Here is a 113,645-nt window from a genome sequence, read left to right as displayed (position 1 = left end):
GGCGGGGTGTCGGTGGCGACGACGAGACTGGACAGCCGGTGCAGCGGCTCCTGGTGGGCGGGGTCGACGCCGAAGAGTTCGCAGATGACGCGGAGCGGCAGCGGCAGAGCGTAGTGGCGGCGCAGGTCGGCGACGCCGCCGTCCCGGGCGGCGGCCCCGGCGAGCCCGTCGAGGAGCTCCGCCGCCACCGCCTCGACGCGGGGGCGCAGCGCCTCGACGCGGCGGGCGGTGAAGGCGCTGCCGACGAGGGCCCGCAGCCGCCGGTGGTCGGCGCCGTCGGCGGTGATCATGCCGGGCACGGTGGCGAAGGTCCGCAGCGGCCACCCCTCGGGTATCCGGCCCTCCGCGAGCGCGGTGAAGTGCCGGGGGTCCTTGGCGACGTCGGGGTGGGCGAGGAAGTCGCGCAGGGCGTCGTGGCCGAGGACCGCCATGCCCTCGATGCCGCCGGGCAGCTCCACGGGGGCGACGGCGCCCCGGGCGAGGAGCCGGGCGCCGGCCGCGTGCGGGCAGCCGCCGGCCGGGTCGAGCCGGTACGGCTCCGGCACCGGGTCGCGGCCCTCGGCCGGTCCGGGACGCACTGCCATCTCCACCACTCCTGCCCCCGAGAAGACCCGCCACGCCGACCGGCGGAACGGAACCGCCCCCTCCCCCGGCACCCGGCCGGGAGGACGGCCGCCCGCATCCTAGGGCCTGTCCGACCATGCGCGTCGGATCAGGCCGGGTCGTTCGGTGCGTGCGCTCGGCGTGCGGCCGGGGCGTCCCACGCGAGGGCGGCGGACCTGCACGTCGGTGCCGTCGATCCGCAGCTTGACACCCTCGGCGTCAGCGCAGGCGAACAGGTCCCCCAGCGAGAGCGGAACGGTCCGCCGAGCACAGCTCCGCCGGCGCCGCGTGCGGCAGGCCCAGCCGGTCTTCACGTCCTGCTGAACCCGTGCGGCGTTGTCCGCGGTTTCGGTCACCGCTCCGCTTCCTCCCGGAACTGCCCCCGGCCGACGTCCTGCCACGGGAAAGGAGCGAGGTCGGGCTCGATCCAGTCTGTCTTCGCCTGCCAGGAGGTCAGTGTCGACGGGCGGTAGAAGGGGGCTGCCAGGAGTCGCTTGTCGAGTAGGGCGGGACAATCGCGTCGTACATGCGCCGCGAGAATGTCGGCGAGTCCGAGAGTGCGAGGTCGGCGTGTCGGTGTGCGGAGAGGATGACGAGCGGAACGGTTATCGTCCCGGCATGACACAAGGGTTCGATCTTGTTGCGTCGCTCGCCAGGGGCGTCGACGACCGCGGTGGTGCGTGGAACTTCATCCAGGACTTTGCTGCGCACTGGGTCCACGGCCTGGAAGACGGTGACGGGTGGACGGAGGCCGATCTGCGGGCGACGGAGCAGAGGCTGGGTGTCCGACTCCCGGCCGCGCTGCGCGAGGCGTATCTGCTGTTCGGTCGCCGTCACGATCTGACCAGCAACCACGACATGCTGCTGGACCCGGCTGAGCTGTATGTGGATGCCGCCGAGGAAGCCCTGGTCTTCCGTCATGAGAACCAGGGAGCCGCGTCGTGGGGCATTCTCCTGAACAGCCTCCAGGACGACGATCCTGCGGTATTCATGCGGCTTGACCTGGCCGACAAGAGCGCCGAGCGGTGGAAGCCCTGGCTGGAGCATCTGTCCCTCTGCTTCGTCGAGATCGTGTTGTCCGAGGCCGTTCAGGTGCAGGCGGATGAAGGGCCGTGTGACTTCCTCAACCCGGATCACCACAGCATCGAACTCCTGGAGGAGAACGCCGTCCGGCTGCCGTTCCCCGCGTATCCCGCCGGCGAGGAGAACGGCTCCCGGTGGTTCCTGGGCCAGGACGTCCTTCTGCGGGAAGACGCTGGTGTGGCCATCTGGGCCCGCGGCCGGACGACAGCGGATCTCGACCGCGTTCGTGACCTGATCCCGGGCGACTGGCTCAACGACTACCGCTGACCACGTCCCGGGCTCCTGCCCGGCATCGCGGAGGGCATCGTCCGAGGCTGCACCCGCTGCCCCGCGCGGGTGGAACCGCCAGGTCAGCCGGGCTTGAGCGCGAGCCCTTCCCGGGACAACACGATCTGCCCGATCTCCGCGCCGCCAACCGCGGGGAAGTGCCGGCGCTGGACAAACTTCTGGAGGTACACCTCGGCGACCGCGGTGTCGCGGTCGTCCAGAAAAAGGCCGAGCGCCAGGAGCAGGGCGCCTCCCTCGGGCATCGGCCCCGGTCCGCAGGGCGATGTCTCCGTGGCCGGCCCACGGGCCGCCCTGGTCCTGGCGCAGCCGCCGGCCCTGCCCGACAACCCAAGATTCCCGACAGAGCCGTTCAGTGACATCGTGACCGAACCTCACACGCCGCCTCGTGGGCCACGGGCCGGGCCTCTCGTGGGCCGTCGACCGCGCGAGGCGAGCCCGCCTCGGGGAAGAGTCCGAAGCGGGCCCGGCCGGGATACGCGCAAGGGTTACCAGGAGCGGTGGAACGTGACGGCCCCGCCGTTGCGGTCGAACCAGCCCATCATGCCCCAGTTGATCCAGCCGCCGTCGCCGCCGTTGGCGAACGTACCGGACTCGAAGATCCACAGGCCGTAGTAAATGTTGCCCCACTTGACGTTGGCGTAGACGCGGGTGCCCTGGAAGCGGTCGTCGTAATTCTGGGACAGGTTGAACAGCATCACGTTGTGCCGGCCGCCGGCGGCATCGAAGGCGGCCTTGACGGCTTCCTGGACGAACTTGCCGCGGTCGGAGGTCTTCACGCCGCGGACCGCGTCGGCGACCTTGCCGGCCACGCCGAGCTGGTCCATGGAGACGCTGACGACGGGGGTCTTCTCGTCGGCGGTGGCCCCGAGGTCCCCGGCGGTGGTCGAGGCCGGCGTGGTGGCGGTGCGGGCGGGGCGTTCCGCGGCCTGGACGGGGGCGACGGCCCCCACGGTGACGGCGGCGGCGAGGGCGAGGCCCGCGAGCGCGGTGGTGCGGGTCGGCTTGAGGTTCATGACGGTGCTCCCGGTGGTTCGAGGAAAGGGGTGAGGGTGGGGGTGGGGGTGGGGGTGGGTCAGGAGAACTTGCGGAAGGTGACGTGGCCGCCGTCGCGGTCGAAGACCCCGCGGAAGGCCCAGTTGATCCAGCCGCCGTCGCCCTTGTTCCAGAACTGGCCGGAGTCGAAGACCAGGACGCGGTAGCGGCCGTGGATACCGCTGACCTTGGCGTCGTAGACGATGTTGTAGAGCTCGCCGTAGTAATCGAGCTCATCGTTGATGACCATGACGTTGTAGCGCTGGCCGGACTCGTAGAAGGAGCCTTCCATCAGGCTCTTGACGTAGCCCGAGCGGTTCTGGCCGCGCTCGATGGCGTCGTTGACGATGTTGATGATCTTCTTCGTGATGTCGAGGGCCGCGGAGATCACGTCGACCTTGCCGGCCATCGCGCCGACTTCGCCGGCGGGCTGGTGCGTCGGGGCGGAGGAGACGGTGACCGCCGGCAAGGGCATGGCCTGGGCGGCGGACGCGGGCAGGGCGACCGCCGCGAGGGCGGCGGTGGTGGCGATCAGCAGGGCGGCGCGGTTGCGGAAGACACTCATCTTCATTTCTCCTTTTCGGGTGCATGGAAAGTCAGTTCCGGGTTTCTTCGGGCACACGGGTCCCCGGATTCGCCGCTTCGAGGAATTTCACGATGGGATACGCGAGGATGCTCGCGACGATGTCCGCAGGTGTTCACCCGGTGATTTCCGGGGCGTTCCCGGAGATTTACACGGCCCGTACGGGGTGTACGGACGGCGCCTCGGGCCGGTGGTCCACCCTCACCAGGAGGTGACCAGGTGGTCGGCCAGGTCCTCCTCCGCGCGGGGGGCGGCCGGTGCGGCCCCGTGCGGTCGGGCGGCGCGGCGGCGGCCGGTCGTCAGCGCCCGTACGGCGAGGAACAGCAGGATCAGCAGGGTCGGCAGTGCCAGCGCCGCTGTGCGGCGGCGCCTCTCACTCCTCACGTCTCACCTCTCGTGTCGGGTGTCGCGCCCCGCCCGGTGGTTCAGCGGGGCGGTTTGCAGTCGGGGGTCTTGCAGCCCCATTCGGTGTCACGGGACCCGTCGGCGGTGGTCGAGTGGGCCGACGGGGTGGACCGGTCGAGGCCGGGAGCGGCGGAGGCCGTATGGGCCCCCAGGCCGAAGGTCGCGGCGGTGAGGACCACGGTGGCGATGGCCTTGGACAGTTTCATTGAATTCTCCCGCGCTCGTTTTCCCCTGGATTGGCTTCGCTTTCGCGAGGCATTTCCGGGCGGTTCCTCTTCCTCCCCCCGGCTCTCCTCAAGCATCAGGCGGAACCTCGGCCCCGGTCCAGCGCTCTTTCCTGCCAGTAAGGTGCATGTCCCCTTGATGAGGCGGGATATTATGGCCATATACGGACAAGAAGGCACGGTCGGCCCCTTAGCGGACCTCGATATCCGGGCGTACCGTCATGTCCTGGAGCACGGCTCCACCTCACCCGACGCGCTCGCCCTCGCACTCGGCGTCTCGACGCGCGAGGCCGAGACCACCGTCGCCAACCTGCTGCGCGACCGGCTCCTCACCTCGGTCCCGGGCAGCGACGGCCTCCTCACAGCCGTCAGTCCGCGTACCGCCGCCGCCGAACTCGTGGGCGAGGAGGAGGACGCGCTGCGCCGCAGACTGGCGGAACTCGACCGCACACGAGCCCGGTTGACAGCCTTGAACCCCCTGTACGAGGCGGCCGGGCAGCGCCGCGGCGAGGTCGGCGGGATTGATGTCATCGACTCCCGGGATCGGGTGATGACCCTCATCTCCGACGCCGCCGGCCGCTGCGTCCACGAGTGCCTGACCGTACAGCCGGGTGGAGGGCGGCCCGCCGGGCACCTGGAGCGGGCCCTGCCCCGCGACCTCGCCCTGATCTCCCGGGGGGTGCGGATGCGCACCCTCTACCAGCACACCGCCCGCTACAGCCCGCCCACGCAGGAGTACGCGGCGAAGGTGATCGCCGCCGGCGGGGAGATTCGTACGCTGGGTGAGCTGTTCGGCAAGATGATCATCTTCGATCGCGAGACGGCCTTCCTCCCCGTGTGGGACAACCCGCACGCCGGGGTGGTGCTGCGCGAGCCCTCGGCCGTCGCCTTCCTGTGCAGCGTCTTCGGCACCGCGTGGAGCCTGGCCGAACCCTTCGCCACCTCCTACAGCAGCTTCACAGCCAACGCGCTGCGCACGACCATCGCCAAGATGCTGGCGGACGGCAGCAAGGACGAGGTCATCGCCCGCAAGCTCGGCATGTCCCTGCGGACATGCCGCCGCCACATCTCCGAGATGATGGAGGAACTCGGGGCCACCAGCCGCTTCCAGGCCGGCTACCTGCTCTCCGCCTGCTCCCCCGCCGCAGCACCGGTCGAACCCCCATCGACCCGGGCGGCGACGGGACCGTAGGACGGGGGAGGGCGTCAGGCCAGGGTGACCGGGCCGGGGTAGGCACTGCGGGCGGGGACGGCGGCGCTCCGGGCGAAGACCCGCGCGAAGGCGTCCGGACCGAGGGCGGCGCGGGCGCCGGCGGCGATCCGGCCGGCGTCGGCGCGTTCCGCCGGTGGCAGGGGGCTCCTACGGAACGCCGGACAGCGTCGGCGGCGCCGAGCACCCCGCCTACCAGCAGGAGTGGCGCCCCTGGCCCTTCAAGGAGACAGGCCCCCGAACCCCCTGTATCCGCCCCACTGTTCGCGTCCCGTCGGATCCCTCCGTGCCCGCCCCTCCTCCCGACGGGGCATCACCCGTGCGGCGGTGCGCGGCGGGTGCACGACCACCCGACCGCCGCGCGACGCGCCGCCCGGCGTCGTGTTCGCTACGCCGGGTGGCGCACTCCGTCCTGCGGCCCGCGCGGCGCCTTCCTACGGTGGCTGAATGATCGTCACGTCAGCCCTTCGCCATGCCGCCGCGGGCTCCGCCGCGATGCTGCTCGTGCTCTCCACCCCCCTGGCCGCCCGTGCCGCGGCCCCGCCCCGCGTGCCGGTGTCGGCCTCCGCATCCGCCCCGGCCGCGGGCACCGAACCGCCCCCTCCCGCGCGGGGATCCGTGGACCCGGCGCGGCTGCACCGGTCCGGGACGCAGGTGCGGCCGCTGCCCGGCGCGCCCGCCGTGCCGTCCCTCTCGGCCCTGTCCTGGCTGGTGGCCGACGCCGACACCGGCGAGGTGCTGGCCGCCCGCGCGGCGCACCGGAAGCTGCCCCCGGCCAGCACCCTCAAGACCCTCTTCGCGCTGACGGTGCTGCCTCGCCACCGGGCGTCCGAGCGGCACACGGTGGCCGACGAGGAACTGATGGGGATGGGCGAGGGCAGCAGTCTGGTCGGGGTGAAGGAGGGGTACACGTACCGGGTCTCCGACCTGTGGAACGGCGTCTTCCTCAGCTCGGGCAACGACGCCGTGCACGTCCTCGCGGCGATGAGCGGCGGCTGGGACTCGATGGCCCGCCAGATGCAGGAGAAGGCCCGGTCGCTGGGGGCGATGGACACCCACGTGGTGTCGCCGGACGGCTACGACGCGCCGGGCCAGGTGTCGTCCGCGTACGACCTGGCGGTCTTCGGCCGGGCCGGGGTGCGCGACCCGGAGTTCGTGCACTACAGCTCGACCGCGTACGCCGACTTCCCGGCGGGCACCTGGTCGTACGGCATCGCCAACACCAACCGGCTGCTCACCGGCGCCGACGGCGTGGGCCGCTACCCGGGGCTGCTCGGCGTCAAGAACGGCTACACCACCAACGCGGGCAACACGCTGATCGTCGCCGCCCGCCAGGGCGGGCGCACCCTGGTGGCGACGGTGATGAACCCCCAGTCGGGCGGCGGGCTCGCCGTGTACGAGGAGGCCCGCTCCCTCCTGGACTGGGGCTTCGCCGCCTCGGGCAAGGTGCGGCCGGTCGGCTCGCTGCTCCCGCCGAAGGCCCCCGAGCGGGCGCCGTCGGACACCCGCGCGGTCTCGGCGCGCGGCGCCGGCGCCCCGCCCGCCGCACCGCCCGCCGCCGCGACGGCCGCCGGGGACGAGGGCCCGTCGGTGGGCCTCCCCCTCGCCCTGGTCGGCGCGGCCTGCGGCGCGGCCCTCGCCCTCTGGGCCCGGCGGCGCCGCCGCCCCCGCCGCGAACCCTGACGCCCCCTCCCGCGGCCCCCGGCCGGGCCTCAGCCCGCGCCGGGGGCCGCGGCCGTGCGGGCGCGGTGCGCGGCGACCCGTTCGCGGGTGGCGCAGCGGCGGGAGCAGTAGCGGCGTTCGGGTCCGCTGCCGTGGGCGACGAAGACGGTGCCGCAGCGGGTGGCGGCGCAGGTCCGGCCGGGCGGGGCCTGCCGTTCCCAGAGGAGGAGGGTGAGGGCCAGGCTGCCGGAGGCCAGGAACCAGGGCGTCCAGGGCGCGTCGTCGTCGGCGTCCAGGTGGGGGTGCCAGGGGGTGGTGCCGTGGTGGGTGGTGAGGCGGAGGGGGCCGGTGTGGGCCGCGAGGAGGGGGTTGAGCAGGGCGGCGGCCCCGTCGGCGGTGGTGGCAGCGAAGACCTCCCGGAAGCGGGCGGCGGCGGCCCGCAGCGGGGGGAGGTCCTCGGGGGCGACGGTGGCGGGCGGGGGTTCGCCGTGGGCGAGGAGGACCTCGGTGATCGCGCGGGGTCCGGCGGCCGGGTCGGCCAGGGCGTTGACGAGCGCGGCGGTGCGCAGGGCCATGGCGACGGGGGCGTACCGGTCGGGCCGGTCCAGGGAGGCGGGGGCGGCGGGCATCCATCGAATGTAACGCATATTGCGCAGTTTTGAGTTAGCTCTCTAGCCTCGGGGCCCATGCGGAAGAGCACGGAACGCACCCGGCCACCGTCGGCGCGCGGTCACCTGGCCGGGGCGCTGGCGGCCCGGACCGGGGACGAGGCGTCCGGTCCCGCCCTGGCCCTCGCGGGCTTCGCCCTCACCGGTACGGCCTCCGGGGCGTCGGCGCTGCTGGCGTGCGCGACCGCCTCGGCGGCGGTGGGCGGGCCGGTCCTGGGGGTGCTCCTCGACCGGTCCCGGCGGCCGGGCCGGCTGCTGGCCGGGGCGCTGCTCCTCCACGCGGCGGGGCTGGTGGCGGTCCTGGCCGCCCTGGGGCGGCTGCCCTTCGCCGTCACCGCGACGGCGGCGGTGGTGGCGGGGCTGGCGGGGCCCGCGCTGTCGGGCGGCTGGACCGCGCAGCTTCCCCGGACCGCCCCGGCCGGGCGGCCGGACCGGCTGCTCGCGCTCGACGCGCTCACCTTCCCGGCGGCGGCCCTGGCCGGTCCGGCGCTCGCGGGTGGCGCCGCGCTGATCCTCGGCGCGCCGGCGGCGGTGGTCCTCGCGGCGGCCTTTGTGGCCTCGGCGGCTCCCCTCGCCCTGCTGCTGCCGACCGCCGGGCCGGGGAGCGTGGCGGGCCGGGAGGTCGGGCTGCTCGGCGCGGTCGCGGCGGGGCTGCGGGTCGTGGTGCGGCGGCGGCCGCTGCTGGCGGCGACGTCCTCCTCGGTCGGCTGCGCCGCCGCGCAGGGCATGGTGGCGGCCTGTGTGCCGGCGCTCGGCGCCGGGGCGCTGGGCGGTCCGGGCCGGGGCGCGCTGCTGCTGTCGGTGGCGGCGGCCGGGGCGCTGGCGGCGACCGCCCTGCACGCCCGGCTGCCCCGGGCCGTGCCGCCGATGGCGGTGCTGGGGGCCGGGGCGCTGGTGCAGGCGGGGGCGTGGGGGCTGGCCGCGACGGGCGGGCCGGTGGCGCTGGTGGCGGCGTTCGCGGTGGCGGGCGCGGCCGAGGGGCCCTCGTTGTCCGCCCTGTTCGCGGTGCGGCAGGAGTGGACGCCGCCGGGGCTGCGGGGCCGGGTGTTCACCACCGGGGCCAGCCTGAAGATCACCGGTTTCGCGGCGGGGGCCGCGCTGGCGGGGCCGGTGGCGGTCCGCTCGCTTCCGGTGACGCTGCTGCTCGCGGCGGGCGTGTGCCTGGTGTCGGCGCTCCCGTGCGCGCGGGCCTGCCGCCTCCGGAGGCGGGTCAGAGGGGGGTCGTGCTCGGGGTCCTCGGGGTGAGGTAGTGCTCGGCGGCCCGGAGGGCTTCGGGGGTGGAGCGGACGCCCATGAGGACGCACAGGGTGTAGGCGGTGTCCTCGAAGCGGCGGCGGACGGTGAGGTCGCAGGGGCCGGCGAGGAGGGTGAGTTCCTGGGCGCGGTAGTGCCTGAGGAGGCGTTCGACGGTGTTGCGGTCGGGCAGCAGCATGGTTCCTCCGTGACGGCACCCCCTCGTGGGTCGCTCCATCGTCCTCGCGGTCGGGCACGCGCGCGACCCGCGCGGTGACGTTCGGTGACGCCGGGGTGCGGGGGTCGCCCGGATGGCGGAGGGTCGGAGGCATGGACACCGAGACGAGGACGCGGCCGAGGGTGGTCGTCACGGGCGCCACCGGGAACGTGGGGACGAGTCTGGTGCGGGCGCTGGCGGCGGATCCGGCCGTGGGGCCGGTGCTGGGGCTGGCGCGCCGGGAGCCGGTGCTGGAGGTGCCGGGGGTCGAGTGGGCGGCCGTGGACCTGTCGCGGGACGGGGACGTGCCCCGGCTCGACCGCTGCCTGGCGGGCGCCGACGCCGTGGTGCACCTGGCGTGGCGGTTCGGTCCGACGCACGATCCGGCCGCCACCTGGGAGACGAACGTGCTGGGCACGGTGCGGGTGCTGGACGCGGTGGCGGCGGCGCGGGTGCCGGTCCTGGTGTGCGCCTCCTCGGTGGGGGCGTACTCCCCCGGGCCCGGGGGCGGCGCGCCGGTGTCGGAGGAGTGGCCGACGCACGGCTGGCCGGGGGCCGCCTACACCCGGGAGAAGGCGTACGTGGAACGGCTCCTGGACGTCTTCGAGCGGGACCGGCCGCAGACGCGGGTGGTCCGGATGCGGCCGGCGTTCCTGTTCAAGGAGGAGGCGGCGAGCGAGCAGCGGCGGATCTTCGCGGGGCGGTTCGTGCCGGGGCAGCTGTTCCGGCCGGAGCTGCTGCCGCTGCTGCCGGAGCCGGGGCTGCGCTTCCAGGTCCTGCACACCGAGGACGCCGCCGACGCGTACGTGCGGGCGGTGCTGCGGGACGTGCGGGGCGCGTTCAATCTGGCGGCGGAGCCGGTGGTGGACGCGGAGCTGCTGGGCGGGCTGTTCGACGCGCGGCCGGTGCGGGTGCCGGCGGGCGCGGTGCGGGGCGCCCTCGCCGCCGCCTGGCACCTGCGCCTGGCCCCGGCCGATCCCGGTCTCTTCGACGCGCTGCGCAGGCTGCCGCTCATGTCGACGGAGCGGGCGCGCCGGGAGCTGGAGTGGGAGCCTGCGGCGACGTCGGTGGAGGCCCTGGAGGCGTTCCTGCGCGGGGTGCGGTCGGGCGCGGGCGACGGCACGGCGCCCCTGGCGGGGCGCCGCGCCGCCTGAGGCGTCAGCGGCGGGAGGCGTCCCAGTCGACGATCCGGATGGCCGCGCCCGCGGCCTCCCGGCCCCGGCAGTGGGCGCGGTGCCTGCGCAGCAGCGCCTCGGTGTCGAGGTGGCGGGCGAAGGCCGGGTGGGCGGCGAGCCGCTGGGCGTAGGCCCACAGGGCGCGGTGGCCGGCGATGCGGTGCAGGGCTCCGGCGTCCAGGTGCCAGCGGTGGACGGTGTCGAGGCGCACCAGGGCGCCCCAGACGTGCACGTCGGCGAGGGTCGGGCCGGTGCCGAGGAGGTACGGCCGGTCGGCGAGCCGCGCGTCGAGGTCGGCGAGGGCGGCGAGGAGCGTGTCGAGCGCTTCCTCCGCCCCGCCGTCCAGGCCGAGTTCGCCGGCGTGCTGGGCGGCGCGGTGGATGTCGTGGGCGCAGCGGTCGGCGAGGGCGTCAATCTCCTCGCGGTGCTCCTCGGGGAGGAGGTCGGGGCCGTCGCCGCGGAAGCGGAGGGCGAGGTCGCGGAGGATGTCGGGGACGTGGGTGCTGACGATGCGGCCGGTCCAGGTGTCGGCGAGGACGGGGGCGGCGGCGGGCCCGGTGTAGAGGTGGGCGCTGGCCTCGTAGAGGGGGCGGAGGGCGGTGTACGAGCCGTCGGGGGCGTCGGGCCGTTCGGGCAGGACGTGCAGCGGGAGCACGGTGTCGAGGCCGAGGAGCCCGTGGGCGGCGGCGATGCGCAGACAGTCGGGGTCGGCGGGGGCGACGTGGAGGCGGTAGCGGTGGGGGACGGCGTAGTGGCCGCTGGCGGCGTCGCGGCCGATCCGGCCCCGGAAGGCGGGCGATCCGGCGGCGGGCAGCAGGGAGGAGGGGACGACGACGGGCATGGTGCTCCCAGGGTTGCTCGGTGCTGGGTCCGGGCGGGCGCGTCGGGGCGTGCGGGGGCGACCGTGCGGCGGCAGCAGAGTGACGGGAAGGCGGGGGCCGGGAGGTCCGGACGCGGCGGGGCCGGACGCGGCGGGGCCGGGCGAGGGCGGGTCCGGGGGCGCGGTCAGGTCGCGCCGCACACCCGCAGCAGGTCGATGTGGCGGCGCGAGGTGAGGGAGAGGGGGCGCGGCAGGGGGCGGGCCGGGGGCCCGTCGTGCCGGTCGCCGTGTCCCATGCTTTCCCTACCTGTCCGCTCGGGTACCTGCTTCGAGTGTCGGACCGGTGGCGGACCGCGTCAAGAGTGTGGACGGGACCGTCCACATGGTGGCGGCCCGGCCGTCCGGACGCGGCGGGGGCGAGGGGGTGCGGAGGGGCGCGGCCCGGCGGCGCGCTCCGGCGGACGGACTCCCCGGGGGTGGCCGCCGGGTCGCCGCGGCGGCCTGTCGCCTCCCGTCCGACGACCTTCGGAGCCGTACGGAATAATGCGCCGCATGCGCATTTCAGCCAGGGCCGACTACGCGGTGCGGGCCGCCCTCCAGCTCGCGGCGGCCCGGGATTCCGGGCCGTTGAAGGCGGAGGCGATCTCCGAGGGGCAGGGCATCTCGCACAAGTTCCTGGAGGGGATCCTGGGCGACATGCGCAAGGGCGGGCTGGTGGAGAGCCAGCGCGGCGGGCGGGGCGGGTACTGGCTGGCGCGGCCGGCCGAGTCGATCTCGGTGGCGGACGTGATCCGCTGCGTGGACGGGCCGCTGGTGTCGGTGCGCGGGGAGCGGCCGCCGGACCTGGCCTACACGGGCCCGGCGGAGTCGCTGCTGCCGCTGTGGATCGCGCTGCGGGCGAGCGTGCGCGAGGTGCTGGGCGTCTCGCTGGCGGAGGTCGCGGCGGGCGGGCTGCCGGCCGGGATCGCCGCGCGCGCGGACGACCCCGAGGCATGGACCAATCCCTGACCCTCCCTCACCTGCGGTGACGTGCAGGCTTTCCGAGCATCGGAACGGCCTTATCCACATGATGGACGCCCCTTGGGGCGCCCGCCCCGCCTCTGCCACTATCCCTACTGATCCAGTGGGATTATGGGAGGGCAGGCGGGGTGGGATGAGCACGGAGATGACGACGCCCAGGGACGACACGCTCTGGCGGAGGGTCGTCCGCGACCTCGCCGACGATCTCGCCGTCGACGCGCACGCCCGCGACCGGGCGGGCCGGACCCCGCTCGACGAGGTCGAGCGGCTCCGGGAGGCGGGCCTCACCGCCTTCCTCACCGCGTCCGACCCGGCCGCCGGTCCCGGCGGCCACGGCGCCGACCTGCGCACCGCCTGTACGGCGGTGCGCGAACTCTCCGCCGCCGACAGCTCCGTGGGCGAACTCCTCGCCCACCACTACGCCCTGTCGTGGACCGGCCGCTTCCTCACCGCGCCCGGCACCCGGGGCGCGGAGCCCTTCGCCCGCCTCGACGCCCGGACGGCGGCCGAGGGCTGGCTGCTCGCCGGGGCGACCGAACCGGCACCGCGCGGCACCGGGCCGGGGCTCACCCTCACCCGGGCCGACCGGGGCGGCTGGCTCCTCGACGGCCGCCGCTCCTACGACTCCGCCGTCGCCGTCGCCGACCGGCTGGTGGTCGCGGCGCGGCCGGCCGGCACCGGCGACCTGCTGCTCGTCCTGGTCGACCCGGCCCATCCGGGGGTCCGCGCGGAACCGGCCGCGGACCGGGTGGGGCAGCGGCTCACCGGCGCCGGCACGGTGGCCTTCGACCAGGTGCCGGTGCCCCGGTCGCGGGTCCTGGGCACGGTGCCCGCCGACGAGCACGCGGTCGCCCCGTTCACCTCGCTCGCCCCCCTGGTGCTGCGGCTCCTCCTGGTGCACGTGGCGCTCGGCATCGCGGAGGGCGCGCTCGCCGAGGCGCGGGACGTGACCCGGGCGCGCCCGCCGGAGCCCGGCGCCGCGCCCGGCGACGACCGCCCGGCGGCCGGCGGACCGGCGGACCGCGGCGACGACCCGTACCTCCTGCTCTCCTACGGCGAGTTGGCGACCTCCGCGCACACGGCGGCGGCCGTCGCCGAGCGCGCCACCGACGCGCTGGCGCGCGGGCTGCGCGCGGGCTGGGCGCTCGGCGTGGAGGAGCGCGCCGACCTGGCGGTCGTGGTGTCCGCCGCCGAGACGGTGACCGGCCGGGCCGCGGTGCGGCTGACCACCCGGATCCTGGAGCTGGTCGAGGGGGCGCCGCCGGCCGCGCCGGGCGCCGGGGGCGGCGGTCCGGGCTTCGACCGCTTCTGGCGCAACGCCCGCGCGCTCACCGCCCGGACGCGGCCCGCGCACCGGCTCCGCGACATCGGCGACCACTACCTCCACGGCAGCCACGCCCGCCTCGCCCGCAGCGCCTGACGGGGGCGGCGCGATCCCCCGCCCTCGGCGGCCTCCCGGGTCGCCCCGTACACCGCCGCCACCACGACGAGCGTCAGCTCCGGGTTGAACATGTTCGACTCGGGGGCCGGAGGGGCGTACGGACCGGCATGTCGGGACCTGTGGCCCTCCCTCCGGACGGCCGATGGGCCCAAGCTGGGAGGCGACGAGGGACCGGCCGCCGGGCCGGACCCGTCCACCGCGAACAGGGAGGCAGTCGGATGACGCGCGAGGCCCAGGAGCCCCGTAGGACGGACCGGGCGATCGTGGCCGGGGTGGACGGCTCGCCGGAGAGCCTCGCCGCCGCCGAGTGGGCGGCGCGCGAGGCGGAGAACCGGCGGGTGCCGCTGCGGCTCGCCCACGCCTGGCGCTGGGAGCCGCTCGACCTGCCGCTGGTCCAGGACCCCACCGGGCTGGAGAAGGCCGCCCACGACCTGGTGCACGCGGCCGAGGCGGAGATCACCGCCCGCCACCCGGAGGTCGCGGTCAGCGCCTCCGTCCTCCCCGACACCCCGGTGGCCGCGCTGCTCGCCGCCCAGGAGGAGGCGGAGATGCTCGTCATCGGCTCGCGCGGGCACGGGGCCGTCGCCGGCTTCCTGCTCGGCTCGTACGGGCAGCAGGTCATCGCCGCCGCCACCCGCCCGGTGGTCTCGGTCCGCGCCCGCGACGGCGAGGCCGCCGAACCGCCCACGGGCGAGATCCTGGTGGGCCAGCAGGGCACCCCGGAGGACAGCGAGCCCGTGCTGCGCTTCGCCTTCGAGACCGCCGCCGCCCGGGGCGCCGCCATCCGCGCGGTGCGCGCCTGGAGCCTGCCGCCGCTCTACGCGTACAGCCCGGCCTCGATGCGGCTCGCCGACGACGCCGGCGGCCTGGTGCCCTTCGAGGAGAAGGCGCTGCGCGAGGCCCTCGCGCCCTGGCGGGAGCGGTACCCGTACGTGCCGGTGACCGAGCACGTGGAGCTGGGCAGCGCCGGACAGGTCCTGCTCACCACCTCCGGCGCCGCCCAGCTCCTGGTGGTGGGCCGCCGGGCCAGGCGCGGGGCGCTGGGGCAGCGGATCGGCTCGGTGGCGCACGCGGCGCTGCACCTCGCCCCGTGCCCGGTGGCGGTCGTCCCGCAGGGCTGACCCGGAAGGGGGAGCGGAAGCGGCGGCCCGGCGAACCGCCGCCCCGGCGCCTCGGGTTGACGCACGGGCTTGACCCTCCGGGTTGACCCGGGGTGTCGGGGCGGCGGGACGGGGAAAGCCTCGTTCCCGTCGCCCCGGCGGCTCGTCGGAGCCCCGGACCGGACGGCGGCGCGGTCGAGCGAACGGAGCCCCATGCGGTACGACGGTCCCCCCGGCCCCATCGAGCGGTCCCCCGCGCGCCCGGCCCCCGGCCGGCGCCGGGCCTTCTTCCGCACCGCCCCCTTCCGCACCGGAGCGGGCGCGGCCGCCCTCACCGTCCTGCTCGGCCTGTACGCGGCCGCCGCGCCGCCCTCCCCCTCCCCCGCTCCCGCCGCCGATGCCGTCGTCGCCCCGCGCGCGGCGGCCGGGGGCGGCGGGCCGGCGGCGCAGACCGGCGGGGTCCGCGCCGTCCCGGCCGCGGGGCAGGACCGGGCCTCCCGGTACGTGCGGGACGTCATCGCCCTCGTCAACGCCGAGCGGGAGAAGGCGGGTTGCGGTCCACTGCGGACCGAGAAGCGGCTGCGGAGGGCGGCCCAGGCGCACGCCGACGACATGGCGGCGCGCGACTACTACGCGCACGACACCCCGGAGGGGCGGGACGGCGGGGACCGGATCACCGCCACCGGCTACGGCTGGTCGCGGTGGGGCGAGAACATCCACAAGGGGCCGGCGACGCCGGAGCGGGCGATGCGGGACTGGATGGGGAGTCCGTCCCACCGGGCGAACATCCTCGACTGCGCGTTCCGCGACGTCGGGGCGGGTGTGGCCCTCACCGCCGACGGGCCGTGGTGGGTGCAGGACTTCGGCGCCCGGCGCTGAGCGCCCGGCCGGGTGCCCCCGGCGGCCTTCGCGGCGGTTCCCTCAGCCGAGCGGGGCGGCCAGTTCCTGCACCCAGACCGGGCCGCGCGGGCCGGGCACGGTGGCGACGCCCGTGTCCCGGTAGGAGCAGTCCAGCATGTTCCGCTCGTGGCCCGCGCCGTCCCGCCAGCCGTCGACCACGGCCGCCGGGGTCGGCTGGCCCTCCGCGAGGTTCTCCGCCCAGGCGGACCAGCGGTAGCCGGCCGCGGTGATCCGGGCGTCCGCGAGTTCGCCGCCGGGTCCGGCGTGGCCGTAGGAGTCGCGGGCCACCATGTCCCGGGCGTAGGCGCGGGCGGCGGCGGTCAGCCGGGGGTCGGTGCGCAGCGGGGCGCAGCCCGCCTCGGCCCGGAGCCGGTTGACCAGCTCGGTCACCCGCTCCCCCGGGCTCGGCGGCGGTGCGGTGGCGGTACGGGACGGGGCGGCGGCCGTCCGGGCCGGGGGCGTGGTGGCCGGGGCGGGCGGCGGCGTGCCGGCCGGCGCGGGGGTCGCCACCGGGGTGGTGGCGGGCGGCGCGAGGGAGGGCCGCCCGGGCGCGGGCCGGGCCTCCGGCGCGGTCCGCTCGGGGAGCGACAGCACGAGCGCCCCGAGCACGGCGACGGCCGCGACCCCGGCGGCCCCCGTCCGCCGTCCGGGCGTCCAGAACGGCCCGGCGGGCCCGGCCGCCGGGCCGGTGCCGGAGGGCGCGGGGCCGGCCCCGGGCGCCGGCCCCGCGGGCATCGGAGCCGTACCGGACATCGGCTCCGCACCGGGCGCCGGAGCCGTACCGGAGAGGGGTACGGGGGCCGGGTCGGGGCCGGAGAGGGGTATGGGGGCCGGGTCCGGGCCGGAGAGTGCGTGCGGGCCGGTGCCGGGGGCCGGGTCCGGGGCCGTGGTCCAGCCCACCGGTTCGGCCGCGAGGGCCTGGGCGGGGGCGGTGGTGTCGAGGAGGCCGGCGGCGAGGGGCGGGACGAGGCCGATGCCGACGAGGAGTCCCTCGACCGGGGCGAGCCGGCGGCGGCCGGTGCCGCAGCCGGGGCAGTCGCGCAGGTGGCGGGCGATCCGCTTGCGCCACAGCGGCGAGGGGCGGCCGTCCCAGGGGGTGAGGAGCGCGGCCAGTTCGGGGCAGCGCGGCCGGGCGTCGAGGGCGCCGACGACGGCGCGGCCGGTCTCCAGCCGCTCCTTCATCCGCTGGACGCGGACGGCGGCGTGGGCCGGGGAGAGGCCGAGGGCCTCGGCGAGGTCGGCGCGGGAGAGCTCGCCCGCGGCCTCCAGCCACCACAGGGAGAGCAGTTCGCCGTCCTCGCCGTCGAGCCAGCGGGTGGCGCGGGCGACGTCGCGGCGCTGCCCGGTCAGGCCGAGGCGGAGGATCGTGAGGTCGGTGAAGTCGCCGGCCGGGTCGGCGAGGTCGGCGGCCCGGTCGAGGCCGGGCACGGGCGCCTGCCGGCGTTCGTGCCAGCGGCGGCGGACCCCGTTCATGGCGATGGCGACGAGCCAGGAGCGGAAGCGGGCCGGGTCGCGGAGCCCGGGGAGCCCGTCGAGGGCGCGGACCAGCGTCTCCTGGACGACGTCGTCGGTGTCGGCGTGCCCGTCGAGGGCGCGCCCGACCACGTTGTGGACGAGCGGCAGGCAGGCGCGCACCAGTTCCTCCCTGGCGTGCGGGTCGCCCGCGCGCGCCGCCTCCACGAGGGCGGTCGTGCGCTGCTCGTCGCTGTGCATGGATGGTGCTCCCTTGTCCCCGGTCCGAGTCCCCGTGCCGGAGGAGACCCGGGGGACCGGAAGGGATAACACTTTTCGCCGGGGCCCCGCGGGGGCCCGGGACGCTAGACGGTCGGGTGCGGCAGGCGGGGCACGACGGCTCCGCCGCCCTCCCGTACGGCCTCCACGACGGCGTCGTGGAGTTCGCGGCTCTCCTCCTCCGAGGGACAGGGGACGGGACTTCCCGACATGGTGAACCAGTCGGAGGCGCCGCTGTACTGCACGGCCACGCGTGCCTCACCGTCGGCGAAGGTCGTGTGCACGGTCAGGTCGCCCGTGACGATTCCGCCTTCGACGGTCAGCACCCCACCACGCCCGGTGTAGACACCGGCGGTCGTCCAAGATGCCCAGCTCATGCCCTCCAGGGTCACACCCGGACGGCGTATCCGCCACCGCCGGGACGGCTCCGGAGAGAACCGCTCCGGTGGGGGCGCGGCGGCGGGGCGGACCGGCCGGGGTGCTCCGGCGGTGCGGGGTCCGGCCGGGGCCCGCACCGCGACCGCCCCGGCCGGAGGCGTTCCGGCCGGGGCGGTACGGGGTCGTGCGCCGGGTCAGGCGAGGGACGCGACGGCCTCGTTGAAGGTGGCGGACGGGCGCATCACGGCCGCGGCCCTGGCCGGGTCGGGCTGGTAGTAGCCGCCGATCTCGGCCGGGGCGCCCTGGACGGCGATCAGCTCGTCGACGATCTTCCGCTCGTTGGCGGCGAGCGTCTCGGCGAGCGGGGCGAACGCCTTGGCGAGCTCCGCGTCCTCGGTCTGGGCGGCCAGCTCCTGGGCCCAGTACAGGGCCAGGTAGAAGTGGCTGCCGCGGTTGTCGATGCCGCCGAGGCGGCGGGTCGGCGACTTGTCCTCGTTGAGGAAGGTGCCGGTGGCGCGGTCCAGGGTGTCCGCGAGGACCTGGGCGCGGGCGTTGCCCGTGGTGGTGGCCAGGTGCTCGAAGGAGGCGGCCAGCGCGAAGAACTCGCCGAGGGAGTCCCAGCGGAGGTAGTTCTCCTTGACGAGCTGCTGGACGTGCTTCGGGGCGGAGCCGCCGGCGCCGGTCTCGAAGAGGCCGCCGCCCGCCATCAGCGGGACGACCGACAGCATCTTGGCGCTGGTGCCCAGCTCCAGGATGGGGAAGAGGTCGGTCAGGTAGTCGCGCAGCACGTTGCCGGTGACGGAGATGGTGTCCTCGCCGCGGCGGATGCGCTCCAGGGAGAACTTCGTGGCCTCGACCGGGGACAGGATCTTGATGTCCAGGCCCTCGGTGTCGTGCTCCGGCAGGTACTGCTTCACCTTGGCGATGAGCTGCGCGTCGTGGGCGCGCTCCTCGTCCAGCCAGAAGACGGCCGGGGCGCCGGTGGCGCGGGCGCGGGTCACGGCGAGCTTGACCCAGTCCTGGATGGGGAGGTCCTTGGTCTGGCAGGCGCGGAAGATGTCGCCCTCGGCGACCTCCTGCTCCAGGACGGTGGCGCCGGAGGCGTCGACGAGGCGGACGGTGCCGGCCGCGGCGATCTCGAAGGTCTTGTCGTGGGAGCCGTACTCCTCGGCCTTCTGCGCCATGAGGCCGACGTTCGGGACGGAGCCCATGGTGGCCGGGTCGAAGGCGCCGTGGGCGCGGCAGTCCTCGATGACGGCCTGGTAGACGCCGGAGTAGCTGTGGTCCGGGAGGACCGCGAGGGTGTCGGCCTCCTGGCCGTCCGGGCCCCACATGTGGCCGGAGGTGCGGATCATGGCCGGCATCGAGGCGTCGACGATGACGTCGGACGGCACGTGCAGGTTGGTGATGCCCTTGTCGGAGTCGACCATGGCGAGGGCGGGGCCCTCGGCGAGCTCGGCGTCGAAGGACGCCTTGATCGCGTCGCCGTCCGGGAGGGCGGCCAGGCCGTTCAGGACGGTGCCGAGGCCGTCGTTGACGGAGAGGCCGGCGGCGGCCAGGGTCTCGCCGTACCGGGCGAAGGTCTTCGGGAAGAAGGCGCGCACGACGTGGCCGAAGATGATCGGGTCGGAGACCTTCATCATGGTGGCCTTGAGGTGCACGGAGAACAGGACGTCCTCGGCCTTGGCGCGGGCGATCTGCTCCGAGAGGAAGGTGCGCAGGGAGGCGACGCGCAGGACGGAGGCGTCGACGACCTCGCCCGCGATGACCTTCAGGGGGGCGCGCAGCTCGGTCACGGTGCCGTCGGCGGCGACGTGCTCGAAGCGGAGGGTGGTGTCCTCGGCGGCGACGAAGGACTTCTCGGTGCCGGCGAAGTCGTCCTCGGCCATGGTGGCCACGTTGGTCTTGGACTCGGGGGTCCAGGCGCCCATGCGGTGCGGGTGGTTCTTGGCGTAGTTCTTGACCGAGCCCGGGGCGCGACGGTCGGAGTTGCCCTCGCGCAGGACCGGGTTGACGGCCGAGCCCTTGATCTTGTCGTAGCGGGCGCGGACGTCCTGGTCCTGCTCCGTCTTCGGGTCGTCCGGGTAGTCCGGGAGGGCGTAGCCCTGCGCCTGGAGCTCGGCGATCGCGGCCTTCAGCTGCGGGATCGACGCGGAGACGTTGGGCAGCTTGATGATGTTGGCCTCGGGGGTCTTGGCCAGCTCGCCCAGCTCGGCGAGGGCGTCGCCGATGCGCTGGCCCTCCTCCAGGAAGTCGGGGAAGTTCGCGATGATCCGGCCCGCGAGGGAGATGTCCCGCGTCTCGACCGTGACTCCCGCCGTGGAGGCGTACGCCTGGATCACGGGCAGGAACGAGTAGGTCGCCAGGGCCGGCGCCTCGTCGGTGTGGGTGTAGATGATGGTCGAGTCAGTCACCAGGTGCTCCGCTCCACGTCTGCGTATCCAAGATTGCTCGACATCAAGATATCTCGTGATCGCGGTTCTCCGTAAAGGGGCCCACGAGCTCGCCCTGCTCGGGGGCTCCGGAGTCCTCCACGAAGGGGCCGCCGAGCCGGTACGGGGCCGGGCCGCCGTCCAGGTCGACGTGGCGGACCAGGGCCAGCAGGACGAGGCCGGCGGCCGCGCCGACACCGGCCGCGAGGGCCTGCCCGCAGCGGTGGGCGAGCCGGAGCTCCGCCGGGTCGTACGGGGCGGTGGCGGGCAGGCCGAGGGTGTCGCCGAGGAGCAGGAAACCGGCCGCGAGGCCGCCGGCGCCGAGCAGGGCGAGCGGCAGGGTGGCCGGCAGGCTCCGCAGGACGGTGCCGTGGCGGGGGCCGGGGCGGACCTTGCCGCGGCGGGCGAGGAGCGCGATCAGGCCGCACTGGACGGCGAGGGCGAGGAGCGCGGCGGCGATCACGTCGCCGGGGCGGTGGTCGCCCGCCGCGACCGAGTACGCGCCGAGGGCGACGGCCCACAGGGTGGCGGCGCCGACGACGAGGCCGCGGGGGCGGCGGGGCGTGACCAGGGCGAGGCCGAGGGCGACGCCGAAGGCGAGGGTGGCGGTGGCGCTGGGGAAGCCGCTGGGCGGCAGGGCTCCGGCGTCGGCGGCCGGGGGGCGGGGCGCGTACCCCTGGAGGAGTCCGGCGACGGCGAGGGAGACGGCGACGGCTCCGGCGGCCGCGCCGGTGAGCGCGTACCGCTTGCGCAGCAGTCCGAGGCCGGCGAGGAGGACGCAGGCGAGGACCAGGGAGAGGGTGGCGGCCCCGGCCAGGGAGGGATGGTCCCGAAGGAATTCGGCCACCCTGGTGTCGGCGCGGCGGCCGGTGACGGCGGCGTCGCTCCAGCGGCGGCCGGTCGCGGTGAGCACGAGGCCGGCGTAGACGACGGTGAGCAGCAGGACGGCCCCGAGGCAGGCCCGCCGGGTGCGGGTGCGCACCCGGGTGCTGAAGGAGTCTGCGGCCTCGCCGGCCACGGCGGCGTACCACCAGGTGTCACCGGCCCTCGGCGGTCTCGGGGAGCCGCCGGTGCGGAGCCTGTCGTAGGGAGCCATGGTCCGATTCGAACCCAGGGGCGACGCGGCCGCCCGCTGGATTCACCCGAACGACACGGCGGGTCGGCTGGCGGGGCGCGGGGCGGCCGGTCGTGACCGGTCCGTCCGGTGGCGGCCTGTCAGTCGCGGCTCCCCCGCACGCGCGCCGGCCCGCTCATGCCGTCGCCGGGTGAACGGACGGGGCGGAAGGGGCGCCGGGAGGGGGCGTCAGGAGGAGGCGCGGACGACGAGTTCGGTGGGGAGCATGTGGCGGGGCTGGTCGCCGGGTTCGCTCGGGGCGGCGATCTCCGCGAGCAGCAGCCGGGCCATGGTGCGGCCCATCTCCTCGATGGGCTGGCGGACGCTGGTGAGCGGCGGGTCCATGAGGCGGGCGACGGCGGAGTCGTCGACGCCGACGAGGGCGACGTCGTCGGGGACGGTGCGGCCGGCCTCCCGGAGCACGGCGCGGGCACCGGCCGCCATGACGTCGGAGGCGGCGAAGACGGCGTCCAGGCCGGGTCGCCGGTCGAGCAGTTCGCGCATGGCGCGGCGGCCGCCCTCCTCGGTGAAGTCGCCGGTGGCGACGAGGGCTTCGTCCGGGGCGAGGCCCGCCTCGGCGAGGCCCTCGCGGTAGCCGTCGAGGCGGCAGCGGGCGCCGTACATGTCGAGCGGACCGGTGATGGTGGCGACCCGGCGGCGGCCCCGGGCGGCGAGGTGGGCGACGGCGGTGCGGCCGGCGCCGGTGTTGTCGGAGTCGACGAAGGCGACGGGTTCGTCCTCGCGGCGGCGGCCGTTGAGGACGGCGGGCAGGCCGAGGGCGCGGACCTGGTCGGGCAGCGGGTCGTCGGCGTGCACGGAGACGAGGAGGACGCCGTCGACGCGCTGGGCGGCGAGGTACTGCTCGAAACGCTGCCGCTCCTGGTCGCTGCGGATCAGGGTGAGCAGCAACTGCTTGTCGGCGGCGGCGAGTTCGCCGCTGACGCCGCGGATGATGTCGAGGAAGTACGGTTCGGCGAAGAGGCGCGCCTCGGTCTCGGGGATGACGAGGGCGACGGCGTCGGTGCGGCTTCCGGCGAGGGCGCGGGCGGCGCGGTTGGGGACGTAGCCGAGTTCGGCGACGGCCCGCTCGACGGCTTCCCTGGCCTGTTCGCTCACCTTGGGCGAGCCGTTGATGACCCGGGAGACCGTGCCCCGGCCGACGCCCGCGCGGGCCGCGACCTCCTCCAGGGTGGGCCTGCCGGTCCGCCGTCCGCTCGCCGCCATGTGCCGCTTCTCCCCTCGGCCCCGGGGCGTCGCCCGCCCGCGCTGTCCGGCGAACCTATCAGGCGGGCGGGCGGGTTCCGGCGGGTTCAGCCCTCGGTGGGGGCGAGCTCCGCCATCGGGCCCCAGCCCGGCTGCGGCACCTCGACGTTGATGATCTCGGGGGTGGCGGCGACGGCCCCGGCCATGGCGGCGAGCCCGGCGGCGAAGTGGTCGGAGGCGACGTGGACGGCGCCGGCCTCGGCGTCGGCGAAGCCCTCCAGGAGGGTGAAGACGTTCGGGTCGTCGACCCCGCGCGACCAGTCGAAGAAGAGGTTGCCCGGCTCCTCGCGGGTGGCGCGGGTGAAGTCGGCGACCCGGTCGAGCCACTGGTCGGCGAGGTCGGGGCGGACGGTGAAGCGGACGGCGATGAAGATCATGCCGTCAGGCTGCGCCGGGCGGGCGGGCCGGGGCCAGCCGGGGCGGTCAGGATTCCGGCAGGGCCGGAAAGCCGGGGACGGCGCGGGCGAGGGCGGCCCGGACGGCGCCCTGGCGGCGGGCGAACTCCGCGGTGGGCAGGGAGACCGAGAGGGCGTGCACGATGCCGTCGCCCCGGTCGGGCACGGCGACGGCGAGGCAGGCGTGGGCGAGGTCGGCCTCGCCGAGGGAGACCGCGTAGCCCTGGCCCCGGACGGTCGCCATCTCGGCCTCGAAGCGGTCGGCGCCGGTGATGGTCCGCTCGGTGAGGCGGGCCATGCCGTGGTCGGCGAGGTAGCGGCGGCGCCGGGCGCGCGGCAGCGCGGCGAGCAGCGCCTTGCCGTGCGCGGTGGCGTGGGCGCGGGCCTCCGGGCCGGGCGCGAAGGGGTGGGCGGTGTCGGTGACGGGGGCGGTGGTGTCGACGACGGTGATCAGGCCGTCGCGGTAGGCGGTGTGGTACGCCTCCGCGCCGGTCGCCCGGCGCAGCAGCCCGAGGAGTTCGCCGGTGGAGGCGCCGAGTCCGTGGTGGCGGAGGTGGGCGCGGTGCAGGGCGGGGACCCGGGGCCCGGGGGCGTATCCCCCGGCGGTGCGGACGAGGTGGCCGCGCGCGAGGAGCGGGCCGGCCAGGTGGTAGACGGTGGACAGGGCGCAGCCGAGTTCGCGGGCCAGGGCCTTGGCGCCGACCGGCCGTCCGGCGTCGGCCACGGCGTCGAGCAGGTCGAGCGCCCGCTCGACGGAGCGCGGCCCGGCGCCGGAAGCGGCGGAGCCGGGGCCGGAAGGACCGGAGAGGTCGGCGGGGTCGGCGGGGTCGGCGGGGTCGGCGGGGTCGGCGGGGTCGGCGGGGTCGGCGGGGTCGGCGGCGGGCATCCGACCAGGGTAGCCGGGCGCTCCCGAGGGGTAGGGACACCGTGTGACGGGGCGGCTCCGGACCGTATCACCGCAGGTCAAAGCTCACTTATGTGCATTTAACACTTTTTCGGCGTACCGTCTTCGGGATCCCCTGACGCCTATCGACCGGGAGAGCGCGTGCCCCGCCCCAGGACCGACCATGCCCCGACGCCCGCCACCGGAAGCCGCCCACGGCTGCGGACGGTCGCCGTCGCCGCGGGCGTCGTCGCCGTCGCGGCGGGCGGCCTGTACGCGACCGGCCTGGCGACGACCGGCGACGACATATCCGCCGGCACGCACGTCGGCGGCGTCGACATAGGCGGGCTGAGCACCGCCGCGGCCGCCGAGCGGCTGCGGGCGCAGGCCCCGGCCGCCTGGACCGCGCCGATCTCCGTGACGGTCGGCGGGAAGACCGAGCGCGTGGACCCGGCCGACGCCGGGCTGACCGTGGACGCGGAGGCGACCGCCGAGCGGGCCGCCGACCCGTCCCGCGATCCCGTCACCGTCATCGGCCGCCTCTTCTCCTCCGGCGACCGCGCGATCGAGCCGGTCCTCGCGCACGACCCGGCGAAGACGGACGCGGCGGTGGCCGCGCTGGCGAAGCGGAGCGACCGGGCCGTCACCGAGGGCGCGGTCGCCTTCCGGGACGGGAAGGCCGTGGAGACCCGGCCGGTCGCCGGGCAGAAGCTGGACACCGGGAAGGCCGCCGAGGCGCTGCGGGCCGCCTACCCGTCGGCCCCCGGCGCCTCCGCCGTGAGCCTGCCGGTGGCCGTGACGCAGCCGAAGCTGCCCGCCGCCGAGGTGACCCGCTTCCTCGACGCGTACGCGAAGCCCGCCGTCTCCGGCCCGGTCACCCTGGCCGTCGGCGACCAGAAGCTGCGGATATCGGCCGCCACTCTGAGCGACCACCTGACGGTGAAGAACGACAACGGCACCCTGCGCGGCTCCCTCGACCCGGCCGCGCTGCTGCGCGACCCGGACGTCTCCCGTCCGCTCGCCGCCATGACCGGCGCGCCCGTGGAGGGCGCCCTCGGCCTGCGGGACGGCAAGGTCGTCGTCGTGCGGGAGGGCAAGGCGGGCCGCGAGGTGACGGCGAAGGCCCTCGGCGAGGCGGTGGACCCGCTGCTGACCCGTACCGGGGAGGCCGCCCGGACGGCGACCGTGGCCACCAAGGTCACCCAGCCGCGGGTCAGCAAGGTGAACCTGCCCACGCTCGGCGTCACCGAGCGGATGTCCAGCTTCACGGTGAACTTCCCCAAGGCCCCCTACCGGACCGTGAACATCGGCCGGGCCGCCGAGCTGATCAACGGCTCCGTCGTGCAGCCGGGCCAGATCTGGAGCTTCAACCGGACGGTCGGCGAGCGGACCCCGGAGAACGGCTTCGTCGACGGCACGATGATCCTCGACGGCCGCTACCAGGAGGCGCCCGGCGGCGGCGTGTCGGCGGTGGCGACCACCGTCTTCAACGCGGTCTTCTTCGCCGGTCTGGAGCCGGTCGAGTACGGCGCCCACTCCTTCTACATCGAGCGCTACCCGGCGGGCCGGGAGGCGACCGTCGCCTGGGGCAGCCTCGACCAGCGCTTCCGCAACAACACCGACAAGCCGGTCTACATCGCGGCGAGCGCCACCGACACCTCGATCACCATCACCTTCTACGGCACGAAGAAGTACGACTCGGTGGAGGCGGTGGCCGGTCCGCGCACCCACCTCACCCAGCCGAGGAAGATCAAGGGCAGCGGCGAGCAGTGCGTCGCGCAGGCGCCGCTCCAGGGCTTCGACATCTCCGTCGACCGGGTCTTCAAGAACGCCGGCCAGGAGGTCAAGCGGGAGACCTTCAAGACCCACTACACCCCGCGCGACGAGGTCGTCTGCAACTGACCCGGAGCGCCCCGGCGGGTGTCCCGCCCGCCGGGCCGGGGCATGCATGCCTGGGGTGCGGCCCGCCCGGACCGCACCGAGCCGCCGGAGGCGTGCCGTGCCAGAGCGCGATGGGACACCCCCCTATGCCCGGCTGCTGGCCGGGGCCGTCCGGGACGGCGTGTGCCCGGGGGCCGTGTGGGCCGCCGGGGACGCGGCGGGCGTCCGCTCGGCGGGGGCGGTCGGCCTCCTGGACCCGGCCCGGCCGGGCGAGCCGGTGCGCCCGGACACCCGCTACGACGTGGCGAGCCTGACGAAGGTCCTCGCCGTGTGGGGCGTGGTGGGCACCCTGGTGGACGCCGGGAAGCTGGACCCGGCCGCGCCGCTCGGCACGTACTGGCCGGCGGCGGCCGGACGCCCCGCCGGCGCCCTCACCGCGCACCACCTGCTGACCCACACGGCCGGCCTGCCGCTGCGGGCCAACCTCCGCTTCCTGTACGGCTCCGATCCGCAGGACGTGCGGGACGGGGTGCTCGCCGAGCCGCTGCGGCACCGGCCGGGCGCGGCCGTGGCCTACACCGACCGGGCGGCGCTGATCCTGGGCTGGCTGGCCGAGCACCTGGCGGGCCGGCCGCTCGCCCGGCTGGCCCGGGAGCGCGTCTGGGAGCCGCTCGGCATGGCCGCCACCGGGTTCGGGCCGCTGGAGCCGGTGGCGGCGGCCCGGTGCGCGCCGACCGAGTTCGACGAGGAGAGCGGTCGTCACCTGCGCGGGACGGTGCACGACTTCTCGGCCCGGCTGCTGGGCGGGGTGTGCGGGATCGCGGGGGTGTTCACGACGGCCGGGGACACCGGCCGGTTCCTGCGCGGGGTGCTCGCGCCGCCGTCCGGCACCTTCTCCCCCGCCTGGGTGGCGGCCTCGCTGCGGGTCGGCACCGGCGGACTCGTACCGCCGCGCGGGCTGTTGTGGCATCCGGCGCCGGGCACCGGGCCGGCCGACGACGTGTGGGCGCACTTCGGCTTCACCGGGACGGCGATGTGGGTGTCCCCGGCGCGGGACCGCTGGGCGGTCCTGCTGACGAACCGGCTGTACGTGACCCGCGACCCGGCACCGCTGGCCCGGGTCCGCGAGGAGTTCCGGGCGCACGCCTTCGCCTGACCCGGCGCCGGACCATCCCCCGCGAGTGTGAGGTTTCGGACACGCGTTCAGGGGCCCCTGTCGGCGTGAAGAGGCCCCGGGTTACCATATGAGCGCCGTCTAGCTCGAAAGATAAATCTTGTGACTGTCAATGATGACTCGTTCACCAGCTGGAAGAACCGCGAGGAGATCGCGGAGTCGATGATCCCGATCATCGGGAAGCTGCACCGTGAGCAGGACGTCACCGTCCTGGTCCACAGCCGCTCCCTGGTGAACAAGTCGGTGGTCAGCATCCTCAAGACCCACCGCTTCGCCCGCCAGATCGCCGGTGAGGAGCTCTCGGTCACCGAGACGCTGCCTTTCCTGCAGACGCTCACCACGCTCGACCTCGGCCCCTCCCAGATCGACATCGGCATGCTCGCCGCCGAGTACAAGGCCGACTCGCGCGGCCTGACGGTCGGGGAGTTCACCGCGGAGGCCGTCGCCGGCGCCACGGGCGCGAACAAGATCGAGCGCCGTGACGGCCGCGACGTGGTCCTCTACGGCTTCGGCCGCATCGGCCGCCTCGTCGCCCGCCTCCTCATCGAGAAGGCCGGTTCGGGCAACGGCCTGCGCCTGCGCGCCATCGTCGTGCGCGGCGGCGGCGAGGCCGACCTCGTCAAGCGCGCCTCCCTGCTGCGCCGGGACTCGATCCACGGCCAGTTCCAGGGCACGATCACGGTCGACGAGGCGAACAGCACCATCGTCGCCAACGGCAACACCATCAAGGTGATCTACGCCAACGACCCCTCCGAGGTCGACTACACGGCGTACGGCATCGAGAACGCCATCCTGATCGACAACACCGGCAAGTGGCGCGACCGCGAGGGCCTCTCCACGCACCTGCGCCCCGGCATCGACAAGGTCGTCCTGACCGCGCCCGGCAAGGGCGACGTGCCCAACATCGTGCACGGCGTCAACCACGACACGATCAAGCCGGACGAGCAGATCCTGTCCTGCGCCTCCTGCACCACCAACGCGATCGTCCCGCCGCTCAAGGCGATGGACGACGAGTACGGCGTGCTGCGCGGCCACGTGGAGACCGTCCACTCGTTCACGAACGACCAGAACCTCCTGGACAACTACCACAAGGCCGACCGCCGCGGCCGCTCCGCGCCGCTCAACATGGTGATCACCGAGACCGGTGCCGCCTCGGCCGTCGCCAAGGCGCTGCCGGAGCTCAAGGCCCCGATCACCGGCAGCTCCATCCGCGTGCCGGTGCCGGACGTCTCGATCGCCATCCTGAGCCTGCGCCTGGGCCGCGAGACCACCCGCGACGAGGTGCTGGAGTACCTGCGCGACGTCTCGCTGCACTCGCCGCTGAAGCGCCAGATCGACTTCACCACGGCTCCCGACGCCGTCTCGATGGACTTCGTGGGCTCGCGCCACGCCTCCATCGTGGACGCCGGCGCGACCAAGGTCGACGGCGACAACGCGATCCTGTACCTGTGGTACGACAACGAGTTCGGCTACTCCTGCCAGGTCATCCGGGTCGTCCAGCACGTCTCGGGCGTCGAGTACCCGACCTTCCCGGCGCCGGCGGTCTGATCCGGCCCCGCGCCCCGCGCACGCGAACGGCGCGCCGCACTCCCCGGAGGAGCGCGGCGCGCCGTTCGCGCGTGCCGGGTCAGTTCTTCTTGCGCACCGGGCGCAGGGCGCCGGTCGCCGGTTCGACCGGCTCGTCGCGGGCCTCGGCCCAGAGCGAGCGGACGTGGCCGAGGTGGCGCATCATGCACGCCTCCGCGCCCGCCCGGTCGCGGGCGATCATCAGGTCGAGGAGTTCGGTGTGCTCCTCGGCGGAGGTGACCAGCTTGCCCGCCTCGTCCAGGCCCGTCAGGCCGTAGAGCCGGGAGCGCTTACGCAGGTCGCCCACCGTCTCCACCAGCCGGTCGTTGCCGCCCAGGCCGAGGAGGGTGAGGTGGAACTGCCGGTCCGCCTCCAGATAGCCGATCAGGTTGTGGTCGCGGGCGTTGACCACGATCTCCTCGGCCAGCGGGCGCAGCTCCTCCAGCTGCTCGGTCGTCGCCGTCTCGGTGACGCGGCCGACCGTGGGCACCTCGATGAGCATCCGCAGTTCGGTGCACTGGTCGAGTTCGCGCTCGCTGACCTCGGTGATCCTGAAGCCCTTGTTGCGGACCGGCTCGACCAGGCCCTCGCGGGCGAGGTCGAGCATGGCCTCGCGGACCGGGGTGGCCGAGACCCCGAGCTCGGCCGCCAGCCCGGGGGCCGAGTAGACCGTGCCCGGCTTCAGCTCCCCCGCGGTGAGCGCCGCGCGCAGCGCGTGGCCCACCTGGTCGCGAAGCCGCTCCTGGGCCTTGATGAGACTGTGCTGCTTCAGGTCACCCACGCCGTTCCTCCGAGAATCCGCAGGCGCCCAGCGTACAATGTCACGTTGCTCAGGCCGGGGCCGCCCGGTGGACCGCCACGGCCACGGCCAGATCCTCCCAGGCCATGCCCACGCTCTTGAAGAGGCGGGGGGCACCTGTCGGCGCGAGCGGGGCGGGTCCCCGTACGAGGTCGGCGAGGGTGCCGGTGATGTGCCCGGGGCCGATCGCCCCCTCCGCCTCCGGGATCAGCAGGTCACCGGCCTCCCGCAGGGCCGCCGCCCGCGCCTCGACGTAGACCTCGGCCCGGCGGACCAGGGCGGTGTCGGTCTCGCGGGCGTCCGGCTCGTGCGAGCCGACCGCGACGACCACCGCCCCCGGGGCCACCCGGCGGCCGTCGAAGAGCGGGGTCCGCGCGGTGGTGCAGCACACCACCAGGTCGGCCCCGTCCACCTCCTCGGCGGTGCCGGTACGGGCCTCGGGGACGCCGAGCGCGAGGGCGTGCGCGGCGAGCGCGGCGGCCCGGTCCCGGTCGCGCGCCACCACGGTGGCGGAGGCGAGCTTCCGGACCGCGAGGAGCGCCTCCAGGTGTCCGTACGCCTGCGGTCCCGAGCCGAAGACCACCAGCCGCAACGGCCGGTCGTCGGGGGCGAGGTGACGGACCGCCAGGGCGGAGACGGCGGGGGTGCGCAGGGCGGTGAGCGCGGCGCCGTCGAGGAGGGCGGCGGGCTGGAGGGTGGTCCCGTCGAGCAGGAGGTAGCTGCCGGTGATGCGGGGCAGTCCGCGGGCCGCGTTGCCGGGCGCCACCCCGGCGATCTTCACGCCCGCCCAGTCGCCGGCCGCGGCGGGCATGAGGAGCAGTTCGCCGGCGGGGACGGGGACGGCGGAGCGCGGCGGGCACGCCTCCGGGTCGAGGCCGTCGCGCAGGACGGCGGCCAGTGCCTCGACGGCGGCGGCCGGGGTGAGCCGCCGGAGCACCTCGGCGCCGTCGAGGCGGGGCGGGGCGTCCGGGCCGCTCACAGGAGGAACCCCGTGCCGACCGGGTCGTCCGGGTCGAGCGTGAAGAGGGTCTCGCCGGTGCGGTGGGCGGTGCCGGTGACCTCGGTGACGAGGCCGTCGGCGGGGTCGCCGCCGGGCAGGACCCGGCCGGTGAAGACGGTTCCGGCGATCGACTCGTGGGTGAGGACCCGGCCCTCCTCCAAGAGGCCGTCGGCGGCCAGCAGGGCGAGCCGGGCGGAGGTGCCGGAGCCGCACGGGGAGCGGTCGATCTGGCCGTCGGCGAAGACGGTGACGTTCCGCTGGCGCGGCCCTTCGGGGGTGTCGGGCAGGTCCTCGTGGAGGATCACGCCGTAGACGCCGGAGAGGAGGGGGCCGTCGGGGTGCCAGGTGCCGGGGTGGCCGGCCAGCGCGTGCCTGATCTCCCGTCCCGCCCGGGTGAGTTCGGGCAGGGACGCCTTCTTCACGGAGAGGCCGAGGTCGCGGGCGGCGACGGAGGCGTAGCAGGCGCCGGCGTGGGCGAGGTCGGCCTCGACGACGCCGAGTCCGGTGGCGACGGGCACCTTGCGGGCGGTGACCCGGGCGGGCACGTTGCGGAAGGTGACGCCGGTGGTGCGGCCGGCGGAGCGGTGGACGGTGGCGGTGACCCGGCCGGAGGGCACGTCGATGCGGACGGGCACGTCCCGGTCGTCCTCGCCGGCCGGGACGAGGCCGCTGTCGACGGCCCAGGCGGCGAGGGCGATGGTGCCGTGGCCGCAGGCGGTGGAGAAGCCGTCCTTGTGCCAGAAGAGGACGCCGAGGTGGGCGCCGTCGTCGTCGGGCGGGACGACGAAGCCGCCGTACATCCCGGCGTGGCCGCGCGGTTCCTGGACGAGGAGGCGGCGCAGCGTGTCGAGGGGGCCGGGGCGGGGGGCGGTGCCGGAGCCGCCCGCGCCGATGGCGGTGGCGCACCGCTCGGCGACGGTGTCGCCGGGGGCGGGCGGCAGGCCGTCGGCGACGATCCGGAAGGGCTCGCCGGCGGTGTGGTAGTCGATGACGCGGATCCCGTCCGCGAAGGGGCCGGTCACAGCAGGAATCCGGCGGGGAAGGGGTCGGTGGGGTCGAGGAAGTACTGGGCGGTGCCGGTGATCCAGGCCCGTCCGGTGACGGTGGGGACGACGGCGGGCCGGCCGCCGACGGTGGCGGCGGCGACGAGCCGTCCGGTGAACTCGGTGCCGATGAAGGACTCGTTGACGAAGTCGGTGTCCATCGGGAGCAGGCCGCGGGCGTGCAGCTGGGCCATCCGGGCGCTGGTGCCGGTGCCGCACGGGGAGCGGTCGAACCAGCCGGGGTGGATGGCCATGGCGTGCCGGGAGCGGACGGCGTCGGAGCCGGGGGCGGCGAGGTAGACGTGCTTGACGCCCGCGACGGCCGGGTCCTCGGGGTGGACGGGCCGGTCGTCGCCCGCGTTGATCGCGTCCATGATCGCCAGTCCGGCGGTGATCAGGTCCTGCTTGCGGGCGCGGTCGAAGGGCAGGCCGAGGGCGTCGAGTTCGACGAAGGCGTAGAAGTTGCCGCCGTAGGCGAGGTCGTAGGTGACGGTGCCGAGGCCGGGGACCTCGGTCTTGAGGTCGAGTCCGACCGCGAAGGCGGGGACGTTGGTGAGCGTGACGGAGCGGGCGGCGCCGTCCTCCACCCGGACGTCGGCCGAGACCAGGCCGGCGGGGGTGTCGAGGCGGACGGTGGTGACCGGTTCGGTGACCGGGACCATGCCGGTCTCGACGAGGACGGTGGCGACGCCGATGGTGCCGTGGCCGCACATCGGGAGCAGGCCGGAGACCTCGACGAAGAGGACTCCGTAGTCGGCGTCGGGGCGGGTGGCGGGCTGGAGGATCGCGCCGCTCATGGCGGCGTGGCCGCGCGGCTCGTACATGAGCAGGGTGCGCAGGTCGTCGCGGTGCTCGATGAAGTGGAGCCGCTTCTCGGCCATGGTGGCGCCGGGGATCACTCCCACGCCGCCGGTGATCACGCGGGTGGGCATGCCCTCGGTGTGGGAGTCCACCGCGTGGTAGACGTGTCGGGTGCGCATGGGCTGGTCTTCTCCCCCTCTGGGCTAGCGGAGGCCCTCGGCCAGGGCCTTCTCGGTGGCGGCGCGGACACCGGCCTCGACGGCGCCGGTGAGCGGCAGGCGCGGGGCGCGGGTGGGGCCGCCGGGGCGGCCGGCGAGGTCCATGGAGAGCTTGATGGCCTGGACGAACTCGGTCTTGGAGTCCCAGCGGTAGAGGCTGTGCAGGGACTTGTAGAGCGGGAGGGCGGTGGCGAGGTCTCCGGCGACGGCGGCCCGGTAGAGCGCGTTGGCGGACTCGGGCAGGGCGTTGGGGTAGCCGGCGATCCAGCCGACGGCCCCGGCGAGGGCGAGTTCGAGGAGGACGTCGTCGGCGCCGATGAGGAGGTCGAGGCCGGGGGCGAGTTCGGCGATCTCGTAGGCGCGGCGGACGTCGCCGCTGAACTCCTTGACGGCGACGATGTGGCCGTCGGCGTGCAGCCGGGCGAGGCGGGCGGGGGTGAGGTCGACCTTGGTGTCGATGGGGTTGTTGTAGGCGACGATCGGCACGCCCGCCTTGGCGACCTCGGCGTAGTGGGCGCGGACGGCGTCCTCGTCGGCGCGGTAGGCGTTGGGCGGCAGGAGCAGGACGGAGCCCGCGCCGGCCTCGGCGGCCTGCTCGGCCCAGCGGCGGGACTCGGCGCTGCCGTAGGCGGCGACGCCGGGCATGACGCGGGAGCCGTCACCGGCGGCCTCGACGGCGGTGCGGACGACCGCGGCGCGCTCGGCGTCGGTGAGGGTCTGGTACTCGCCCAGCGAGCCGTTGGGGACGACGCCGTCGCAGCCGTTGGCGAGGAGCCAGCGGACGTGCTCGGCGTAGGCGTCGAGGTCGACGGAGAGGTCCTCGCGCAGCGGCAGCGTGGTGGCGACCATGATGCCGTGCCAGGGGCGGATGCGGGTGTCGGTCATCGTACGGACTCCTTTGTAGTGTGTGACATTTTACTAGGGGGCGGGCGGCGCCCACAAGAGTGTGAACGCCGCGGAAAACGGGGGAAGGCAGGGGAAGGGCGGGCTAGGAGGGGGTGTCGGGGGGCAGTTCGGCGAGCTGCCGCAGGGGGACCGGGCAGGCCAGCGGGCGGCGGTCCGGGGCGGGGCCGTCCCCGGCCAGCGCGGCCACCGCCGGGCCGCACATCCGGCCCTGGCACCAGCCCATCCCGGCCCGGGTCAGCAGTTTGACCGTACGGGCGTCGGTCGCGCCCAGCTCGGTCACCGCCTCGCGGACGCACCCGGCGGACACCTCCTCGCAGCGGCAGACGGCGGTCTCCTCGCGGAGCCAGTCCGTCCAGCCGGGGCCCGGCCGGTGGGCGGCGCCCATCACGTCGGCGAAGGCCCGCAGCCGCTCCCGGCCGCGCGCGAGCCCGGCCGGGACCGCCCGGCCCGCCACCGTGTGGGCGGCGATCTCGCCCTCGATCAGGGCGAGTTGCGCCCCGCCGACACCGCCGGTCTCACCGGCCGCCCAGACGCCGGGCACCGAGGTCCGCAGCCCGGGGGTGAGGACGAGGGCGACCGTGCCGTCGGCGGCGGTGCGGGTGGCGCAGCCGAGGGCGGTGGCGAGGGAGAGCTCGGGGACGAGGCCGTGGCCGACGGCCAGCGCGTCGCAGGGAACGCGGCGTCCGGTGCCGGGCACGGGCCGCCAGTCCCGGTCGAGCCGGGCCACGGTCACCGCCTCGACCCGGCCGGTGCCGTGCGCCGCCACGACGGCGTGCCGCAGCAGCGGCCGCACCCGGTGGCGCAGCAGCGCGCCGCCGTGGACGGCGCCCTCGACGAGCTTGCCGGGGTTGCGCAGCAGGGTGCCGGTGTGGCGGGCGTACGGGGCGTACCCGGCGGCCTCGACGACGGCGGGGACCCGGGCACCGGCGGCGGCCAGCGAGGCGGCGACCGCGAGGAGCAGCGGCCCGCTGCCCGCGACGACGACCCGGCGGCCGGGCAGCACGAGCCCGCTCTTGAGCATGGCCTGCGCTCCGCCGGCACCGACGACGCCGGGCAGCGTCCAGCCGGGGAAGGGGAGTTGGCGCTCGTACGCCCCGGTGGCGAGGAGCACCGCGCGGGCCCGCACCGGGCGGGCGGCGGCCTCGTCGGCGCGGGCGTGGACGGTCCAGTCGGCGCCGGAGCCGGTGACGCTCCACACCTGGTGGCCGGGGAGGTAGCGGACGCGCCCGGCGCGGGCGTGCGCGCGCAGCTCGGCGGCGCGGCCCGCGAAGGCGGTCCAGTCGTGGTGCAGGGCCTCGGGCCGGGCGGCGCCGAGGACCGGGTCGGGGTGGCGGTAGTACTGGCCGCCGGGGCGGGTGCCCGCGTCGAGGAGGGCGACGGTGAGGCCGAGGGCGGCGGCGGTGACGGCGGCGGCGAGCCCGGCGGGCCCGGCCCCGACGACCGCGAGGTCGACGACGGCGTCCGGGCCGGACGTGCCGGGCGCGTCGGACGGGTCAGACGTGCCGGACGGGTCAGACGGCGAGGTCGTCATGGCCGGTTCCCTCCTGGCTGGTGACGAGGCCGCCGGGGCGGGCCGGGACGAGGCAGGCGCGGCGGTTGGGCGCGCCGTCCACGGTGACGAGGCAGTCGAAGCACTGGCCGATGCCGCAGAAGGCGCCGCGGGGCTCGCCGCCGTGTCGGGTGGTGCGCCAGGCGAGGACGCCCGCGCCCCACAGGGCGGCGGCGACGGTCTGCCCGGCGGCGGCCGGGATCTCCCGTCCGTCGAAGCGGAAGGTGAAGGTCTCCTGGGGCGCTCCTCCGACGAGGGCGCGCGGGGTGCGGCGGCTCAACTCTGCTGCTCCTGGGTGGGGTCGTCCGCCGGGCCGTACGTCCGCTCGGGCCGGAAGGGGGCCGGGTCGAGCGGGGGCGCGGCGCCGGTGAGGGCGGCGGCGGTGAGCGCCCCGGTGGCGGGGGCCAGGCCGATGCCCGCGCCCTCGTGGCCGCAGGCGTGGTGGAGGCCGGGGACGCGCGGGTCGGGGCCGATCGCCGGGAGGTGGTCGGGGAGGTAGGGGCGGAAGCCGTGGTAGGCGCGGAGCACCTGGACGTCGGCGAGGACCGGGAAGAGGGCGGCGGCCTGGGCGGCGAGCCGGCGCAGCGCCTCGGTGGACAGGGAGCGGTCGAAGCCGACGCGTTCGCGGGTGGCGCCGATGAGGACGGGCCCGCCGGGCGTGCCCTCGACGACGGCGGAGGACTGGAGGGCGGCGGAGCCGCTGGCGACGTCGGCGATGTAGTCGGCGGCGTAGACCTTGTGGCGGACGACGCGCGGCAGGGGTTCGGTGACGAGGACGAAGCCCCGGCGGGGCAGGACGGGCAGGCGGACACCGGCGAGCCGGGCGACCTCGCCGCCCCAGGTGCCGGCGGCGTTGACCACGGCGGGGGCGAGCAGTTCGCGACGGGCGGTGCGGACGCCCCGGACCGCGCCGGCCGGGTCGCGCAGGATCGCGGTGACCTCCTCGCCGAGGTGGAGCACGGCGCCGGAGGCGGCGAGCAGCCGGGCGGCCGCCTGGGCGGGCTGGACCTGGGCGTCCTGGGGGTAGTGGAAGCCTCCGGCGAGGCCGGGGGCGAGGTGGGGTTCCAGATCGGGGAGCCGGTCGGCGGGGACCTCGGTGGCGGTGACGCCGGCCTCCCGCTGGCCCTCCGCGAAGACGCGGAGGGCCTTGAGGGCGGGCTCGCCGGTCGCCACGACGAGCCCGCCCTTGGGCTCGTACTCGGTCTCCGGCGGGAGTACGCCGGAGAGGTCGCGCCAGAGTCTCGTGGACAGCAGCGCGAGGTCGAGCTCGGGGCCCGCCTCCTTGTCGGAGACGAGCAGGTTCCCCTCTCCGGCACCGGTGGTGCCGCCCGCGACGGGACCGCGGTCGACGACGGTGACGGAGAGGCCGGAGCGGGCCGCGTAGTAGGCGCAGGCGGCTCCGACGACGCCGGCACCGATGATCACGACGTCGGAGGAGTGTCTCTTGGGCACGGCAGTAATATGTCACATACTTTTGCGGCTGCCCAGACCCTCTCCCCCGCCGGTCCGTTTCACCCGGCACCTTCCGAAATGCCCCCCAACTCCGGTGCGGGAGCCGCCTTTCGAAGGCGGGCCGACCGGCCTCACCGCGTCGGATCCGGTACGGGGACGAGACCGGGCGCGGCCGGGCGCAGCCCCTTCAGCGCGCCCTCCGCCCGCCCGCGCGCCACCGCCGCGAGGGCCGCGTCGCCGATCGCGTCGGCCAGCCGGGCCCGGCCCAGCCAGTTGTACGGACTGTCCGGCCGCAGCCCGTCCCGCTCGCTCAGCAGCAGCCGGGCCCGGTCGTGGTCCCCGGCCGCGAGCGCCGACTCCAGCAGGGTCCGCTGGACCGCGTCCCGCTGGGCGTGGCTGCCCCCGAAGGCGTGCAGCCGGCGCCGTACCGGCCACAGCAGCCGCACCACGGCCGCGTGGTCGCCGCGGCCCTGCGCGAGGAGCGCCTCGCAGACCGGGAGTCCGATCTCCGCCGTCATGGCCCGGTTGGACGGGGCCGGTCCCGCCGCGTCCCCGGCCAGCCACCGCCGCCGGTCGGCGATCAGCGCCTCCGCCGCCCCGGGCCGTCCCGCTCCCACGTACGCCATCACCGCGTGGGCGTCGTTGAAGGCGTAGAACGGCGGGTCGGCCCGCGCCTCCCACGCGTCGGCCAGCCGCGCCCAGCGCTCCGGCTCCTCCCGCCCGGCGAGCCGCAGCCGCCACAGCAGGGCGGCGGCGTCGAGGAGTTCCATCGCGAGGCCCGCCGACTCCGGCCGGTGCACGGCCGCGTCGTACACCCGCAGCGCGGTCTCCTCGGCGCCCGCCTCCAGCGCGTACAGCGCGTAGTGCCACCAGTTGTGCACGGTCAGGTAGTTGCCGCTCCCCCAGTGTCCGGCGCGGGCGTCGAGGAAGGCGACGCCCTCGGCGATCCTGCCCTGCATCTCGTAGGTGTGGGTGACGGCGTGCACCGCCCACACGTCGGCCGGGTGCCGCTCCAGGGCGGCGAGGCCGGCCTCCTCCGCGCGCCGGTAGTGGCCCGACTCCTCCAGGCCGAAGGCGTACATGCCGAGCAGCGCGCCCCGGTGCCCGTCGGCCCGTCCCCAGGCGGACAGGGCGCCGCCGATCCGGTCCCGCAGCCGGACCGCGTCGCCGGTGAGGAAGTCCAGCTGGTGCCCGGCGAAGAGGGCCAGCGCGTCCCGGGGGTGGGCGAGGCTCAGCTCCTCCAGGAGGCCGGCCGCGCCGTGCAGGTCCCCGTCGAGGCAGGCCGCGGCGGCGGCCAGGTGGAGCCGTTCGCGCGCGGGCAGCGCGGCGGCGTCCAGACCGTCCGCGTAGCGCGCGAAGCGCTCCCGGGCGGTGGCGGCGCCGGTGTGCTCGGTGCCGAGCGTCCCCAGGTAGGCGGCGAACGCCTGGACGTCGGGCGAGCCGGGGCTCGCCGCGAGGGCGTCCTCGACGGCGCCGGTCACCTCGGGCCGGAAGAAGAGGAGGGCCTCCACGGCCCGGTCCAGGTGCGCGGCCCCCTCGGGGGTGCAGGCGTGCAGGGTGTTGCCGTAGCGGTCGGTCGTCGCCAACGCGGTTCCTCGCCTCGGTCGCGGGTACGGGCTGCCGCCGCCGGGCCTGCGGCGGCGGGCCGGGCGGGCCGGGAGCGTCCCGCCGGCACCGGGAGCGTGCCCCGCCCGCTCTCCCGCCACGCCGCCCGTGCTCCCGTGCGCCCCGCCCCGGCCCGCCTCCGGGTGCGGGACCGCCGCGTGATCCACTGGCCCCGCACCGCACGGCGCGGTGCGTGAGGAGCCCGACGCCATGCCCGACAGCCCCACCGTCCAGGTCCGTCCCGCCCGGGAGGCCGACTTCGACCAGTGGCGCGCCCTCTACCGGGGGTACGCCGACTTCTACCGCGTCGAGCAGACCGAGGAGGCCGCGCGGCTCGTCTGGTCCTGGATCCACGACCCCGCCCACGAGGTGGAGGCACTGGTGGCCGAGGACGCGGCCGGGCGGCTCGTCGGCCTGGCGCACTACCGGCCCTTCGCCCGCCCGCTGGCGGCGGCCGTCGGCTGCTGGCTCGACGACCTGTTCGTCGCCCCGGAGAGCCGCGGCTCGGGCGCGGCCGACCTGCTCCTGGGCGCGCTGCGCGGGATCGCCGCCGAGCGCGGCTGGAGCGTCGTCCGCTGGATCACGGCCGACGACAACCACCGCGCCCGCTCCAAGTACGACCGGGTCGCCACCCGCACGATGTGGATCACGTACGACATGGAACCGGACGCCGCGCGCGCCTGAACCGGCCCCCGCCCGGCCCGGCGGCGGACCCCGGCGGCCGGTGGCGGCGGGCCGACGGGTCCCGGCCACGGCGGTCGCGCCCGGCGGCGGGACTCGACGGCGGGTCTCGGCCACCGGCGGTCGCACCCGGCGGCGGGACTCTGCGCCGGGCTTCCGCGGCAGGGCTCAGCGGCGGGGTTCGGCGGTCGCGGCCCGGGCCACGCGGTCGAGGGTGGTGCGCATCCCGGCCCGGTTGAGCGCGACCCGCCGGGCCGGGGCCGTACCCGCGAAGACCGTGCCGAGGAGGTCGGCGGCCCGGCCCCGGCGGCCGTCGGTCCGCAGGTCCTGCCAGAACTCGGTGAGCCGGGTGCCCGTGCCCTCCGGTTCGAACCGGTAGCCCCAGCGGGCGATCGGCAGGCCGAAGGCGCTGATGTCGAAGACGAACTCCCGGTCCTCGCGCACCCGGTGCACCCGCCCGAGGGTCGGCCAGAGGAACGGTCCGCGCCGGTTGATCCCGACGAACCGGGAGCCGGCGCGCGCCGGGGGCCGCGGCAGCCACACGGCCCGGCACTCCGGGCTCCACCGGCCCATGTTCCGCAGGTCCGACACCAGCCGGTAGACGACCGCCGGCGGCGCGTCGACCACCGTGCTCTCCTCCAGGCTCCGCCGCCGCTCCATGCCCGCTCCCCTCGTCCCGCGCGCCCGCTCCCTACCCGCCGGTACGTTAGCGGGCCGGGCCCGCTCCGGGAACGCCGGGGAGAGCGGCGCCCCGGAGGCGGCCGGAAACGGGGAGGAAAGACGTCCGGTCCGGGCCGGTTCCCCGCGGGCCCGCCCGTCGTTGCCCCGAGTGACGGAACGTGCCGCCACACGAGGAGAAGTGATGACCCATCAGGACTTCCTGACCGCGAAGATCGAGCGGGGCTTCGACCAGCTCGACGTGAACGGCGACGGCGTGCTGACCGAGGAGGACCACGTGGAGATGGGCCGCCGGGTGGCGTCCTCCCTCGGCCACGCCGAGGACTCCCCGGAGACCGGGCGGATCGTCGACGCGTACCTGGCGATCTGGCGGGAGGTGCACCTCCCGTTCGTCCCGGCCGGTGCCGAGGGCATCTCGAAGGAGCGGTTCGTCGCCTCGACGCGCGCGCTCGCCCAGGACCCCGGGGCGGCCAGGGCCGCCCTCGGCGGGATCGCCGAGACGTACCTGGGGATCGCCGACCTCGACCGGGACGGCCGGATCAGCCCCGCCGAGTTCCTCGCCTTCCAGCGCGGGCACTTCCCCGAACTCACCGAGGAGAGCGCCGCCGAGGCGTTCGGCCACCTCGACACCGACGACGACGGCACGCTGTCCCCCGCCGAGTTCGCCACGGCGGTCATCGAGTTCTGGACCAGCTCCGACCCCGCCGCCACCGGCAACTGGTGGATGGGCCGCCCCGCCTCCCCCCGGCCCTGACCGGCCCGCACGCGGCCGCGCCCGTGCTCGCCGGTCAGGGGGAACGGGCTCTAGACCGGGCGGAGTTCCTCGGCGGCGATCGTGGCCGCGGCGGCCACCAGTTCGTCCACGGGCTCGGCGTCCGGGGCGGGGCGGGTGGTGAGGACGGCGAGGAGGACCGGGCCGCCGTCGGGCGGCCAGGTCACGGCCACGTCGTTGTTGCCGCCGTACTCGCCGCCGCCGGTCTTGTCGGCCACGGTCCACTCCGACGGCAGGCCCTTGCGGAAGCGCTGGTCGCTCGTGGTGTTGCGGAGCAGCCAGTCGGTGAGGAGGGCGCGGTCGCCGGGGTCGAGGGCCCGGCCCAGGACGAGCCGCCCGTAGGTGCGGGCGACGGCCCGCGGGGTGGTGGTGTCGGTGGTCCGCCAGGGCTCGGCGGAGTTCAGCTCGGGCTCCCAGCGGTCCAGCCGGGTGACGGGGTCGCCGAGGGAGCGGGCGAAGCGGGTGACGGCGGTGGGGCCGCCCAGCTCGCGCAGCAGGAGGTTGGCGGCGGTGTTGTCGCTGAACCGGATGGCGGCGTCGCAGAGTTCGGCGACGGTCATGCCGTGCGCGAGGTTCTTCTCCTCGCCGGTGACCGGGGACCAGCCGGAGCGCGTGACGTGGGCGGCCGTGTAGCGCAGGCGGCGGGCGAGGAACGCGCCGTCCCGGTCGAGGTCGCGCAGGACGGCGGCGACGGCGAGGGTCTTGAAGACCGAGCACATCGGGAAGCGCTCGCCGGCCCGGTGGGCGAGGGTGCGGCCGGTGCGGACGTCGTGCGCGTAGACGCCGAGGCGGGCGTCGTACCGCTCCTCCAGGGCGCGGAGGCGGGCGGCGGCGCGGGGGCCGACGGGCGGCGGCGCGCTCGCGGACGACGCCTGGGCGGTACCGGTGCCGAGAGCGGCGGCGAGGGCCGTGCCGGCCCCGAGGACGAGGGCGGTCCGGCGGGAGGCGCCGGGGTTCTGGGCGTGCACGTGCGTCCTTTCGCAGACGGAGGGTTCCGCAGTGCACCACGCGCGGGCGGACCCACCCGGTTGCGACACCCTGGTCCGGGGCCGGGCTCCGGACCGGGCCATCCCGGAGCCGGCCCGAGCCCGGCCTGGCCGGAGCCCGCCCTCGCCCGGAGCCCGGCCCCGGCCTTCCGGGCCCAGCCCCGGCTCCGACCCCCGCTCCGACCCCCGCCCCGGCTCCCGGCGGAGGGTCCCCGGCGGGGTCCGCCGAGGTCCGCGCCTCCTATGCTGACCGGGTACGGAAGATCTTGGCCCGATATGGCCCGGGGCCGAAGGGGGGCATCCCGCTCGATGAGCCGGAAGCAGCAGCGCGGGGAAGTCACCGTCGAGCGCGTCCTGGACGCGGCACTCGACCTCTACGCGCGCGAGGGCGAGGCGGGGCTCACCGTCTCCGCCCTCACCCGGGCGAGCGGGGTCAGCACCGGCAGCGTCTACCACCACTTCGGAAACCTCCACGGAGTGGTCGGCGCGCTCGCGGCACGCTGGCTCGGCCACCTCCTGGGCGAGCTGTCCGAGGCGCTGACCGCCCATCAGGAGGCCCGGCCGGGCATCGAGGCGGTCGTCCGGACCTACCTGGACTTCGTCCGTACCGAACCGGCCGCCGCCCGGCTGCTCCACTCCCCCTTCGCGGACCGGGAGGGCGAGGCCCGCGCGGCGGAGATCCGCGACAACCAGGAGGCCCGGATCAGCCCGATGGAGCGGTGGCTCAACGCGCACCGCGCGGCGGGCGCGCTCGTCGACCTCCCCACGCCGGTCATCGAGGCACTGGTCCTGGGCCCGGTGGTCGCGCTGGCCCGCCGCCACCTCACCCTCGGCGACGTCGACCTCGAAGCGGCCGCCCACCGCCTCCCCGACCTCGTCTGGCGCTCGGTCGCCCCCTGAGACCCCGAGCCCTCACGCTCCCGCACTCCCGCACTCCCGCACTCCCGCACTCCCGCACTCCCGCACTCCCGCGGCAGGGTGCGTACACCCCCAGACGCCTGGTGGACTGGGGCGATGGAGATCCCGCCGCCCCGCGCGCCCGGCCCGATCCGGGCAAGGCGTCCGAGCGCCCTCGACCGCTTCCACGCGGCCTTCCCCTGGGACCACAACGCCCACTACCACCCCTGGATCCTGCGGCAGTTGCCCGCGCGCGTCCCCCGCGCCCTGGACCTCGGCTCCGGCAGCGGCGACCTGGCGCGGCTGCCGGCCGGTCGGGCCGGGGCCGTACACGCCGTGGACCGCGATCCGGCGATCACGGAGCGGGCCCGGGAGCTGACGCCTCCGGAGCTTCCCGTGGTCTTCACCGTCGCGGACGCGGCGGCCGGATTCCCCACCGGTCCGTACGACGTCGTCACCTGCGTCGCCGCGCTGCACCACCTGCCGTTGACCGCGACGCTGGTCCGCTGCCGCCGCGCGCTGGCGCCGGGCGGGACACTGGTGGTCGTGGGCCTGTACCGCCCCCGGACGGCGGTGGAGCACCTGCTCGGCGCCGCCGCCGTCCCGGCCAACGCGGCCATGGCGCTGATACGGAACGGCGGGCGCCCCGCGCGGCGGCCCGCCGCCATGACGGCGCCCACCCGCCCGGCGGACACGCCCTTCGCCGAGATCGCCCGGGAGGCCGGCCGCGTCCTTCCGGGCGCGCGGCTGCGACGGCGCCTGTTCTGGCGCTACACCCTGGTCTGGCGCCGCCCTCCGCCGGGAGACGGGCCCGCGCCTGAGAGAATGGACGCCCGGCCGACGCGCGGCCGGTGATGTCCGAGGGGGACCCGAGATGGTGCTGATCCTGCTGGTGGGCGTGCTCGTCCTCGCCGTCGGCGGCTGCGTGTGCGTCGTGTGGGCCTCCCGGGGCGGACCGCGCTGGGTGCGCGGCGCGGCCCGGGCGACCCTCCTCGCGGGCGAGGGCGTCCGCCGCCTCCCGCGGAATTCCGGGCGGAACTCCTCCTCGGGAGCGGACGGCCCCGACGGCGACTGACGCCGCGCCTCAGCCCTCCCCGGGGCCCTTCTCCGGCGGGCCGGGGACGCCGTCCAGCGGGGCGCCGCCCGGTGCGCCCGGCGAGCCGGGGCCGATGCGCAGCTCGAAGTCGCCGTCGTACTTCTCGTGCCCGGCGATCACCGCGTGCTCGACGACCTCCTCGCCGACCTCGCCGCGCACGATCAGCGGGTCCTGCCGCAGGTCCCGCATGAGGGCCACGCACATGCCGACCATGACGAGGACGAACGGGGCGGCGACCAGGATCGTCAGGTTCTGCAGGCCCGCCAGCGCGTCGCCCTGGCCGTCGCCGATCAGCAGCATGATCGCGGCGACGGCGCCGGTGACCACGCCCCAGAAGATCACCACCGGCCGGGTCGGCTCCATCGCGCCGCGCTGGGACAGCGTGCCCATGACGATGGAGGCCGCGTCCGCGCCGGAGACGAAGAAGATCCCGACGAGGACCATCACCAGCAGGCTCATGGCGCCGGTCAGCGGGAACTCCTGGAGCAGCCCGAAGAGCTGGCCCTCCGGGGTCGTCTTCCCGGCCAGCAGCCCCTGCTCGTCGAGGCGCATCGCGGTGCCGCCGAAGATCGCGAACCAGATCAGGCTGACCGTGCTCGGCACCAGGATCACCCCGCCGATGAACTGGCGGATCGTCCGGCCCCGGCTGATCCGGGCGATGAACATGCCGACGAAGGGCGTCCAGGAGATCCACCACGCCCAGTAGAAGACGGTCCAGCTGCCCAGCCAGTCGTGGATGTCCTTCCCGCTGGTGGCCTCGGTGCGCCCGGCGAGCTGCGGCAGGTCGCCGATGTAGGCGGCCAGCGAGGTCGGCAGCAGGTCGAGCACGATGATGGTGGGCCCGGCGACGAAGACGAAGACGGCCAGCAGCAGCGCGAGCACCATGTTGATGTTGGAGAGCCACTGGATGCCCTTCTCCACGCCCGAGACGGCGGAGAGCACGAAGCACACGGTGAGCACGGCGATGACCGCGACCAGCAGGCCGGTGCCGGCCTGCGCCATCCAGCCCAGCTCCTCCACGCCGCTGCCGATCTGGAGCGCGCCGAGGCCGAGGGAGGCCGCCGAGCCGAAGAGGGTGGCGAAGATGGCGAGGATGTCGATGACCCGGCCCGGTCCGCCGAGCGCCCGCCGCTCCCCCATCAGCGGGACGAAGACGGCGCTGATGGTCTGCCGGCGGCGGCGCCGGAAGGTGGAGTACGCGATGGCCAGGCCGACCACCGCGTAGATCGCCCACGGGTGGAGCGTCCAGTGGAACAGCGTCGTCGCCATCGCGGTCTGCATCCGCTCCGCCGGGTCGGCCGGATGGGTGCCGGGCGGCGGGGTGTCGTAATGGGCGAGCGGTTCGCTCACCCCGTAGAACATCAGGCCGATGCCCATGCCCGCGCTGAACATCATCGCGATCCAGGAGACCGTGCGGAACTCCGGGCACTCGCCCTCCTGGCCGAGGGTGATCCGGCCGTACCGGCTGACGGCCAGCCAGAGCGCGAAGACCACGAAGCCGGAGGCGGCCAGCATGAAGGCCCAGCCGCCGTCCCGGATCAGCCCGTCGAGGAGGCTGCTGGAGACGGACTCCAGGCTGTCGGTGGCGGTGGCGCCCCAGACGACGAAGGCGAGGGTGAGGACGGCGGTGACCCCGAAGACGACCGGGTCGGTACGGGCCGGATGGCGGCCCGCCCGGTCGGGCAGGGTCGCCGTCACCCGCCGGACGCCCCGGCCCTCCTCCGCCCCGCCCGTCCCGTCCCCGGCCCCGCCCGGGCCGCCGCCCCTCTCGTCGTCCGGGTCCCGTTCGACCTTCACCATGTACGACCCTTTCGCCAGCGAAACGGGATGAACTTCCCATCTCCTGACAAGGCAGTACCACAGACGGAGGCACGGCCGGTGGACCAACAGGCCACCCGCCCGGCCCCGTTCCCGATCCCGGCCCCCCTCTCGAACAAGGCACCGACCGGCGGGGGTTCTGGACACCGCCACCCCATAAGTGATTAGGTAAGCCTTACCTAACAAGATTGAGGAGTGTCCCGTGCGCGCAGCCCCCTCCCCCGCCCTGCCCCAGCAGACCGCCGCCGAGCAGGTCCGCTCCGTCCTGGCCCGCGCCCTCTCCCTCTCCCTCACCCTCGGCGGGCAGACCCCCGGCGGCGCCCCCGGCCCGGAGGAGAGCTACGACCTGCTCGGCGGCCACACCGTCGGCGCGCGCGGCCGCCTCACCCTCCACCCGCCCGCCGACAGCCCGCTCGCCGACCGCTTCGCCGACGCCCCGCGCGGCGGACTCGACGCCCGCGTCGACCTCACCGACATCGCCCCCACCGCCCTGCGCGACCGCGTCCGCGCCCGGGTCTCCCTCACCGGGCGGCTCGCCCCCGCCGCCGGCGACCTCGGCTCGCTCCGCCTCGACCTCACCCGGATCACCCTCCGCACCGGCACCGGGACCGAGGAGGTCGACCCCCGGGCGTACGCCCTCGCCGCCCCCGACCCGCTCGCCCTGGAGGAGGCCGGACTCCTCACCCACCTCGCCGACGTCCACCCCGACCTCGTCGCCGACCTCGTCGTCCTGGCCGGTTCGCGACTCCCGCACGGGGTCGTCCGCGCACTGCCGCTCGCCCTCGACCGGCACGCCGTCTCACTGCGCTGCGAGTACGGCGAGGGCCACTGCGACCTGCGCCTCCTCTTCCCCGGCACGGCCCGGGACGCCTCCGAGGCCGGTGACATGGTCCGCCGACTGCTCACCGCCCCGCGCTGCTCGCACCACCACTGACCTGCCCGGCGGTCCGGAAACCGCACACACGGGCGAGGGCGTCCCCTTCCCCATGGACCTGCTCACCCACGGTTTCCGCTCGCTGCTGCGCTTCGCCCTCATCCAGGCACGCTGCTGCGCCTTCGCCGTCGCCCTCGTCGGCGGCATCGCGGTCTCATCCCTGCTGCCCGAACTCCCCGTCGCCCGCTACGACCTGCTCCTCGGCTACGGCATCGCGCTCACCGTCCTGGCCCGGGTGCTCGGCTGGGAGAGCCGCCGGGACGTCGCGGTCATCGCCGCCTGCCACCTGATCGGCCTCCTCTTCGAACTGGCCAAGGTCCAGCTGGGCTCCTGGTCCTACCCGGAGGACGCCGTCGCCAAGGTCGCCGGGGTCCCGCTCTACAGCGGCTTCCTGTACGCGGCGCTCGGCAGCTACGTCTGCCGCTCCTGGCGCCTCCTCGACCTGCGCCTGACCGGATACCGGCCCCGCGTCATGGCGTTCCTGGCCGGGGCGGTCTACCTCAACTTCCTCAGCCACCACTGGCTGCCCGACGCCCGCTGGGCGCTCGCCGGGCTGCTGCTCCTCGCCACCGCCGGCACCCGGGTCCGCTTCCGGGTCGGCCCGGACGACCTCCGGATGCCGCTCGCGCTCTCCTTCGTCCTCATCGGCTTCTTCCTGTGGGTCGCCGAGAACGCCGCCACCTACGTCGGCGCCTGGAGCTATCCGCACCAGCTCGACGGCTGGCAGCCGGTCTCCCTCACCAAGTTCGCCGCGTGGGCGCTGCTCGTCACGGTCACCTTCACCGTGGCCGCCGCCCGTGCCGGAACCGGGGGCCGTCCGGAGGCGGCGGACCCCGGACCGGTCGGCGCCTGAGCGGGCGGGGCGCCCCTCAGACGCCCGGCTCCTCGCCCCGGCGCAGGCCGAGGGTGGCGAGGAGGTCCTCGTGCAGCTCCATCCAGACGGTGTGGCAGGAGTCGGCGCGCGGGCGGTCCACCCAGGAGAGCTCGCCGCGCCGGACCCGGGCGAGGGCGGCGGTGAAGCGGGCGCCGTAGCCGCCGAGGCGCGGGAGGCGGAGGCCGAGTTCGGCCGAGAGGGTGTCCAGGACGCCGCCGAGGACGGTCAGCTCGTCGAGAACCCGGCCGTCCCAGACGGGGTCGCCGTGGGTGTTGACCGCGAGCCGGCCGGCGCCGTCGGGCCGCAGCTGCCAGTCCGTGCAGGCGGTCAGGCAGCGGTCGTTGTGCGCGAGGAAGGTCGCGTACCGCTCGCGCACGAAGGGTCCGTGACCGGTCGCGGCCAGCTCCTCGGCGAGCAGCCGCTCGCCCTCGGCCCGCCCGGCGTCGGTGAGGGTCCAGCCGGACGTCCCCGCGAAGGAGGCCCGGGAGACCCGCCCGTACGCCTCCAGGTCGAGGAGCAGTTCGCCGACGGCGTCGGCGTCGAGCCCGAAGCGCGCGGCGGCCTCCGCACCGGTGGTCATGCCCCGCAGCCGTACGGCGTGCAGGACCAGGAGCGCGGGGGCGGAGGTGTCGGCCATGGCAAGAGCCTAAAGGGTGTTGCAGAAGGTTTGGCTTGGGCAGGCTGAGGCGGCGTCTGAGCTGCTGGTTCAGCCGGTCATGGCGAGGTTGTGCAGGGTGGCGACGGCCTGGACGGCATGGTGGAGGCCGTCTCCTTTCTGGCGGCAGTCGCGGAGGATCTTCCAGTTCTTCATCCGGGCGAAGGTGTGCTCGACACGAGCCCTGACCCGTCGGTGCTCGGCGTTGTCCTCCTCCTGCCCGCGCAGGAGAGGGCGGCCAGCTCTCTTGCGGTGCGGGACGATCAGGCCGGTGCCGAGGCAGGCGCCGTCCGCGATCACCGTCACCCCGCCGTCCTGGCCGGCAGACCCGACTCCCGCCACACGTGGGCGTCGCCCTTGTCGCCCGGCGCCGGCCGGGCCGCCGCGATGACCAGACGGGTGTCGGCATCGATGATGACCTGCACGTTCGCCGAGAAACGGTAGTTGCGGGACGAGGCCTACCGCCCAAAACTCGTGACGCCGCAACTCTCACCGGGCTCGGCTCCTCTCCCGCGGCTGTCTGTCGGGTTATCCAGCGACTTCGAGCGCATACGGCAGGCGACTACGGGCGGCACTCTGCTGCCGATCAACCGGCTCGCCGCCGACGTCCCACTCGACTCCGGCTAAGAGCTGTCCCGTTGCTCCTGGCCGCGGCGCCCTGCTTCGGCCAGCTTGGCGGCTGCTGGCAGAATGCTGCTCATGACTGCATACCGAAAGGCCTATGCCGCGTAGACGGCCAGGTGCGCTTCGCACCCAACACCTTGGGCGGCCGCGTAGGTGGGACAAGCCGCCACTGGAACGGATCCACGGGCTCTCTGCCCGCACCAGCATTGCAATCCACCGCGTCGAAGAGCTCGGCTCCAGCTTCCTCTACCCGGGTGCCATCGACCTGGCACTGCGACGGTATGAAGCGTTCCTGGGGCCTCCAGGACGTCGCCCCCTCTACCCGCAGGACGAAGAGTGTGGCTGCCGAGGCCACGCCCTCGACGATGTCAGGCATGCCCGAGATCTCCTCGAAGCGGTCCTTGCGCACCTACCACCTCGGGCTCGCGCTGAGCTGAGGCACCGAATAGTGGCCCTGGACCGGGTGTTCCTCAAGCGCACTCTGCCTGACCCCTTTGCCGATCGACGGCCCTGGAACGGTGATGTGTGGTGGTACCAGCGCCTGCATACACCCCGTGGGAGGTAGCGCAACCTCATCCGACGGTTGAGACCTTCGCTCAGTGCAATGATCACGTTGTGGCTGGTGTGATCACGGCGTCGGAGCCGTCCTGGATAGCCCCGTTCACCGGGCTGAGCCCGCGGCAGTTCGGCAAGCTGGTGACCGCGCTGCGACGTGAGGGTGCGGACGAGGTCCGAAAGGGTCGGCCATGGAGCCTTCCCCTGGAGGGCCGAGCACTGCTCGTCGCGGCTTACTGGCGCACGAACCTGACCATGCGACAGCTCGCTCCGCTCTTCGGGGTGTCGAAGTCGGCAGCGGACCGGATCATTGACCATCGCGGGCCCATGCTCGCGCTCCAGCACCGCAAGCGGTTCGCCAAGGACACCGTGCTCATCGTGGACGGCACCTTGGTCCCCACCCGCGACCACACCATCGCCGCGCAGTCGAAGAACTACCGGTACTCCACCAACCATCAGATCGTCATCGACGCCGACACCCGCCTGGTTGTCGTGGTCGGCCGGCCGCTCGCCGGGAACCGCAACGACTGCAAGGCATGGGAGGAATCCGGCGCCAAAGCCGCCGTCGGCAAGACCCTCACGATCGCCGACGGCGGCTACCCGGGCACCGGACTCGTCATGCCCCACCGCCGGCGCAAAGGCGAAGACCTGCCCGACTGGAAGCAGGCGCACAACAAGTCCCACAAGCAGGTCCGGGCACGTGTCGAGCACGTCCTCGCCCGAATGAAGACGTGGAAGATCCTCCGCGACTGCCGTCTCAAAGGCGACGGCGTCCACCACGCCATGCTCGGCATCGCCCGCATGCACAACCTTGCCCTCGCCGGATAGGCGGTCAAGCCACACAGCGAACAGCCACGTTCAAGCCGACCCAGAGATCATTTACGGGACAGCCCTTAGTAGACGGTCACCAAGATCACTCAATCCGTCAGCGGAGGCACTGCGGACGGCCACCGCAAGGCCCGTTCCTCTACGCCTCGTGCGGATATGAAGAACCGGGTCGGCGCGATTCCTCACGCCGACCCGGAGGTCACCTAATTGGCGACCGAGAGGGTCACCATTCTTCCGAATCTGTCTGCATTTCGCTCATCCGACGCCGGCGCCAGCGGTTGGCGCTCACACCTACGGCCAGCAGCACGACCGTACCGCCGATGATCGATATGCAGATGACCGCTGTCACTAGCTGCCCCGCTGATTCCACTTGAGACTCCCATATCGATGCTCGTTCGGCATGCCACGGAGGGCTAGTAGGACGGACTCCTGGACCATTGATCGAAGGATATCACCTTCGTCCAGTAGAATTCCTGGCGCACGCTTGCCCCTGTTCCGCGTGCCGTATTCCCTCCGCTACACATATGGTCATGACAGAAGGATGTCCAGTCGGTACTGTTTGAGGCCTTGAAATTTACCGTAACTGTGCGCGCTGTAGGGTTGATTTTCGCTACCTGATACCTCTCCCCCCATGATCCAACTACGGTCTCGAAGTCTGGACTTCCGAATCTCGAAACCAAGCCGAGCGCATCCTTCCAGCTCCCGGGGCGATTCGCCTTGTGCCACTTCGATTTGGGCCCGACGGCTTCATATTTCCCCTGACGAGCGAGCTCTGCAATATCCTTCTCTAGACTCTTATTATGATCCGCTCCAGCGATGAGTCGCGTCATCTTGGAATTCGGCCCGAAGATGAGAATAGGGAAGTACTGGCCGAGCCCATTCATCCACATTTCCGCTATGTCATAAGGCTCTAGATTGTCTACCATTTCCAGGAATCCTGAGTCCGTCCTGTAACCCTTGGGGTATTTGATGTCTCCATAATAGGAGGGGAGTGCTGAGCACTTTCCCGAAATGATCGGATACAGCCCACAGGACGGCTTCGAATCATTGAGACTCTCCAGTCCGCTGCTGCCAGACCGATCTCTACTGGTGTCATCAGATCCGCTGGTGCCGCTGGTTTCATTGGCGTCAGCGCTCCCGCTGCCCTGACAGAGAGAGACGCATACAGCGGGACTTCCACCGCGTGGCTTACCTGTGCCTTCACCACTCGACTTCTCCGGCCTTTCGGTGTGGCCTGTTCCGTCATCCACTCCGAGTCCAGTCGGGTCGGAGAAAGTGACAGGGTTATTGCCTGCATAGCTATAACCGTTGAGGGTTTGGTGTTTTTTAATCTCGAGGAGGGTGTCGACGCTAATGAACTGGCCGATGGTGGGGTCGTATTCGCGGGCCCCGATGTGGGTGAGGCCGGTTTCGGTGTCGGTGGGCTTGCCGAGGAAGGTCTTGTCGTCGGGCCAGGGGCCTACGGGGGTTCCCCGGGAAGTGCCGAAGGGGGTGGTGTAGCGCTTGGTGAGGGTTTGGGCGGTGTCGCCGGAGATGGTGAGGGTGCCGGTGCCGTGGTGGTCGTTGGCGAGGAAGTGGAGCTTCTCGGTGCCGGTTTCGTTGGTGCGCAGGGCGAGGGTGGTGCCGGCCGCCGTGTAGTAGCGGTTGGCCCACTTCTTGGTGCCCTTGAGGTGGACTTCGGTGGCGCCGAGGTAGAGGACGGTTTCGCCGGTGGTGCCGGTGGCGCGGCGGATGAGGAGCTGGCCGTCGGCGTCGTAGAGGTAGTCCGTGGTGGCGGTTGCCTCGGTGAGCTTGGTGAGCTTGCCTTCGGCGTTCCAGGTCAGGGACTGGGTGGTGGTGCTGCCCGTCTTCTCGACGCGGCCGGTGGTGTTGCCGGTGGCGTCGTAGGTGTAGCGGGCGGTCTCGTCCGCGCAGTTGCCGTCGGTCGTGGTGGCCTTCAGCGCGTGGGGGCGGGCGGTGTCGTAGCAGTAGGTGCGGGTGGTGGGAGTGGCGGTGTTCTGCTTCTCCGTGAGCCGCTGGCCCGATGCCGTGTAGGTGTAGCCGGTCCAGTACGGGGCGGCTCCGCCGAGGTTGGCGACGGTGCGGCCGGTGAGGGCGCAGTCGGCGGTCTTGGGGGTCCAGGCTTCGGTCATGCGGCGCTGGCCGTCGTAGGTGAAGCACTGGAAGTCGGCGCCGTTGCCGGTGTTGGCGTGGTCGAAGATCGAGGTGACGTTGCCGGCGGGGTCGTAGGTGTAGGTGGCGTCGCGGACGCGGCCCTTGGTCTGGTCGATGACGTCGGTGCCGGTGAGGCGGCCGGTGCCTTCCTCGTAGGTGCTGGTGAGGGAGACCGTCTTGACACCGTTGGCGCTCGACGGGCCGAGGATGAGCTGCTGGAGCTGGCCGAGGTCGGTGTAGGAGGCGCCCAGGAGGTAGCCGGATGCACCGGACAGGCCGACGGGGAGGCCATAGCCGTTGTAGTTGGTGCCGACGATCTCGCTTGTGAGGCCGCCGCCCGCGGGTTCGGTGGTGCTGCTGACGGTGCCGTCGAGGCGGTAGTGCACCTTGGCGGTGCTGGTGGCGGTGACGGCTCCGGAGGTGACCAGGGGGTCGTCGGCGGGGAGGGTGAGCGTGGTGGTGGTCGGCCGGCTCAGGGAGTCGTAGGCCGTGACCTGCTTGGTGTACGCCTTGCTGCCGGTCTGGTTCTTGCCTCCGGTGTAGCGGACGGAGGTGTCGGGCAGGCCCTTGAGGAGCGAGTCGTAGGTCCACTCCGCGAGGAGGTTGGCGTCGCCCGGGGTGCTCTGCCACAGGGCCGTCTTGCGGCCGAGGACGTCGTAGCCGTAGGCGAGGACGTTCTGCGCGGCGTCCTTGGTGGTCTTGATCCGGTCGAGCTCGTCGTAGGTGGTGGTGCTGGTGCCCTTGTCGGGGTCGGTGGTGGCGTCCGGCCGGCCGTAGAGGTCGTAGGTGTACGTCCACTTGGTGTTGTCGGGGCCGGTGATCTGCTTCTGCTTGGCGTCGTCGTAGTAGGAGTACGCCACGGAGGTGTAGGAGGTGCCGAGCGTGGCCCCGTAGGCGGTGTCGTCGGGCCGGGGGCCGGCGTAGGTGCGGGTCTCCGTGGTGCGGCCCAGGACGTCGGTGAGGGTGCGGGTCGCGGTTCCGCCCTGCTGGGCGGTGGTGGCGACGGAGTCACCGGTGTAGGTGGTGACGACCGGGTCGAACTTCTGGACGCCCTTGACCAGGAAGGTGGACTTCACCTGGCGGCCGAGGCCGTCGTATTCGAGGTTGTACTGCTGGGGAGCGCCGCCGTACTCGGCCCGGGTCCAGGTGCTGGTCGGGGCGGAGGCGGAGTCGAAGATCCCGGCGTAGGTCTCGTAGGCGAGGCCGCGGTCGTTGTAGCGGGTGTCGGTGAGGATGCGGCCGCCGTTGGGAGCCGGAGTCTGGGTCTGGAGGGGGCGGAGCAGGGAGTCGACCAGGCTGTAGCTGGTGGTGTAGGTCTTGCCGTCGGCCTTGAGGGTGGAGACCGAGGTCCAGGAGGGCCGGTCGGTCTGGTGAATGCCGTAGCCGAAGGTGGCGGTGGCGATGTCACCGCCGGACTTGATGCGGTTGGGTGCCCAGGTGGCGGTGATGCGGCCGAGGGCGTCGTAGGTGTTCTCGGTGCGCTTGAGGTTGGCGTCCAGGGTCTGGGTGACCGAGCCGCGGGCGGGGTCGTAGTAGGTGTAGGTCTTGTGGGCCTGGCCGTTGGCGAGGGCGGGCAGTGTGATGACCGTGCTGGTGACCGGTCCGCCGGCGGCCGGGTAGTAGGCCGTGGTCGTGGTGTTGCCCGTGCCGTCGGTGACGGCCAGGGGGCGGCCGAGTTTCGCGGTCGCGGTGTCGTAGGTGGTCCTGCCCAGGGTCTGCCAGCCGGTGGGGGTGCGGTCGGCGGTGCTGCCGGCGGCGGGCGCCGGGTAGCCGGTGGCGCGGCCGGACCAGGTGGGCAGGCCCAGGGTCGGGGTCTGCGCGGCGGTCCAGGCCGTCGCGGCGGTGTCGTCGTAGACGATGGCGGCGTCGGACAGGACGTCGCCGCGCTGGTCGGGCGCTTCGGCGCTGGTGTACTTGTGGTTCGGGCCTGTGGGCATCTTGAGCTGGTCGTCGGTGGTGGCGCAGGCCTGTCCGACCGTGCGGACGCGGGAGACCAGGCCGGTCAGGCCCTTGGCGTCGTTGCGGGCGTACCAGGTACGGGTGCAGGTCTCGTCACCGGTGACCGCCCGGTCCCCGTAGTTCTCCGTCTGGGTGGCCATGCCGTAGTCGTCGAAGGTGTGGCCGACGAGGGTGGTGCGCCATTTGCGGGAGGCCGTCAGGTAGGTGTGGGTGTACTCCCGCGAGGTGCGGGTCATGTACGCGGTGGTGTTGGCGTAGGACTTCTGCTGGCTGGCGGTCCGCTTGTACCAGATGCTGTAGAACTTGTTGCTGACGGCGAGGTTGCCGTCGTAGGTGGTCTGCTGGCGCAGGCGTCCCGCGTACGGTTCCTGGTCGAGGCTGTCGGACATCTCCAGTTCGTCGCCCGTGCTTCCGGGGACGTTGTCGAGGTCGATGCCGGCGACGGTGACGCTGCGGGTGAGGGGCTTGCCGTTGGCGTCCTTGGCCTTCAGGCGGTCCCCGTGCATGCCCTGCATGTAGAGGCTGACGGTCTTGGAGCGGGTGTTGCCCGGGGCTCCGGTGAGGACCGTGACCTTCTGGTAGCCGCGCCAGGAGGACCAGGTGCGCTGGCTCTCCTTGACGAACGGGTCGTCGTTGTAGTGCCAGGCGGGCTGCTCGTAGCTGTAGGTGTTCTGGACGGTGAGGTTGCGACCGGCCGGGTCGGCGGTGTTGACGGCGATCACGCGGTACTTGTGGAACCAGTCGAGCTGCGGGTCGCCGCCGTTGACCGGCCAGTAGACCGGGTAGCAGGCCAGGTTGTTGTCGTCCTCGGCCGTCGGCATCTTCGTGCCGCGGACGCACTCGGGCTCGGAGAGGGCGACGCTGGTGACGGCTCCGGTCTCGGAGGTGATGGTCGATATCCGGGGGCGGGTCAGCGGCACGATGTCGTCGCCGGGCACGTCGACGCGGTTGGCGCGCTGCTGGTAGGTGAAGCCGACGGTGGGCAGGGTGATCGCGGTGCCGTTCCTGCCGGTCCGCTTCAGTCCCGTCAGCGTCCAGACCTGGTCGGAGCTGTTGCCGATGTCCTGCCCGTCGAAGACGTCCTGGGTCAGGGTGTAGCTGTCGACCGGGGTGTAGGCGTCGGGCTCGGCGGCGGTGGACCAGACGTGGGTGTCGACGGACGACAGGATCTTCTGGGTGAAGAACGCCGGCCCGGTGGCCTTGCAGTCGGTCTTCCCGGCGGCGCAGAGGGCGTCGAAGGGGACGTCGGGCCAGTTCTTGGCGGTGTCCTGGGTGATCGTGCCGCAGCCGCCGCCGAGGTCCTTGCAGCGGTCCTTGTAGGTGAAGGTGACCTTGCCGGAGGCGTCGGCGGTGAACAGCTTGTCGGAGCGCTGGCCGTAGCGGATCTCGTCCAGGCGGCCGCCGCGCGTGTAGGCGGCGAGGGCGGTCTTGTCGCCGTTCTTCGCGTAGTGGTTGGTGTCGGCCGTGTACCAGTAGGTGGAGGCGTTGCCGTGGACGTCCTCGACGAGGTCGAGGTTCCAGCGCCACGCCTGCTTTTTGGCCCGGCCGGAGAAGGAGGTGCCGGAGGAGTACCCGGGCTCGCCGGAGTCGTCGCCGAAGACCGGGACGGTCCAGACCGATTCGGTGCGCTCGGTGCCCGCGCCGGGGAGCTTGTTCAGGCCGAAGGTGTAGGTGGTGCCGTCGCCGGTGACGACCTTCCAGTACTCGCCCGCGCCGTCGGTGCCGGCGTCGCCCTCGTCGCCGTTGGCGGCGCCGGTGGCGTGGAAGACCTGGGAGGCGTCGTCGTCCTTCAGACGCCACTTCTTGGTGGTGTCGTCCTTGACGAGTTCGGTGGCCTTGCCGTTCAGGACCAGGGAGGCGTTGTCGTACTTCCAGCACTGGTCGTACTTGCCGGCCTGGCCGTCGTCGTCGCACGGGCCGTACTTGCGCTCGATGTACGAGGAGGTCAGGTCGAAGCCCTCGCCGACCAGGGAGCTCTGGTTGTTGGTGTTGGCCGTGCGGCCGTCGACGCTGCCGGAGTCGTACGACAGGGAGAGGGAGGGCACCGGGCCTGCGGCGGCCGGCGGGACGGTGACCGGGTAGGACCAGGTGAACGATCCGGACGAGCCGCCCGCCTCCCAGGAGGAGGACGAGGACAGCGGAGTGGCGCTGTAGTCGCCCGCTCCGGCGCTTGAACCCGTGGTGGAGGTGGCGGTGAGGGCCAGCACGCGGGGCGCGGTGCCGACACGGCTGAGGTCTGCGGTGACCTTCTGGTCCTGGACGTCGTTCGTGGCGGGGATCGGGTCGCCCTCGCGGCACTCCGGCTCGTCCGGGGTGGTCAGCGCGCAGGCGGGGAGGGAGACCAGTCCCAGGCGGGTGGCCCAGGCTCCGCCGACCGAGGAGCCGAAGCCGCTGTAGTCGACCTCGACCCGGGCCGCGCCGGGCCGCTGCGCGGCCACGGTGAACAGCACGCCGGTGATGCCTGCGGCACGCGCGGCCTTCTGGTCGAGCACCTTCACCGTGGACGTGCCCGAAGCGGGCTGCTGCACGAGGCGGGCCGCTCCCGCGCCCGCCGCTCCCCGTACGTCCACCAGCGCGGAGGCGTCGGCCGTGTCCGCGATCCGGCCGGTGAGGGTGTGCGCCTTCGGCCAGGCGCTGCGGGAGATCTCGCGTGCTGCCTGGGCGGCCAGGGCGCGGTTGAAGGTCGCGTCGGAGCTGACCTTGGCGCGTTCCTTGAGCGCGCCGGGGCCCTTGACCGCGTGCACCTTCGCCGGGGTGGACTTCGGCACCTCGGGGTGCCCGGGGAGGTCGGCGGCCTGGGCCAGGGGGATCAGGGGGCTGGGCAGGGAGAGGACGAGTGCCAGGGCGCCGACGACGGCGCCCCTGCCTCTTCCTCTTTCCCTGCTCGGGCGGGGACGTCTGGACATGGGGAAGCGACTCCTTGACGGATGTTCGGAGGGAAGTCGGGTCCGCCCCGGTCGGAGCCGGGGCGGGATGTTCGGGATGGAGGGCCGGGGGCGGCGAGCCGTTCACTCGCCGCCCCGGGTGCTGCCGGTTCCGAATGCCGGCCTAGGAGCCGACGACGGTCTCCAGCTGCCGTTCGCTAGTGATCGCGCCCGCCCAGAGGCGGATGTCGCTGACGGTGCCGGGCAGGTAGCCGCCGTAGGTGTTTCCAGTGCGATCCGCGCCGACGGTGAAGTGGGAGGCGACCGTGGCGGTGTAGGCCGTCGGCACGTCCTGCAGGGCGGTTCCGGAGTAGAGGGTGATGGTCCGTGTCCGGGCGTCGAACACCCCGGTCAAGCGGACCTCTCCGGCCAGGGTGAGCAGTTCGTCGCTCTGAACGGTGGTGCGGGAGCCGTCCGCTGCGATCCTGCCGAAGTGCCACCGGCCCACGGGCACCTGCTCGTACTCGGGCGGGAGGCTCGTCTCTTCCCCGGACTCAGAGCCGTCCGAGGGGGTCTCGGGCTCGACCGGGACCTCGGCCGTGCCGGTCTTCTCGAACCAGATGCCCCAGGAGGAACCGGTGGCCGTCTGCTGGCCGAGGACCTGCAGGCGGGTGCCGTTCGGAGCGGTCTTCAGCTTCTTGCCGTCCACGTTGACGGCGGTGGAGACGGTGAAGCCTCCGGTGTCGTCGAGCGGGGCGAGAGCGGTGGAGGCACGGTCGTCGACCCCGTCCAGGACGATCGACTCGCCGTCGAGGGAAGCGGCCGAGGTCATGGTCAGCGTGTTGCCGTAACCGCTGCTGTCCGCCAGGGACGTCCCGGAAGCACCGCTCGGGTCGTACTGGGCGACCAGCTCGACGTACGCCGAGTCGCCCTCCTCGTTCCTCGGCGCGGCTTCCTTCGCCATCTCCTCGGAGGACAGGGCGCGCTGCCAGACGGCCGCTTCGTCGATCTCGCCGTAGAAGTGGTCGACGTACAGGCCGTTGTACTTGGCCCGGCCCACCTGGATACCTCCGGTGGAGGCCCATACGCCGGTGGTGAAGTCGTCCGTGCCCTGCAGGACACCGTTGACGTAGAAGGAGAGCTTCCGGGCAGGGGTGTCCACCACGAGGCCGAGGTGGGTCCATGCCTTGGGCTGGGCCGGGTTGACCGCGTTGACCCGCTGGCCGGACAGGTAGGCGCCGTCGGCGTCCCGTTCCGGCAGCCTCGCGCACCAGGTGCGCACGTCCTGGCAGTAGCTCAGGTAGAAGGCTCCGAGCCGTGCGCCGTCCTGACTGACGACCGAGGCGTTGAGCGAGCCGACGGTGTCGATGCGGGCCCATGCCGCCACGCTGTAGGAGGCCTGGGTCTCGACGACCTGCTTGGCTGCCGACGCCCCTCCCTGTGCGGTGTTCGTCAGGGCCAGGGCCTTGTCCTGCGACGTCGTCCCGTCCGCGGCCGTCAGTTCGCCGCGGCGTCCGTGGTCGGTGCGGGTCGCGCCCGTGGGGGTGAGGGTCAGGTCGTTCCGCAGCGCGGGATCACTGGTGGAGCGGTCCAGCGCCACGCCGGACGCCTCGTTGAAGTCCCACCGGCCGACCGCTCCCTCGCCCTCCTTCACCAGGAACTTCACCGCGGTCTCGCCCACTCGTCCGAGGACGTCCTTGGCCTGGACGTTGAGCACGAAGGAGCCGGACACCGTCGGGGTGACGGCCGCCGTGTACGAGCCGGCGGTGGCGGCCTTCCAGCCGCTCCAGACGGTGTCCGTGGAGAGCCGGTACTGGTAGTGGGTGTTCGTGTCACCGGGGAAGGGGTTGAAGGTGAACGAACCGGTCTGACCGGGCCTTCCGCCGGGGACGCAGGAGCCGCCCGCGACGCACTCCGTGTACACGGTGTTGAACTTCACCACGGGGGGCTTCGGCGCGGTGGCGTCCACCTTGAAGTAGCACCAGGAGGCTCCACCGCTGCTCAGCGGCTGCGTGTACGACGTGTTCGGGTAGGACTGCGTGTTGACCGTGAAGCGGTAGAGCGTGCCCTCCTTGAGCGGGACGTTCCACTCGATGGGCTGGCTGACAAAGTCCTTCTGGGCCGACGAGTAGGCGACGTGCCCCGTGGACGGTGCCAGCGAGCCGGTCGTCGGCTCGGGCGCGTCGAACCAGGTGCCATCCGCGTTCTTGCCGTCGACGTCGAAGTACAGGCGCAGCATCGCGCCCGCCTCTCCGCCGGGCACCAGGCGGGGCCGGGCCGCGAGAACCGGTTTGGGGGTGGAGACGGTGGTCGGCGCGGATTCGTTCCTGCTGCAGATCGGGGCGGAACTGGAGACGATGCCGTGCTCGGCCGGGACCGCGGGCTTGCCGACGTACGTCACCCGGATGACCGCATCGTCGTCGAAACGCTTCCAGGCATCCGTGTCGGTCTCGTTCTGCGCCGAGAGGCGCAGCGTCAGGAGGCTCATTTTGCCGTCCGCGAAGGCACGGACGGTCGGCGTCAGATTCTCGTCCGCCTCGGCCGGGTTGTCGTGGAACTCAATGGGGGCGCGCGGCTGTGCCGGAGAGCACGCCGTTCCCCGTCCTGCCGAAACGTAGCGGTCGCCCATGTGGTCCAGGACGGCCGGGCCCGGCCACTTTGTGGCTGCGGAGATCGGGTTGGTGCGCTTCAGGTCGACCCACCGGGCGTTGCAGGAGAACGACCAGGTCTCGGTCACCGCGAAGGTCGCGTCCAGGACGTGCTTGCCTCGGAGCTTGTCCGGCGTGAACTCGAAGTACATGCGGTTCACGTAGCCGTTGCCGCAGTAGTACGAAATGCCGCCGATCACCGCGCTGCCGCACTTGCCGACGCTCATGCCGTTGGTGCCGCCGGAGAAGTTGTAGAAGACGTCTCCGTCGGAGGACAGGACGGTCCGCTCCGACTCATTCATCTCGACCGACGGATCGATGTAGAGGGGGTACTGGTCGGCTCGGGTGGACGTGACGAGTTCGGCATCGGGCCGTACGGTCAGCGCGTCCGGCGTCAGGTCCACCTTCATGACGGCGGAGACATCCCCGGCTCCGGGACCCGCCAGTGGATCGCCTTCCTGCGAAGGCGCGACCAGCTCGACGGCAGGATCCTGGCTGGTGGGAGCCTGAGCAACCGATGGCTGTATACCCGCACTGCGGGTCTGCCTTCCATCTGCGGACGCCACTCCAGTGTCGCCGGCCGAGTTCCACATCCGGGCGGTAGGCGAGCGGAAGACCACCTGTCCGTTGCCGTCCAGGGCCTCGACACTGCCAACGGCGCCTTCCCGCAGCCGGAGCCCATCGGAAGCGAGGCCGTACTTGATGGCCTTCAGCTCGGGCAGTGCTGCGGCCTGGGCACTCTCCACCTCTAGGACCTGGCGGAAGCCCTCGACGGTCGCGGTCAGGATCAGGTTCACCCCTGGGAGAACATCGTCGTAGATGGCTCGCTCGCCGTCGAGACGCGGTTGCGGCAGTCGGCCGGGCCAGCCCATCGACACCGAACGGCCCTCCTGGCCGATCGTCACCAGGTCTGCTCCGGTCCCTCCAGCGGAGAAGGACATACCAACTGCGGCGGCTTTGGGTCCGATGGAACCGTCGGCCCGCCGGACGAGCGTCGCGTCCGGCGCCGCCCATCCGTCCGAGGTGTGCACCCGGACAGGGATGATCGACTTCTCCAGTGTGAAGGACGCTCCGTCGGGGTTCGCGAAGACGGTCTCACGCTCCGTCCGTTCCCCCACGACCTCCACCCGGGCACCGCTGTCGGCGGCCTGTCGCAGGGCCCGCTCCGCCTCGGTGGCCGGGAACGACTCCTGCGCGGAAGCCGGACCGGCCAACAGGCCGGGGAGGACTCCCGCCAGGAGCGTCACCGCTGCCACCAGGGCAAGCGGACGTCTTCTTCTTCCAAGGGCGTGTTGGGTACGCCCGGGCCTCTTGCTCAATTCCCCACCCTGATCACTCCACACGGCACATCTTCCGGCCATGCTTGGCATATGACATGTGCACAAGAAGTGAAGAGTCAAGGTGGACTTGACATACTTATTCCACCGGAGTGGAGGAAGGACAGACTCCCGTCCGGTCGAGAAGTCCCAGGCCGCTCACCAGTAGGCGGCCCGACCCCCGGGACTGCCGAACCGGCGAGACTCCGACAGCGATACGCACCGAGATCCAACCGCAGGCCAACACCCATCACGAGCCCCGCAAAGCGTTCCTCGCCCTTTCACCCGGCAAAAACGGCCAACCCCTAAGCGTGTTGCGAAAGGTCACGTTCGGGTAGAGCAGGGTCGGCTCCGAAGGTCGTCCGGACACGTCGCCTTGACGGGGTTGCGCATGCGGGTGACGGCCCGGGCCGCACGGTGGAGGTTGTTGCCGTGCTGTCGGCGATCCTGCAGTCCTTGATGCGGGGGAGAGCGTGGAGCCCCACGGGCAACCCGCGCGGCGGGACCGGCGTCCCTCCTCACAGGACGCCGCAGGAGACCGCACGGCGCTGCGGACCTCGCGGTGCCCCGCCCGTCGGCCCACCGGACAGGACACGAGATGAGTGAGAAGGCCCGCGTCCTCTTCGACGCGCTCGACCTCGACCAGGACGGTTCGCTGACCCGTGCGGAGGTGATCCGGGCGCTCCGGGAGAAGGGGCCGACGCTGGCGGCGCGCGGCGTGCTGCCGTTCTGGGGCGTCGGCGGCGACGAGGCGTCGGCCGCGCTGTTCGACGCGGCGGACCAGAACGGCGACCGGGTGCTCAGCTTCGAGGAGTTCGCCGCCGTCGTGGACCGGCGCTTCGGCTGGGGGTCCCCCGCGTCCCGGACCTGAACCGGGACGCGGGGGCTTTTTCGTACTCCCGTCGGACACGGATGCATAACGGACGGGTTCGGCGGGAGCCGATGCCTTGTCAGTGCAATTTCACATTACTATGTTACGGGTCACCTTCCGGCCGTTCCGGCTGGCCGAACGCTCTCCCGCCCTCTCGGAGTGACCCCATGAACAAGCGCACCCGCACCCTGGCGATCGCCCTGGTGTCGACCCTCGGCCTCGGTCTCGGCCTGGCCGGCTGCTCCGGCGGGTCCCCCGCCAAGGGCGGCCCGGAGCGGAAGAACCCGGCCGCCGCCAACACCGGCGCGGTCCTCGGCGGGACCCCGCAGAAGGGCGGCACCCTCACCGTCCTGTCCAACCAGGACTTCACCCACCTCGACCCGGCGCGCAACTGGGTGATGCCCGACATGGACTTCGGCACCCGGCTGCTCTACCGCACCCTCGTCACCTACAAGGCCGCCCCCGGCGCCGGCGGCAGCGAGCTGGTGCCCGACCTCGCCGAGGACCTCGGCACCCCGTCGAACGGGGCGAAGACCTGGACCTTCCGCCTCAAGGAGGGCCTCAAGTACGAGGACGGCACCCCCGTCACCTCCCAGGACGTCAAGCACAACGTCGAGCGGTCCTTCTCCCCCGACCTGCCCGGCGGCCCCGACTACGCCGCCCGCTACCTCGCGGGCGCCGACGGCTACCAGGGCCCCGCCCAGGGCAAGCACCTGGCCTCGGTGAAGACGCCCGACGCCCGCACGATCGTCTTCGAACTCCGCAAGCCCTTCGCCGAGTTCCCCTTCGCCGCCACCCTGCCGACCTTCGCCCCGGTGCCCGCCGCCCAGGACAAGGGCCCGCAGTACGACAACCGGCCGTTCTCCTCGGGGCCGTACAAGATCGAGTCGTACGCCCGGGACAAGCGGATGGTCCTGGTCCGCAACCCCCACTGGAACCCGGCCACCGACACCGTCCGCAAGGCCTACCCGGACCGGATCGTCGTCACCATGGGCCTCAAGGGCAACCAGATCGACGACCGGCTCATCTCCTCCGCCGGCACCGACGCCTCCTCCGTCGCCTGGGCCGCCCTGCGCCCCGAGTCCACCCCGAAGGTGCTGACCAAGCCCGAGGTGAGGGCCCGGCTGCTCGCCGAGTCCAGCAGCTGCACCGAGATGGTCCAGATGCACACCGGCCGCGCCCCCTTCGACGACCCGAAGGTCCGCAAGGCCGTGCAGTACGCCCTCGACCGCGAGGCCGTCATCACCGCCAACGGCGGCCCCGCCCTCAACGACCCCGCCACCGCCGCCATGCCCGGCTCCCTCTTCGAGGGCGGCAAGCAGCCCGACACCCTCGGCATCCCGCTCTCCGGCGACGTCGAGAAGGCCAAGCAGCTGCTCAAGGAGGCCGGGAAGCCCGACGGCTTCGCCACCAGCATCACCGTCTCCACCAACGACAAGGGCATCGCCGAGGCCGTCCAGCAGTCCCTGGGCCGGGTGGGCATCAAGGTGACGATCGAGACCGTCGACCCGTCCGCCTTCTACGACACCATCGGCGACACCAGGAACCGCACCGACCTCGTCTACACCGGCTGGTGCCCCGACTACCCCTCGGGCTCCACCTTCCTGCCCTTCGTCTTCGACGGCCGCTACATCAAGGAGAAGGGCAACTCCGGCAACCACTCGCTCTTCCGCGACGACGCCACCATGAAGCGCATGGACGAGATCGCCGCCATGTCCGACGGCGCCGCCGCCAACAAGGCGTGGCAGGAGCTCGACGGGCAGATCCTCGCCAAGGCCCCGGTCGCCCCCGCCTCCGTCGAGCGCAAGCCGCTCCTCATCGGCACCAACATCGCCGGAGCCTTCGGCCACACCTCCTACGGCGGCCAGATCGACTACGCGACCGTCGGCCTCAAGGACCCGTCCAAGGGCGCGAACTGACAGCGGCGGACGGACCGAAGGACACCCCGACCATGACCGCACCTCCCGCCACCGCCGCCACCGCCCCCGCCCACGGGGGCGGGGCCTGGCGGCTCGTCCGCGCCGAACTCCGCCGCCGCGTCTCGCTCCAGGTCGCCGCCGCCGTCATCGTCCTCTTCGCGCTGATGGCCGCGGCCGCCCCGCTGATCTCCTCGCTGGGCGGCTGGGGCCCCGAGGAGTTCGACAAGTCGGCCGTCGACCCCTACCTCGGCGGCCTGCCGCTCGGGCCGCTCGGCGGGGTCTCCGCCGAGCACTGGCTCGGCGTCGAACCCGTCACCGGCCGCGACCTGTTCGCCCGGGTCGTGCACGGCGCCCAGGTCTCCCTGCTCATCGCCTTCGCCGCCACCGCGATCGTCGTCCTCGCCGGGACGACCGCCGGGATCGCCGCGGGCTACTTCGGCGGGCGCACCGACACCGTGCTCTCCCGGCTGATGGACCTCACGATGTCCTTCCCCTCCCTCATCTTCATGATCGCGATGATGTCGGTGGCCAGGGACGTCAACCGGATCCTCCTGATGGTCCTGGTCATCGGCCTCTTCGGCTGGCCCGGCGTGGCCCGGGTGGTGCGCGGCCAGACCCTCTCGCTCAAGCACCGCGAGTACGTCGACGCGGCCCGGGTCGGCGGCGCGGGCCCCTGGCGGATCCTCGCCCGCGACATCCTGCCGGGCGTCGCGGGACCCGTCATCGCCTACACCACGCTCCTGGTCCCCGGCATGATCGCCACCGAGGCCGCGCTCAGCTACCTCGGCGTCGGCGTCCGCCCGCCGACCCCGTCCTGGGGCCAGATGATCGCCGAGAGCGTCGCCTACTACGACACGGACCCCATGTACTTCCTCGTCCCGAGCTTCTGCCTCTTCCTCACCGTGCTGGCCTTCACCCTCCTCGGCGACGCGCTGCGCGACGTCCTCGACCCCCGGGGGAGCCGCTCGTGATCCTCTACCTCGGCCGCCGGCTCCTCGGGGTCCTCGGCGTCCTCCTCGCCATCGCCGCCGTCACCTTCACCATCTTCTACGTGCTGCCCTCCGACCCGGCCGCCGCCGCCTGCGGCAAGGCGTGCAGCGACGAACGGCTGGAGGCGATCCGCGCCCACATGGGCCTGGACGCCCCGCTGTGGCGGCAGTTCGCCGACTTCGTCACCGGCATCTTCACCGGCCGGACCATGGGCACCGGCCAGTACGCGCTGCGCTGCGACTTCCCGTGCCTGGGCTACTCGTACGAGAACAGCGAGAACGTCTGGGACCTGCTCGTCGACCGGCTGCCGGTCTCCGCCTCGCTCGCGGTCGGCGCCGCCGTCCTCTGGCTGGCCCTCGGCCTCACCGCCGGCGTGACGGCCGCGCTCCGCAAGGACACCCTCACCGACCGGGTCCTGATGGTCGGCGCGGTCGCCGCCGCCTCCCTGCCGGTCTACTTCACCGCCGTGCTCCTCATCTACGGCCTGATCCGGCTCACCGGGCTGCTGCCCTACCCGCAGTACGTGTCCCTCACCTCGGACCCGCTCGGCTGGGCCTCCAACCTGATCCTGCCGTGGGTGGCGCTGGCGGTCCTGTACGCCGCCATGTACGCCCGGCAGAGCCGGAGTTCGATGATCGAGTCGATGGCGGAGCCGTACATCCGCACCGCCCGCGCCAAGGGGCTGCCGCGCCGCACGGTCGTCGTCAAGCACGGGCTGCGGGCCGGGATGACGCCGGTCCTCACCCTCTTCGGCATGGACCTGGGCGGGCTGCTGGCGGGCGCCGTCATCACCGAGTCCCTCTTCGGACTGCCCGGCGTCGGCCGCCTCTTCTACGGCGCGCTCACCTCCGGGGACCAGCCCGTCATCCTCGGCGTGACGCTGCTGGCGGCGACCTTCATCGTCGTCGCCAACCTCGCCGTGGACCTGCTGTACGCCGTCGTCGACCCGCGAGTGAGGTACTGATGGCCGCCCCCGAACCGCTGCTGACCGTGCGGGACCTCGGCGTCACCTTCCGCACCCCGCGCGGCCCCGTCCGGGCCGTGGACGGGCTCTCCTTCGACGTGCCGCACGGCCGCACCCTCGGCATCGTCGGCGAGTCCGGCTCCGGCAAGTCGGTGACCTCGCTCGCCGTGATGGGCCTGCACACCGGGGCCGAGGTCACCGGCTCCGTCGCCCTCGACGGGCGCGAACTCGTCGGCATGCCCGACCGCGAGCTGAGCCGGCTGCGCGGCCGCCGGATGGCGATGATCTTCCAGGACCCGCTCTCCAGCCTCCATCCGTACTACACGGTCGGCGAGCAGATCGCCGAGCACCACCGGGTCCACTTCGGCACCCGGCGGGCCGCCGCCCGCGCCCGCGCCGTCGAGGCGCTCGCCGAGGTCGGCATCCCCGAGCCGAAGCGCCGCGTGGGCGAGTACCCGCACCAGTTCTCCGGCGGCATGCGGCAGCGGGTGATGATCGCGATGGCGCTGGTCTGCGAGCCGGACCTGCTCATCGCCGACGAGCCGACCACCGCCCTCGACGTGACCGTGCAGGCCCAGATCCTCGACCTGCTCGCCCGGCTCCAGCAGGAGCGGCGGCTCTCCGTCGTCATGATCACCCACGATCTGGGGGTGGTCGCCCGGGTCGCCCACGAGGTGCTCGTCATGTACGGCGGTCGGGCGGCCGAACAGGCCCCGGTGGACGCCCTGTTCGCCCACCCGGCGCATCCGTACACCCAGGGGCTGCTGGACTCGCTGCCCCGGCTCGACGACCCCGACGACGTACCGCTGCGGGCGATCCCCGGGTCCCCGCCGTCGCTGCTCGACCCCGCCCCCGGCTGCGCCTTCGCGCCGCGCTGCGCCCGCGCCGCCGCCGGGAGCCCGGCGGAGCGCGAGCGGTGCGCCGGGGAGCGCCCTCCGCTCGGCGGCCCCGAGGGGCACACCGCCGCCTGCCACTTCGCCGCCTTCCCGGCCTTTCCCGCGTACGAAGGGGTCGCCCCGTGACCGCCATCCGCCCGCCCGCCAAGGATCCGGCGCCCCCGCTGCTGCGGGTGCGGGACCTCGCCATGACCTTCCCGGGCCGCCGCCGCTCGGCGCCCGTGCGGGCCGTGGACGGGGTGAGCTTCGACCTGGCGGCGGGCGAGACCCTGGGGCTGGTCGGGGAGTCCGGCTGCGGCAAGTCGACCACCGGCCGGATGATCGTCCGGCTGCTCGAACCGACCGCCGGCACCGTGGAGTACGACGGGCGGGAGATCGGCCGGCTGTCGCAGCGGGCGCTGAAGCCGCTGCGCCGCGAGATCCAGATGGTCTTCCAGGACCCGCACTCCTCGCTCAACCCGCGCCAGTCGGTGGCCCGGATCATCGCCGATCCGCTGCTGGTGCAGGGGAGTTCGGCCGCCGGGGCGCGCGAGCGGGCGCTGGAGCTGATGGAGCTGGTCGGGCTGATCCCGGAGCACGCGGACCGGCGTCCGCACGAGTTCTCCGGCGGGCAGGCCCAGCGCATCGGCATCGCCCGCGCGCTGGCGACCGGGCCGCGCCTGGTCGTCGCCGACGAGCCGGTCTCCGCGCTCGACGTGTCGGTGCAGGCGCAGATCGTCAATCTGATGGAGCGGCTCCAGCGCGAGCTGGGCCTGGCCTACCTCTTCGTCGCGCACGACCTGTCGGTGGTGAAGCGGGTCTGCGACCGGGTGGCGGTCATGTACCTCGGCCGGATCGTGGAGGTCGGCGCCAAGGACCGGGTGTACGGGGCCCCGGCGCACCCCTACACGCGGGCGCTGCTCTCCGCCGTGCCGCTGCCGGATCCGGCGGCGGAGCGGACCCGGGAGCGGATCACGCTGCTGGGCGATCCGCCGAGTCCGGCGGCGCCGCCGCCGGGCTGCTCCTTCCACCCGCGCTGCCCGAAGGCGCGGAGCGTCTGCCGCACCGAGGCGCCGGTGCTGCGGTTGCTCGCGCCGGGCGAACCCCGGGAAGTGGCCTGCCACTTCCCGGAGGAGGGCTGAGCCGGGAGGCGGTCGGGGGCGGGCCCCGCGCAGGACGTCACGTGTCCTGCGCGGGGCCCGCCCCTTCGTCGCGTCCCGGCCCGGAACCGGCATCCTGATGTGAGGTGCATCACAGGTTAAGGACCGTTTAAGGAGACAAGTTCCGCAGCTCCCTGATTCACCCGTATCGCGCACAGTTGACGCTTACTTTGACCGGGACTCAAACTCTCCCTGGATTCGCCGCCCCTCCACGGCTTCTCCGCATCCCTCACGGTTTCCCCTCAACTGGAGCCCTTTGATGCGCCACAGGACTGCCCTGACCACAGCAGTCACTCCGGTCGCCCCCGAACCCACTCCCCCGCGACACGTCTTCGGCGTGGTCGCGGGCCCGGACCGCGCCGGAGCCGGAGTGCGCGAGCAGGACGTCGAACTCTTCGACGCCGCCCCGCCGTCCGACGCCGCACCCCGGGCTCCCCGGCACGCCGCCCGGCCCTCGGCCCGGCGCGGCGGCCTGTCGCTCCCGCCCCTGATCGTGACCGTGCTGGCGGCCGGGGCCGGCGCCGCGCTCCCGGTCTACCTGGCCGCCCAGCCGGCCTCGCCCGCCCTCTCCGGCACCACCCTCGCGATGCCCGACCTGCCCCCGCCGCCGTCCGGCCCGACTCCCGCGGGCACGGGCGCCGCGCCCACCGCGACCGGCGCCCCCACCCGTACCCCCGCCGCGACGCCCACCGCGACCGCGGCGGTCCGCGCCGCCCCGGCGCGGACCACCACCGCCGCGCCGCCCGCGCGGACCCCCTCCGCACCGGCCACGAGCGCGCCGCCCGCGGCCCCGCCCACCGCGCCGGTCACCACCGCGCCCCCGGCACGGGTCCCCCCGACCCGCCCGGCACCGCCCCCGTCCACTCCGCCCGCGCCCCCGGCCCACGACCGGGACAAGGGCCACGACCGGGACAAGGGCCACGGCTGGGACCGGCCGTCGGACGGCCTCCGGGTCGGCAGCAGCGGGCCGGACGTCGCCGACGTGCAGCGCGCGCTCCGGACGCTCGGGCTGTACCGGGGGCCCGTCGACGGCTGGTTCTCCGACTCCCTCGCCCAGTCCGTGCGCCGCTTCCAGTGGGCCCTGGGCCTGCGGGAGCGGTCGGGCGTGTGCGGCCCGCTGACCCTCGCGGCCCTGCGCGACCTGGTCCGCTGACCCCTCGCGGCCCCGCCGCCCCGTCCTTCTTCCGCCCCCACCCGTCTTCCGCCCCCACGAGAAAAGCGAAACGGAACACCCATGCACCGCACCCCCGCCGCCACCGCGGCCCTGGGCCTCGCCCTCGGCATCGCCGCCGTCCCCGCGACCGCCCACGCCGCCCCCGTGACGGCCCTCACCGCCGACCGCGCCACGTCCTGCCCCGTACCGGGCCAGGAGCCCGGCATCGGCCAGGTCCCCCGCTTCACCGACGCCAACGTGGCCCTGTACGCGGGCGGCGACTACACCGCCGACGGCGGGACGGCGGAGGCCGAGGGCCTGCTCGTCGTCGGCGGCGACGCCACCTTCGCCAAGGCGTCCGGCGGCGTCTTCAACGTCGGCCGGGTCGGCGCGGGTTCGGGCATCCTGCCCGAGTCCGGCGCGCTGATGCTGGCCGTCGGCGGCGACCTCGGCATCGCGTCCGGCACCACCGTCGACGTCGGCCACGGCCTGACCGCGGGTCCGCGCTACGGCGGCTCGGTCCAGGTCGGCGGCAAGATCGACGAGAAGGGCCGGCTGGAGACCAACGGCGGCTCCCGCTCCTCCGGCACCGGCGCCCGCGCGGCGCTGGCCCCGTACGACTCCTTCGGCACCCTGGTCCGCGACGAGTCGGCCCGGCTCGGCGCCCTGCCCGCCACCGGCACCGCGGTCCGCTCGGGCGGCACCGTCACCTTCACCGGCGGCTCCGGCACCGGCACCAGCACCGGCACCCAGGTCTTCGACCTCCCGGCGGCCGACCTCGACGGCGCCTCGACCTTCCTCTTCAAGAAGATCCCCGCCGGGGTGTCGGTGCTGGTCAACGTGGCGGGCGGGGGCACCGTCTCGGTCGACCCGATGGCGGTCGGCTTCAACGACGACCGGGTGGACGTCTACTCCTCCCCGAAGTTCGGCGAGGCCGCCTCCCGCATCCTCTACAACTTCAAGGGCACCAAGTCGCTCCGCCTCGGCGGCGGCGGCAACTTCATGGGCTCGATCCTGGCCCCCGAGGCGTCGGCGGACCTGACCGCGAGCACCAACGGCCGCGTCTACGTCGGCGGCGACCTGCGCACCCACGGCTCGGGCAACGAGACGCACAACTACCCGTGGAACGGCTCCCCTTCGTTCACCTGCGTGCCGAAGCCGCCGAAGCCGGGCACCCCGACCGGCACGCCCGCCCCGCCGGAGCCGACCACGCCGGCGGGCACGACCCCGCCGCCCGGCGAGGCGACCACCCCGCCCGCGCCCGCCCCGACGACCCCGGAGGGCGGCGGCGCCACCCCGCCCGCGCCTGGCGCCACGGAGCCCGCCCCGTCCTCCTCGCAGAGCACCACGCCGGGCGCCCCGGCCCCGGCGCCGGGCGACGAGGACGGCTCGCTGGCCACCACGGGCGCGCAGTTCGGCCCGTACCTCGGCGGCGCCGCCGCGCTGGCCGCCCTGGGCGGCGGCTTCCTCGTGCTGAGCCGCCGCCGCAGGCAGCGCCACTGATCCGCGCCGCCCCTTCCCCGCGCCCCCTCCGCCGCCTTCCGGTCATACGTCCTGGATGCGGCGGAGGGGGCGTTCCGCCTCCAGGGCGAACGCGGCCTCCAGCAGGGTGCGTTCACTGCCCGGCCGCCCCGAGAGGAGCACGCCGACCGGCAGTCCGGCGGCGGTGGCGTGCGGGCTGGGCAGCGAGAGCGACGGGGTGCCGACGACGTTGTCGATCGGCGTGTAGGCGACGTACGCGAGGATCCGCTCGACCAGGGTGGCGTACGGGACGGTCGGGGCGAGGTGCCCGAGCGCGGGCGCGGGGTGCGCCAGGACCGGGGTGAGGACGAGGTCGAGGCCCCGGAAGGCCGCCGCGTACCCCTCCCTGGCGCGCTTGAGGCGCCGCACCACGCCGGGGGTGTCCCGCCACCGCTTCACGTACTCCTCGCGCAGACCGCGGCTGAGGCCGTCCATGCGGTGGCGGTCGAAGCCCTCGCCGAGGGTGCGGCCGGTGGCGCCGAGGAGGAAGGAGAGCATCCCCCAGTAGGTGAGGAAGTCCTCCGTGAAGCGCGGGTCGAGGTCCATCCCGACGGGTTCGACGCGGTGGCCGAGGCCCCGCAGGGCGTCGGCCGTGGCGGTGACGGCGGCGCGGGTGTCGTCGTCGCAGGGGACACCGGCCGGCGAGTCGTGCAGGAAGCCGACCCGCAGGCGGCGCCCCGAGGGGCCCTCGACCAGGCCGACCGGCGGCAGCTTCGGGGAGCGCAGGTGGCGTTCGGCGGCGGCGAGGAAGGCGGCGGAGTCCCGGACGGTGCGGGTGACGACGCCGTCGGTGACCAGGTCGATGGGCAGGTGCCGGCTCTGGTCGTTCCCGGCGACCCGGCCCCGGGTGGGCTTGAGGCCGACGAGTCCGCAGCAGGCGGCGGGGATCCGGATGGAGCCGCCGCCGTCGTTGGCGTGGGCCAGCGGGACGGCCCCGGCGGCGACGAGCGCGGCGGCACCGCCGGAGGAGCCGCCCGCCGAGTGGCCGGTGTGCCACGGATTGCGGACCGGGGCGGCGTCCTCGTACTCGGTGCTCGGGCTGAAGCCGAACTCCGGCAGCCGGGTCTTGCCGAGCACCGTGACACCGGTGGAGAGGAGCTGGCGGACGAAGGGGGCGTGCCGCCGGGCGGGCCGGGGCGTGAAGGCGGCGCTGCCGTGGCCGGTGGGCAGGCCCGCGTAGTCGGTGTTGTCCTTGACCAGGGTGGGGACCCCGGCGAAGACGCCGCCGCGGGCGCCGCCGAGGGCGGGCGGGTCGAGCGGGACCTCCACCGCGTTCAGCTCGGCGACGGCGCGGAGGCGGGCGGTCGCGTCCCGGGCGGCCTCGGCGGCGCTCACCTCGCCCCGCCGGATCGCCCCGGCGAGGCCGACGGCGTCGTGCTCCCCGAGGGAGTCGTCGCAAAAGGCGTGCACCCTGACCGGTTTCTCGAACGTCGTCACGCGGCCTCAGCCCCCGGTGTCGTGGATGGATGCCGCCATCATGGCGTACCCGCCGGTAACACGCGAGGGCCGTCACGCGCCGAAGCGGGCCCGGCGCGAGAGGCGGAGGAGGGGTGCCACGGCGTGGCACCACATGGCACCACATGGCACCATCCCTCATTTCCACAGGCCAGAGCCATTCAGCGCACACTTGACCTCGAATGGCGCCACAAAAGCTTGCACGTGGCGCCATAGTGGTGCCATGATGACGTCATGGACCTCACCCCGTACGTCGAAAGCCTCCGCCGCGAACTCGCGGTGGCCGCCGAAGCCGGTGGCGACGAAGCCCGCGAGCTGGCCGAGCGACTGACCGCCCCCCTGGAGTCGGCCGCCCGCCTGACCATGCTGAACGTGCTCTCCGCCGCCACGGACGAGATCACCCGCGAACTCGCCCCCGGCTCGGTCGACGTACGGCTCCGCGGCCTCGACCCCGACTTCGTCGTGACCCGGCCGCCCGTCGACAGCGGCGCCCCCGCCGCACCGGCGCCCGCCCCCGAGCCGCTCGCGGCGCCCGCCCTCCCCGAGGGCGACGAGGGCGGCGTCGCCCGGGTGAACCTGCGCCTGCCGGCCCACCTCAAGGCCCGCGCCGAAGAGGCCGCGAACCGCGAGGGACTGTCGGTCAACGCCTGGCTCGTCCGGGCCGTGACGGCGGCGGTCGACGGCGGCGGCGCCCGGCCGCGCCCGGCGGAGAAGCCCCGGACCCTCGGCCAGAGCATCACCGGCTGGGTCCGCTGACCCGGACCCCCGGGAACCACGAAGACCCCAGAGAACCCGCGCCACCCCACCACGTCCCACCTGCGGGGACGCTTCCACGAGTCAAGAGGACGGGACAGCCATGCCTTCTTTCGACACCCCTGCTCCGATCGCGGTCACGGCACGCGTCGAGGCCGGCTCCATCCAGTTCATCGCCGGCGACCGCGCGGACACCGTCGTCGAGGTCCGCCCGCGCAACCCCGAGAAGGACCTCGACGTGCGGGCCGCCGGCCAGACCGAGATCGGCTGCGCGAAGGGCGAACTCACCCTCAGGACCCCCAAGTCCGGCCTCTTCGGCCGCACCGGCGTGGTCGACGTGACGGTGGAGCTGCCCGAGGGCTCCCGGATCGACCTGACCGGCGCCTGGACGCAGGTCCTCGGCGAGGGCCGCTTCGGCGAGGTCGCCGTCAAGACCTCGGCCGGCGACGTCCGGCTCGACACCACCGGCCCGCTCCGCCTGACCGCCTCGCACGGCTCGATCACCGTGGACCGCGTGGCGGGCCCGGCCGAGATCACCACCAGCTCCGGCAGCATCCGCGTCGGCCTGATCGACGGGACCGGCGTCCTCAAGAACTCGCACGGCACCACCACCCTCGGCGCCGCCACCGGCGAGATCCGTGTGAACGGCTCGCACGGCGACATCAGCGTCGACCGCGCCGAGGACTCGGTGACCGCGACGACCGCGCACGGCTCGGTGCGGATCGGCGAGGCCGTCCGGGGCACCCTCCGGCTGGAGACCAGCTCCGGCTCCATCGACATCGGCGTCCGCGAGGGCACCGCCGCCTGGCTCGACGCCGCCTCGGACTCCGGGCAGGTACGGAACGGGCTCACCGCCTCCGGGGCGCCGGAGGGCCCGGAGGAGACCGTCCGGGTCCGCGCCCGCACCCAGTACGGCAACATCGACATCCGCCGCGCCCGGGGCTGACCCCGCACCCCTCCCCCGCTCCCCCCTCTTTCCTCCCCACCCTTCGATCGGAGGGCCCCATGCCTTCTTCTGTCATGCCCACACCAAAGGTGGAGACGGCGACCGCCGCCATCGCCGCGACCGGACTGCGCAAGGCGTACGGCGACAAGACCGTCCTCGACGGCGTCGACCTCACCGTCGCCCCGGGCACCGTCTTCGCCCTCCTCGGCCCCAACGGCGCCGGGAAGACCACCGCCGTCAAGATCCTCTCCACCCTCGTCTCCCCCGACGCCGGCACCGTCCGCGTCGCGGGCCACGACCTCGCCGCCCGGCCCCAGGCCATCCGCGCCGCCATCGGCGTCACCGGCCAGTTCTCCGCCGTCGACGGCCTCATCACCGGCGAGGAGAACATGCTCCTCATGGCCGACCTGCACCACCTGCCCCGGCCGGAGGGCCGGCGGGTCGCCGCCGGACTCCTCGCCCGCTTCGACCTGACCGACGCCGCGCGGAAGCCCGCCGCCACCTACTCCGGCGGCATGAAGCGCCGCCTCGACATCGCCATGACCCTCGTCGGCGGCCCCCGGGTCATCTTCCTCGACGAGCCCACCACCGGCCTCGACCCCCGCTCCCGCCACACCATGTGGCAGGTCGTCCGGGACCTCGTCACCGACGGCGTCACCGTCTTCCTCACCACCCAGTACCTGGAGGAGGCCGACGAACTCGCCGACCGCGTCGCCGTCCTCAACGGCGGACGCATCGTCGCCGAAGGCACCCCCGACCAGCTCAAGCGCCAGATCCCCGGCGGCCACGTCCGCCTCCGCTTCACCCGCCCCGACGCCTACCGGGCCGCCGCCGGCGCGCTGCCCGGGTCCGCCCGGGACGACGAGGCCCTCACCCTCCGGATCGCGGGCGACGGCGGCCAGCGCGACCTGCGCGCGCTCCTCGACCGGCTCGACGCGGCCGGCGTCGAGGCCGACGAACTCACCGTGCACACGCCCGACCTGGACGACGTCTTCTTCGCCCTCACCCAGGAGACCCCCCGATGAGCTCCTTCTCCCTCGCGGTCCGCGACTCCCGCACGATGCTCCGCCGCAACCTCCTGCACGCCCGCCGCTACCCCTCCCTCACCCTCAACCTGCTCCTCACGCCGGTGATGATGCTGCTGCTGTTCGTCTACGTCTTCGGCGACGTGATGAGCGCCGGCATCGGCGGGGGCGCCGACCGCTCCGCGTACATCGCCTACCTCGTCCCCGGCATCCTGATGATGACGGTGGGCGGCACGGCGGTGGGCACCGCGGTCTCCGTCTCGAACGACATGACCGAGGGCATCGTCGCCCGCTTCCGCACCATGGCCATCCACCGCCCGTCGATCCTGCTCGGGCACGTCGCGGGCAGCGTCCTCCAGTGCGTGATGAGCGTGCTGCTCGTCGGCGCCGTGGCCGTCGCCATCGGCTTCCGCTCCACCGGCGCCACCGCCGTCGAATGGCTGGCCGCCCTCGGCCTGATGGTGCTGGTCTCCCTCGCCCTGACCTGGCTCGCCGTCGGCATGGGCCTGGTCAGCCCCAACGCGGAGACCGCCAGCAACAACGCCCTCCCGCTGGTCGTCCTCCCGCTCATCTCCAGCGCCTTCGTGCCGGTCGAATCGATGCCCGGCTGGTTCCGGCCGATCGCCGCCCACCAGCCCTTCACCCCCGCCATCGAGACCCTCCGCGGCCTCCTCCTCGGCACGGAGATCGGCTCCAACGGGTGGCTCTCGCTCGCCTGGTGCCTCGGCCTCAGCGCCCTCGGCTACCTCTGGGCGGCCCGGACCTTCCGCAAGGACCCCCGCTGACCCCCGCCACCCCGGTACGGCACGGGCGGTACGGCTCCGATCACTCCGGGGCCGTACCGTCCGTGCCGTCGTCCCCGATCCCCGCCAGCAGCTCCTCGTAGACCGGGCGGCGGTCCGGGCGGGCCCGGGAGGCGGCGCGGCGCAGGGCCGGGACCGCCGCCGGGCCGAGGCGCAGCAGCGCCTCCCCGGCGGACCGGCGCACCGGCTCCCGGCCGTGGCCGAGGAGGGCGACGAGCGCGGGGGCGGCGGAGGCGCGGCGGGCGCCGGCCAGGGTCCGGACCGCGCCGCGCACGACGTCCGGGTTCGGGTCGCCGAGCAGCCGCTCCGTCAGCCGCAGGTGGGCGTCCCGGTCGAGGAGCGCGCGCGAGGCGCGGTGCGCGTGGAGCCGTACCCCCGTGTCGCGGTGGGACAGCAGCCCTTCGAGGAGTCCGGCCAGGCCGTCCGTGCCCGGGGCGGTGTCCTCGACGAGGCGGGCCAGGCCCCGGCGGACCCGGCGCGGGTCCGGCGAGCGCAGCAGGACGGCCGGGTCCTCGGCGGCGGGGGCGGCGGACGGTCCGGCGGCCGGGGCGCGTTCACGCAGCGCGCGGAGGGCCGCCGCGTCCCGCCCGGCCGTCCCCGGATCGCGCAGCGGGCCGTCGACGAGCAGCAGTCCGGCCTCCGGATGCCGCCGCGCCAGCCGGTCCAGGAGCGGGGTGCGCAGCAGGGGTCGGCCGGCCAGCGGGGCGAGGAGGCCCGTCGCCCCGGCGGCGAGCCGGGGCTCCAGGAGGGCCGCCAGGGCGTCGGCGGGCGTACGGCACAGCGCGGTGAACGCCTGGGGCCGGGCCTCGCGGGGGCCGTGCTCCCACAGGGCCAGGAGGAGCGGGGCCAGCGGCACGAGCGGGCCGGGGTCGAAGCGGGCGGCCAGACCGGCGGCGCGTACGGCCCCGGCGGCGTCGGCGAGCAGCGCGGCGGGATCGGCCGCCGCGAGGAGGCGGGCCGCGTCCTCCTGGAGCCCGGCGGTGTCCGGGAGCTCCACCCGGCCGCGCAGGTACGCGTCGAGGAGGGCGGCACGGGTGTCCGGCTCGGGCCAGCCGAGCAGCGTCCGCGCGGCGGCGTTCCGCCGCCCGGCGTCGTCCGAGGCCAGCAGCGCGAGCGTCGCGGCGCGGAGGGCGGCGGAGCGCGGTGCTCCGGCCCGGTGGCCGGGGCGGGGCGCGGGGGGTTCGCCGAGGGTCCACTCCGGGGCGCCGAGCGGCTGGAGCTCCGTCATCCAGTCGACGAGCGCGGCCCGTACGGCGGGCGGGGCGTCGGCCTGGACGGCGGCGAGCGCGGTGAGCAGGGCGCGCGAACCGGCGGCGACGCCCCGCGCGCGCAGCGCCGCCAGGTCCGCCGGTTCCCGTACGGCGGCGGCGAGTTCGCCGTACCAGGGCGGGTGCTCCGCCGCCGGCCGGCCGAGGCCGAAGGTCTCGCGCAGGAGGCGGGCGCGGGCGGTCGGCGGGTCGTCGGCGAGGTCGGTGGCCGCCAGTTCGCGGTCGAGGTCGGCGCGGACCACGACGGCCCCGGCGAGCCGGAGCAGCGGCAGCGCGGAACGGCGGCCGGGGCGGCGCGGGGGCAGGGCGCGGACGGCGGCGACGGCCTTGGCGGCGGCCTCGGGCGCGAGGTGCGGGGCGGCGGCCTCCAGGAGGGCGAGCAGCCCGTCGCGTTCCTCCGGTCCGGCCTCCGCGAGGCCGTCGAGGAGCACCCCGGCGTGCCGGGCGAGGGTGCCGCGCTCGTGCGGCTGCCACGGGCCGGGGCAGACGGCGGTCGGCAGGGCGGCGAGGACGGTCCGCCGCGCGGGGGCCGGACCGGCGGCGAGCAGGAGCCAGTCGGAGAGGTACGGGCGCAGCACCGGCGCCCACCCGACGGTGGCGGTGCCGGGGGCGGCGGCGCGGGCGGCGAGCCGGAGGGCCCGCTCCGGGTCCCAGCCCCGTTCCGCCAGGTGGCGGAGGTCGGCCCCGTCCGCGTCGGGGGCGGGGTCCGGTGCGGTGGCGGCCGACAGCCGGGCGCGGACGCGGGCGTCGGCGGCGCGCTCGGCGGCGGCGGTGACGGCGGCCGTGCGGGTGTCGCCGAGGATCGCGCCGAGGGCGTCGAGGAGGAGGCCGCGCAGGCCGGGGTTGTCGGTGCGGCCGAGGTGGTGGAGGAGGGGCGGCACGGCGGCGGCCGTCCCGGCGGTGGCGAGGGCGCGGGCGGCGGTCTTGCGGACGTTCATGACGGGGTGGTCGAGGCAGCTCGCGACGGCCTCCGCCGCCCACCGGGCGCGGGCCCCGCCGAGGGCGTCGAGGGTCTGGCGCACGGTCTGCGGGTCCCGGTCGGGTCCGGTCAGCGCGAGGAGCGACGCGGAGACGGCCCCGACGCCCTCGTCGCCCTCGGGCCCGCGCGCGAGGAGGGCGACGGCCTGTTTGCGCACGTGCCGGTCGGGGTGGCGCAGGAGGCGGTGGACGCGGGCCGCGATCCGCCGGTGCGGCGCGTCCGGCAGGTCGAGCAGCAGCCGCAGCAGGACCCGCCGCTCGCCCGTGGCGAGGTCCGGCCGGTCGAGCAGGTCGAGGACCATGCCGGTGAGGAGCGCCGCCCCGGCTCCGGTGACGGGCGCGTCGAGGAGGTGGACCGGCCGGATCCGGCCGCGCCCGCGCAGCCGCTCGCCGAGGGAGCGCACCGCGTCCACGACCGCCGCCGGAACGGCCGGTTCCCCGTCGGGTACGGGCTCCGCGCCCGCGCCGTCCCAGGCCGCGGCCAGCTCTCCGGCGATCCGGAGCAGCAGGTCGGAGAGGACCGGGAGGACGCCCGGCCCGCCGTGCGCGGCGAGCCGGCACAGCGCGTCCACGGGGTCCGCCGGGTCCAGGTGGGCGGCGAGGAGGACGGCTTCGCGCTCGTCCGGGCCGCCGAGGTCGGCGAGGATCCGGTGGGGCAGCCGCCCGGTGTCGATCCGGTCGAGGATCCGGTGGCGCGTCCCGGCGTCCCCGGCGAGCAGCCAGAGCAGTTCCAGCGCCCGTCCCTGGAACCCCCGGAGCGCCCGCGCGACGCCCTCCTCCGCTTCCTCCGCCTCCGGGTCCGGGCCGAGGGCCGGGGCCAGTCCGAGGGCGGCGGCCAGGACGCGGACGGTCCGCTCGCCGCCCACCGCCTCCAGCGCGTCGAGGGCGGCGGCCGGTGCGGTGGGGAGGGCGGCGAGGACGGCGTCCTCGGTGGCGGGGTCGGCGAGGGTCCGGAGCGCGCGGAGGGACGGCGCGGGGTCGGTGGCGGCCGGCAGGGCGCGGGCGATCCGGGCGGCGACCGGGAGGCCGCCGGTGCCCTGCCCGTCCAGGGCGACGAGCAGGTCGAGCCGGCGCCGCCGGTGCGGATCGTCCGGCGGGGCGTCGGCGAGCAGGTCGAGGAGGGCGTGGCGGGAGGTGAAGAGGACGGTGGCGACGGTGCGGGCGGGGACCGTGTGGTCGGCGAGCGCGAGGGCGAGGACGGCCGGGACGTCCGCGTCGGTGGCGAAGTGGCCGCGCCGGTGCATCGCGCGCAGGCAGTCCAGCGCGGGCCCGGCGAGCAGCAGCGGGTCCCGTCCGGCGAGCGCGAGGAGCGCGGGGACGTCGTCGCGGTGGGCGAGGCCGCCGAGGAGGGCGAGCGCGCGCCGCCGGGTGCCGGGCTCCGCCTCCGGGTCCCCGGCGGCCCGGCGCAGCGGACCGGCGTGGCCGTGGGCGGCGAGCACGGTGAGCGCGGGCCCGGCGGTGCCGGGCCGGACGAGCCGCGCCGGCCGGTCGGCGGGCAGCGGGTCGACGCGGGCCCAGGGCTCGGCGAGTTCGGTGAGGGCGTCGCGTACGACGGTGTCGGCGGGCGACTCCAGCAGTCCGGCCAGGACCTCCCGGGCGGGGGCGGGGCGCAGGGCCGCCGTCCGCACGCCCTCGCGGACCAGCCGCAGCGCCTCGGCCTCCAGGACCGGGTCGGCGCCTCCCGCGAGGAGGCGGACGAGCGCGGGGAGACCGGCGGGGGCGTCCGTGGCGCGGATCGCGCGGACCGCCTGGTACAGCGTCTGCGTCCGCTCCTCGTCCGCGAGCGCCTCCGGCCGGTGGGCGATCTCCGCCCGCAGCAGGGCCACCCGCACGCTCGGCACCAGGACCCCGGCGGGCCACCCCCGCCACCCCTCGGGCGGCTCCGCCGCGAGAGCGAGAGCGGCCTCGGAACTCGCGGGAACCCCGGAGGGCCTGGGGATGCGGGGCGGCGGCGATGTCGGACTCACCGCCGGATCGTACGGTCCGGCGGCGGCCGGAGTCCCGCGGAATACCCGTCGGCGCGGCCACCGGCACGGCGGGCGGGTCTCACTCCGCGGCGTCCACCAGGGCCGTCAGCCCGTGCTCGGTGGTCCCGGCCGGCACCCGGACGTCGAAGCTGTAGCCCTCGTCGCAGAACACCAGGTCGAGGCGGGCGGGGGTGAGACCGCGGAAGGCGATCGCCAGGCGGATCGCGTCCTCCTCTCCCGTGTCCATGTAGAGACAGGTGCCTTTCGCGTGCAGGTACGCCTCGCCCGGCCCGTTCTCCGTCTCGAAGCGCCAGATGATGCCGCGCACCTCGCCGCCCTCCGACGTGTCGGTCTCGGCTTCGGGCCACCGGGCGCGCACCGCCTCGGTCAGGGCGTCCCGGTCGGCGCTCCATCCGTCCGCGTCGTCCGCCACCATCGTCATGAAGGTCATGTGCGGGGTTCTACCAGGTGCCTCCGGCGCGGGGCCCGTGTCCGGGCCCGGGCCCCGCGCCGGACCGGTGGCGTGGGTCAGGTGTCCTTCTTGGTGCGGACTCCTTCGGCGATGCGGTCCCCGACGGTCGCGTCGATGTTCCGCCAGTAGGTGAAGGCCCGTTCCAGGACCGGGTCGCTCACCCCGTCGAGGAGGTGGCCGACGACGTTGTCCACGAGCCGGTCGCGGGCCGCGTCGTCGAGGACCTCGCGGACGAGGGTGCCGGGCTGGCCCCAGTCGTCGTCCTCCGGGTGCGAGACGTAGGCCGCCCGGGTGATCTCGCCGTCGGCGGCCCAGCCGGGCGGGGTGCCGTACCGCTCGGTGTCGGCGGCCGGGCCGCCCTTGGAGTTGGGGGCGTACACCGGGTCGCTGGTCTTGCGGTAGGCCATCGCGCCGTCCTTGGAGTATGTGTGGACGTCGGCGACCGGCGCGTTGACCGGGAGCTGCTGGTAGTTGGTGCCGATGCGGGCCCGGTGGGCGTCCGCGTAGGCGAAGAGGCGGCCCAGGAGCATCCGGTCCGGGCTGGGTCCGATGCCGGGGACGAAGTTGTTCGGCTGGAAGGCGGCCTGCTCGATCTCGGCGTGGTGGTCGGTGGGGTTGCGGTCCAGCGTCATGCGGCCGACCGGGGTCAGCGGATAGTCGCCGTGCGGCCACACCTTCGTGAGGTCGAAGGGGTTGAAGCGGTACGCGGCCGCGTCGGCGTACGGCATGACCTGCACGTGCAGCGTCCACGACGGGTGGTCGCCGTCCCGGATGTGGTCGAAGAGGTCGCGGGTGTGGAAGTCGGTGTCCTCGCCCGCCAGCCGGTCGGCCTCGTCCTGGGTGAGGAACTCGACGCCCTGGTCGGTCTTGAAGTGGTACTTCACCCAGAACCGCTCGCCCGCCGCGTTGATCCACATGTACGTGTGGGAGGTGTAGCCGTTCATGTGCCGCCAGGAGCGCGGGATGCCCCGGTCGCCCATCAGCCAGGTCACCTGGTGCGCGGACTCGGGCGACAGGGTCCAGAAGTCCCACTGCATGTCGTGGTCGCGCAGGTTGTTGTCGGCGCGGCGCTTCTGGGAGCGGATGAAGTGCTGGAACTTCATCGGGTCCTTGACGAAGAAGACCGGCGTGTTGTTGCCGACCATGTCGTAGTTGCCCTCGGAGGTGTAGAACTTCACGGCGAAGCCGCGCGGGTCGCGCCAGGTGTCCGGGCTGCCGCGCTCGCCCGCGACGGTCGAGAAGCGGGCGACCAGGTCGGTGCGGGTGCCGGGCTGGAAGACCGCCGCCCGGGTGTAGGCGCTGACGTCGTGGGTGACCTCGAAGCGGCCGAAGGCGCCGCTGCCCTTGGCGTGCGGCTGGCGCTCCGGGATGCGTTCCCGGTTGAACTGCGCCATCTGCTCGATGAGGTAGGCGTCCTGGAGGAGGATCGGCCCTCCCGGGCCCACGGTGAGCGAGTGCTCGTCGCTCTCCACGGGGGCGCCGGAATCGGTCGTCGTCGCGGGTCGGCTCTCGGTCATCGGTCGGTCGTTCCCTTCTCGTGCCGAGCGGTACGGGTACCCGGGCGGCGCGCGGGTACCGGGTCGGTACGCACGCGCCCGGCGGTACGTACGCACCTGGGCGGTGTGTGCCCGGTCGTACGCCTGTCCGGGCGGTACCGTCCCAAACACACACGCATCCCCCAGCCTGGCCCCACCCGGCGCGGCGCACCACCGGAGGCGGTCCGGGGTCCGTCCGGCATCCTGGGGGCATGAACGCCGAGGAGCCCCGCCCCCGTCCCCTGCTCGTGGTGGACGGGGCCAATGTCGTCGGATCGGTGCCGGACGGCTGGTGGCGGGACCGGCGCGGGGCCGCCGAGCGCCTGCGCGACCGGCTCGCCGCAGCGGGCGGACCGGTCGACGGCCCGGTCCCGGGGCCGTACGAGATCGTGCTGGTGGTGGAGGGCCGGGCCCGGGGCGTGGCCTCCGTGCCCGGCGTGCGGGTCGAGGAGGCGCCCGGCAGCGGCGACGACCTGATCGCCGCGCTGGCCCGGGACGCCGGGGACCGCCCCTGCCTGGTGGTGACCGCCGACCGCGAGCTCCGGCGGCGCGTGGCGGAGACCGGCGCCCGGTACGTCGGACCCCGCGCCCTGCCCCAGGCTCCGACTCCGGCTCCGACTCCGACTCCGGCTCCGGCTCCGACAGAAAACCCCTGACCCGCCGGCCCGCCCCCGCCCCGTCACGCCGCGCCGGGTGCCGCGGCCTCCAGCTCGGCGACGCTTCCCGACATGATCGTCCGGACGTGGGCGGTGATGTGCTCGGCGGGCCAGTCCCACCAGGCCACCGCCAGCAGCCGGGCCACGTCGTCCGCGCCGTAACGGGTGCGGACGAGGCGGGCCGGGTTGCCGCCGACGATCCCGTAGTCGGGCACGTCGGCGGTGACGACGGCACCTGCGCCGACGATCGCCCCGTGCCCGATCCGCACCCCGGGCAGGACCGTCGCCCCGTACCCGAACCACACGTCGTTGCCGACGACCGTGTCGCCGCGCCCCGGCAGCCCGGTGAGCAGGTCGAAGTGGTCCGCCCAGGAGCCGCCCATGGTCGGGAAGGGGAAGGTCGAGGGCCCGTCCATCCGGTGGTTGGCGCCGTTCATGAGGAACCGGACGCCGGTGCCCAGCGCGCAGAACTTCCCGATGACCAGCTTCTCCGGCCCGTAGTGGTACAACACGTTCCGCGTCTCGAACGCCGTCGGGTCGTCCGGGTCGTCGTAGTACGAGTACTCCCCCACCTCGATCAGCGGGGACGTCACCAGCGGCTTGAGCAGGACGACCCTCGGCTGTCCGGGCATCGGATGGAGAACGGTCGGATCGGCGGGCACGGTCACGGCACACGACTCCTCGTCGACAGAAGACCAACAGGCCCCGCACGCTACCCGCCCACCAGGAACCCACCCGGCCATGGAGGCCGGGCGCACACGGCGGACGTGAACTATGGTGTGCCACCACATACGCCACTGACCTGCGGCTTCCTACGGTGTGGCGACACCGAAACGTCCCCGTACCCGCCTGGAAGTGGTGCACATGGCCGCCGCAAGAACCGCTCCGACGCCGCCCGGATCCCTCAAGCGCATCGTCGCCGCCAGCCTCATCGGCACGACCATCGAGTGGTACGACTTCTTCTTGTACGGGTCCGCCGCCGCGCTGGTGTTCAACAAGCTGTTCTTCCCGGACTCGGATCCGCTGGTCGGGACGCTGCTGTCCTTCCTGACCTACGCCGTCGGGTTCGCCGCCCGGCCGCTCGGCGCGCTGGTGTTCGGGCACTACGGGGACCGGCTCGGGCGGAAGAAGCTGCTGGTCCTGAGCCTGCTGCTGATGGGCGGGGCGACGTTCGCGATCGGTCTGCTGCCGACGCACGCCACCGTCGGGTCGGCCGCCCCGCTGCTGCTGACCGCGCTGCGGCTGGTGCAGGGCTTCGCGCTCGGCGGCGAGTGGGGCGGGGCCGTCCTGCTGGTGTCGGAGCACGGGGACGCGAAGCGGCGCGGGTTCTGGGCGTCGTGGCCGCAGACCGGCGCCCCGGCGGGGCAGTTGCTGGCGACCGGCGTGCTGTCGGCGCTGACCGCGCTGCTGTCGGAGTCGGCGTTCACCGCGTGGGGCTGGCGGATCCCGTTCCTGCTCTCCGGCGTGCTGGTGATCGTCGGCCTGTGGATCCGGCTGTCGGTGGACGAGTCGCCCGTCTTCAAGGCGGCGCTCGCCGCCGCCGAGGAGCGCAAGGCCGCCGCAGGCACGGTGGAGAAGATGCCGCTCGTCGCCGTCCTGCGGCACCACTGGCGGGACGTGCTCATCGCGATGGGCGCCCGCATGGCGGAGAACATCTCCTACTACGTCATCACCGCCTTCATCCTCGTCTACGCGACGACCTCGGTGGGCCTGTCCAAGCAGACCGCGCTCAACGCCGTCCTCATCGGCTCGGCCGTCCACTTCGCCGTCATCCCGCTGTGGGGCGCGCTGTCCGACCGGGTCGGCCGCCGTCCGGTGTACCTGGTCGGCGCGGTCGGCGTGGGCCTGTGGATGTTCCCCTTCTTCGCCCTCATCGACCGGGGCTCGTTCGGCAGCCTGCTGCTCGCCGTGACCGTCGGCCTGGTCCTGCACGGTGCGATGTACGCCCCGCAGGCGGCGTTCTTCTCCGAGATGTTCGCGACCCGGATGCGGTACTCGGGTGCCTCCATCGGCGCCCAGTTCTCCTCGGTCGCGGCCGGCGCGCCCGCCCCGCTCATCGCGACCGCGCTCCTCGCCGACTACGACAGCTCGACCCCGATCGCCCTGTACGTGATCGCCGCCGCGCTGCTGACCGTCGTCGCCCTCGCCTGTGCCCGGGAGACCCGCAACAGCGACCTCACCGAGGCGGACGAGACGGTCGGCGGACCGGCCAGGGTCGGTGCCGACGCCTGACCCGCCGGTCCCCGCACCGGGCCCCGCACCCCTCGCCCGGGGGTGCGGGGCCCTTCCGCGTACGGGCCGGGCGGGGTCAGCGGGGGGTGACGGCGGCGGACAGGGCGTGCAGGCGCAGGGCGAGCTGGATCTCCAGGGCGCGGGCCGGGGACTGCCAGTCCGGGCCCAGGAGGCGGCCGACGCGCTCCAGCCGCTGGGCCACCGTGTTGACGTGGACGTGCAGCGTGTCCTTGGTGCGGGCCGGGCTCATGCCGCTGGCGAAGTAGGCGTCCAGGGTGCGGACCAGGTCCGTGCCCCGGCGTCCGTCGTACGTCACGACCTGGCCTATCGTGCGCTCGACGAAGCCGCCGATGTCGCGGCTGCCGGCGAGCAGCAGGCCCAGGAAGCCGAGGTCCTCGGCGGCGGCGCCCTCGCCCGCGCGGTGCAGGAGGCGGAGCGCTTCGAGGCAGCGGCGGGCCTCCTGGTAGGCGCCGGCCACCTGGCCGGGGCGGCCGAGGGGGTCCCGCAGCGCGGCGGAGGCGCCGACCGTGACCGGTTCGCGCAGGGCGCCGCCGAGGTGGCGGGCGGTCTGCCGGGCCAGTTCCGCGGCGTCCTCGCCGGGGCCCAGCGGCAGCAGGAGGACCGTACCGCCGTCGCGGGCCGAGGCGAGGCCGCGGCGGGTGGCGGCGAGGTGGGAGGCGGCGGACCACAGCCGCTGCCGGTCGGCGCTCTCCCGGCCGGGCGGTTCGCCGCCGTCCGCCGGGCCGGCCCGGTCGATGCGGGCGGCGAGGACGACGTGCGGCGCCTCGCTGTCGGTACGGAGCCGGGCGGCGCGCTCGCGCAGGAGGTCGTGGTCGCGGTCGGGGGCGTCGAGGAGGTCGTCGAGGAGTTCGCCGCGGACGCGCTGCTCGGCCTCGCCCGCGGAGCGGCGGGCGAGCAGCAGCAGGGAGGTGACGAGCGCGGCCCGTTCCAGGGTGCGCTGGTCGACGGGGTCGAGGTCGGGCTGGCCGTGCAGGACGAGGGCGCCGAGGTGCTCCCCGCCGGCGGAGACGGCGGCCACCCAGTCGTCGCCCTCGCGGACGGCGTGGCCGCCGGTGCGGCGGGCGGCGACGGTGGTGGTCTCGGTGAACTCGACGGTGCCGCCGAGGACTTCGGAGACGGCTTCGGCGACATCGTGGACGCCGCCGCCGCGCAGCACCAGTTCGGAAAGCCGGTCGTGCACCTCGGAGGCGCGCTCGATGACGGCGCTGTGCTCGCGGATGATGTCGTTGGCCCGTTCCAGTTCGGCGAGGGCGGAGCGGGTCTCGGCGAGCAGGTTGGCGGTGTCGATGGCGACGGCGGCGTGGGCGGCGAAGGAGCCGAGGAGGGCGACCTGTTCGCGTTCGAAGACCCTGGCCCGGCGGTCGGCGGCGAAGAGGACGCCGATGACCTGGCTGCCGAGGCTGAGGGGGACGCCGAGGATGGCGACGAGTCCTTCGTCGCGGACGGCGGTGTCGATGGTGCGGGTGTGCTGGAAGCGCGCGTCGTCGAAGTAGTCGTCGGTGACGTAGGGGCGGGCGGTCTGGGCGACGAGGCCGCCGAGCCCTTCGCCCATGCCGAGCCGGAGCTGCTGGAAGCGGGCGGAGACGGAGCCCTCGGTGACCCGCATGTAGGTGTCCCCGGCCGCCGGGTCGTTGAGGCTGAGGTAGGCGACCTCGGTGCCGAGGAGGGAGCGGGCGCGCTGGACGATGGCGCGCAGCACGGCGTCGAGGTCGCGGAGTCCCGCGAGGTCGTGGGCGGTGGCGAAGAGGGCGGACAGTTCGGCCTCGCGGCGGCGCCGGCCCTCCAGCTCGGCGCGGACGCGCAGGGCGAGCTGCTTGGCCTCTTCGAGTCCGGCGAGCGCCTCGGGGCCCGCGCCGCTCGCGCGGGCGAGGAGCACGGGCCGGTCGTATGCCTCCGTGGCGGCTCCCCGGGCGAGGAGTTCCAGGTAGGAGACGTGTTCGTGGGACATGGACACAGGGATACCTGCCGGACGTGTGGTCGCACCACCCCTGTGGACCGTTCCTGTGGACGACTCCCCCGGGGGCCGCGCGGCGAGCGGGGGGGGGAAGCGGCTCAGTGGGCGGTCCAGCCGCCGTCGAGGGCGAGCGAGGTGCCGGTGACGAAGGACGCCTGCGGGGAGCACAGGTAGAGGACGGCCTCGGCGACCTCCTCGGGTTCGACGAGCCGCTTGAGCGCGGAGTCCTTGAGGAGGACCTCGGTGAGGACGCGGTCCTCGGGGATGCCGTGGGCGGCGGCCTGGTCGGCGATCTGGCGCTCGACGAGCGGGGTGCGGACGTAGCCGGGGTTGACGCAGTTGGAGGTGACGCCGTGCGGGGCGCCCTCCAGGGCGGCGGTCTTGGAGAGTCCTTCCAGGCCGTGCTTGGCGGCGACGTACGCGGACTTGTAGGGCGAGGCGCGCAGGCCGTGGACGGAGGAGAGGTTGACGACGCGGCCCCAGCCCCGGGCGTACATGTGCGGCAGGGCGCCCCTCAGCAGCCGGAAGGGGGCTTCCAGCATGACGGTGAGGACGGTGTGGAAGACGTCGGGCGGGAAGCTCTCGATGGGGCGGACGAGCTGGAGGCCCGCGTTGTTGACGAGGATGTCGGCGCCCGCGGCGGCCCGCTCGGCGGCGTCGAGGTCGGTGAGGTCGAGCAGATGGGGCTCGACGGCGCCCGGGAGGCCGTCGGCCGCGGCGGCGAGTTCCGCCAGGCCCTCGGCGGCGCGGTCGACGGCCCGGACCCGGGCCCCGGCGGCGGCGAGCCGCAGCGCGCAGGCCCGTCCGATGCCGCCGGCGGCGCCGGTGACGAGCGCGGTGCGGCCGCTCAGGTCGAGGTCGAGGACGGCGGGGCGCGGCAGCGCGGCCGGGCCGGGGGCGGGGCCGGCGGGAGCGGACGCGGCCGGGCCGGGTGCGGCGGTGATGGGGGCGCTCATGCTCCGCACCCTATGAACGGCCCGCGCCCCCACCCATGTGCGTCCGGCCCATACTTCAGTCCGTGGGTGTGGTGCAGAACCATGTGGGTTCGTCGACGAGCGCCTTCTCGATCCGCCGGTGGGAGAAACGCTTCATCTCGGGGAGCGCGCCGAGCTCGAACCAGCCGACCTCCAGCGACTCGTCGTCGTTGACCCGGGCCTCGCCGCCGACCGCGCGGCAGACGAAGGCGACGTCGAGGTACTGGCAGACGTCGCCGTTGGGGTAGGTGACGGGCTTGCTGAGGGTCTCCACGAGGAGGATCCGCTCGGGCACGCAGAGGACCCCGGTCTCCTCCTCGACCTCGCGGACCGCGCAGTCCGCGGGCTGCTCGCCCGGTTCGACGATGCCGCCGATCACCGCCCACCGGCCGTTGTCGGCGCGGCGGCCGAGCAGGACCCGGCCCCGGTCGTCGAGGACCACGGCGCTGACCCCGGGCAGGAAGAGGAGCTGGTGGCCGGCGGTCCTGCGCAGTTCGCGGATGAAGTCGGGGGTTCCCATGGGCCCGACCCTAGATCATTTCCGGTCCGGTCCCGGCCCGCCGGGGGACGGACCGGCACCGGGGGCGGGTCAGGGACGGGCGCGGCGGGCGCGGACCGAGCGGGCGGCGGCCCAGCCGAGTCCGGCGGCGGCCACGGCGGCGAGCAGCGCCTCGGGGAGGGTGCCGAGCCGGGTCGCGAGGGTCTTCGAGGAGCGCAGCGGCACCTCCTCGACCAGGTAGTCGGGGGTGAACATCGCGGTCTGCGAGACGATCTCGCCGTCCGGGCGGATGACCGCGCTGACGCCGCTGGTGACGGGGACGACGACGGACCGGCTGTGCTCCACGGCCCGCACCCGGGACATGGCGAGCTGCTGGTAGGTCATCTCGCTGCGGCCGAAGGTGGCGTTGTTGCTGGGGACGGTGATGAGCTGCGCCCCGTGGGTGACGGTGTCGCGGACGGCCCAGTCGAAGGCGGCCTCGTAGCAGGTGGCGAGGCCGACCCTGGTGCCGGCGAGGTCGAAGACGCCGACCTCGGAGCCGGGGCCGAAGTCGCGGGCGACCCGGTCCACGTTGCTGTTGAAGAGGCGGACGAGGGGGCGCAGGGGGATGTACTCGCCGAAGGGCTGCACGTGCCGCTTGTCGTAGGTGGCGACGGGGCCGCGGCCGGGCTCCCACTGGATGAGGGTGTTGCGGAGCTTGCCGGTGGGCGGGGCGATGACCGCGCCGACGACCGTGGGGGCCTTGACGGCGTCGACGGCGCCCTCGATGACGGCGGCGGCGTCGGGGTTGGCGTAGGGGTCGATGTCGGAGGAGTTCTCCGGCCACAGGACGAAGTCCGGCTGGGGCTTCGTGCCCGCCTTCACCTCCTCGGCGAGCTCGCGGGTGCGGGCGACGTGGTTGTCGAGGACCGCGCGGCGCTGGGAGTTGAAGTCGAGGCCGAGCCGGGGGACGTTGCCCTGGATGGCGGCGACGGTCGCGGTGCCGTCCTCGGCCGCGTCGCTGACGAGCGGCAGGGCGGCGAGGGCGCCGGTGACCGGGAGGAGGACGGAGAGCCCGGCGGCGAGCGGGCCGCGCGGGAGGGTGCCGGTGGCGCGGTGGCGGCGGACCAGGCGGACCGCCTCGTACAGGCCGAAGCCGCAGAGGGCGACGGCGAAGCCGAGCACGGGGGTGCCGCCGACGGCGGCGAGCGGGAGGAAGACGCCGTCGGCCTGACCGAAGGCGATCTTGCCCCAGGGGAAGCCACCGAAGGGCACGCGCGCGCGTGCCCCCTCGGCGAGGATCCACACGGCGGCGGCGAGGACCGGCCACCAGGGCAGCCGGGAGACGGCGGCGATGCCGAGTCCGGCGGCCGCGACGAAGAGGGCCTCGACGGCGGCGAGGGCGAGCCACGGCACGGGGCCGACCTCTTCGCCGGTCCAGACGAGGAGCGGCAGGAGGAAGCCGAGCCCGGCGAGGTGGCCGAGGCCGAAGCCGGCCCGGAGGCGGCGGCCGTGCAGGGCCGCGCCGAGGAGGGCGAAGGCGGGGAGCGCGAGCCACCAGAGGGGGCGCGGCGGGAAGCTCAGGTAGAGCAGGACGCCGGAGAGCAGGGCCGTCGCGGGGCGGACGAGGCGGGCGGCCCGGCGGGGGCGTCGCGTCCGGTCGCCCGTCGCGGGGCTGTCGTCGGCGGCTCCGGCCGCGTCGGGGGTGATGGTGGCACTCACCCTGCGGAGTGTACGGGGCGCGCCTGTAGACCTGAGATGTACGGCTCCGAGGGGCGTCGTCCCGCGCCCGCGCGGGTGTCGCGCGGTCAGGTGCCGGCGGGGGTCTGGGGCGGGGCGGGGTGGCGGAGGAGGGCGCGGATGGAGCGGACCGCGCCTTCGGCGCCGTCGACGGTGACGGTGAAGGTGCGGCCGTCGGCGAGGCTCAGGACGAGGCCCTCGCCGCGCCGGACGACGACGGCGGTGCCGGTCTCGGGGCGCCAGCGGTAGCCCCAGCCGCCCCAGTGGCGCGGGGTGACGCGGGGCGCGTACTCGGCGCCGACGACCTGGGTGAGGGGGATGGTACGGCGGGGGACGCCGATGTGGCCGCAGCGGACCTCCATGGCGCGGTCGTCGACCCGGACCTCGACGTGGACGAAGGCGAGGGTGCCGAAGAGGACGAGGAGTCCGGCGGCGACGCAGCCGACGACGGCCATAGCGAGGGGGGCCGCGCCGGAGGTCCAGGGGGACTCGACGGCGAGGGTGACGCCGAGGGCCATGCAGGCGGCCCCGGCGACGGCGGCGACCCATTGGAAGCGGTTGGTGGCCCGGCCGGTCCACACGGCGGGGCGGTGCCCGTCGGTGTGCCGTCGCGGCCCGGTTTCCTGCCTCATATCGGGAAGAGTACCCGCATATGCCCGAAGGGGCGCGACGGTCCGGATTCGCCCTGTGACCCTGGGTGACGGGTCAGCGGGAGGCCGTCTGGGCGGCGGCCAGGAGGCGGCCCGCGGGGTAGTCGAGGGCGGCGACGGGGAGGGGGCCGGGGCGGCCGCTGAGGAGGACGGAGAGGGTGCCGGTCGGCGCGGCGCCGGGGGCGGGTCCGGCGCCGACGCGGCGCAGCGCCTGGGCGGCGACGGCCTCGGCGGAGCCGTAAAAGTCGACCGGCGGGAGCCCGGGGCGGCGGCGGGGGGCGAGGGCTTCGAGGATGCGCTCCTCGACCAGTTCGTAGTGGGTGCAGCCGAGGACGAGGGCGCGGACGTCGGGCGGGGTGAGCGCGGCGGCGGCGGCGACGGCCCGGTCGATGGCGCGGGGGTCGGCGTGCTCGACGGCGTCGGCGAGGCCGGGGCAGGGCACCTCGGTGACCTGGGCGCCCTTCGCGAAGTCGCGGATCAGGTCGCGCTGGTAGGGGCTGCCGGTGGTGGCGGGGGTCGCCCAGATGGCGACCTTGCCGCCGTCCGCGGCGGCCGGCTTGATCGCGGGGACGGTGCCGATGACCGGGAGGGCCGGTTCGAGGGCGGCGCGCAGGGCGGGGAGGGCGTGGACGGTGGCGGTGTTGCAGGCCACGATGAGCGCGTCGGGCCGGTGGGCGGCGGCGGCGCGGGCGACGGCGAGGGCGCGCCCGGTGAGGTCCTCGGGGGTGCGCGGGCCCCACGGCATGCCGTCGGGGTCGTTGGAGAGCAGGAGGTCGGCGTCGGGGCGGAGCCGGCGCACCGCGGCGGCTGCCGCGAGGAGGCCGATTCCGGAGTCCATGAGCGCGATCTTCACCCGGTCACCCTAGCCGATGGCCCTCCTCGCCCCCGCGATCTGGGGCAGACTGCGGCGAATGAGCACCCTTGCCTGGTTCGCGTCCTTCTCCCTGGTCGTGTGGGTCTGGCTCCTGCTGGGCCGGGGGTTCTTCTGGCGCACGGACCAGCGGCTGCCGCGCCGGGCGGCACGCGCGCGCGGGGAGCGGGCCCGGTGGCCGGGCGTGGTGGTGGTCGTGCCGGCCCGGGACGAGGCGGAGGTGCTGCCGCTGAGCCTGCCGTCGCTGCTGGCCCAGGACTATCCGGGGCCGGCCTCGGTGGTCCTGGTCGATGACGGGAGCACGGACGGGACGGGGCGGCTCGCGGCCGGGCTGGCCCGGCGGTACGGCGGGCTGCCGCTGTCGGTGGTGTCGCCGGGCGAGCCGGAGCCCGGCTGGACGGGGAAGCTGTGGGCGCTGCGGCACGGCATGGCGCTGGCCCGCGCGCGGGGGCCGGAGTTCCTGCTCCTGACGGACGCGGACATCGCCCACGCGCCGGACAGTCTGCGGCGGCTGGTGGAGGCGGCGCTGGACGACGGCCGGGACCTCGTCTCGCAGATGGCGCGGCTGCGGGTGGCGAGCTTCTGGGAGCGGCTGGTGGTGCCGGCGTTCGTGTACTTCTTCGCGCAGCTCTATCCCTTCCGCTGGATCAACGCGGCGCGGCCCCGGGCGACGGCGGCGGCGGGCGGGTGCGTGCTGCTGCGGACGGAGGCGGCGGTGGCGGCCGGGGTGCCGGACTCGATCCGGGCGGCGCTGATCGACGACGTGACGCTGGCGCGCGCGGTGCGGGCGGCGGGGGGCCGGGTGTGGCTGGGGCTGGCCGACGGGGTGGACTCGGTGCGGCCGTATCCGGGGCTCGGGGAGCTGTGGCGGATGGTGGCGCGGAGCGCGTACGCGCAGCTGCGGTACAGCCCGGTGGTGCTGGTGGGGACGGTGCCGGGGCTGGCGCTGGTGTACCTGGTGCCGCCGGGCGCGTGCGTCGCGGGGCTCGCGGCCGGGGACGCGGCGGCGGCGTGGGCGGGCGGGGCGGCGTGGGCGGTGATGGCGGGGACGTACCTGCCGATGCTCCGCTACTACCGCCGACCGTGGTGGACGGCGCCGCTGCTGCCGTTCACCGCTTTTCTGTACCTGCTCATGACGGTGGATTCGGCGGTGCGGCACCACCGGGGGCGGGGCGGGGCGTGGAAGGGGCGGACGCACGCGGGGAACGGGGCGGCGGCGACGGGCGGGGAATTCGCTTCCCGCCACGGGGAGTGACGCCGTCAATTCGGCGCGTACACGATCTCGCCCCGGGATCCGGATTGACGATTCGGCATACCCATGATCACTTCCCTCACCCCTTCCGGTCGCTTTTTCTTTATGCGTTCTTCATACCGGGCGGAGTTTTCGGAGCTTCTTCGGCCGACCCATCGGTAACCCCCTCCCATCTCGGCATTTACGCGATCTTGGGACGCCGACATGCCCGTTTTTGGCATGTTCGCTCTGGTTGGAGGCTCACCACCCCCGCACACCCGACAAAGAAGCTGTTGAGCGGACTCCCCAATCGGCAGATCGTGGGCTTAACTTATGGCCATGACCTCCCCCCGCTCCAGCTATGGAGGCGGTTACCACACCGCGCCGTCCTTCACGGACACCCCTATCTACGACTCCCTGGTCGCGGAGCGGGGCACGCCTCAGATCGCCCCGATCCGAGTGCCCGCCGCGTACGAGGCCCCCGTCGGCTACCCCGCCCCGGCGATGCCCTCCCCCGGCTCCTACCTGCCGGCGCTGCCCGCGGCCCTGCCGGCCCTCCCGGCCGCGCCGTCCCCGCAGCCGGCGCCCGCCTACCAGGGCGGCGGATACGGCTACCCCCAGCCGTCCCCGCAGGCGGCGCCCGCACCGCTCCAGCCGGCGCCCACCCCGTACATCCCGCAGCAGACCGCGCCGCCGCGCGGCTACCCGGGAGGACCGGTGCCGCAGCCGGCCCGCCCGATGGCCACCGGCTACGAGGCGATGCGCCCGGCCGCCCCGCGCCCCGCACCGGCGCCGGCGCCGGCCCCCGCCCCTTACCAGGACCCGTACAACCGTCCCTACCAGGGCGGCGGTTACTGACGGCCCCGACCGCTCCGCCGTCCTCGGGCGCCGGAGCGGCTGGCAGGATGGGGCCATGGCCGATCCCGTACTCCGCTCCGTCCACGTCCACCCGGTGAAGGCGCTGCGCGCCCTCGCCCAGACGGAGGCCGAGGTGCGGCCCTGGGGCCTCACGCACGACCGCCGCTGGGCGGTCGTCGACGCCCGGGGCACGGTCATGACCCAGCGCCGCCACCCCCGGCTGGCCCTCGCCACGGCCGAACCGCTGCCCGGCGGCGGCCTGCGGCTGTCCGCGCCCGGCCGCGCGCCGCTCGTCGTCGAGGTGCCCGCGCCCGCCGCCACGCTCACCGTCGACATCTTCGACCAGGCCGTGGAGACGGTGCCCGCCGGGGAGGCGGCCGCCGCCTGGTTCTCCGCCTTCCTGGAGGACGACGCGCGCCTCGTCCACCTGGACGCGCCCGAGCACCGGCGGCCCGTCGACCCCGCGTACGCGCTGCCGGGCGAGACCGTCAGCCTCGCCGACGGCTACCCGCTGCTCGTCACCTCCACAGCCTCCCTGGACGCCCTCAACGCCCTGATCGCGGACGGCGACCACGCCCACGAGGGCCCGCTCCCCATGAACCGCTTCCGGCCCAACTTCGTCGTCGACGGCACCGCGCCCTGGGCGGAGGACGGCTGGACCCGGCTCGCGGTGGGCGAGGTGACCTTCCGGGTCGCCAAGCCGTGCGGGCGGTGCGTGGTGACCACCACCGACCAGGCCACCGCCGCGCGCGGCAAGGAGCCGCTGCGCACCCTCGGCCGGCACCGCCGGATCGGCGGGAAGCTCGTCTTCGGCCAGAACCTCGTGCCCGAGGGGACCGGCACCGTCCGCGTCGGCGACCCGGTGAAGATCCTCGACTGAACCCCCGCCCCTCCCCCGCCGTCCCTCCTCCCGGCCCCGTTCCCCCGACCGTCCCGTTCGACGGGCGGACCCGGCGGCCCCCGGGCAGACTCGTCCGGGAGACGACGAACCGAGGGGGTCCACCCATGCGCGCGGTCACCGGACTCTGGCGGTGGCGCCACAATCCCCTGCGCCGGACGACGGACCTGGTCGAGGCGTGGGTGGCCCTGGCGGCCGTCGTCGCGCTCTGCCTCGCGGTGCCCGCGGTGGGCTGGACGGCCCGCACCGCGGCCCAGCAGTCGCTCCAGCGCGCGGCCCGCGCCCAGCAGGCGGGCCGCGTGGAGACGACCGCCCGGGTGCTCCGGCCGGCCCCGGCGCCGCCGAACGCCGCCGCGGCCGGCGAACAGGCCGCCGAGCAGCGCTTCCGGCGCGCGATCGTGGCCCGTTGGACCGCGCCCGACGGCTCCGTCCGCACCGGCACGGTGACCACCTCCCGGGGCAGCGCCTCCCCCGGCGACTCCTTCGCCCTCTGGACCGACCGGGAGGGCCGCCCCGTCGCCGCCCCCCTGGCCCTCGGCACCGCCCGGGCGCACTCCCTCGTCGTCGGCCTGACCGCCGCGCTCCTCGCCGGGCTCGGCGTGGAGCTCGTCCGGCGGCTCGTCATGCGCCGCCTGCGCGTCCGCCGGTACGTCCGCCTGGACCGCGCCTGGGCCTCGGTCGGACCCGACTGGGGACGGACCGGCACCGGCAGCTGACCCCGCTCCCGGAATCTCTTGTTCCGTGCCCCGTACGGGTACGGCTCGACGACCCGTCAACCCCGTGCCCCGGTGCGCGCTACGGTGGGACATCGGATCCATCGTCCAGGAGATTGGATCCAAGATCCGCGATCCTGGATCCAAGGTTCTGGATCCACAATTCTGGATCCACGATCTTGGATCCAGAATCTTGGATCTTGGATCGCGGATCTTGGATCCACAATCCACGGTCCCGGATCCGGATCCGGTTCAGCGTCGGCGCACGAGGCGGGGGCAGAGCACACCCATGGCACAGGGCACGGTCCAGGTGACGCACACCGGCACGTCGCGGTGGCGGCGCCGCACGGGCGAGTACGCCTCCCTCGCCGCCGCGCTGGAGGCCGCCGGTGACGGCGACGTCCTCACCGTCGCGCCCGGCACCTACCGCGAGAACCTCGTCCTCACCCGGGCGGTGACGCTGCGCGGGCCGGAGGACGGTTCGGGGCCGGTGCGGATCGCGCCGCCGGACGGGGTGCCGCTGACGCTGCGGGCCTCGGCGGTGGTGCGGGACCTGCACGTCGAGGGCCAGGACGTGGCGGCGCCCGCGCTGCTGATCGAGGACGGCACGCCCGAGCTGCTGGACCTGCGGATCAGGACCCGGTCGGCGGCCGGGATCGAGGTCCGGGGGCACGCCCGGCCGACCGTGCGCCGCTGCACCGTGGACAATCCGGCCGGGGTCGGCATCGCGGCCGTCGACGGCGCGGGCGGGGTCTTCGAGGAGTGCGAGGTGGTCTCGGCCGGGCAGGCCGGGGTGTCGGTGCGCGGCGGGGCGCACCCGCGCCTGGAGCGCTGCCGGGTGCACCACGCCAACGGGGCGGGGATCGCGGTGACCGGCGAGGGCAGCGGCCTGGAGGGCACCGGCTGCGAGGTGTACGAGATCAAGGGCGCGGGCCTCCAGATCGCCGCCCGCGCCGCCGCGCACCTGGTGGACTCCTCCGTCCACCGCACCTCGGCCGACGGCGTCACCCTGGACACCGACGCCGTCCTCACCCTCTCCGACTGCGACATCCACGACGTGCCGGAGAACGCCGTGGACCTGCGGTCCCGTTCGGTGCTGACGCTGACCCGGTCGACGGTCCGCCGCTTCGGCCGCAACGGCCTGTCGGTGTGGGACCCGGGCACGCGCGTGGACGCCCACCAGTGCGAGATCCACGACAGCACCGGCGACTACCCGGCGGTGTGGGTGAGCGACGGGGCGAGCGCGGTCCTGGAGTCGTGCCGGGTGCACGACGTGCCGGACGCGCTGTTCGTGCTCGACCGGGGGTCCCGGGTGGACGTGGTGGACAGCGATCTGACGCAGGTGCGGAACACCGCCGTGTCGGTGAGCGACGGGGCGACGGCGCAGCTCGACGACTGCCGGATCAAGGAGGCATCGACCGGGGCGTGGTTCCGCGACCACGGCAGCGGCGGCGTCCTCGCCAACTGCTCGGTGGACAGCGTGCAGACGGGCGTGATCGTCACCAAGGGGGCCGATCCCACGATCGAACGCTGTGTGGTGACCTCTCCCGCCGAGGCCGGTTTCTACGTGTCGGCGGAGGGCCGGGGCACCTTCCAGGGCTGCCGGGTGAGCGGCAGCGGCGGCTACGGCTTCCACGTGATGGACGGCTGCCGGACGGTGCTGCGCCGGTGCCGGACGGAGCGGTGCGCGCGCGGCGGGTACGAGTTCCCCGAGGACGGGCCGGTCGCGGAGGAGTGCGTGAGCGACGAGAGCGCCGTGCGGTCCCCGGCGGCGCCCGGACCGGTGCCCGCCGCGCCGGGCCCGGCCGCCGCCCCGCAGTCGCCCGGTCTGCTCAGTCCCTTCCCCCCGCCCCGTACCGCCACGGCTCCCACCACCGCCGCCGCACCCGCTCCGGCCGTCGCGGCGCCGGTGCCCGGGCCCCGGGCGTCGGACGAGGTGCTCGGGGCGCTGGACGCGCTGGTGGGCCTGGAGAGCGTGAAGCACGAGGTGCGGACGCTGACCCACATGATCGAGGTGGGCCGCAAGCGGCGGGAGGCCGGGCTCAAGGCGGCCTCGGTCCGCCGCCACCTGGTCTTCACGGGCAATCCCGGGACCGGCAAGACGACGGTGGCCCGGCTGTACGGCGAGATCCTCGCCTCGCTGGGCGTCCTGGAGCGCGGCCACCTGGTGGAGGTGTCCCGGGTGGACCTGGTGGGCGAGCACATCGGCTCGACCGCGATCCGCACCCAGGAGGCGTTCGAGCGGGCGCGCGGCGGCGTGCTGTTCGTGGACGAGGCGTACGCGCTGTCGCCGGAGGACTCGGGCCGGGACTTCGGCCGGGAGGCGATCGACACGCTGGTGAAGCTGATGGAGGACCACCGGGACGCGGTGGTGGTGATCGTGGCCGGGTACACCGCCGAGATGGAGCGGTTCCTGACCGTCAACCCGGGGGTGGCGTCGCGCTTCTCCCGGACCATCAGCTTCGGCGACTACACGCCGGCGGAGCTGCTGCGGATCGTGCGACAGCAGACGGACGAGCACGAGTACCGGCTCGCGGAGGGGACGGACGACGCGCTGCTCGTGTACTTCGAGAAGCTGCCGAAGGGTCCGGCGTTCGGCAACGGGCGGACCGCGCGCCAGACCTTCGAGTCGATGGTCGAGCGGCACGCGGTCCGGGTGGCCGGGATCGCCGAGGTGAGCACGGACGACCTGACCCTGCTCTACGCGGAGGACCTGCCGGAACCGCTCTGATCGGCGGCCTCCCCGGCGGGTCCGCCGTCGGCCCGCTGGCGGGGCAGGGCGGGCGGCAGCCGGTCGAGGAGGGCGGCTCGGCGTTCGGCGAAGGCCGGGTCGGCCTGGTAGTCGGAGTGGCCGAGGACGGGTTCGGGCAGCGGGTGGGCGCGGGTGCGTCCGTAGACGACGGGGTCGCGCAGGGCGGGGGCGTCGACGGCCGGCCGGCCGTCCTCGGCGGGGACCCGGACCGGGCCGCCGATGGGGTCGGTGGCGCGGTGGAGGTTGGCCCAGCAGTGCACGGTGCGGGAGAGGTCGCGCAGTGCCTCGGGGCCGAAGTAGGCGGGGAACCAGCGGCCGTAGAGCCGTTCCAGCGGGGAGCCGTAGGTGAGCAGGGCGACCCGGGCGCGGGTGGCGGCGGGGAGCTGCCATATCGCGGCGGCGGCGAGGACGCTGCCCTGGGAGTGGCCGGAGAGGACGAGGCGGCCGCCGGTGTGCCCGGTCCAGGACCGCATCCGCCAGGTGAGGTCGGGGACGGCCCGTTCGGCGTAGCAGGGCGGGGCGAAGGGGTGGGCGGCGCGCGGCCAGAAGGTGCCGACGTCCCAGAGGATGCCGATGGTGCGGCGGGCGGAGGCGTCGCGGTAGGCGCGGCGGCCCCAGGTGACGAAGAGGAGGAAGCCGAAGCCGATCATCCAGGAGCCCAGCGCCTGGGTGGTGGTGGCGAGGGCGGCGAGGGCGGGGGTGGCGCCGGCGAAGGCGCGGCCGGGGACGTTTCCGCTGGTCCAGGCACCTGCTACGGCTCCGGCGCCGAGGAGGAGGGCGGCGGCGGAGATGACGCCGATGAGGACGGGGGCGGAGTCGGTGAGGGCGGCGCGGGCGCGGCTCGCGGCGATCTGGCCGGTGCGGACCGGGTCGGGCCGTTCGCCGGTGTAGTCGGCCTCGACGGTGGCCCGCAGGCGGCGGGCGGCGAGGGCGGTCCGGATGCCGAGGAGGGCGGCGGGGACGATCAGGAGCAGCAGCAGGAGGGGGATGACGGACGCCTGCCAGCTGAGGAGGACGGGCGGGCCGACGAGGGGGCTGGCGTCGGTGCCGGGGGTGGCGGGCCCGTCGAGCCAGTCGGCGACCCGCTGGGCGACGCCGCCGGACATGACGCCGCCGAGGGCGCAGGCGAGCATGGCGGTGGCGGGGCCGCCGAGTCCGGCGAGGGCGGTGCGCGGGTCGCGGCGGCGCCGCTGGAGGAGCAGGGCGACGGCGCCGAGGGCGACGACGAGGCCGCCCTGGACGAGGGTGAGGGCGCCGAAGACGGTGTTGCCGGGGAGGGTACCGGTGGAGGTCCAGCCGGGGCGGGCCCAGCCGGTGTGGACGGCGGTGAGGACGAGCAGGGTGAGGGCGGCGGTGGGCAGCCAGGTGATGAGGGCGGTCTCCAGGCGGGGGTCGAGGCGGCGTTCGCTGCGGCCCCGGCCGCAGACCACCCACAGGACGAGGAGGGCGCAGCAGACGAGGGCGGTGCGCAGGGCGAGGCCGAGGGCGGCGGTGGTGCCGGTGTCCTGGCGGGCGGGGGCGGCGGCGAGGGCGGCGGCGACGGTGAGGAGGCCGGCGGCGGTGTGCGCGGCGCGCAGCCGGGCGACGAGCCGGCGGCCGTACCAGAATCCGGGCCGGCCGAGGGCGGAGCGGACGCCGGGCGCGGGCGGTGTGGTGTCGGCGGGTTCGGGGGCGGTGTCGTCGGTGGGCGGGCGCTGGGCCTCGTAGGCGGTCCAGGTGCGGTTGGAGAGGTACCAGAGGAGTCCGACGAGGAGGGCGGGCAGGAGGGCGGCGAGGGCGAGCCGGCGGCCGGGGACCGACCACCAGCCGCCCCGGTCGGCGGCGAGGAAGCCGAGCCAGGCGCGGCCGTCGGCGCAGGCGGGGGTGCCGGCGCACTGCCAGGCCGTCAGGTCGAGGGCGACCTCGCAGACGGCGGCGGTGAGGAGGACGGTGAGGGTGAGGGCGAGGAGGCGGACGAGGACGCCGTAGAGGCGGGCGAGGCGGGGGCGGCCCTGGGCGGGCGGGCGCATCCAGTGGGCGAGGTTGACGACCATGAAGGGCAGCAGGAGGAGCCAGAGGGCGCGGGTCCCGTCGCCGGAGGTCAGGTTGGACCAGACGTACGCCTCGGGCACCGGGCGCGCGGCGTACCGCTCGGGGTGGTCCTCGGCGTCGGCGTCCTCGGCGCGCCGGTACACGGCGGCCGTCTCGTCGCCGGTGATCCGGACGGTCCTGGGGTCGTCCAGCATGGACTGCGGGGTGGCTCCGCCGACTCCGTGGACGAGGAGTTCGAGCGCCGCGCCGCCGTGCTCCGGCGGGGGTGTGGCAAGGGACACTTAGGGGTCTTCCTCTCGTCGGTGGGAGGATGCGGCGTCGGCTCCAGGATCGCGGACGGCATCGTGCCCGCGCACGGTCCCTCACCGAATCCGACAGCCATCCCCATGTCTCCTGCGGAAGGACCGGCCCCGGCGGTGAGTGACAATCAGAACCTCCTCGCGGAGCAGCGTCGCGCCCTGATCCTCGACGAGGTGCGGCGGCGCGGCGGCGTGCGGGTCAACGAGCTGACCCGGCGGCTGGGCGTCTCGGACATGACGGTCCGGCGGGACCTGGACGCGCTGGCCCGGCAGGGCCTGGTGGCGAAGGTGCACGGCGGGGCGGTGCCGGTGTCGGAGCCGAGCACGCACGAGCCGGGGTTCGAGGCGAAGTCGGTGCTGGAGCCGGGCGCGAAGGACGGGATCGCGCGGGCGGCGGCGGAGCTGGTGCGGCCGGGGGCGGCGGTGGCGCTGTCGGGCGGGACGACGACGTACGCGCTGGCGCGGCGGCTGCTCGACGTGCCGGACCTGACGGTGGTGACGAACTCGGTGCGGGTGGCGGACGTCTTCCACGAGGCGCGGCCGGCGGCGGGGGACGCGCGGCGGGCGCCGGTGGTGGTGCTGACGGGCGGGGTGCGCACGCCGTCGGACGCGCTGGTGGGGCCGGTGGCGGACCGGGCGATCCGCTCGCTCCACTTCGACCTGCTGTTCCTGGGGGTGCACGGTCTGTCGGTGGAGGCGGGGCTGTCGACGCCGAACCTCGCGGAGGCGGAGACGAACCAGTGCCTGATCCGGTCGGCGCGCCGGGTGGTGGTGGTCGCGGACCACACCAAGTGGGGGACGGTGGGGCTGAGTTCGTTCGGGACGCTGGCCGAGGTGGACACCTGGGTGACGGACGGGGGGATGTCCGGGGAGGTGCGGGCCGAGGCGGCGGAGCACGTGCCGGGGCTGGTCGTGGCGAACGGGCCGGGGGCGTGAGCCGGTTCCGGGTGGTGCGGGTGGCGGCGGCGCCGCCGGAGGAGGTGTGGCGGCGGCTCACCGACTGGCCGGCGCACGGCCGCCGGGTGCCGCTGACCCGTACGACGGTGCTCACGCCGGGGCCGAACGGGGTCGGGACGCGGTTCGCGGCGCGGACCGGGGTGGGGCCGGTGGGTTTCGAGGACTCAATGGAGGTGGTGCGCTGGGAGCCGCCGCGGGAGGGCCGGGCGGGGGTCTGCCGGCTGGAGAAGCGGGGGCGGGCGGTGCGCGGCTGGGCGGAGATCGAGGTGGCGGCGGGGGCCGCGGGCGGGTCGCGGGTGGTGTGGACGGAGGAGCTGTCGGTACGGGGCGTGCCGGGGGTGTGCGGTCCGCTGCTGGCGCGGGCGGGCCGGGTGGTCTTCGGCCGGGCGCTGGACGGCCTGCTGCGCGGGGGCGGTTCCGGCAACGGGCCGCCCTCGAACGGGCTTTCGTACTGACGCGGTGTCAGTTAAGGTGCTCACCCACGCGGTCTGCCCCCGGGAGGTCCGGTCCATGCCACGCCGACTGCGGCCGGTGGAGCTCGGCTTCACCGCCACCGCACCCGTCCGCCTCGTCTTCGGGGCGAGGCTCGAAGCGCCGCCCCCGGCGGTCTACCGGTCGATCGCGGTGGAGGTGGGCAGCCTGCCCGCCTGGTTCACCCCGGTCGCCTCGGCCGTGCCCGTCGACGACGGGGCGCGGCGCACGATACGGCTGCGCGGCGGCGTCCGCTTCGAGGAGACGATCCTGGCGGCCGAGCCGGACCTGCGCTACGCCTACCGGGTGGACGCCACCAACGCGCCGGCCGTGACGGCACTGGCGGAGGAGTGGACGCTGCGCCCGGAGGGCTCCGGCACCCGGCTGCGCTGGACCATGGCGGCCGACGGCCCGGCGGCCTTCCGGGCCGGGCTGCGGCTCGCCTCGCCGGGCCTGGGCCTGTCCTTCCGGCGGGCCGCGGCCCTGCTGGACCGGCGGCTCACGCCGGCCAGGCGCCCGTCGCCAGGAAGCGCTCGATAGCGGCGGCGTACGGCGTGATGTCGAGGCCCTGTTCGGCCAGCCAGGCGTCGGAGTAGTACTTGTCGAGGTAGCGCTCGCCGGGGTCGCAGAGGAGGGTGACGACGCTGCCGGTGCGCTCCTGCTCGACCATCTCGGCGACGATCTTGAGGGCGCTCCACAGGCCGGTGCCGGTGGAGCCGCCCGCCTTGCGGCCGATCGCGGTCTCCAGGGCGCGGACGGCGGCGACGCTGGCCGCGTCGGGGACCTTCATCATGCGGTCGATGGCGCCGGGCACGAAGCTGGGCTCCATCCGGGGGCGGCCGATGCCCTCGATGCGGGAGCCGCAGTCGGAGGTGGCGCCGGGGTCGTGGTGCACCCAGCCGTCGAAGAAGCAGGAGTTCTCCGGGTCGGCGACGCAGACCCGGGTGTCCTGCTGGGTGTAGTGGACGTAGCGGGCGATGGTGGCCGAGGTGCCGCCGGTGCCGGCGGTGGCGACGATCCAGGCCGGTTCGGGGTACCGCTCCATCCGCAGCTGCTGGTAGATCGATTCGGCGATGTTGTTGTTGCCGCGCCAGTCGGTGGCCCGCTCGGCGTAGGTGAACTGGTCCATGTAGTGGCCGCCGGTGCGCTCGGCGAGCGCGGCGGACTCCTCGTACATGCGGCGCGGGTCGTCGACGAAGTGACACTGCCCGCCGTGGAATTCGATGAGCCGGCACTTCTCGGGGCTGGTGGTGCGGGGCATCACGGCGATGAAGGGGAGGCCGACGAGCTTGGCGAAGTACGCCTCGGAGACGGCCGTCGAGCCGCTGGACGCCTCGATGACGGGCTTGCCGGGGCGGAGCCGGCCGTTGCAGAGCGCGTAGAGGAAGAGGGAGCGGGCCAGGCGGTGTTTGAGGCTGCCGGTGGGGTGGGTGGACTCGTCCTTGAGGTACAGGTCGATGCCCCACTTCTCGGGGAGCGGGAAGCGCAGGAGGTGGGTGTCGGCGGAGCGGTTGGCGTCGGCCTGGACCTTGCGGACCGCTTCCTTCAGCCAGGCGCGGTAGGCCGGGTCGCTGCGGTCGACGTCGACGGTGGTCTGGGCGTGCGCGGTGCCGGGGGTGGTGCTCACGGGTTGTCTCCTCGCTGTGCCGCCCGGGCGGGTCCACCGGGCTTCCCACCCCCGACGATACCGCTCTCACCTGGGCAAACGTTCCCTTTGACGGTCCATAGGAACGCCTTGGGGAACGGATGCGCGACGGCTGCTGGTGCCCGCGCCGACGGCTTGGCACACTGAGGGGAGGACTGCGGACGGAAGGGGCGGATCGGCATGTCGGAACCGGAGTTCAGCGCCAGGGGCGTACGGATCGCGCGGTGGCCGCGCTCGCTGACCCGCGCCGGGGAGGTGCGCATCGAGGACGGCAGGCTCGCCCTGCTGACGAGTTACGGCTCCGAGATCGACAGCGCGCCGGTCCGGGCGGTGCGGGCGGGCCGGCCGTGGTTCGCGAAGGGGGACGAGACGGTGGCGAAGGTGAACGGCACCCGCTACCGGCTCACCATGGACGCCGCCGGGGAGGACGACGACCGGGACGCCGAGGAGGCGGGCCGCTTCCTCGCCGCCCTCCGCCGGGCGGCGGGCGGCCGCTGACCCGACGGCGCGCGGGCTCCGGACCGCCCGCCGGCGGCTCCCGCCGCACGGCGCCCGCGCCCCCGGAGCCTCCCCCGGACGGCGGCTTCCCCCGGTCGGCGACTCCCCTCCCCCGAAGCCGTACGACCTCCGGGTCGCCCCGCCCCACCACCGCTGACCTGCGAGGGCTCGCCGCGGGTTGCGGGGTGGTGACGGCTGGTCCACGCTGGAGGAACCTCACCGAGGGTTCACCGGCGGTGACACTGCGCTCAGTGCGCCGCCTGCTGTACCGCATGACAGATCCGAATCTCCGTCTTCTTCAGGACTACTTCGGGGAGTCGCAGCCGTGATCAGCGAGCCGAGCAGGTATTACGCGGTGGAGCTCCACGCCCTTCCGCAACGGATCGGACAGATCCGCAGAATCGTTTCCGCCCATCTGCGCCACTGGCATCTCGACGACTTGGTCGACCCCGTCCAACTGGGCGTGACCGAGCTTCTGAGCAACGTGCACCGCCACGCGCGCCCCGACAAGGAGTGCACGGTCGAACTGGAGCTGTTCCTCGACCGGCTGACCGTGTCGGTCCGGGACCACGACCCCCGGATACCCGTGGCGTCGGAGACCGGCGCCGAGGACCTGTGGGACGAGGCGGCCGGGCCGGACGCGCTCGCCACCTCCGGCCGGGGCCTCGCCATCGTCGGGGCGCTCAGCGACAGTTGGGGCGTGCGCCCGCGCGGCGCCGACGGCAAGGTCGTCTGGTTCACCCTGACCGCGCCGCCGCGCGCCCTCGATCCGGCGGCCACCGGCGTCGAGGCCGGGTTCGACGCCCTCGTGCCGCTGGAGCCGATCGTCTCGTACAGCCCCCTCGCGGACGCGCCCTTCGCGCTCCCCGCCGCCGCCCCGGCGCTCGCCGCGAGCGGCCCGCGCGCCCTCTGAGGCGGGAGCGCGGGAGCCGGGGCCGCCCGGTGGTTCACTCCGCCGTGGCGACCAGGGTCAGGTAGGCGATGCCGAGGACGTTGCGGTAGCCGTTCAGCCAGCTCGACCGCTGCCGGTCGACGCGCTCCCGGGTCTCGGCCGCCAGCGGATGGTCCGGACGGGCCGCGAGCCACAGCTCCGCGTCGTACCGGTAGCCGGACTCGAACTCCTCCCACTCCTCCCGCCCCGCCGTCTCGATCCAGACCGGCCGGAACCCCGCCCCGATCGCGAGGTCGACGAGCCCGCCCAGCGGGAAGTGGTCGCCGACGCGCGCGCCCGGCCACATCCCGGCCAGCTCCTCCTCGGTCGGGGTCCGCTCCCAGAAGCCCTCCCCGAGCACCACCACGCCCCCGGGCCGGACCAGCCGGCGCAGCTCGCGCAGCGCCCGCGCCGGGTCGTGCGGCAGCTCCGGGTCGCAGAGGGCCTGACTGGCGCCGAGGCAGAGGATCGCGTCCACCGGCCCCCGCGCCGTGCCGCGCGCCGACTCCTCGGCGAAGACGGCGCGGTCCCCGAGCCCCCGCTCCTCGGCGAGCGCCCGGCCCCGGGCCAGGTCCCCGGCCTCGATGTCGAGGCCGGTGCCGGTGGCCCCGGGCACCGCGTCGAGGACGCGGAGCAGGAGCTCGCCCCAGCCGCAGCCGATGTCGAGGACGTCGGCGGGGCCGGTGGCGGCGATCCGCCGGACGAGGCGCGCGGCCCGCTCCTCGGAGAGCGGGCCGTGGAAGGTGAGGGCGCCCAGACGGGGCGGAAGGTCTGCGTCGGAAGCGATCATGTGCGGCGACGCTACCGGCCGGAACGGACCGCGCCCACCGCTTTTTTCCCGCCCTCCGCCCCGGGTTGTGGAGGCGGGCCGAGCTCCCGGCGGCGGGCCGCGGACGGCCCCGTACCATCGGCTGTCGTGCACACGACCCTGACCGAGCACGCGCGCTGCGTCTACGGCGACGAGTACCGGCCGACGCCGCCCTGCGACCGGGGCCACGACGAGGCGTCGTTCCTGGAGGAGCTGACCTTCGCGGACCCCGACGCCCTCCTCGCGATGCTGCGCGAGCTGACCCCGCACCTGGTCGACGGCCACCTCCCGGTCCGCGTCCGCAACCTCGCCTACCGGCTCCTGCTGCTCCAGCGCCCCGACGAGCCGGAGCTGCTGCGGGAGGCCGCGGACAGCCTCTGGCTGCACGGGCCCGACTGGGACGGGCGCGCCACCGCGCTCCGGGCGCGGGCGGCGGAGCTGGAGGCCCGGCGGCCCTGAGCGGGGCGCGCCGGGTCAGACGGGGGCGCCGCCGACGGCGGTCAGGGGGTCGTCGAGGACCGGCTGCCAGGCGAGTTCGGCCGCGCCGACCAGGCTGTTGTGGTCCAGGGTGCACGGCAGGATCGGCACCCCGCCGCTGCGGCCCCACAGGCTGCGGTCGGCGACGACCGCGCGCAGCCGCTCCGGATCGGCCCCCAGCAGTTCGCGGTGGAGGCCGCCGAGGATGATGCGGTCCGGGTTGAGGATGTTCACCAGGCCCGCGAGCCCGAGGCCGAGCCGGTCGATCAGCTCCTCCACCGCCCCGCGCACCCCGGGGTCGTCCGGCGCGGTCCGCAGCAGGTCGCGGGCCTGCTGGAGCAGCGACACCTCCGGGCCCGGCTCCCGGCCGGCGACCGTGAGGAAGGCCAGCGGGTCGGTCTCGACGTCGAGGCAGCCCCGGCCGCCGCAGTGGCAGGGCCGCCCCTCCGGGTTGACCGTGAGGTGGCCGACCTCCAGGGCGAGGCCCGAACTCCCGGTGTGCAGCCGCCCGTCGAGGACGAGCGCGCCGCCGACGCCCCGGTGCCCGGTGGCCACGCAGAGCAGGTCGCGGGCGCCGCGCCCGGCACCGTGCCGGTGCTCGGCCAGCGCGGCGAGGTTCACGTCGTTGCCGGTGAAGGCGGGGCCCTCGATGCCGGCCGCCCGGACCCGTTCGGCGAAGATCTCGCGGACCGGCGAACCGGCGGGCCAGGCCAGGTGGAGCGGGTTGAGCGCGGTCCCCTCCGGCTCGGCGACGGCGGAGGGCACGGCGAGGCCCGCGCCCACGCAGCGGCGCCCGGTCTCCCGCAGCAGCGCGGCCCCGGCCTCCACGACCGCGCCCAGGACCTGCGCCGGGTCGGCCGAGACCGTCACCGAACCGGGCACGGTCGCGACGAGGGTGCCGCCGAGGCCGATCAGCGCGGCCCGGAACCCGTCGGGGTGGACCTGGCCGGCGAGCACCACCGGCCCCCGCTCGTCGACGGCGAGCCGGTGCGAGGGACGGCCCTGGGAGCCGGCGGCGGCCCCGGGGTTGGAGTCGACCCGGATGAGCCCGAGGGCCTCCAGTTCGGCGGCGACGGCTCCGGCGGTGGCGCGGGTGACGCCCAGTTCGGCGGTGAGGACGGCCCGCGTCGGCGCCCGCCCGGTGTGCACCAGCTCCAGCGCGGGGCCGAGCGCCCCGCGTCCCCTGTCCAGCCGAGTACGCGTCGTCGTCGCCTTGCCGTTCATGCGCCCGAGTCTCCCACGATCGGGCCCGCGGACCGGACCCCCGGTGCCAGAATCCGGGCATGGAAACGGACACGGGGAACACCGGGAACGGGGCGGTCATGAAGGTCTCGGAGTACGTCGGCGCGCTGGAGGAGGCCGGCCTGGGGCTGGCGGAGGCGGCCGCCCGGGCGGGCGTGGACGCGGAGGTGCCGACCTGCCCGGGGTGGCGGGTGCGGGACCTGCTGCGGCACACCGCGATGATCCACCGCTGGGCGGCGAAGCACGTGGTCGAGCGGCACGCCTCGTACCAGGAGGGGGACGGCGAGACCGGTCTGGACGGCGAAGCGCTGATCGCCCACTACCGGGAGGGCCACGCCGCGCTGGTCGAGGCCCTGCGCGCGGCGCCGGAGGACCTCGACGTGTGGACCTTCCTGCCCGCGACGTCGCCGCTCGTGTTCTGGGCGCGGCGGCAGGCGCACGAGACGGCCGTGCACCGGGTGGACGCCGAGGCGACGCTCGGGGCCGGGCCGGCGCCGGTCGCGCCCGGCTTCGCGGCCGACGGCGTCAGCGAGCTGCTGGCCGGTTTCCACGCCCGCGACCGCAGCCGGGTCCGCGCCCCCGAGCCGCGCACGCTCCGCTTCCGGGCGACCGACACCGGGGACGCCTGGACCGTACGGCTCTCGGAGCTGCCGCCCGCCACGGAGCACCACCCGGCGGGCGGCGCGACGGACGGCGCGGCGGGCACGGGCGGTACGGGCCTCCTGGCCCCGGTCGACGCCGAGGCGGCCGCGCCCGCCGGGACGCTGTACCTGGCGCTGTGGAACCGGCTGCCCGCCTCCGCCCTCACCACGACGGGCGACCCGGAACCGCTGCGGCTGTGGCATGAGCTGTCGGCGGTCTGACCCGGGGGACGAGGCGGACGAGGGGGAGGAAGGGCAGGTACGGGACGGCCGGACGCCAGGAGAAAAGGCGCGGGGAGGTCAGGCGCGGGGCCGGGGTGTGATGCCGGCCTCGCGGCCGAGGCGTTCGGCGGCGGTGGCGAAGAAGGCGTCCCGGTCCTCGACGACCCGGTTGAACTGGCCGAAGACCTCGAAGGAGACCAGGCCGAAGAGCTGCGCCCAGGCGAAGACCAGGGCGACGGCCAGGGCCGGCGGCAGGTCGGGCGCCAGGTCGGCGGCGAGCCGCTCGGCCTCCGGCGCCAGGTCGTCCGGGAGCGGCGGCAGCGCGACGCCCTCGTCCCGGTACGCCTCCCGGGCGGTCGCCACGAGGAGCAGGGCGACCCGGGCGGCCGGGACGACGGTGTCCTGCGGCGCGGTGTAGCCGGGCACCGGGGAGCCGTAGATGAGGGCGTACTCGTGCGGGTGGGCGATGGCCCAGGCGCGGACGGCCCGGCAGACGGCGACCCAGTGCGCGAGGTGGTCGCGGGGGTCGGCGCGGACGGCGGCGGCGTGGGCCCGTTCGGCGGCGGCGCCGACGGTGTCGTACGCGTCGATGATGAGCGCGGTCAGCAGGTCGTCCCGGCTGGGGAAGTAGCGGTAGAGCGCGGAGGAGACCATGCCGAGCTCGCGGGCGACGGCGCGCAGCGAGAGCTTGGCGGCGCCCTCGGCGGCGAGCTGCCGGCGGGCCTCGTCCTTGATGGCGGCGGTGATCTCGATCCGGGCGCGGGCGCGGGCTCCTTGAACGGTGGTCATGGAGAGCAGTCTGCCACGGAAGGAAGCGCCGCACTCATTTCGGATCGGCGAACCAAAAAGAGAGCATCGCTCTTGCTTGTGTGCACCGATCCGTGCAGACTGTTCTCAAGCGAGAGCAGTGCTCACGCAAACCGCTCGCACCGGACCGCTCGCACCGGACCCCCACGCCGGACCGCCCCCACCCGTTCACCCGCACCGGATCACCGAGGAGACCGTCATGTCCGCCGCCGCCACCCACGTCGTCAAGCCCGGCTGGTTCACCGTCAACGTCCTCAACCGCTCCGTCGCCTGGCTGACCCGCCGGGGCCTCAGCGTCTGGGGCTCGCGGATCCTCGCCGTCCGGGGCCGCAAGAGCGGCGCCTGGCGCACCACCCCGGTCAACGTGCTCACCCTCGACGGCGAGCGCTACCTCGTCGCCCCGCGCGGCCACGTCCAGTGGACCCGCAACATGCGGGCGGTCGGCGGCGGCGAGCTGCACCTCGGCAAGCGGGTCGAACCGTTCGCCGCCACCGAGGTCGCGGACGACGACAAGGTGGACGTGCTGCGCGCCTACCTCAAGCGCTGGAAGGCCGAGGTCGGCGTCTTCTTCGCCGGGGTCGGCCCGGACTCCGCCGACGAGGAGCTGCGCGCCATCGCCCCCAAGCACCCGGTCTTCCGCATCACGGCCGCCCCGGACGCGTGAGGGCGGGTACGGCTCCGGGTCCCCCCGGTCCCGCACCCGCCCCGTCACCGCCGGGCGGCACCGCGCCGGCACCGCCCCCGGGACCCGTCCTCCCGCGTCAGGACGCCTCCGGCTCCTTCGGCACGGCACCGGAACCGGCACCGCCCCCGGCCGCGTCGCCACCGGCTCCGTCACCGGCGCCGGTCTCCGCGCCCGCGCTCACGGCCGCGCCCGTACCCGCGTCCTCGCCCGTACCGGACTCGTCCTCGTCCCCGCGGCTCACGCCCCGGCCGGCCGGGCCGACGCCCGACTCCGTGTCCATGCGCTTGTCGAGCAGTTCCAGCGCCCGCCGGGCCAGCCCGTTGGAGCGGACCATGCCGCCCAGGGTGGCCGCGCCCCGGGTGATGTCCGCGAACGCCTTCCAGGCCGGCCGCACCCCGGTGATCACCGCGTGCAGCAGCCCCGGCCGCCGCTCGAAGACGGACAGCATCCGCCGGCCGACCGCCATCTCCACGCCGAGCCCGGCCTTGATGGCGAACGCGTAGTTCAGCGCCTGGCGGCGGGCGTCCACCGCGTCGGCGGCCTCCGCGACCCGCACCGCCCACTCGCCGGCGAGCCGGCCGGAGCGGAGCGCGTACGAGATGCCCTCTCGGGTCCACGGCTCCAGCAGGCCCGCCGCGTCGCCGCAGACCAGGACCCGGCCGCGGGAGAGCGGCGAGTCGTCGGTGCGGCAGCGGGTGAGGTGGCCCGAGGAGATCGAGGGCTCGAAGCCGGCGAGGCCGAGGCGGGCGACGAAGTCCTCCAGGTACCGCTTGGTCGCCGCGCCCTCGCCGCGCGCCGAGATGACGCCGACCGTCAGCGTGTCGCCCTTGGGGAAGACCCAGCCGTAACTGCCGGGCATCGGGCCCCAGTCGATGAGGACGCGGCCCTTCCAGTCCTCCGCCACCGACGGCGGCACCGGGATCTCGGCCTCCAGGCCCAGGTCGACCTGGCCCATCCGCACCCCGACGTGCGCCCCTATCCGGCCGGCGCTGCCGTCCGCGCCGACCACGGCCCGCGCGAGGACCGTCTCGCCGTCGGCGAGGACCACGGCGACCGTCCGGCGGTCCGGCACGGCCGGGCCGTGCTGCTCCACCCGGGAGACCGCCGCGCCGGTGCGCAGCTGGGCGCCCGCCTTCTGGGCGTGCTCGACGAGCCGGGCGTCGAACTCGGGCCGGTTGACGAGCCCGAAGAGCATGCGGCGCGAGCGGCGGGTGCGGGCGAAGCGGCCTTCGAGGGAGAAGGTGACGGCGTGCACCCGGTCCTGGAGGGGAAGCTCGAAGCCGGGCGGCAGGGAGTCCCGGGAGGGGCCGATGATGCCGCCGCCGCAGGTCTTGTAGCGGGGCAGCTCGGCCTTCTCCAGGAGCAGCACCCGGCGGCCCGCGACGGCCGCCGCGTACGCCGCCGACGCGCCCGCCGGGCCGGCGCCGACGACCACCACGTCCCACACCTCGGGCCGCTCCCCCGCGGCCTCCTCCGGCGTGGCGGAGGCGCTCTCCGGGGCGGTGTCCGCGGGTCCGTCCGGGTCCGCCCCGCCGCCCGCGTCCGCGCCCGACGGCGCGTCCGCCGCGGGGGACGCACCGGGCACGAGCGGCTCGGTGGACTCCGGACCGGCGTTCTCTGCGTGCTCGCTGCTCACGATGTGCTTCTGCTCCTGATCCGACCGGCGTCTGCTTCCCGCATCCTACGGCTCGGTAGGCCACGGCCCGGTCGTAGGATCGGCGGTGCGAACGACGTACCACCCGATACGCCGTTCGCTCCCCTCTCATCTGAACGTCGCACCCACGAGGAGCGTGCCCATGACGCCGAATCCGATCGCCGACACCGTCCGGTCCCTGATGCCGCGGGCCAAGGCCGAGCTGGCCGAGCTGGTGGCCTTCGAGTCGGTCGCGGACGAGGCCGTCGCCCCCCGCAGCGAGTGCGAGGGCGCCGCGAACTGGGTCGCCGACGCGCTGCGCGCCGAGGACTTCCAGGACGTGGCGCTGCTCGACACCCCCGACGGTACGCAGTCGGTCTACGGCGTGCTGCCCGGCCCGGCGGGCGCTCCGACGGTTCTGCTCTACGCCCACTACGACGTCCAGCCCAAGCTGGACGAGTCGGCCTGGCTGACCCCGCCCTTCACCCTGACCGAGCGCGAGGACGGCCGCTGGTACGGGCGCGGCGCCGCCGACTGCAAGGGCGGTTTCATCCTGCACCTGCTGGCGCTGCGCGCGCTCAAGGCCGACGGCGGCGTGCCGGTGACGGTCAAGATGATCGTCGAGGGCTCGGAGGAGCAGGGCACCGGCGGCCTGGAGCGGTACGCCGAGGAGCACCCGGAGGTGCTGGCCGCCGACACCATCGTGATCGGCGACGCGGGCAACTTCCGGGTCGGCCTGCCGACCGTGACCGCCACCCTGCGCGGCATGACGATGATCCGGGTGACGGTCGACACCCTGGAGGGCAACCTCCACTCGGGCCAGTTCGGCGGCGCCGCCCCCGACGCGCTCGCCGCGCTCGTCCGGGTGCTCGACTCGCTGCGAGCCGAGGACGGCTCCACGGTGATCGACGGCCTGCCGCACGACGCCGTGTGGGAGGGCCTTCAGTACCCGGAGGAGGACTTCCGCGCCGACGCCAAGGTGCTGCCGGGCGTGGACCTGCCGGGCTCGGGCACGGTCGCCGACCGGATCTGGGCCCGTCCGGCCGTCACCGTCGTCGGCATCGACTGCCACCCGGTGGCCGGCGCCACCCCGTCGATCCCGCGCAGCGCCCGCGCGCAGATCAGCCTGCGGGTGCCGCCCGGCCAGGACGCGGCCGAGGCGACGAAGCTGCTGTTCGCCCACATCGAGAAGCACACGCCGTGGAACGCGCGCGTGACGCTGGAGCAGGTCGGCCAGGGCCAGCCGTTCCAGGCGGACACCGCCAGCCCGGCGTACGCCTCGATGGCGAAGGCGATGCGGGTGGCGTACCCCGGCCAGGAGATGCAGGCGGCCGGCATGGGCGGCTCGATCCCGCTGTGCAACACGCTCGCCACCCTCTACCCGGAGGCGGAGATCCTGCTCATCGGCCTGAGCGAGCCGGACGCGCGGATCCACGCCGTCAACGAGTCGGTCTCCCCCGAGGAGCTGGAGCGGCTGTCGGTCGCCGAGGCGCTGTTCCTCTCCTACTACGCGGCCGGCGCGGAGAACTGACACCCGGCGGGCCCCGCCCGGGGCGTTCCGCTCCGGGCGAAGCTCGCCGAGAGCGTAGAAGCGGGCGGCGGGGCCGGTCCGGTCCGTAGGTTCGCTGCATGGAACCCACGACCTCCCTGGAAGCCGTCCCGGTGACGCCCCGGCTGCACCTCCTCGACCACTTCGTCGGCCAGTCCTACCTGTGGCGGGACGGCGCCGGCCCCACCGCCGAACTGACCCTGGTGGACGCCGGCTGGGCCGGGTCCGCGGACCGGACCGAGGCGGCGATACGGGCCGCGGGCGAGGACCCGTCCCGGCTGGCCCGGATCGTCCTCACCCACTGCCACCGCGACCACGTGGGCGCGGCGGGCGAGCTGGCCGCCCGGCACGGCGCCGAGATCGTCGCCCACCGGCTCGACGCGCCGTACGTGCGCGGCGAACTGCCCGTCCCCGCACCGGACCTCCTCGACTGGGAGCTGCCGCTGTGGGAGCACGGGCTGACCGTGCCGGAGGCGCCGCCGACCCGGGTGGACCGGGAGGTCGCGGACGGCGAGGAGCTGGGCTTCGGGGACGGGGCCGTCGCGGTCCACGCCCCCGGGCACACCCCGGGATCCATGGGGATCCATCTGCCCCGGCACGGCGTGCTGTTCGCCGGGGACACCGTGGCCGCGGTCCAGGGGGTGACCCTCGGGGTCTTCCACGTGGACCGTGCGCTCGCGCTCGCCTCGATGCGCCGGTTCGCCGCCCTGCGCCCCTCGGTGCTGTGCTGCGGGCACGGCGCGCCGGTGACGCAGAACGCGGCGGAGCTGCTGGAGCGGGCGGCGGCCGGGGGCACCGGGCTCGGCTAGGGCCTGTCCGGCGGAGGCCCCGGCGCCACCGGGGGTCAGCCGACCGGGACGCCCGCCTCCAGGTTGAGCACCGTGCCCCGTTCGCGGGCGCGCAGGGCCCAGCGGAGGCGGTCGTAGCGGACCGGCGGGAGGAGGTCGGCGGCCTCCTCCTCGGTGACGAACCGCCAGGCGCGCAGTTCGGCGCCGGGCAGCCGGAGCCGGGCCGCGTCCCCGGGGGTGAGCCGGCCGCCGTCGAAGAGGAGCCGCAGCCCGCCGAAGCCGGGGGGCCGGGGCTTCTCCCAGTCGACGAGGAGCAGCCGGGGCACGGTGGCGAGTTCGAGCCCCACCTCCTCGGCGACCTCGCGCATCCCGGCGCGGGCGGGCGGTTCGCCGGGTTCGACGACGCCGCCGGGGAACTCCCAGCCGGGCTTGTAGGTGGGGTCGACGAGCAGGAAGCGGTCCTCCTCGTCGAAGAGGAGGACTCCGGCGGCGAGGGTCTCGCCGGTCGGCTCGGGGGTCTGGACGATCCCGCAGGGCGTGGCGAGCCCGCCCAGGACCGCGTCGGCGACGGTCCGGGCGGTCTCGGCGACGGTGAGGTCCGAGGTGTCCACGGTGTGGGCGTCGGCGCCGAGCCAGCCCGCGGCGGCGGTGCGGTACGGCTCGACGTGGGCGTGGCACCAGCGGCGGACGTCGGCGTCGACGGCGGGGTCCCCGTAGTCGGCGCGGCCGTCGATCCGCGACCGCAGGATCGTTTCCCCCGGTGCCAGGAGGACGTGCCGGACATCGATCCTGCGGGCGGCGAGGCCGCCGAAGATCTCGTCCCGGTACTCCTGCCGGAGCAGGGTCATCGGGACCACGAGCACGCCGCCGACCTCGGTGTGCAGGGCGGCCGCGGTGTCCACCACGAGCCGCCGCCAGATCGGCAGGTCCTGGTAGTCGTCGACCTCGGCGAGCCGCTCGGCGGGCAGCAGCCGGCGCAGGTGCCCGCCGGTGGTCTCGGGGTCGTACAGCGTGCTGTGCGGGATCAGTCCGACCAGTTCGCGCGCGGTGCTGGACTTTCCCGCGCCGAACGCCCCGTTGATCCA

At 74.7% G+C, this 113,645-nt stretch carries 98 protein-coding genes and 1 pseudogene (2 of these 99 running past the window's edge); 49 read left to right on the top strand and 50 right to left on the bottom strand.

Going from position 1 to position 113,645, the window contains the following annotated elements:
• Positions 1–584, bottom strand: partial view of a cytochrome P450 family protein gene (locus IE219_RS16415; RefSeq protein ID WP_189977916.1) — the 5' end (the start) only. Its footprint begins 682 nt before the window's first position; only the first 584 of its 1,266 coding nucleotides appear in the window; the start codon lies at positions 582–584; its stop codon lies beyond the left edge, outside the window.
• A 637-nt stretch (positions 585–1,221) separates the two neighbouring features.
• Here IE219_RS16415 and IE219_RS16410 point away from each other — a divergent pair.
• Positions 1,222–1,953 carry an SMI1/KNR4 family protein gene (locus tag IE219_RS16410; protein ID WP_189977914.1) on the top strand — a complete coding sequence of 244 codons (732 nt, stop codon included), beginning with the start codon at positions 1,222–1,224 and terminating at the stop codon, positions 1,951–1,953.
• Between the two features lie 83 nt (positions 1,954–2,036).
• On the opposite strand, the gene IE219_RS16405 is transcribed toward IE219_RS16410, so the two are convergent.
• The 5 genes from IE219_RS16405 to IE219_RS16385 all read right to left on the bottom strand — a co-directional run bounded on the left by IE219_RS16405 (position 2,037) and on the right by IE219_RS16385 (position 4,200).
• On the bottom strand, positions 2,037–2,216 hold the full coding sequence (locus IE219_RS16405) for a hypothetical protein (protein WP_189977912.1): 180 nt from the start codon (positions 2,214–2,216) through the stop codon (positions 2,037–2,039).
• A gap of 243 nt (positions 2,217–2,459) precedes the next feature.
• The gene (locus IE219_RS16400) at positions 2,460–2,987 is read right to left on the bottom strand and encodes a stress protein (RefSeq protein WP_189977910.1); all 528 of its coding nucleotides are present in this window, start codon (positions 2,985–2,987) and stop codon (positions 2,460–2,462) included.
• Positions 2,988–3,046: 59 nt separating this feature from the next.
• Positions 3,047–3,571 carry a stress protein gene (locus IE219_RS16395; RefSeq protein WP_189977908.1) on the bottom strand — a complete coding sequence of 175 codons (525 nt, stop codon included), beginning with the start codon at positions 3,569–3,571 and terminating at the stop codon, positions 3,047–3,049.
• Between the two features lie 219 nt (positions 3,572–3,790).
• Positions 3,791–3,973: a hypothetical protein gene (locus IE219_RS16390; RefSeq protein ID WP_189977906.1), complete on the bottom strand. Its 183-nt coding sequence runs from the start codon at positions 3,971–3,973 to the stop codon at positions 3,791–3,793.
• Positions 3,974–4,014: 41 nt separating this feature from the next.
• The gene (locus IE219_RS16385; RefSeq protein WP_189977904.1) at positions 4,015–4,200 is read right to left on the bottom strand and encodes a hypothetical protein; all 186 of its coding nucleotides are present in this window, start codon (positions 4,198–4,200) and stop codon (positions 4,015–4,017) included.
• A 172-nt stretch (positions 4,201–4,372) separates the two neighbouring features.
• Here IE219_RS16385 and IE219_RS16380 point away from each other — a divergent pair, with 172 nt between their 5' ends.
• Together IE219_RS16380 and IE219_RS16375 are read left to right on the top strand one after the other, a co-directional pair.
• The gene (locus IE219_RS16380; RefSeq protein WP_189977902.1) at positions 4,373–5,410 is read left to right on the top strand and encodes a LuxR C-terminal-related transcriptional regulator; all 1,038 of its coding nucleotides are present in this window, start codon (positions 4,373–4,375) and stop codon (positions 5,408–5,410) included.
• A 465-nt stretch (positions 5,411–5,875) separates the two neighbouring features.
• The gene (locus IE219_RS16375; RefSeq protein ID WP_189977900.1) at positions 5,876–7,111 is read left to right on the top strand and encodes a D-alanyl-D-alanine carboxypeptidase family protein; all 1,236 of its coding nucleotides are present in this window, start codon (positions 5,876–5,878) and stop codon (positions 7,109–7,111) included.
• A 29-nt stretch (positions 7,112–7,140) separates the two neighbouring features.
• Here IE219_RS16375 and IE219_RS16370 read toward each other — a convergent pair whose 3' ends face one another.
• Complete coding sequence (locus IE219_RS16370; RefSeq protein WP_229849790.1) at positions 7,141–7,719, bottom strand: CGNR zinc finger domain-containing protein; 579 nt, start codon at positions 7,717–7,719, stop codon at positions 7,141–7,143.
• Between the two features lie 57 nt (positions 7,720–7,776).
• Between IE219_RS16370 and IE219_RS16365 the strand changes: the two genes are divergently transcribed.
• Positions 7,777–9,003 carry an MFS transporter gene (locus tag IE219_RS16365; protein WP_229849789.1) on the top strand — a complete coding sequence of 409 codons (1,227 nt, stop codon included), beginning with the start codon at positions 7,777–7,779 and terminating at the stop codon, positions 9,001–9,003.
• Here IE219_RS16365 and IE219_RS16360 read toward each other — a convergent pair.
• Positions 8,969–9,190 (bottom strand): DUF5133 domain-containing protein, encoded by a 222-nt coding sequence (locus IE219_RS16360; protein WP_189977897.1) that lies wholly within the window; start codon positions 9,188–9,190, stop codon positions 8,969–8,971. The genes IE219_RS16365 and IE219_RS16360 overlap by 35 nt on opposite strands.
• Positions 9,191–9,321: 131 nt before the next feature.
• Between IE219_RS16360 and IE219_RS16355 the strand changes: the two genes are divergently transcribed.
• The gene (locus tag IE219_RS16355) at positions 9,322–10,362 is read left to right on the top strand and encodes an NAD-dependent epimerase/dehydratase family protein (protein ID WP_189977895.1); all 1,041 of its coding nucleotides are present in this window, start codon (positions 9,322–9,324) and stop codon (positions 10,360–10,362) included.
• A 4-nt stretch (positions 10,363–10,366) separates the two neighbouring features.
• Here IE219_RS16355 and IE219_RS16350 read toward each other — a convergent pair whose 3' ends face one another.
• On the bottom strand, positions 10,367–11,224 hold the full coding sequence (locus IE219_RS16350) for a glutathione S-transferase C-terminal domain-containing protein (RefSeq protein ID WP_189977893.1): 858 nt from the start codon (positions 11,222–11,224) through the stop codon (positions 10,367–10,369).
• A gap of 531 nt (positions 11,225–11,755) precedes the next feature.
• On the opposite strand from IE219_RS16350, the gene IE219_RS16345 reads away from it, so the two are divergent.
• From IE219_RS16345 to IE219_RS16330, 4 genes are all read left to right on the top strand, one after another.
• Positions 11,756–12,211 carry an RrF2 family transcriptional regulator gene (locus IE219_RS16345; protein ID WP_189977891.1) on the top strand — a complete coding sequence of 152 codons (456 nt, stop codon included), beginning with the start codon at positions 11,756–11,758 and terminating at the stop codon, positions 12,209–12,211.
• 157 nt (positions 12,212–12,368) lie between these two features.
• Positions 12,369–13,643, top strand: a complete 1,275-nt coding sequence (locus IE219_RS16340; RefSeq protein WP_229849788.1) for an acyl-CoA dehydrogenase family protein — start codon at positions 12,369–12,371, stop codon at positions 13,641–13,643.
• 239 nt (positions 13,644–13,882) lie between these two features.
• Positions 13,883–14,785: a universal stress protein gene (locus IE219_RS16335; protein ID WP_189977887.1), complete on the top strand. Its 903-nt coding sequence runs from the start codon at positions 13,883–13,885 to the stop codon at positions 14,783–14,785.
• A gap of 192 nt (positions 14,786–14,977) precedes the next feature.
• On the top strand, positions 14,978–15,643 hold the full coding sequence (locus IE219_RS16330) for a CAP domain-containing protein (protein ID WP_189977885.1): 666 nt from the start codon (positions 14,978–14,980) through the stop codon (positions 15,641–15,643).
• A gap of 42 nt (positions 15,644–15,685) precedes the next feature.
• Here the strand turns inward: IE219_RS16330 and IE219_RS16325 are convergent, their stop codons facing one another.
• From IE219_RS16325 to IE219_RS16295, 7 genes are all read right to left on the bottom strand, one after another.
• Entirely contained in the window at positions 15,686–17,377 is a 1,692-nt protein-coding gene (locus IE219_RS16325) for a sigma-70 family RNA polymerase sigma factor (protein WP_189977883.1), read from the bottom strand.
• 104 nt (positions 17,378–17,481) lie between these two features.
• Positions 17,482–17,772 (bottom strand): hypothetical protein, encoded by a 291-nt coding sequence (locus IE219_RS16320; protein ID WP_189977881.1) that lies wholly within the window; start codon positions 17,770–17,772, stop codon positions 17,482–17,484.
• A 195-nt stretch (positions 17,773–17,967) separates the two neighbouring features.
• Positions 17,968–20,187 carry an NADP-dependent isocitrate dehydrogenase gene (locus IE219_RS16315; protein ID WP_189977879.1) on the bottom strand — a complete coding sequence of 740 codons (2,220 nt, stop codon included), beginning with the start codon at positions 20,185–20,187 and terminating at the stop codon, positions 17,968–17,970.
• A 43-nt stretch (positions 20,188–20,230) separates the two neighbouring features.
• On the bottom strand, positions 20,231–21,301 hold the full coding sequence (locus IE219_RS16310) for a phosphatase PAP2 family protein (protein ID WP_189977877.1): 1,071 nt from the start codon (positions 21,299–21,301) through the stop codon (positions 20,231–20,233).
• Positions 21,302–21,508: 207 nt separating this feature from the next.
• Positions 21,509–22,543, bottom strand: coding sequence for a LacI family DNA-binding transcriptional regulator (locus tag IE219_RS16305; protein WP_189977875.1), 1,035 nt, complete (start codon positions 22,541–22,543; stop codon positions 21,509–21,511).
• Positions 22,544–22,629: 86 nt separating this feature from the next.
• Positions 22,630–22,959 (bottom strand): putative quinol monooxygenase, encoded by a 330-nt coding sequence (locus IE219_RS16300; protein WP_189977873.1) that lies wholly within the window; start codon positions 22,957–22,959, stop codon positions 22,630–22,632.
• A gap of 46 nt (positions 22,960–23,005) precedes the next feature.
• A complete protein-coding gene (locus tag IE219_RS16295) occupies positions 23,006–23,863 on the bottom strand; it encodes an IclR family transcriptional regulator (protein WP_189977871.1) in 858 nt (285 codons plus the stop codon).
• A gap of 159 nt (positions 23,864–24,022) precedes the next feature.
• On the opposite strand from IE219_RS16295, the gene IE219_RS16290 reads away from it, so the two are divergent.
• The 3 genes from IE219_RS16290 (at position 24,023) to IE219_RS16280 (ending at position 28,463) form a co-directional block, all read left to right on the top strand.
• Complete coding sequence (locus tag IE219_RS16290) at positions 24,023–25,762, top strand: VanW family protein (RefSeq protein WP_189977869.1); 1,740 nt, start codon at positions 24,023–24,025, stop codon at positions 25,760–25,762.
• A gap of 97 nt (positions 25,763–25,859) precedes the next feature.
• Positions 25,860–26,897 (top strand): serine hydrolase domain-containing protein, encoded by a 1,038-nt coding sequence (locus IE219_RS16285; RefSeq protein ID WP_229849787.1) that lies wholly within the window; start codon positions 25,860–25,862, stop codon positions 26,895–26,897.
• Between the two features lie 120 nt (positions 26,898–27,017).
• The gene (locus IE219_RS16280) at positions 27,018–28,463 is read left to right on the top strand and encodes a glyceraldehyde-3-phosphate dehydrogenase (protein WP_189977865.1); all 1,446 of its coding nucleotides are present in this window, start codon (positions 27,018–27,020) and stop codon (positions 28,461–28,463) included.
• Positions 28,464–28,542: 79 nt separating this feature from the next.
• Here the strand turns inward: IE219_RS16280 and IE219_RS16275 are convergent, their stop codons facing one another.
• The 9 genes from IE219_RS16275 to IE219_RS16235 all read right to left on the bottom strand — a co-directional run bounded on the left by IE219_RS16275 (position 28,543) and on the right by IE219_RS16235 (position 37,835).
• Positions 28,543–29,262, bottom strand: a complete 720-nt coding sequence (locus tag IE219_RS16275; protein WP_189977863.1) for a GntR family transcriptional regulator — start codon at positions 29,260–29,262, stop codon at positions 28,543–28,545.
• Between the two features lie 49 nt (positions 29,263–29,311).
• On the bottom strand, positions 29,312–30,259 hold the full coding sequence (locus IE219_RS16270; RefSeq protein ID WP_189977861.1) for an ornithine cyclodeaminase family protein: 948 nt from the start codon (positions 30,257–30,259) through the stop codon (positions 29,312–29,314).
• The gene (locus IE219_RS16265; protein ID WP_229849804.1) at positions 30,256–31,311 is read right to left on the bottom strand and encodes a proline racemase family protein; all 1,056 of its coding nucleotides are present in this window, start codon (positions 31,309–31,311) and stop codon (positions 30,256–30,258) included. Before IE219_RS16265 ends, IE219_RS16270 begins: the two co-directional genes overlap by 4 nt.
• The gene (locus tag IE219_RS16260) at positions 31,299–32,303 is read right to left on the bottom strand and encodes a proline racemase family protein (protein ID WP_189977859.1); all 1,005 of its coding nucleotides are present in this window, start codon (positions 32,301–32,303) and stop codon (positions 31,299–31,301) included. The genes IE219_RS16265 and IE219_RS16260 overlap by 13 nt, the downstream gene beginning before the upstream one ends.
• Before the next feature lie 24 nt (positions 32,304–32,327).
• Positions 32,328–33,227 (bottom strand): dihydrodipicolinate synthase family protein, encoded by a 900-nt coding sequence (locus IE219_RS16255; RefSeq protein ID WP_189977857.1) that lies wholly within the window; start codon positions 33,225–33,227, stop codon positions 32,328–32,330.
• A gap of 103 nt (positions 33,228–33,330) precedes the next feature.
• Entirely contained in the window at positions 33,331–34,779 is a 1,449-nt protein-coding gene (locus tag IE219_RS16250) for an FAD/NAD(P)-dependent oxidoreductase (RefSeq protein WP_189977855.1), read from the bottom strand.
• On the bottom strand, positions 34,760–35,077 hold the full coding sequence (locus IE219_RS16245; RefSeq protein WP_189977853.1) for a (2Fe-2S)-binding protein: 318 nt from the start codon (positions 35,075–35,077) through the stop codon (positions 34,760–34,762). Before IE219_RS16245 ends, IE219_RS16250 begins: the two co-directional genes overlap by 20 nt.
• The gene (locus IE219_RS16240; protein WP_189977851.1) at positions 35,074–36,249 is read right to left on the bottom strand and encodes an NAD(P)/FAD-dependent oxidoreductase; all 1,176 of its coding nucleotides are present in this window, start codon (positions 36,247–36,249) and stop codon (positions 35,074–35,076) included. Before IE219_RS16240 ends, IE219_RS16245 begins: the two co-directional genes overlap by 4 nt.
• A gap of 131 nt (positions 36,250–36,380) precedes the next feature.
• Positions 36,381–37,835, bottom strand: a complete 1,455-nt coding sequence (locus tag IE219_RS16235) for a tetratricopeptide repeat protein (protein ID WP_189977849.1) — start codon at positions 37,833–37,835, stop codon at positions 36,381–36,383.
• A gap of 229 nt (positions 37,836–38,064) precedes the next feature.
• Between IE219_RS16235 and IE219_RS16230 the strand changes: the two genes are divergently transcribed.
• Positions 38,065–38,538, top strand: a complete 474-nt coding sequence (locus IE219_RS16230; protein ID WP_189977847.1) for a GNAT family N-acetyltransferase — start codon at positions 38,065–38,067, stop codon at positions 38,536–38,538.
• A 165-nt stretch (positions 38,539–38,703) separates the two neighbouring features.
• On the opposite strand, the gene IE219_RS16225 is transcribed toward IE219_RS16230, so the two are convergent.
• Positions 38,704–39,195: an SRPBCC family protein gene (locus tag IE219_RS16225; RefSeq protein WP_189977846.1), complete on the bottom strand. Its 492-nt coding sequence runs from the start codon at positions 39,193–39,195 to the stop codon at positions 38,704–38,706.
• A 202-nt stretch (positions 39,196–39,397) separates the two neighbouring features.
• On the opposite strand from IE219_RS16225, the gene IE219_RS16220 reads away from it, so the two are divergent.
• Complete coding sequence (locus tag IE219_RS16220) at positions 39,398–39,967, top strand: EF-hand domain-containing protein (RefSeq protein WP_189977845.1); 570 nt, start codon at positions 39,398–39,400, stop codon at positions 39,965–39,967.
• A gap of 50 nt (positions 39,968–40,017) precedes the next feature.
• Here the strand turns inward: IE219_RS16220 and bla are convergent, their stop codons facing one another.
• Entirely contained in the window at positions 40,018–40,953 is a 936-nt protein-coding gene (gene bla / locus IE219_RS16215; protein ID WP_229849786.1) for a class A beta-lactamase, read from the bottom strand.
• A 327-nt stretch (positions 40,954–41,280) separates the two neighbouring features.
• Between bla and IE219_RS16210 the strand changes: the two genes are divergently transcribed.
• The 3 genes from IE219_RS16210 (at position 41,281) to IE219_RS16200 (ending at position 42,943) form a co-directional block, all read left to right on the top strand.
• A complete protein-coding gene (locus IE219_RS16210; protein ID WP_189977843.1) occupies positions 41,281–41,871 on the top strand; it encodes a TetR/AcrR family transcriptional regulator in 591 nt (196 codons plus the stop codon).
• Positions 41,872–41,985: 114 nt separating this feature from the next.
• On the top strand, positions 41,986–42,723 hold the full coding sequence (locus IE219_RS16205; RefSeq protein ID WP_189977842.1) for a class I SAM-dependent methyltransferase: 738 nt from the start codon (positions 41,986–41,988) through the stop codon (positions 42,721–42,723).
• 19 nt (positions 42,724–42,742) lie between these two features.
• The gene (locus IE219_RS16200; protein WP_189977841.1) at positions 42,743–42,943 is read left to right on the top strand and encodes a hypothetical protein; all 201 of its coding nucleotides are present in this window, start codon (positions 42,743–42,745) and stop codon (positions 42,941–42,943) included.
• Between the two features lie 9 nt (positions 42,944–42,952).
• On the opposite strand, the gene IE219_RS16195 is transcribed toward IE219_RS16200, so the two are convergent.
• The gene (locus tag IE219_RS16195; protein ID WP_189977840.1) at positions 42,953–44,764 is read right to left on the bottom strand and encodes a BCCT family transporter; all 1,812 of its coding nucleotides are present in this window, start codon (positions 44,762–44,764) and stop codon (positions 42,953–42,955) included.
• 220 nt (positions 44,765–44,984) lie between these two features.
• Between IE219_RS16195 and IE219_RS16190 the strand changes: the two genes are divergently transcribed.
• Both IE219_RS16190 and IE219_RS16185 read left to right on the top strand, forming a co-directional pair.
• Positions 44,985–45,716, top strand: coding sequence for a DUF2470 domain-containing protein (locus IE219_RS16190; RefSeq protein ID WP_189977839.1), 732 nt, complete (start codon positions 44,985–44,987; stop codon positions 45,714–45,716).
• A 52-nt stretch (positions 45,717–45,768) separates the two neighbouring features.
• The gene (locus IE219_RS16185; protein ID WP_189977836.1) at positions 45,769–46,569 is read left to right on the top strand and encodes a DUF817 domain-containing protein; all 801 of its coding nucleotides are present in this window, start codon (positions 45,769–45,771) and stop codon (positions 46,567–46,569) included.
• Between the two features lie 16 nt (positions 46,570–46,585).
• On the opposite strand, the gene IE219_RS16180 is transcribed toward IE219_RS16185, so the two are convergent.
• The gene (locus tag IE219_RS16180) at positions 46,586–47,227 is read right to left on the bottom strand and encodes a transcriptional regulator (protein ID WP_189977834.1); all 642 of its coding nucleotides are present in this window, start codon (positions 47,225–47,227) and stop codon (positions 46,586–46,588) included.
• 69 nt (positions 47,228–47,296) lie between these two features.
• A pseudogene (locus tag IE219_RS16175) lies at positions 47,297–47,703 on the bottom strand (transposase family protein); the annotation flags it as partial.
• Positions 47,704–48,484: 781 nt separating this feature from the next.
• Here IE219_RS16175 and IE219_RS16170 point away from each other — a divergent pair.
• On the top strand, positions 48,485–49,252 hold the full coding sequence (locus tag IE219_RS16170) for a transposase (protein WP_189977832.1): 768 nt from the start codon (positions 48,485–48,487) through the stop codon (positions 49,250–49,252).
• A 413-nt stretch (positions 49,253–49,665) separates the two neighbouring features.
• Here the strand turns inward: IE219_RS16170 and IE219_RS32285 are convergent, their stop codons facing one another.
• Positions 49,666–56,271, bottom strand: a complete 6,606-nt coding sequence (locus IE219_RS32285) for an RHS repeat domain-containing protein (protein ID WP_189977830.1) — start codon at positions 56,269–56,271, stop codon at positions 49,666–49,668.
• A gap of 142 nt (positions 56,272–56,413) precedes the next feature.
• Positions 56,414–60,133, bottom strand: a complete 3,720-nt coding sequence (locus IE219_RS16160; protein ID WP_229849785.1) for a LamG domain-containing protein — start codon at positions 60,131–60,133, stop codon at positions 56,414–56,416.
• 658 nt (positions 60,134–60,791) lie between these two features.
• On the opposite strand from IE219_RS16160, the gene IE219_RS16155 reads away from it, so the two are divergent.
• The 8 genes from IE219_RS16155 (at position 60,792) to IE219_RS16120 (ending at position 69,628) form a co-directional block, all read left to right on the top strand.
• Positions 60,792–61,064 carry an EF-hand domain-containing protein gene (locus IE219_RS16155; RefSeq protein WP_189977827.1) on the top strand — a complete coding sequence of 91 codons (273 nt, stop codon included), beginning with the start codon at positions 60,792–60,794 and terminating at the stop codon, positions 61,062–61,064.
• A gap of 167 nt (positions 61,065–61,231) precedes the next feature.
• Positions 61,232–62,983, top strand: a complete 1,752-nt coding sequence (locus IE219_RS16150) for an ABC transporter substrate-binding protein (protein WP_189977825.1) — start codon at positions 61,232–61,234, stop codon at positions 62,981–62,983.
• Positions 62,984–63,015: 32 nt separating this feature from the next.
• Positions 63,016–63,954, top strand: a complete 939-nt coding sequence (locus tag IE219_RS16145; protein WP_189977823.1) for an ABC transporter permease — start codon at positions 63,016–63,018, stop codon at positions 63,952–63,954.
• Entirely contained in the window at positions 63,951–64,937 is a 987-nt protein-coding gene (locus IE219_RS16140) for an ABC transporter permease (protein WP_189977821.1), read from the top strand. The genes IE219_RS16145 and IE219_RS16140 overlap by 4 nt, the downstream gene beginning before the upstream one ends.
• Positions 64,937–65,959, top strand: a complete 1,023-nt coding sequence (locus tag IE219_RS16135; protein WP_189977819.1) for an ABC transporter ATP-binding protein — start codon at positions 64,937–64,939, stop codon at positions 65,957–65,959. Before IE219_RS16140 ends, IE219_RS16135 begins: the two co-directional genes overlap by 1 nt.
• 62 nt (positions 65,960–66,021) lie before the next feature.
• The gene (locus IE219_RS16130) at positions 66,022–66,954 is read left to right on the top strand and encodes an ABC transporter ATP-binding protein (RefSeq protein WP_189978028.1); all 933 of its coding nucleotides are present in this window, start codon (positions 66,022–66,024) and stop codon (positions 66,952–66,954) included.
• Positions 66,955–67,231: 277 nt separating this feature from the next.
• A complete protein-coding gene (locus IE219_RS16125) occupies positions 67,232–68,125 on the top strand; it encodes a peptidoglycan-binding domain-containing protein (RefSeq protein ID WP_189977817.1) in 894 nt (297 codons plus the stop codon).
• Between the two features lie 81 nt (positions 68,126–68,206).
• Positions 68,207–69,628 carry a choice-of-anchor A family protein gene (locus tag IE219_RS16120; protein ID WP_189977815.1) on the top strand — a complete coding sequence of 474 codons (1,422 nt, stop codon included), beginning with the start codon at positions 68,207–68,209 and terminating at the stop codon, positions 69,626–69,628.
• A gap of 42 nt (positions 69,629–69,670) precedes the next feature.
• On the opposite strand, the gene IE219_RS16115 is transcribed toward IE219_RS16120, so the two are convergent.
• A complete protein-coding gene (locus IE219_RS16115) occupies positions 69,671–71,083 on the bottom strand; it encodes an amidase (protein ID WP_189977813.1) in 1,413 nt (470 codons plus the stop codon).
• Positions 71,084–71,335: 252 nt separating this feature from the next.
• On the opposite strand from IE219_RS16115, the gene IE219_RS16110 reads away from it, so the two are divergent.
• The 4 genes from IE219_RS16110 to IE219_RS16095 all read left to right on the top strand — a co-directional run bounded on the left by IE219_RS16110 (position 71,336) and on the right by IE219_RS16095 (position 74,610).
• Complete coding sequence (locus IE219_RS16110; protein WP_189977811.1) at positions 71,336–71,857, top strand: toxin-antitoxin system HicB family antitoxin; 522 nt, start codon at positions 71,336–71,338, stop codon at positions 71,855–71,857.
• A 100-nt stretch (positions 71,858–71,957) separates the two neighbouring features.
• Positions 71,958–72,800, top strand: a complete 843-nt coding sequence (locus tag IE219_RS16105) for a DUF4097 family beta strand repeat-containing protein (protein ID WP_189977809.1) — start codon at positions 71,958–71,960, stop codon at positions 72,798–72,800.
• A gap of 74 nt (positions 72,801–72,874) precedes the next feature.
• Positions 72,875–73,825 carry an ATP-binding cassette domain-containing protein gene (locus tag IE219_RS16100; RefSeq protein WP_229849784.1) on the top strand — a complete coding sequence of 317 codons (951 nt, stop codon included), beginning with the start codon at positions 72,875–72,877 and terminating at the stop codon, positions 73,823–73,825.
• Positions 73,822–74,610, top strand: a complete 789-nt coding sequence (locus tag IE219_RS16095) for an ABC transporter permease (RefSeq protein ID WP_189977805.1) — start codon at positions 73,822–73,824, stop codon at positions 74,608–74,610. Before IE219_RS16100 ends, IE219_RS16095 begins: the two co-directional genes overlap by 4 nt.
• 40 nt (positions 74,611–74,650) lie before the next feature.
• Here the strand turns inward: IE219_RS16095 and IE219_RS32280 are convergent, their stop codons facing one another.
• The 3 genes from IE219_RS32280 to IE219_RS16080 form a co-directional block, all read right to left on the bottom strand.
• Positions 74,651–78,841, bottom strand: coding sequence for a HEAT repeat domain-containing protein (locus IE219_RS32280; RefSeq protein ID WP_189977804.1), 4,191 nt, complete (start codon positions 78,839–78,841; stop codon positions 74,651–74,653).
• Between the two features lie 79 nt (positions 78,842–78,920).
• Complete coding sequence (locus IE219_RS16085) at positions 78,921–79,292, bottom strand: hypothetical protein (RefSeq protein ID WP_189977802.1); 372 nt, start codon at positions 79,290–79,292, stop codon at positions 78,921–78,923.
• 77 nt (positions 79,293–79,369) lie between these two features.
• Positions 79,370–80,830 (bottom strand): catalase, encoded by a 1,461-nt coding sequence (locus IE219_RS16080; RefSeq protein WP_189977801.1) that lies wholly within the window; start codon positions 80,828–80,830, stop codon positions 79,370–79,372.
• Between the two features lie 230 nt (positions 80,831–81,060).
• Here IE219_RS16080 and IE219_RS16075 point away from each other — a divergent pair, with 230 nt between their 5' ends.
• A complete protein-coding gene (locus tag IE219_RS16075; RefSeq protein WP_189977799.1) occupies positions 81,061–81,504 on the top strand; it encodes a PIN domain-containing protein in 444 nt (147 codons plus the stop codon).
• Positions 81,505–81,527: 23 nt separating this feature from the next.
• Here IE219_RS16075 and IE219_RS16070 read toward each other — a convergent pair whose 3' ends face one another.
• Positions 81,528–82,172 (bottom strand): CatB-related O-acetyltransferase, encoded by a 645-nt coding sequence (locus IE219_RS16070; protein ID WP_189977797.1) that lies wholly within the window; start codon positions 82,170–82,172, stop codon positions 81,528–81,530.
• Positions 82,173–82,368: 196 nt separating this feature from the next.
• Here IE219_RS16070 and IE219_RS16065 point away from each other — a divergent pair, with 196 nt between their 5' ends.
• Complete coding sequence (locus tag IE219_RS16065) at positions 82,369–83,736, top strand: MFS transporter (protein ID WP_189977795.1); 1,368 nt, start codon at positions 82,369–82,371, stop codon at positions 83,734–83,736.
• A 76-nt stretch (positions 83,737–83,812) separates the two neighbouring features.
• Here IE219_RS16065 and IE219_RS16060 read toward each other — a convergent pair whose 3' ends face one another.
• From IE219_RS16060 to IE219_RS16035, 6 genes are all read right to left on the bottom strand, one after another.
• A complete protein-coding gene (locus IE219_RS16060; protein WP_189977793.1) occupies positions 83,813–85,705 on the bottom strand; it encodes a helix-turn-helix domain-containing protein in 1,893 nt (630 codons plus the stop codon).
• 104 nt (positions 85,706–85,809) lie between these two features.
• Positions 85,810–86,667 carry a 3-hydroxybutyrate dehydrogenase gene (locus tag IE219_RS16055; protein ID WP_189977790.1) on the bottom strand — a complete coding sequence of 286 codons (858 nt, stop codon included), beginning with the start codon at positions 86,665–86,667 and terminating at the stop codon, positions 85,810–85,812.
• A gap of 55 nt (positions 86,668–86,722) precedes the next feature.
• Positions 86,723–87,205, bottom strand: a complete 483-nt coding sequence (locus IE219_RS16050; RefSeq protein WP_189977788.1) for an NUDIX hydrolase — start codon at positions 87,203–87,205, stop codon at positions 86,723–86,725.
• A gap of 69 nt (positions 87,206–87,274) precedes the next feature.
• Positions 87,275–88,885, bottom strand: coding sequence for an apolipoprotein N-acyltransferase (gene lnt / locus IE219_RS16045; protein WP_189977786.1), 1,611 nt, complete (start codon positions 88,883–88,885; stop codon positions 87,275–87,277).
• Between the two features lie 86 nt (positions 88,886–88,971).
• Positions 88,972–89,535 (bottom strand): hypothetical protein, encoded by a 564-nt coding sequence (locus IE219_RS16040; RefSeq protein WP_189977784.1) that lies wholly within the window; start codon positions 89,533–89,535, stop codon positions 88,972–88,974.
• Positions 89,536–89,608: 73 nt separating this feature from the next.
• Positions 89,609–90,406 (bottom strand): glutamate racemase, encoded by a 798-nt coding sequence (locus IE219_RS16035; protein ID WP_189977782.1) that lies wholly within the window; start codon positions 90,404–90,406, stop codon positions 89,609–89,611.
• A 58-nt stretch (positions 90,407–90,464) separates the two neighbouring features.
• Here IE219_RS16035 and IE219_RS16030 point away from each other — a divergent pair, with 58 nt between their 5' ends.
• The 5 genes from IE219_RS16030 (at position 90,465) to IE219_RS16010 (ending at position 96,855) form a co-directional block, all read left to right on the top strand.
• The gene (locus IE219_RS16030) at positions 90,465–91,679 is read left to right on the top strand and encodes a glycosyltransferase (protein ID WP_189977780.1); all 1,215 of its coding nucleotides are present in this window, start codon (positions 90,465–90,467) and stop codon (positions 91,677–91,679) included.
• 315 nt (positions 91,680–91,994) lie between these two features.
• Positions 91,995–92,513 (top strand): DUF6643 family protein, encoded by a 519-nt coding sequence (locus IE219_RS16025; protein WP_189977778.1) that lies wholly within the window; start codon positions 91,995–91,997, stop codon positions 92,511–92,513.
• Between the two features lie 55 nt (positions 92,514–92,568).
• Positions 92,569–93,393: an MOSC domain-containing protein gene (locus IE219_RS16020; protein WP_189977776.1), complete on the top strand. Its 825-nt coding sequence runs from the start codon at positions 92,569–92,571 to the stop codon at positions 93,391–93,393.
• Positions 93,394–93,518: 125 nt separating this feature from the next.
• Complete coding sequence (locus IE219_RS16015; protein ID WP_189977774.1) at positions 93,519–94,127, top strand: Rv1733c family protein; 609 nt, start codon at positions 93,519–93,521, stop codon at positions 94,125–94,127.
• Between the two features lie 286 nt (positions 94,128–94,413).
• A complete protein-coding gene (locus tag IE219_RS16010) occupies positions 94,414–96,855 on the top strand; it encodes a right-handed parallel beta-helix repeat-containing protein (RefSeq protein WP_189977772.1) in 2,442 nt (813 codons plus the stop codon).
• On the opposite strand, the gene IE219_RS16005 is transcribed toward IE219_RS16010, so the two are convergent.
• Entirely contained in the window at positions 96,825–99,188 is a 2,364-nt protein-coding gene (locus tag IE219_RS16005; protein WP_189977770.1) for a hypothetical protein, read from the bottom strand. The genes IE219_RS16010 and IE219_RS16005 overlap by 31 nt on opposite strands.
• 135 nt (positions 99,189–99,323) lie before the next feature.
• On the opposite strand from IE219_RS16005, the gene IE219_RS16000 reads away from it, so the two are divergent.
• The 3 genes from IE219_RS16000 to IE219_RS15990 are packed head-to-tail and all read left to right on the top strand — an operon-like array spanning position 99,324 to position 101,174.
• Positions 99,324–100,142 carry a DeoR/GlpR family DNA-binding transcription regulator gene (locus tag IE219_RS16000; RefSeq protein WP_189977768.1) on the top strand — a complete coding sequence of 273 codons (819 nt, stop codon included), beginning with the start codon at positions 99,324–99,326 and terminating at the stop codon, positions 100,140–100,142.
• On the top strand, positions 100,139–100,618 hold the full coding sequence (locus IE219_RS15995) for an SRPBCC family protein (protein ID WP_189977766.1): 480 nt from the start codon (positions 100,139–100,141) through the stop codon (positions 100,616–100,618). The genes IE219_RS16000 and IE219_RS15995 overlap by 4 nt, the downstream gene beginning before the upstream one ends.
• A 55-nt stretch (positions 100,619–100,673) precedes the next feature.
• Positions 100,674–101,174 (top strand): SRPBCC family protein, encoded by a 501-nt coding sequence (locus tag IE219_RS15990; protein WP_189977764.1) that lies wholly within the window; start codon positions 100,674–100,676, stop codon positions 101,172–101,174.
• Here IE219_RS15990 and IE219_RS15985 read toward each other — a convergent pair.
• On the bottom strand, positions 101,134–102,261 hold the full coding sequence (locus IE219_RS15985; RefSeq protein ID WP_189977762.1) for a PLP-dependent cysteine synthase family protein: 1,128 nt from the start codon (positions 102,259–102,261) through the stop codon (positions 101,134–101,136). The genes IE219_RS15990 and IE219_RS15985 overlap by 41 nt on opposite strands.
• A 198-nt stretch (positions 102,262–102,459) precedes the next feature.
• Between IE219_RS15985 and IE219_RS15980 the strand changes: the two genes are divergently transcribed.
• Positions 102,460–102,777, top strand: coding sequence for a hypothetical protein (locus tag IE219_RS15980; RefSeq protein ID WP_189977760.1), 318 nt, complete (start codon positions 102,460–102,462; stop codon positions 102,775–102,777).
• A 325-nt stretch (positions 102,778–103,102) separates the two neighbouring features.
• Positions 103,103–103,690 (top strand): ATP-binding protein, encoded by a 588-nt coding sequence (locus IE219_RS15975; RefSeq protein WP_189977758.1) that lies wholly within the window; start codon positions 103,103–103,105, stop codon positions 103,688–103,690.
• A 34-nt stretch (positions 103,691–103,724) separates the two neighbouring features.
• On the opposite strand, the gene IE219_RS15970 is transcribed toward IE219_RS15975, so the two are convergent.
• Positions 103,725–104,498, bottom strand: a complete 774-nt coding sequence (locus tag IE219_RS15970) for an SAM-dependent methyltransferase (protein ID WP_189977756.1) — start codon at positions 104,496–104,498, stop codon at positions 103,725–103,727.
• A 126-nt stretch (positions 104,499–104,624) separates the two neighbouring features.
• On the opposite strand from IE219_RS15970, the gene IE219_RS15965 reads away from it, so the two are divergent.
• Positions 104,625–104,975: a hypothetical protein gene (locus IE219_RS15965; protein WP_189977754.1), complete on the top strand. Its 351-nt coding sequence runs from the start codon at positions 104,625–104,627 to the stop codon at positions 104,973–104,975.
• A 15-nt stretch (positions 104,976–104,990) separates the two neighbouring features.
• Here IE219_RS15965 and IE219_RS15960 read toward each other — a convergent pair whose 3' ends face one another.
• A complete protein-coding gene (locus IE219_RS15960) occupies positions 104,991–106,217 on the bottom strand; it encodes an ROK family protein (protein ID WP_189977752.1) in 1,227 nt (408 codons plus the stop codon).
• A gap of 98 nt (positions 106,218–106,315) precedes the next feature.
• On the opposite strand from IE219_RS15960, the gene IE219_RS15955 reads away from it, so the two are divergent.
• Positions 106,316–107,098 carry a maleylpyruvate isomerase family mycothiol-dependent enzyme gene (locus IE219_RS15955; protein WP_189978026.1) on the top strand — a complete coding sequence of 261 codons (783 nt, stop codon included), beginning with the start codon at positions 106,316–106,318 and terminating at the stop codon, positions 107,096–107,098.
• A 78-nt stretch (positions 107,099–107,176) separates the two neighbouring features.
• Here the strand turns inward: IE219_RS15955 and IE219_RS15950 are convergent, their stop codons facing one another.
• Positions 107,177–107,887: a TetR/AcrR family transcriptional regulator gene (locus tag IE219_RS15950; RefSeq protein ID WP_189977750.1), complete on the bottom strand. Its 711-nt coding sequence runs from the start codon at positions 107,885–107,887 to the stop codon at positions 107,177–107,179.
• A 217-nt stretch (positions 107,888–108,104) separates the two neighbouring features.
• Here IE219_RS15950 and IE219_RS15945 point away from each other — a divergent pair, with 217 nt between their 5' ends.
• Positions 108,105–108,569, top strand: a complete 465-nt coding sequence (locus IE219_RS15945) for a nitroreductase family deazaflavin-dependent oxidoreductase (RefSeq protein WP_189977734.1) — start codon at positions 108,105–108,107, stop codon at positions 108,567–108,569.
• 97 nt (positions 108,570–108,666) lie between these two features.
• Here the strand turns inward: IE219_RS15945 and IE219_RS15940 are convergent, their stop codons facing one another.
• Positions 108,667–110,037 carry a geranylgeranyl reductase family protein gene (locus IE219_RS15940; protein ID WP_229849799.1) on the bottom strand — a complete coding sequence of 457 codons (1,371 nt, stop codon included), beginning with the start codon at positions 110,035–110,037 and terminating at the stop codon, positions 108,667–108,669.
• A gap of 349 nt (positions 110,038–110,386) precedes the next feature.
• Here IE219_RS15940 and IE219_RS15935 point away from each other — a divergent pair, with 349 nt between their 5' ends.
• Positions 110,387–111,754, top strand: a complete 1,368-nt coding sequence (locus IE219_RS15935) for a dipeptidase (RefSeq protein WP_189977725.1) — start codon at positions 110,387–110,389, stop codon at positions 111,752–111,754.
• Positions 111,755–111,852: 98 nt separating this feature from the next.
• Positions 111,853–112,581 carry an MBL fold metallo-hydrolase gene (locus tag IE219_RS15930; protein WP_373298840.1) on the top strand — a complete coding sequence of 243 codons (729 nt, stop codon included), beginning with the start codon at positions 111,853–111,855 and terminating at the stop codon, positions 112,579–112,581.
• A 35-nt stretch (positions 112,582–112,616) separates the two neighbouring features.
• Here IE219_RS15930 and IE219_RS15925 read toward each other — a convergent pair whose 3' ends face one another.
• On the bottom strand, positions 112,617–113,645 hold the 3' portion of the coding sequence (locus tag IE219_RS15925) for an NUDIX hydrolase (RefSeq protein WP_189977723.1). It continues 9 nt past the right edge of the window; 1,029 of the gene's 1,038 nt are visible here — the last part of the coding sequence; its start codon lies beyond the right edge, outside the window; it ends in the stop codon at positions 112,617–112,619.

The organism is Streptomyces termitum, assembly GCF_014650175.1.
GTDB classification, from domain to species: Bacteria; Actinomycetota; Actinomycetes; order Streptomycetales; family Streptomycetaceae; genus Streptomyces; species Streptomyces termitum.
The sequence above is the reverse complement of the archived record's forward strand: the minus strand, read 5'-3'. Positions and strand labels throughout refer to the sequence as shown.

Coding starts and splice junctions, on each gene's coding strand:
- IE219_RS16410 (WP_189977914.1), top strand. CDS start 1,222: ATGACACAAGGGTTCGATCTTGTTGCGTCGCTCGCCAGGGGCGTCGAC.
- IE219_RS16405 (WP_189977912.1), bottom strand. CDS start 2,216: ATGCCCGAGGGAGGCGCCCTGCTCCTGGCGCTCGGCCTTTTTCTGGAC.
- IE219_RS16400 (WP_189977910.1), bottom strand. CDS start 2,987: ATGAACCTCAAGCCGACCCGCACCACCGCGCTCGCGGGCCTCGCCCTC.
- IE219_RS16395 (WP_189977908.1), bottom strand. CDS start 3,571: ATGAGTGTCTTCCGCAACCGCGCCGCCCTGCTGATCGCCACCACCGCC.
- IE219_RS16385 (WP_189977904.1), bottom strand. CDS start 4,200: ATGAAACTGTCCAAGGCCATCGCCACCGTGGTCCTCACCGCCGCGACC.
- IE219_RS16380 (WP_189977902.1), top strand. CDS start 4,373: ATGGCCATATACGGACAAGAAGGCACGGTCGGCCCCTTAGCGGACCTC.
- IE219_RS16375 (WP_189977900.1), top strand. CDS start 5,876: ATGATCGTCACGTCAGCCCTTCGCCATGCCGCCGCGGGCTCCGCCGCG.
- IE219_RS16370 (WP_229849790.1), bottom strand. CDS start 7,719: ATGCCCGCCGCCCCCGCCTCCCTGGACCGGCCCGACCGGTACGCCCCC.
- IE219_RS16365 (WP_229849789.1), top strand. CDS start 7,777: ATGCGGAAGAGCACGGAACGCACCCGGCCACCGTCGGCGCGCGGTCAC.
- IE219_RS16360 (WP_189977897.1), bottom strand. CDS start 9,190: ATGCTGCTGCCCGACCGCAACACCGTCGAACGCCTCCTCAGGCACTAC.
- IE219_RS16355 (WP_189977895.1), top strand. CDS start 9,322: ATGGACACCGAGACGAGGACGCGGCCGAGGGTGGTCGTCACGGGCGCC.
- IE219_RS16350 (WP_189977893.1), bottom strand. CDS start 11,224: ATGCCCGTCGTCGTCCCCTCCTCCCTGCTGCCCGCCGCCGGATCGCCC.
- IE219_RS16345 (WP_189977891.1), top strand. CDS start 11,756: ATGCGCATTTCAGCCAGGGCCGACTACGCGGTGCGGGCCGCCCTCCAG.
- IE219_RS16340 (WP_229849788.1), top strand. CDS start 12,369: ATGACGACGCCCAGGGACGACACGCTCTGGCGGAGGGTCGTCCGCGAC.
- IE219_RS16335 (WP_189977887.1), top strand. CDS start 13,883: ATGACGCGCGAGGCCCAGGAGCCCCGTAGGACGGACCGGGCGATCGTG.
- IE219_RS16330 (WP_189977885.1), top strand. CDS start 14,978: ATGCGGTACGACGGTCCCCCCGGCCCCATCGAGCGGTCCCCCGCGCGC.
- IE219_RS16325 (WP_189977883.1), bottom strand. CDS start 17,377: ATGCACAGCGACGAGCAGCGCACGACCGCCCTCGTGGAGGCGGCGCGC.
- IE219_RS16320 (WP_189977881.1), bottom strand. CDS start 17,772: ATGAGCTGGGCATCTTGGACGACCGCCGGTGTCTACACCGGGCGTGGT.
- IE219_RS16310 (WP_189977877.1), bottom strand. CDS start 21,301: ATGGCTCCCTACGACAGGCTCCGCACCGGCGGCTCCCCGAGACCGCCG.
- IE219_RS16305 (WP_189977875.1), bottom strand. CDS start 22,543: ATGGCGGCGAGCGGACGGCGGACCGGCAGGCCCACCCTGGAGGAGGTC.
- IE219_RS16300 (WP_189977873.1), bottom strand. CDS start 22,959: ATGATCTTCATCGCCGTCCGCTTCACCGTCCGCCCCGACCTCGCCGAC.
- IE219_RS16295 (WP_189977871.1), bottom strand. CDS start 23,863: ATGCCCGCCGCCGACCCCGCCGACCCCGCCGACCCCGCCGACCCCGCC.
- IE219_RS16260 (WP_189977859.1), bottom strand. CDS start 32,303: ATGCGCACCCGACACGTCTACCACGCGGTGGACTCCCACACCGAGGGC.
- IE219_RS16255 (WP_189977857.1), bottom strand. CDS start 33,227: ATGACCGACACCCGCATCCGCCCCTGGCACGGCATCATGGTCGCCACC.
- IE219_RS16250 (WP_189977855.1), bottom strand. CDS start 34,779: ATGACGACCTCGCCGTCTGACCCGTCCGGCACGTCTGACCCGTCCGAC.
- IE219_RS16230 (WP_189977847.1), top strand. CDS start 38,065: ATGCCCGACAGCCCCACCGTCCAGGTCCGTCCCGCCCGGGAGGCCGAC.
- IE219_RS16225 (WP_189977846.1), bottom strand. CDS start 39,195: ATGGAGCGGCGGCGGAGCCTGGAGGAGAGCACGGTGGTCGACGCGCCG.
- IE219_RS16220 (WP_189977845.1), top strand. CDS start 39,398: ATGACCCATCAGGACTTCCTGACCGCGAAGATCGAGCGGGGCTTCGAC.
- IE219_RS16210 (WP_189977843.1), top strand. CDS start 41,281: ATGAGCCGGAAGCAGCAGCGCGGGGAAGTCACCGTCGAGCGCGTCCTG.
- IE219_RS16205 (WP_189977842.1), top strand. CDS start 41,986: ATGGAGATCCCGCCGCCCCGCGCGCCCGGCCCGATCCGGGCAAGGCGT.
- IE219_RS16200 (WP_189977841.1), top strand. CDS start 42,743: ATGGTGCTGATCCTGCTGGTGGGCGTGCTCGTCCTCGCCGTCGGCGGC.
- IE219_RS16195 (WP_189977840.1), bottom strand. CDS start 44,764: ATGGTGAAGGTCGAACGGGACCCGGACGACGAGAGGGGCGGCGGCCCG.
- IE219_RS16185 (WP_189977836.1), top strand. CDS start 45,769: ATGGACCTGCTCACCCACGGTTTCCGCTCGCTGCTGCGCTTCGCCCTC.
- IE219_RS16180 (WP_189977834.1), bottom strand. CDS start 47,227: ATGGCCGACACCTCCGCCCCCGCGCTCCTGGTCCTGCACGCCGTACGG.
- IE219_RS32285 (WP_189977830.1), bottom strand. CDS start 56,271: ATGTCCAGACGTCCCCGCCCGAGCAGGGAAAGAGGAAGAGGCAGGGGC.
- IE219_RS16155 (WP_189977827.1), top strand. CDS start 60,792: ATGAGTGAGAAGGCCCGCGTCCTCTTCGACGCGCTCGACCTCGACCAG.
- IE219_RS16150 (WP_189977825.1), top strand. CDS start 61,232: ATGAACAAGCGCACCCGCACCCTGGCGATCGCCCTGGTGTCGACCCTC.
- IE219_RS16145 (WP_189977823.1), top strand. CDS start 63,016: ATGACCGCACCTCCCGCCACCGCCGCCACCGCCCCCGCCCACGGGGGC.
- IE219_RS16135 (WP_189977819.1), top strand. CDS start 64,937: ATGGCCGCCCCCGAACCGCTGCTGACCGTGCGGGACCTCGGCGTCACC.
- IE219_RS16130 (WP_189978028.1), top strand. CDS start 66,022: ATGACCTTCCCGGGCCGCCGCCGCTCGGCGCCCGTGCGGGCCGTGGAC.
- IE219_RS16125 (WP_189977817.1), top strand. CDS start 67,232: ATGCGCCACAGGACTGCCCTGACCACAGCAGTCACTCCGGTCGCCCCC.
- IE219_RS16120 (WP_189977815.1), top strand. CDS start 68,207: ATGCACCGCACCCCCGCCGCCACCGCGGCCCTGGGCCTCGCCCTCGGC.
- IE219_RS16110 (WP_189977811.1), top strand. CDS start 71,336: ATGGACCTCACCCCGTACGTCGAAAGCCTCCGCCGCGAACTCGCGGTG.
- IE219_RS16105 (WP_189977809.1), top strand. CDS start 71,958: ATGCCTTCTTTCGACACCCCTGCTCCGATCGCGGTCACGGCACGCGTC.
- IE219_RS16100 (WP_229849784.1), top strand. CDS start 72,875: ATGCCCACACCAAAGGTGGAGACGGCGACCGCCGCCATCGCCGCGACC.
- IE219_RS16095 (WP_189977805.1), top strand. CDS start 73,822: ATGAGCTCCTTCTCCCTCGCGGTCCGCGACTCCCGCACGATGCTCCGC.
- IE219_RS16085 (WP_189977802.1), bottom strand. CDS start 79,292: ATGACCTTCATGACGATGGTGGCGGACGACGCGGACGGATGGAGCGCC.
- IE219_RS16080 (WP_189977801.1), bottom strand. CDS start 80,830: ATGACCGAGAGCCGACCCGCGACGACGACCGATTCCGGCGCCCCCGTG.
- IE219_RS16075 (WP_189977799.1), top strand. CDS start 81,061: ATGAACGCCGAGGAGCCCCGCCCCCGTCCCCTGCTCGTGGTGGACGGG.
- IE219_RS16065 (WP_189977795.1), top strand. CDS start 82,369: ATGGCCGCCGCAAGAACCGCTCCGACGCCGCCCGGATCCCTCAAGCGC.
- IE219_RS16060 (WP_189977793.1), bottom strand. CDS start 85,705: ATGTCCCACGAACACGTCTCCTACCTGGAACTCCTCGCCCGGGGAGCC.
- IE219_RS16055 (WP_189977790.1), bottom strand. CDS start 86,667: ATGAGCGCCCCCATCACCGCCGCACCCGGCCCGGCCGCGTCCGCTCCC.
- IE219_RS16050 (WP_189977788.1), bottom strand. CDS start 87,205: ATGGGAACCCCCGACTTCATCCGCGAACTGCGCAGGACCGCCGGCCAC.
- IE219_RS16040 (WP_189977784.1), bottom strand. CDS start 89,535: ATGAGGCAGGAAACCGGGCCGCGACGGCACACCGACGGGCACCGCCCC.
- IE219_RS16030 (WP_189977780.1), top strand. CDS start 90,465: ATGAGCACCCTTGCCTGGTTCGCGTCCTTCTCCCTGGTCGTGTGGGTC.
- IE219_RS16025 (WP_189977778.1), top strand. CDS start 91,995: ATGACCTCCCCCCGCTCCAGCTATGGAGGCGGTTACCACACCGCGCCG.
- IE219_RS16020 (WP_189977776.1), top strand. CDS start 92,569: ATGGCCGATCCCGTACTCCGCTCCGTCCACGTCCACCCGGTGAAGGCG.
- IE219_RS16015 (WP_189977774.1), top strand. CDS start 93,519: ATGCGCGCGGTCACCGGACTCTGGCGGTGGCGCCACAATCCCCTGCGC.
- IE219_RS16010 (WP_189977772.1), top strand. CDS start 94,414: ATGGCACAGGGCACGGTCCAGGTGACGCACACCGGCACGTCGCGGTGG.
- IE219_RS15990 (WP_189977764.1), top strand. CDS start 100,674: ATGCCACGCCGACTGCGGCCGGTGGAGCTCGGCTTCACCGCCACCGCA.
- IE219_RS15980 (WP_189977760.1), top strand. CDS start 102,460: ATGTCGGAACCGGAGTTCAGCGCCAGGGGCGTACGGATCGCGCGGTGG.
- IE219_RS15970 (WP_189977756.1), bottom strand. CDS start 104,498: ATGATCGCTTCCGACGCAGACCTTCCGCCCCGTCTGGGCGCCCTCACC.
- IE219_RS15960 (WP_189977752.1), bottom strand. CDS start 106,217: ATGAACGGCAAGGCGACGACGACGCGTACTCGGCTGGACAGGGGACGC.
- IE219_RS15955 (WP_189978026.1), top strand. CDS start 106,316: ATGAAGGTCTCGGAGTACGTCGGCGCGCTGGAGGAGGCCGGCCTGGGG.
- IE219_RS15950 (WP_189977750.1), bottom strand. CDS start 107,887: ATGACCACCGTTCAAGGAGCCCGCGCCCGCGCCCGGATCGAGATCACC.
- IE219_RS15945 (WP_189977734.1), top strand. CDS start 108,105: ATGTCCGCCGCCGCCACCCACGTCGTCAAGCCCGGCTGGTTCACCGTC.
- IE219_RS15935 (WP_189977725.1), top strand. CDS start 110,387: ATGACGCCGAATCCGATCGCCGACACCGTCCGGTCCCTGATGCCGCGG.
- IE219_RS15930 (WP_373298840.1), top strand. CDS start 111,853: ATGGAACCCACGACCTCCCTGGAAGCCGTCCCGGTGACGCCCCGGCTG.